General features: G+C 41.9%; 102 protein-coding genes, 9 tRNA genes and 1 pseudogene (2 of these 112 running past the window's edge). 41 read left to right on the top strand and 71 right to left on the bottom strand.

The window, feature by feature from the left end; translation table 11 throughout:
• The 5 genes from pnp to FTT99_RS06520 form a co-directional block, all read right to left on the bottom strand.
• A protein-coding gene (gene pnp, locus FTT99_RS06540; protein WP_180035036.1) for a polyribonucleotide nucleotidyltransferase crosses the window boundary here: on the bottom strand, nucleotides 1-703 show its 5' end (the start). The gene continues 1,385 nt to the left of window position 1, outside the view; 703 of the gene's 2,088 nt are visible here — the first part of the coding sequence; its start codon is at nucleotides 701-703; the stop codon falls past the left edge of the window.
• A gap of 273 nt (nucleotides 704-976) precedes the next feature.
• Complete coding sequence (gene rpsO / locus FTT99_RS06535) at nucleotides 977-1,246, bottom strand: 30S ribosomal protein S15 (protein WP_067761248.1); 270 nt, start codon at nucleotides 1,244-1,246, stop codon at nucleotides 977-979.
• Nucleotides 1,247-2,113: 867 nt separating this feature from the next.
• Nucleotides 2,114-3,841, bottom strand: coding sequence for an exodeoxyribonuclease V subunit alpha (gene recD, locus FTT99_RS06530; protein WP_257229288.1), 1,728 nt, complete (start codon nucleotides 3,839-3,841; stop codon nucleotides 2,114-2,116).
• 194 nt (nucleotides 3,842-4,035) lie between these two features.
• Nucleotides 4,036-7,806, bottom strand: coding sequence for a UvrD-helicase domain-containing protein (locus FTT99_RS06525; RefSeq protein ID WP_257229285.1), 3,771 nt, complete (start codon nucleotides 7,804-7,806; stop codon nucleotides 4,036-4,038).
• Nucleotides 7,803-11,588 carry an exodeoxyribonuclease V subunit gamma gene (locus FTT99_RS06520; protein ID WP_180161315.1) on the bottom strand — a complete coding sequence of 1,262 codons (3,786 nt, stop codon included), beginning with the start codon at nucleotides 11,586-11,588 and terminating at the stop codon, nucleotides 7,803-7,805. Before FTT99_RS06520 ends, FTT99_RS06525 begins: the two co-directional genes overlap by 4 nt.
• A gap of 179 nt (nucleotides 11,589-11,767) precedes the next feature.
• On the opposite strand from FTT99_RS06520, the gene FTT99_RS06515 reads away from it, so the two are divergent.
• Nucleotides 11,768-12,289 carry a hypothetical protein gene (locus tag FTT99_RS06515; protein WP_180131228.1) on the top strand — a complete coding sequence of 174 codons (522 nt, stop codon included), beginning with the start codon at nucleotides 11,768-11,770 and terminating at the stop codon, nucleotides 12,287-12,289.
• Nucleotides 12,290-12,430: 141 nt separating this feature from the next.
• Here the strand turns inward: FTT99_RS06515 and FTT99_RS06510 are convergent, their stop codons facing one another.
• The gene (locus FTT99_RS06510; RefSeq protein ID WP_180131225.1) at nucleotides 12,431-13,849 is read right to left on the bottom strand and encodes a phosphate--AMP phosphotransferase; all 1,419 of its coding nucleotides are present in this window, start codon (nucleotides 13,847-13,849) and stop codon (nucleotides 12,431-12,433) included.
• Between the two features lie 205 nt (nucleotides 13,850-14,054).
• On the opposite strand from FTT99_RS06510, the gene FTT99_RS06505 reads away from it, so the two are divergent.
• The 6 genes from FTT99_RS06505 to FTT99_RS06480 all read left to right on the top strand — a co-directional run bounded on the left by FTT99_RS06505 (nucleotide 14,055) and on the right by FTT99_RS06480 (nucleotide 20,349).
• Nucleotides 14,055-14,768 carry a hypothetical protein gene (locus tag FTT99_RS06505; RefSeq protein ID WP_180161313.1) on the top strand — a complete coding sequence of 238 codons (714 nt, stop codon included), beginning with the start codon at nucleotides 14,055-14,057 and terminating at the stop codon, nucleotides 14,766-14,768.
• A 225-nt stretch (nucleotides 14,769-14,993) separates the two neighbouring features.
• Complete coding sequence (gene ubiE / locus FTT99_RS06500) at nucleotides 14,994-15,938, top strand: bifunctional demethylmenaquinone methyltransferase/2-methoxy-6-polyprenyl-1,4-benzoquinol methylase UbiE (protein WP_111885631.1); 945 nt, start codon at nucleotides 14,994-14,996, stop codon at nucleotides 15,936-15,938.
• Nucleotides 15,939-15,954: 16 nt separating this feature from the next.
• A complete protein-coding gene (locus FTT99_RS06495; RefSeq protein WP_180035009.1) occupies nucleotides 15,955-16,623 on the top strand; it encodes an SCP2 domain-containing protein in 669 nt (222 codons plus the stop codon).
• An 18-nt stretch (nucleotides 16,624-16,641) separates the two neighbouring features.
• Nucleotides 16,642-18,261 (top strand): AarF/ABC1/UbiB kinase family protein, encoded by a 1,620-nt coding sequence (locus FTT99_RS06490; RefSeq protein WP_180131223.1) that lies wholly within the window; start codon nucleotides 16,642-16,644, stop codon nucleotides 18,259-18,261.
• Between the two features lie 621 nt (nucleotides 18,262-18,882).
• Nucleotides 18,883-19,962: a patatin-like phospholipase family protein gene (locus tag FTT99_RS06485; RefSeq protein ID WP_180131219.1), complete on the top strand. Its 1,080-nt coding sequence runs from the start codon at nucleotides 18,883-18,885 to the stop codon at nucleotides 19,960-19,962.
• A 72-nt stretch (nucleotides 19,963-20,034) separates the two neighbouring features.
• Nucleotides 20,035-20,349, top strand: coding sequence for a hypothetical protein (locus FTT99_RS06480; protein ID WP_078189807.1), 315 nt, complete (start codon nucleotides 20,035-20,037; stop codon nucleotides 20,347-20,349).
• 69 nt (nucleotides 20,350-20,418) lie between these two features.
• Here FTT99_RS06480 and FTT99_RS06475 read toward each other — a convergent pair whose 3' ends face one another.
• Both FTT99_RS06475 and FTT99_RS06470 read right to left on the bottom strand, forming a co-directional pair.
• Nucleotides 20,419-22,599, bottom strand: coding sequence for a SulP family inorganic anion transporter (locus FTT99_RS06475; RefSeq protein WP_257229287.1), 2,181 nt, complete (start codon nucleotides 22,597-22,599; stop codon nucleotides 20,419-20,421).
• A gap of 249 nt (nucleotides 22,600-22,848) precedes the next feature.
• On the bottom strand, nucleotides 22,849-25,209 hold the full coding sequence (locus tag FTT99_RS06470; protein ID WP_180161311.1) for a Tex family protein: 2,361 nt from the start codon (nucleotides 25,207-25,209) through the stop codon (nucleotides 22,849-22,851).
• Nucleotides 25,210-25,544: 335 nt separating this feature from the next.
• On the opposite strand from FTT99_RS06470, the gene ompR reads away from it, so the two are divergent.
• The 5 genes from ompR (at nucleotide 25,545) to FTT99_RS06445 (ending at nucleotide 31,121) form a co-directional block, all read left to right on the top strand.
• Nucleotides 25,545-26,309 (top strand): two-component system response regulator OmpR, encoded by a 765-nt coding sequence (gene ompR, locus FTT99_RS06465; protein ID WP_078189809.1) that lies wholly within the window; start codon nucleotides 25,545-25,547, stop codon nucleotides 26,307-26,309.
• 246 nt (nucleotides 26,310-26,555) lie between these two features.
• Complete coding sequence (locus FTT99_RS06460) at nucleotides 26,556-28,016, top strand: ATP-binding protein (protein WP_180024744.1); 1,461 nt, start codon at nucleotides 26,556-26,558, stop codon at nucleotides 28,014-28,016.
• Nucleotides 28,017-28,222: 206 nt separating this feature from the next.
• A complete protein-coding gene (locus FTT99_RS06455) occupies nucleotides 28,223-29,740 on the top strand; it encodes an acetyl-CoA hydrolase/transferase family protein (RefSeq protein WP_078192882.1) in 1,518 nt (505 codons plus the stop codon).
• Between the two features lie 126 nt (nucleotides 29,741-29,866).
• A complete protein-coding gene (locus FTT99_RS06450; protein ID WP_078189811.1) occupies nucleotides 29,867-30,286 on the top strand; it encodes a GNAT family acetyltransferase in 420 nt (139 codons plus the stop codon).
• A gap of 148 nt (nucleotides 30,287-30,434) precedes the next feature.
• On the top strand, nucleotides 30,435-31,121 hold the full coding sequence (locus tag FTT99_RS06445; RefSeq protein ID WP_111885832.1) for a DsbA family protein: 687 nt from the start codon (nucleotides 30,435-30,437) through the stop codon (nucleotides 31,119-31,121).
• A 76-nt stretch (nucleotides 31,122-31,197) separates the two neighbouring features.
• Here the strand turns inward: FTT99_RS06445 and FTT99_RS06440 are convergent, their stop codons facing one another.
• The gene (locus tag FTT99_RS06440; RefSeq protein WP_067761311.1) at nucleotides 31,198-31,398 is read right to left on the bottom strand and encodes a dodecin family protein; all 201 of its coding nucleotides are present in this window, start codon (nucleotides 31,396-31,398) and stop codon (nucleotides 31,198-31,200) included.
• 237 nt (nucleotides 31,399-31,635) lie between these two features.
• On the opposite strand from FTT99_RS06440, the gene FTT99_RS06435 reads away from it, so the two are divergent.
• The 5 genes from FTT99_RS06435 to FTT99_RS06415 all read left to right on the top strand — a co-directional run bounded on the left by FTT99_RS06435 (nucleotide 31,636) and on the right by FTT99_RS06415 (nucleotide 35,556).
• The gene (locus FTT99_RS06435) at nucleotides 31,636-31,884 is read left to right on the top strand and encodes a glycine zipper domain-containing protein (protein WP_078192883.1); all 249 of its coding nucleotides are present in this window, start codon (nucleotides 31,636-31,638) and stop codon (nucleotides 31,882-31,884) included.
• A gap of 234 nt (nucleotides 31,885-32,118) precedes the next feature.
• Nucleotides 32,119-32,307, top strand: a complete 189-nt coding sequence (locus FTT99_RS06430; RefSeq protein ID WP_180078040.1) for a hypothetical protein — start codon at nucleotides 32,119-32,121, stop codon at nucleotides 32,305-32,307.
• A gap of 350 nt (nucleotides 32,308-32,657) precedes the next feature.
• Entirely contained in the window at nucleotides 32,658-32,852 is a 195-nt protein-coding gene (locus FTT99_RS06425; RefSeq protein WP_180131211.1) for a hypothetical protein, read from the top strand.
• Nucleotides 32,849-34,297 (top strand): hypothetical protein, encoded by a 1,449-nt coding sequence (locus FTT99_RS06420; RefSeq protein ID WP_180131208.1) that lies wholly within the window; start codon nucleotides 32,849-32,851, stop codon nucleotides 34,295-34,297. The genes FTT99_RS06425 and FTT99_RS06420 overlap by 4 nt, the downstream gene beginning before the upstream one ends.
• A gap of 98 nt (nucleotides 34,298-34,395) precedes the next feature.
• Nucleotides 34,396-35,556 (top strand): hypothetical protein, encoded by a 1,161-nt coding sequence (locus FTT99_RS06415; RefSeq protein WP_180131206.1) that lies wholly within the window; start codon nucleotides 34,396-34,398, stop codon nucleotides 35,554-35,556.
• 68 nt (nucleotides 35,557-35,624) lie between these two features.
• Here FTT99_RS06415 and FTT99_RS06410 read toward each other — a convergent pair whose 3' ends face one another.
• The 6 genes from FTT99_RS06410 to FTT99_RS06385 all read right to left on the bottom strand — a co-directional run bounded on the left by FTT99_RS06410 (nucleotide 35,625) and on the right by FTT99_RS06385 (nucleotide 41,852).
• Nucleotides 35,625-35,900, bottom strand: coding sequence for a hypothetical protein (locus FTT99_RS06410; protein WP_180131203.1), 276 nt, complete (start codon nucleotides 35,898-35,900; stop codon nucleotides 35,625-35,627).
• Nucleotides 35,901-36,054: 154 nt separating this feature from the next.
• Complete coding sequence (htpG, locus tag FTT99_RS06405) at nucleotides 36,055-37,974, bottom strand: molecular chaperone HtpG (protein WP_180065892.1); 1,920 nt, start codon at nucleotides 37,972-37,974, stop codon at nucleotides 36,055-36,057.
• A 117-nt stretch (nucleotides 37,975-38,091) separates the two neighbouring features.
• Nucleotides 38,092-38,439 (bottom strand): lysozyme inhibitor LprI family protein, encoded by a 348-nt coding sequence (locus tag FTT99_RS06400; RefSeq protein WP_078189819.1) that lies wholly within the window; start codon nucleotides 38,437-38,439, stop codon nucleotides 38,092-38,094.
• A gap of 156 nt (nucleotides 38,440-38,595) precedes the next feature.
• On the bottom strand, nucleotides 38,596-39,207 hold the full coding sequence (locus FTT99_RS06395; RefSeq protein ID WP_111885838.1) for an OmpW family protein: 612 nt from the start codon (nucleotides 39,205-39,207) through the stop codon (nucleotides 38,596-38,598).
• A 305-nt stretch (nucleotides 39,208-39,512) separates the two neighbouring features.
• Entirely contained in the window at nucleotides 39,513-40,880 is a 1,368-nt protein-coding gene (locus FTT99_RS06390) for a Na+/H+ antiporter family protein (protein WP_180130415.1), read from the bottom strand.
• A gap of 96 nt (nucleotides 40,881-40,976) precedes the next feature.
• The gene (locus tag FTT99_RS06385; protein WP_180078033.1) at nucleotides 40,977-41,852 is read right to left on the bottom strand and encodes an alpha/beta fold hydrolase; all 876 of its coding nucleotides are present in this window, start codon (nucleotides 41,850-41,852) and stop codon (nucleotides 40,977-40,979) included.
• A gap of 128 nt (nucleotides 41,853-41,980) precedes the next feature.
• Between FTT99_RS06385 and FTT99_RS06380 the strand changes: the two genes are divergently transcribed.
• Nucleotides 41,981-42,463 (top strand): DUF4442 domain-containing protein, encoded by a 483-nt coding sequence (locus FTT99_RS06380; protein ID WP_078189823.1) that lies wholly within the window; start codon nucleotides 41,981-41,983, stop codon nucleotides 42,461-42,463.
• A 50-nt stretch (nucleotides 42,464-42,513) separates the two neighbouring features.
• Here FTT99_RS06380 and FTT99_RS06375 read toward each other — a convergent pair whose 3' ends face one another.
• From FTT99_RS06375 to FTT99_RS06230, 30 genes and pseudogenes are all read right to left on the bottom strand, one after another.
• Complete coding sequence (locus FTT99_RS06375; RefSeq protein ID WP_078192840.1) at nucleotides 42,514-42,870, bottom strand: DNA transfer protein p32; 357 nt, start codon at nucleotides 42,868-42,870, stop codon at nucleotides 42,514-42,516.
• 130 nt (nucleotides 42,871-43,000) lie between these two features.
• Complete coding sequence (locus FTT99_RS06370; RefSeq protein WP_180130417.1) at nucleotides 43,001-43,543, bottom strand: hypothetical protein; 543 nt, start codon at nucleotides 43,541-43,543, stop codon at nucleotides 43,001-43,003.
• A 160-nt stretch (nucleotides 43,544-43,703) separates the two neighbouring features.
• The gene (rpoC, locus tag FTT99_RS06365) at nucleotides 43,704-47,903 is read right to left on the bottom strand and encodes a DNA-directed RNA polymerase subunit beta' (protein ID WP_180161309.1); all 4,200 of its coding nucleotides are present in this window, start codon (nucleotides 47,901-47,903) and stop codon (nucleotides 43,704-43,706) included.
• A 155-nt stretch (nucleotides 47,904-48,058) separates the two neighbouring features.
• A complete protein-coding gene (rpoB, locus tag FTT99_RS06360) occupies nucleotides 48,059-52,147 on the bottom strand; it encodes a DNA-directed RNA polymerase subunit beta (protein WP_180161307.1) in 4,089 nt (1,362 codons plus the stop codon).
• Nucleotides 52,148-52,450: 303 nt separating this feature from the next.
• Nucleotides 52,451-52,822 carry a 50S ribosomal protein L7/L12 gene (rplL, locus tag FTT99_RS06355; RefSeq protein WP_180065896.1) on the bottom strand — a complete coding sequence of 124 codons (372 nt, stop codon included), beginning with the start codon at nucleotides 52,820-52,822 and terminating at the stop codon, nucleotides 52,451-52,453.
• A gap of 48 nt (nucleotides 52,823-52,870) precedes the next feature.
• A complete protein-coding gene (gene rplJ / locus FTT99_RS06350) occupies nucleotides 52,871-53,377 on the bottom strand; it encodes a 50S ribosomal protein L10 (RefSeq protein ID WP_111885844.1) in 507 nt (168 codons plus the stop codon).
• Between the two features lie 301 nt (nucleotides 53,378-53,678).
• On the bottom strand, nucleotides 53,679-54,374 hold the full coding sequence (gene rplA, locus FTT99_RS06345) for a 50S ribosomal protein L1 (protein WP_078189830.1): 696 nt from the start codon (nucleotides 54,372-54,374) through the stop codon (nucleotides 53,679-53,681).
• 3 nt (nucleotides 54,375-54,377) lie between these two features.
• Nucleotides 54,378-54,806, bottom strand: coding sequence for a 50S ribosomal protein L11 (gene rplK / locus FTT99_RS06340; RefSeq protein ID WP_004868049.1), 429 nt, complete (start codon nucleotides 54,804-54,806; stop codon nucleotides 54,378-54,380).
• A 115-nt stretch (nucleotides 54,807-54,921) separates the two neighbouring features.
• Nucleotides 54,922-55,455, bottom strand: coding sequence for a transcription termination/antitermination protein NusG (nusG, locus tag FTT99_RS06335; protein WP_078189831.1), 534 nt, complete (start codon nucleotides 55,453-55,455; stop codon nucleotides 54,922-54,924).
• A gap of 7 nt (nucleotides 55,456-55,462) precedes the next feature.
• Nucleotides 55,463-55,903, bottom strand: coding sequence for a preprotein translocase subunit SecE (gene secE, locus FTT99_RS06330; protein WP_078189832.1), 441 nt, complete (start codon nucleotides 55,901-55,903; stop codon nucleotides 55,463-55,465).
• Nucleotides 55,904-55,979: 76 nt separating this feature from the next.
• Nucleotides 55,980-56,055: transfer RNA gene (locus tag FTT99_RS06325), tRNA-Trp, on the bottom strand.
• A 55-nt stretch (nucleotides 56,056-56,110) separates the two neighbouring features.
• On the bottom strand, nucleotides 56,111-57,301 hold the full coding sequence (gene tuf, locus FTT99_RS06320) for an elongation factor Tu (protein ID WP_180077405.1): 1,191 nt from the start codon (nucleotides 57,299-57,301) through the stop codon (nucleotides 56,111-56,113).
• Nucleotides 57,302-57,456: 155 nt separating this feature from the next.
• Nucleotides 57,457-57,531: transfer RNA gene (locus FTT99_RS06315), tRNA-Thr, on the bottom strand.
• 23 nt (nucleotides 57,532-57,554) lie between these two features.
• A tRNA-Gly gene (locus tag FTT99_RS06310) sits at nucleotides 57,555-57,630 on the bottom strand.
• Between the two features lie 38 nt (nucleotides 57,631-57,668).
• Nucleotides 57,669-57,752, bottom strand: a tRNA-Tyr gene (locus tag FTT99_RS06305).
• A 54-nt stretch (nucleotides 57,753-57,806) separates the two neighbouring features.
• Nucleotides 57,807-57,882, bottom strand: a tRNA-Thr gene (locus FTT99_RS06300).
• Nucleotides 57,883-57,980: 98 nt separating this feature from the next.
• A complete protein-coding gene (gene trpE, locus FTT99_RS06295; RefSeq protein ID WP_078193306.1) occupies nucleotides 57,981-59,474 on the bottom strand; it encodes an anthranilate synthase component I in 1,494 nt (497 codons plus the stop codon).
• 117 nt (nucleotides 59,475-59,591) lie between these two features.
• Nucleotides 59,592-60,260: a phosphoglycolate phosphatase gene (gene gph / locus FTT99_RS06290; protein WP_180025946.1), complete on the bottom strand. Its 669-nt coding sequence runs from the start codon at nucleotides 60,258-60,260 to the stop codon at nucleotides 59,592-59,594.
• Between the two features lie 77 nt (nucleotides 60,261-60,337).
• Entirely contained in the window at nucleotides 60,338-61,087 is a 750-nt protein-coding gene (locus FTT99_RS06285) for an FHA domain-containing protein (RefSeq protein ID WP_180130422.1), read from the bottom strand.
• 77 nt (nucleotides 61,088-61,164) lie between these two features.
• A complete protein-coding gene (gene gspD, locus FTT99_RS06280; protein ID WP_180025944.1) occupies nucleotides 61,165-63,396 on the bottom strand; it encodes a type II secretion system secretin GspD in 2,232 nt (743 codons plus the stop codon).
• A gap of 42 nt (nucleotides 63,397-63,438) precedes the next feature.
• Nucleotides 63,439-64,305, bottom strand: coding sequence for a type II secretion system protein N (locus FTT99_RS06275; RefSeq protein ID WP_180130424.1), 867 nt, complete (start codon nucleotides 64,303-64,305; stop codon nucleotides 63,439-63,441).
• Entirely contained in the window at nucleotides 64,305-65,048 is a 744-nt protein-coding gene (gspN, locus tag FTT99_RS06270; protein ID WP_168379021.1) for a type II secretion system protein N, read from the bottom strand. Before gspN ends, FTT99_RS06275 begins: the two co-directional genes overlap by 1 nt.
• Before the next feature lie 167 nt (nucleotides 65,049-65,215).
• Entirely contained in the window at nucleotides 65,216-65,542 is a 327-nt protein-coding gene (locus tag FTT99_RS06265) for an H-NS histone family protein (protein WP_180130490.1), read from the bottom strand.
• 142 nt (nucleotides 65,543-65,684) lie between these two features.
• A complete protein-coding gene (locus tag FTT99_RS06260) occupies nucleotides 65,685-66,116 on the bottom strand; it encodes a thioesterase family protein (protein ID WP_180092860.1) in 432 nt (143 codons plus the stop codon).
• Nucleotides 66,117-66,125: 9 nt separating this feature from the next.
• Nucleotides 66,126-67,319 (bottom strand): heme biosynthesis protein HemY, encoded by a 1,194-nt coding sequence (locus tag FTT99_RS06255; protein WP_180130426.1) that lies wholly within the window; start codon nucleotides 67,317-67,319, stop codon nucleotides 66,126-66,128.
• A 6-nt stretch (nucleotides 67,320-67,325) separates the two neighbouring features.
• Nucleotides 67,326-68,168, bottom strand: coding sequence for a hypothetical protein (locus FTT99_RS06250; RefSeq protein ID WP_180130428.1), 843 nt, complete (start codon nucleotides 68,166-68,168; stop codon nucleotides 67,326-67,328).
• Complete coding sequence (locus FTT99_RS06245) at nucleotides 68,165-68,944, bottom strand: uroporphyrinogen-III synthase (RefSeq protein WP_180024940.1); 780 nt, start codon at nucleotides 68,942-68,944, stop codon at nucleotides 68,165-68,167. The genes FTT99_RS06250 and FTT99_RS06245 overlap by 4 nt, the downstream gene beginning before the upstream one ends.
• Nucleotides 68,945-68,947: 3 nt before the next feature.
• On the bottom strand, nucleotides 68,948-69,865 hold the full coding sequence (hemC, locus tag FTT99_RS06240) for a hydroxymethylbilane synthase (protein ID WP_218954495.1): 918 nt from the start codon (nucleotides 69,863-69,865) through the stop codon (nucleotides 68,948-68,950).
• A gap of 95 nt (nucleotides 69,866-69,960) precedes the next feature.
• Entirely contained in the window at nucleotides 69,961-70,701 is a 741-nt protein-coding gene (locus FTT99_RS06235) for a LytTR family DNA-binding domain-containing protein (protein WP_111886003.1), read from the bottom strand.
• A gap of 53 nt (nucleotides 70,702-70,754) precedes the next feature.
• Nucleotides 70,755-71,908 (bottom strand): annotated as a pseudogene (locus FTT99_RS06230) (sensor histidine kinase).
• Between FTT99_RS06230 and argH the strand changes: the two are divergent.
• Both argH and FTT99_RS06220 read left to right on the top strand, forming a co-directional pair.
• Entirely contained in the window at nucleotides 71,899-73,329 is a 1,431-nt protein-coding gene (gene argH / locus FTT99_RS06225) for an argininosuccinate lyase (RefSeq protein WP_171263765.1), read from the top strand. The pseudogene FTT99_RS06230 and the gene argH sit on opposite strands and share 10 nt — an antisense overlap.
• Before the next feature lie 27 nt (nucleotides 73,330-73,356).
• Entirely contained in the window at nucleotides 73,357-73,626 is a 270-nt protein-coding gene (locus tag FTT99_RS06220; protein WP_078190466.1) for an oxidative damage protection protein, read from the top strand.
• 991 nt (nucleotides 73,627-74,617) lie between these two features.
• Here FTT99_RS06220 and pgsA read toward each other — a convergent pair.
• The 3 genes from pgsA to uvrC form a co-directional block, all read right to left on the bottom strand.
• Complete coding sequence (gene pgsA, locus FTT99_RS06215) at nucleotides 74,618-75,205, bottom strand: CDP-diacylglycerol--glycerol-3-phosphate 3-phosphatidyltransferase (protein WP_078190467.1); 588 nt, start codon at nucleotides 75,203-75,205, stop codon at nucleotides 74,618-74,620.
• Nucleotides 75,206-75,309: 104 nt separating this feature from the next.
• Entirely contained in the window at nucleotides 75,310-76,104 is a 795-nt protein-coding gene (locus FTT99_RS06210; RefSeq protein ID WP_180130494.1) for a thioesterase family protein, read from the bottom strand.
• Between the two features lie 136 nt (nucleotides 76,105-76,240).
• Entirely contained in the window at nucleotides 76,241-78,040 is a 1,800-nt protein-coding gene (uvrC, locus tag FTT99_RS06205; RefSeq protein ID WP_180116099.1) for an excinuclease ABC subunit UvrC, read from the bottom strand.
• 178 nt (nucleotides 78,041-78,218) lie between these two features.
• Between uvrC and FTT99_RS06200 the strand changes: the two genes are divergently transcribed.
• Nucleotides 78,219-79,265, top strand: coding sequence for an AAA family ATPase (locus FTT99_RS06200; RefSeq protein ID WP_180062996.1), 1,047 nt, complete (start codon nucleotides 78,219-78,221; stop codon nucleotides 79,263-79,265).
• Between the two features lie 53 nt (nucleotides 79,266-79,318).
• On the opposite strand, the gene FTT99_RS06195 is transcribed toward FTT99_RS06200, so the two are convergent.
• Nucleotides 79,319-79,732 carry a PH domain-containing protein gene (locus FTT99_RS06195; RefSeq protein WP_180130429.1) on the bottom strand — a complete coding sequence of 138 codons (414 nt, stop codon included), beginning with the start codon at nucleotides 79,730-79,732 and terminating at the stop codon, nucleotides 79,319-79,321.
• A 181-nt stretch (nucleotides 79,733-79,913) separates the two neighbouring features.
• Entirely contained in the window at nucleotides 79,914-80,996 is a 1,083-nt protein-coding gene (locus FTT99_RS06190; protein ID WP_180130438.1) for a diguanylate cyclase domain-containing protein, read from the bottom strand.
• Between FTT99_RS06190 and FTT99_RS06185 the strand changes: the two genes are divergently transcribed.
• The gene (locus tag FTT99_RS06185; RefSeq protein ID WP_180130440.1) at nucleotides 80,995-81,291 is read left to right on the top strand and encodes a hypothetical protein; all 297 of its coding nucleotides are present in this window, start codon (nucleotides 80,995-80,997) and stop codon (nucleotides 81,289-81,291) included. The genes FTT99_RS06190 and FTT99_RS06185 overlap by 2 nt on opposite strands.
• A gap of 71 nt (nucleotides 81,292-81,362) precedes the next feature.
• Here FTT99_RS06185 and lpxO read toward each other — a convergent pair whose 3' ends face one another.
• Nucleotides 81,363-82,277 (bottom strand): lipid A hydroxylase LpxO, encoded by a 915-nt coding sequence (gene lpxO, locus FTT99_RS06180; RefSeq protein ID WP_078190472.1) that lies wholly within the window; start codon nucleotides 82,275-82,277, stop codon nucleotides 81,363-81,365.
• Nucleotides 82,278-82,748: 471 nt separating this feature from the next.
• Here lpxO and fadB point away from each other — a divergent pair, with 471 nt between their 5' ends.
• The 3 genes from fadB to FTT99_RS06165 all read left to right on the top strand — a co-directional run bounded on the left by fadB (nucleotide 82,749) and on the right by FTT99_RS06165 (nucleotide 87,062).
• Nucleotides 82,749-84,902 carry a fatty acid oxidation complex subunit alpha FadB gene (gene fadB / locus FTT99_RS06175; protein ID WP_180109651.1) on the top strand — a complete coding sequence of 718 codons (2,154 nt, stop codon included), beginning with the start codon at nucleotides 82,749-82,751 and terminating at the stop codon, nucleotides 84,900-84,902.
• 12 nt (nucleotides 84,903-84,914) lie between these two features.
• Nucleotides 84,915-86,087, top strand: coding sequence for an acetyl-CoA C-acyltransferase FadA (fadA, locus tag FTT99_RS06170; RefSeq protein ID WP_078193136.1), 1,173 nt, complete (start codon nucleotides 84,915-84,917; stop codon nucleotides 86,085-86,087).
• Nucleotides 86,088-86,213: 126 nt separating this feature from the next.
• Entirely contained in the window at nucleotides 86,214-87,062 is an 849-nt protein-coding gene (locus FTT99_RS06165) for a hypothetical protein (RefSeq protein ID WP_180130442.1), read from the top strand.
• Between the two features lie 332 nt (nucleotides 87,063-87,394).
• Here the strand turns inward: FTT99_RS06165 and tehB are convergent, their stop codons facing one another.
• Complete coding sequence (gene tehB, locus FTT99_RS06160; RefSeq protein ID WP_180130444.1) at nucleotides 87,395-88,267, bottom strand: SAM-dependent methyltransferase TehB; 873 nt, start codon at nucleotides 88,265-88,267, stop codon at nucleotides 87,395-87,397.
• 297 nt (nucleotides 88,268-88,564) lie between these two features.
• Between tehB and FTT99_RS06155 the strand changes: the two genes are divergently transcribed.
• Complete coding sequence (locus FTT99_RS06155; protein WP_180130446.1) at nucleotides 88,565-89,185, top strand: hypothetical protein; 621 nt, start codon at nucleotides 88,565-88,567, stop codon at nucleotides 89,183-89,185.
• Between the two features lie 55 nt (nucleotides 89,186-89,240).
• On the opposite strand, the gene FTT99_RS06150 is transcribed toward FTT99_RS06155, so the two are convergent.
• From FTT99_RS06150 to FTT99_RS06105, 10 genes are all read right to left on the bottom strand, one after another.
• Nucleotides 89,241-90,602 carry a GGDEF domain-containing protein gene (locus FTT99_RS06150; protein WP_180130449.1) on the bottom strand — a complete coding sequence of 454 codons (1,362 nt, stop codon included), beginning with the start codon at nucleotides 90,600-90,602 and terminating at the stop codon, nucleotides 89,241-89,243.
• A 378-nt stretch (nucleotides 90,603-90,980) separates the two neighbouring features.
• Nucleotides 90,981-91,259, bottom strand: coding sequence for a hypothetical protein (locus tag FTT99_RS06145; protein WP_078190480.1), 279 nt, complete (start codon nucleotides 91,257-91,259; stop codon nucleotides 90,981-90,983).
• A gap of 79 nt (nucleotides 91,260-91,338) precedes the next feature.
• Nucleotides 91,339-92,088, bottom strand: a complete 750-nt coding sequence (locus FTT99_RS06140) for a hypothetical protein (protein ID WP_180101567.1) — start codon at nucleotides 92,086-92,088, stop codon at nucleotides 91,339-91,341.
• A 192-nt stretch (nucleotides 92,089-92,280) separates the two neighbouring features.
• The gene (locus FTT99_RS06135; RefSeq protein ID WP_257225868.1) at nucleotides 92,281-92,808 is read right to left on the bottom strand and encodes a hypothetical protein; all 528 of its coding nucleotides are present in this window, start codon (nucleotides 92,806-92,808) and stop codon (nucleotides 92,281-92,283) included.
• Nucleotides 92,809-93,001: 193 nt separating this feature from the next.
• Nucleotides 93,002-93,736 carry a class I SAM-dependent methyltransferase gene (locus tag FTT99_RS06130; protein WP_180130451.1) on the bottom strand — a complete coding sequence of 245 codons (735 nt, stop codon included), beginning with the start codon at nucleotides 93,734-93,736 and terminating at the stop codon, nucleotides 93,002-93,004.
• Nucleotides 93,737-93,841: 105 nt separating this feature from the next.
• Nucleotides 93,842-94,567, bottom strand: coding sequence for a hypothetical protein (locus FTT99_RS06125; RefSeq protein WP_180130453.1), 726 nt, complete (start codon nucleotides 94,565-94,567; stop codon nucleotides 93,842-93,844).
• Between the two features lie 30 nt (nucleotides 94,568-94,597).
• Nucleotides 94,598-95,038: a hypothetical protein gene (locus tag FTT99_RS06120; protein WP_180130455.1), complete on the bottom strand. Its 441-nt coding sequence runs from the start codon at nucleotides 95,036-95,038 to the stop codon at nucleotides 94,598-94,600.
• Nucleotides 95,039-95,190: 152 nt separating this feature from the next.
• Nucleotides 95,191-95,266 (bottom strand) — tRNA-Phe (locus tag FTT99_RS06115).
• A gap of 137 nt (nucleotides 95,267-95,403) precedes the next feature.
• Nucleotides 95,404-95,479, bottom strand: a tRNA-Phe gene (locus FTT99_RS06110).
• A gap of 194 nt (nucleotides 95,480-95,673) precedes the next feature.
• Nucleotides 95,674-96,063, bottom strand: coding sequence for a GNAT family N-acetyltransferase (locus FTT99_RS06105; RefSeq protein ID WP_078193146.1), 390 nt, complete (start codon nucleotides 96,061-96,063; stop codon nucleotides 95,674-95,676).
• Between the two features lie 97 nt (nucleotides 96,064-96,160).
• Between FTT99_RS06105 and hisB the strand changes: the two genes are divergently transcribed.
• From hisB to FTT99_RS06065, 8 genes are all read left to right on the top strand, one after another.
• A complete protein-coding gene (gene hisB, locus FTT99_RS06100) occupies nucleotides 96,161-96,754 on the top strand; it encodes an imidazoleglycerol-phosphate dehydratase HisB (protein ID WP_078190487.1) in 594 nt (197 codons plus the stop codon).
• Entirely contained in the window at nucleotides 96,754-97,371 is a 618-nt protein-coding gene (gene hisH / locus FTT99_RS06095) for an imidazole glycerol phosphate synthase subunit HisH (protein ID WP_078193147.1), read from the top strand. The genes hisB and hisH overlap by 1 nt, the downstream gene beginning before the upstream one ends.
• A gap of 115 nt (nucleotides 97,372-97,486) precedes the next feature.
• The gene (locus tag FTT99_RS06090) at nucleotides 97,487-97,996 is read left to right on the top strand and encodes a DUF805 domain-containing protein (RefSeq protein WP_180130457.1); all 510 of its coding nucleotides are present in this window, start codon (nucleotides 97,487-97,489) and stop codon (nucleotides 97,994-97,996) included.
• Nucleotides 97,997-98,224: 228 nt separating this feature from the next.
• A complete protein-coding gene (locus FTT99_RS06085) occupies nucleotides 98,225-98,698 on the top strand; it encodes a DUF805 domain-containing protein (RefSeq protein ID WP_180130459.1) in 474 nt (157 codons plus the stop codon).
• Nucleotides 98,699-98,853: 155 nt separating this feature from the next.
• Nucleotides 98,854-99,519: a 3'-5' exonuclease gene (locus tag FTT99_RS06080; RefSeq protein ID WP_180130461.1), complete on the top strand. Its 666-nt coding sequence runs from the start codon at nucleotides 98,854-98,856 to the stop codon at nucleotides 99,517-99,519.
• A gap of 433 nt (nucleotides 99,520-99,952) precedes the next feature.
• Entirely contained in the window at nucleotides 99,953-100,717 is a 765-nt protein-coding gene (locus FTT99_RS06075) for a hypothetical protein (RefSeq protein WP_180130463.1), read from the top strand.
• Between the two features lie 193 nt (nucleotides 100,718-100,910).
• Nucleotides 100,911-101,642 (top strand): 1-(5-phosphoribosyl)-5-[(5-phosphoribosylamino)methylideneamino]imidazole-4-carboxamide isomerase, encoded by a 732-nt coding sequence (gene hisA / locus FTT99_RS06070; protein WP_078190493.1) that lies wholly within the window; start codon nucleotides 100,911-100,913, stop codon nucleotides 101,640-101,642.
• Nucleotides 101,643-101,711: 69 nt separating this feature from the next.
• A complete protein-coding gene (locus tag FTT99_RS06065) occupies nucleotides 101,712-102,599 on the top strand; it encodes a DMT family transporter (protein ID WP_180152987.1) in 888 nt (295 codons plus the stop codon).
• 90 nt (nucleotides 102,600-102,689) lie between these two features.
• Here the strand turns inward: FTT99_RS06065 and FTT99_RS06060 are convergent, their stop codons facing one another.
• Genes FTT99_RS06060 through FTT99_RS06050 form a run of 3 tightly spaced genes read right to left on the bottom strand, consistent with a single transcriptional unit; the run spans nucleotide 102,690 to nucleotide 104,726 of the window.
• A complete protein-coding gene (locus tag FTT99_RS06060; protein ID WP_168378990.1) occupies nucleotides 102,690-103,082 on the bottom strand; it encodes a hypothetical protein in 393 nt (130 codons plus the stop codon).
• 39 nt (nucleotides 103,083-103,121) lie between these two features.
• Entirely contained in the window at nucleotides 103,122-103,748 is a 627-nt protein-coding gene (locus tag FTT99_RS06055) for a DUF1294 domain-containing protein (RefSeq protein ID WP_180130466.1), read from the bottom strand.
• A gap of 27 nt (nucleotides 103,749-103,775) precedes the next feature.
• Nucleotides 103,776-104,726, bottom strand: a complete 951-nt coding sequence (locus FTT99_RS06050) for a homoserine kinase (protein WP_180130468.1) — start codon at nucleotides 104,724-104,726, stop codon at nucleotides 103,776-103,778.
• Between the two features lie 110 nt (nucleotides 104,727-104,836).
• Between FTT99_RS06050 and hisF the strand changes: the two genes are divergently transcribed.
• The gene (gene hisF / locus FTT99_RS06045) at nucleotides 104,837-105,598 is read left to right on the top strand and encodes an imidazole glycerol phosphate synthase subunit HisF (RefSeq protein WP_306674445.1); all 762 of its coding nucleotides are present in this window, start codon (nucleotides 104,837-104,839) and stop codon (nucleotides 105,596-105,598) included.
• 375 nt (nucleotides 105,599-105,973) lie between these two features.
• On the opposite strand, the gene FTT99_RS06040 is transcribed toward hisF, so the two are convergent.
• The gene (locus FTT99_RS06040; protein ID WP_180130470.1) at nucleotides 105,974-106,594 is read right to left on the bottom strand and encodes a hypothetical protein; all 621 of its coding nucleotides are present in this window, start codon (nucleotides 106,592-106,594) and stop codon (nucleotides 105,974-105,976) included.
• A 111-nt stretch (nucleotides 106,595-106,705) separates the two neighbouring features.
• On the opposite strand from FTT99_RS06040, the gene FTT99_RS06035 reads away from it, so the two are divergent.
• On the top strand, nucleotides 106,706-107,716 hold the full coding sequence (locus tag FTT99_RS06035; RefSeq protein ID WP_180130472.1) for an AraC family transcriptional regulator: 1,011 nt from the start codon (nucleotides 106,706-106,708) through the stop codon (nucleotides 107,714-107,716).
• A 166-nt stretch (nucleotides 107,717-107,882) separates the two neighbouring features.
• A complete protein-coding gene (gene aqpZ / locus FTT99_RS06030) occupies nucleotides 107,883-108,569 on the top strand; it encodes an aquaporin Z (RefSeq protein ID WP_180035460.1) in 687 nt (228 codons plus the stop codon).
• Between the two features lie 98 nt (nucleotides 108,570-108,667).
• Here the strand turns inward: aqpZ and FTT99_RS06025 are convergent, their stop codons facing one another.
• Together FTT99_RS06025 and FTT99_RS06020 are read right to left on the bottom strand one after the other, a co-directional pair.
• Nucleotides 108,668-108,916 carry a hypothetical protein gene (locus tag FTT99_RS06025; protein ID WP_180002780.1) on the bottom strand — a complete coding sequence of 83 codons (249 nt, stop codon included), beginning with the start codon at nucleotides 108,914-108,916 and terminating at the stop codon, nucleotides 108,668-108,670.
• A 117-nt stretch (nucleotides 108,917-109,033) separates the two neighbouring features.
• A complete protein-coding gene (locus FTT99_RS06020) occupies nucleotides 109,034-110,122 on the bottom strand; it encodes a DNA/RNA non-specific endonuclease (protein WP_180130474.1) in 1,089 nt (362 codons plus the stop codon).
• A 263-nt stretch (nucleotides 110,123-110,385) separates the two neighbouring features.
• Here FTT99_RS06020 and FTT99_RS16610 point away from each other — a divergent pair, with 263 nt between their 5' ends.
• Nucleotides 110,386-111,102 carry a hypothetical protein gene (locus tag FTT99_RS16610; RefSeq protein WP_180116117.1) on the top strand — a complete coding sequence of 239 codons (717 nt, stop codon included), beginning with the start codon at nucleotides 110,386-110,388 and terminating at the stop codon, nucleotides 111,100-111,102.
• A gap of 201 nt (nucleotides 111,103-111,303) precedes the next feature.
• Here FTT99_RS16610 and FTT99_RS06010 read toward each other — a convergent pair whose 3' ends face one another.
• Nucleotides 111,304-113,184, bottom strand: coding sequence for a potassium transporter Kup (locus FTT99_RS06010; RefSeq protein WP_078193161.1), 1,881 nt, complete (start codon nucleotides 113,182-113,184; stop codon nucleotides 111,304-111,306).
• Between the two features lie 122 nt (nucleotides 113,185-113,306).
• Between FTT99_RS06010 and FTT99_RS06005 the strand changes: the two genes are divergently transcribed.
• From FTT99_RS06005 to FTT99_RS05995, 3 genes are all read left to right on the top strand, one after another.
• Nucleotides 113,307-113,397 (top strand) — tRNA-Ser (locus FTT99_RS06005).
• A gap of 430 nt (nucleotides 113,398-113,827) precedes the next feature.
• On the top strand, nucleotides 113,828-114,055 hold the full coding sequence (locus tag FTT99_RS06000) for a hypothetical protein (RefSeq protein ID WP_078190515.1): 228 nt from the start codon (nucleotides 113,828-113,830) through the stop codon (nucleotides 114,053-114,055).
• 190 nt (nucleotides 114,056-114,245) lie between these two features.
• Nucleotides 114,246-114,321, top strand: a tRNA-Thr gene (locus FTT99_RS05995).
• Between the two features lie 51 nt (nucleotides 114,322-114,372).
• Here FTT99_RS05995 and FTT99_RS05990 read toward each other — a convergent pair.
• Nucleotides 114,373-115,200 carry a cyclopropane-fatty-acyl-phospholipid synthase family protein gene (locus tag FTT99_RS05990; protein ID WP_180130476.1) on the bottom strand — a complete coding sequence of 276 codons (828 nt, stop codon included), beginning with the start codon at nucleotides 115,198-115,200 and terminating at the stop codon, nucleotides 114,373-114,375.
• A gap of 1 nt (nucleotide 115,201) precedes the next feature.
• Nucleotides 115,202-115,343 carry the 3' portion of an FAD-dependent oxidoreductase gene (locus FTT99_RS05985; protein WP_180035457.1) on the bottom strand. Its footprint extends 1,157 nt past the window's final position, so only the last 142 of its 1,299 coding nucleotides appear in the window; its start codon lies beyond the right edge, outside the window; its stop codon occupies nucleotides 115,202-115,204.

Raw genomic sequence — 115,343 nt, 5'->3', positions numbered from 1 at the left:
GTGCAGTCCAAGTAGACTCTGTTGCACCAGCAGCTGCAGCAAATTCTTTAATCGCTTGGATCGCGATTTGCATTTCGTCATGACCGAACAATACAGCGCCAAGCATTTGGTCTTCAGAAAGTTCTTTCGCTTCTGATTCAACCATCAATACCGCAGATTCTGTACCTGCAACCACAAGGTCAAGGTCAGATTCTTTTAGCTGTTCGTGGTTCGGGTTTAGGATGTATTCACCGTTGATTAAACCAACGCGTGCACCACCGATTGGACCACGGAAAGGTGTACCCGCAATTGCAAGAGCAGCTGAAGTACCTAACATTGCAGCAATGTCAGCTTCCATTGTCTTATCAGAAGAAATAACAGTCGCAGTCACTTGAATTTCGTTGTAGTAACCTTCTGGGAACAATGGACGAATTGGACGGTCAATTAAGCGTGAAATAAGCGTTTCAGCTTCAGACGCACGGCCTTCACGTTTACCATAACCACCTGGAATACGACCTGCAGCATATTGTTTTTCTTGGTAGTTAACAGTCAATGGGAAGAAGTCTTGACCTGCTTTCGCTGTTGGCTGAGCAACAACAGCAACAAGAACTTGTACACCACCCATAGTGATGATCACAGTATTCGCTTGACGCGCAATACGACCTGTTTCTAGGACAACTTGATGCTGACCATATTGGAATTCTTTACGAATAATATTAAACATCGACATGTTTTATTTTTTCCTGATTTTATTCTAGTGGAGACCCCTAAGGTTTGGCATTCATTCAACGCCCCAAACGCTGTAACATAAATGACAAAGCTTAGAAGCCGACCTCACTAGAGATTAAAAACATTAATTTAAAATACTAATTTAAGACACAAAGAAGGAGCGAATCATCGCCCCTTCCCCATTATCCAACCAAGGTTGGATAGACTTTAGTTTTCAGTAATACGGCACTTAGCATGCAATAGTCCGAAAATAAAAGTTTAAATCGAATTAACGACGTAAACCTAAAGCAGCAATCAATGCGCTGTAACGAGTAGCGTCTTTACCTTTAAGGTAGTCAAGAAGCTTACGACGTTGGTTAACCATACGAATAAGACCGCGACGGCTATGGTGGTCGTGTTTGTGCTCTTTGAAGTGACCTTGTAAATCATTGATTTGAGCAGTTAAAAGAGCTACTTGAACTTCTGGTGAACCAGTGTCGTTTTCAGCGCGAGCGAATTTTGCAATGATCTCTGCGCGATCTGCGTTTGTTAAAGCCATTCGATTTCTCCGAGATGCTTATAAAGTTAACTTTTGATACGAATCAACCGATAAATCAGCTGACTGCCGTGCATCACTACAGCAAGTGCATTATATTAAGGGAAAATCATCTTAATTGCAAAAAGAGATAGCCGACTTCGTCAGGTTATGTTAATGACAATAACGCCTTATTCTCCCTCTCGATTCCATTATAAATTTTTTATATGCTTCGACACTCTATACGACACAAAACTGCATATTTCCAACACATTGAATTCCATATTATTGAATGAATTTTAAACTTATTTTTGATACATTTTGCCACTCGATGTTTAGGATACAAAACTTAAACTGGAACGATTAAAAAAAAGCCCGAGCTGGGCTCGGGCTTTTTTGCGCTGTAGTTTCTTCTTTTTTAGTTATTGTTTTATTATTTATTGTTTTATGTGGCGCTTTTCCGCGTCCTTATGTTAAACATTCCATGTTTTAACTTGCACTTCCTTATGTGGTAGATTTTGCCACAACGGCTGTTAGATAAAAGTCGTATTTTTCGTATCTATATGTAAGCTTTTTCGTACATCGGTTAAGCTCTATTTCTTTTCTGTTACAGCATATAGGCATTTCTTATTTTCTATACATAAAAAAGCCTTGTAGTCTCTCCCAAAACTACAAGGCTTAGCGGCTGTAAGTTTCCTATTTCCTTACTTCACTGTAAGTTCGCTGTCTTTTGACGTTATTCTTATACTTTTGCGATTTTACTCAACCATCCGTGTTGAGTTCTTTTTCTGTGAAGTCATCTTCTCAAAAAGCTCTAAGAAGCTCTATGCGCAAATCTCCTGAATCAATGTAAGCTATTTCTTACAAAATACGGTACATTTTGCCCAGGCTTTACAAAGATAGGTGATTGTTAATTTTTTCTAACAAACCACTAACTCGTGCTGTTCTTTTTATAAGCGCTTTTGCCAATGCATCTTTTGCAACAAGTAAACTCACCACTTTTTTCGCACGAGTGATGGCGGTATAAATCAGCTCTTTACTCATCATTTCGGTTGCATGATTTTCCAAAACTACCGCCGTATGGGTAAATTCAGAACCTTGAGACTTATGTATGGTCAATGCGTAGGCAGTTTCTATACTTTTAGGTAACCGTGTTGCCACAACCCATTTATCCAAACTGGGAAAATAAACCTCAAACTGCGACTTTTCCGTCATCGGTCGTTTTAAGCAAATCCCAATATCACCATTTGATAGTCCAAGTTGATAATCGTTATAGGTCATCATAACTGGACGACCGACATACCAATCCCCTTGTTTCAACACACCCAAGGCATTTAAGACCCGTAGTTCAATCTGCTGATTGAGTTCATGTAAGCCTAATTTTCCATGTCGAATGGCCGATAGAATTCGATAATCATCAAAATAACGAATCAATTGGGCTAACCAATCTGCATATTCAGCGGGTTGCTCTGGCCATTGTTTTAACCATGCCACATAGGGCTGAAAACCATACATCAGTTGATCATAATATTTTGCCCAATGTGCCGCACTGTTCGTGGCTTCGGGGAGATATTGCAACTGAATCACATCGCTCATATTCGGTGTCAGTTGAATCGGCTGAAGTTCGGATGCAGATACCACCTGATGTTCGAATTTCGCCAGAACTTCTGTGGTTGTTTGCTGTTGTTCTTGTTGTTGAATAAAACGGGCAAACTCACCAATGGCTGCACCCTGTACAAAACGGCGGCTGGTCTGTAAATGGGTACGGTTGGCTTGTAAGGCATCGACATCCTGAAGAGTGGCCAAAACAGCGCCAACATCGACCGAAGCCAACTGTTCTGCATCCCCCAATAGAATCAGCTTACTGTTCTGAGGGATTGCCGCGAATAGCATCTGCGCCAAACTTAAGTCCAACATAGAGGCTTCATCGACCACAATAACGTCATAGGGTAAGCGTTGACGCTCATTAAACCGCGGGATAGCGCGCGTCCCTAAACCCAATAGACGATGCAAAGTTATAGGTTTCAGTTGTTTATGAATAATCGAATAATGCTGCAATACAGGATCTTTAAACGCTGCTTGTAAGGCTTCTTCCATTCGCTGCGCCGCTTTTCCTGTCGGCGCTGCCATGGCAATTCTTAAATTTGGATTTTGCTCATTCAACACGGCAATAATCCGTGCCAAGGTATAGGTTTTACCTGTCCCAGGCCCACCGGTAATGATATTAAAATTGTGCTGGCACACCATGTGCAGCGCTTGGATCTGATGAGGATCGGTCAGTAAATCCTTTTCAATATTAAGCGTCTGCGTTTGATTAAGATCTTGCTCTGTTTGCTGTTTTAAACGTGCAACTTGCTTGCCCAAAGCATTTTCTAATGCCCAATAGCGATAGAGATACAGTCGCTGTGAATCAAAAATAAAAGGCGCAACAGGCGTTTTTTCAGCGTGCTCATGCTGAACCATCTGAGCCAAACATTGAATCTGTGCATCTTCGGCCAAGATACAACTATCGCCTTTTTCCACGGCTTGCATCAATTGTTGAATTAACTGATTTGCAGCAGGATGACTGGCCTGATTCGGTAAATAGTGTTGGATTAAATAGTCAATCCAATCCGGCAAAACCGCATCTAAATCAGCTTTTTCTTGGGTATTTTGGGGAACTAAAACCTGCGTTTCTACAGTATTTTCTTGTCCCGCGTGCAAAGGCTGTGCTGATAAGGCTTTTTGATCATTTTCCACACAGTTATCCTCAAACTTATCCACAATACAACTTATTGTTTCAGCGTGAATATTTTTATCTTTTTCATGCTTATTCACGTTTTAGCCACAACCTTTTCGCTCAATATTGCATCGAGGTTTTGAATGAATGTATCCGCCGGCTTCCAGTGATATACCCCACGATCGGACTGTCCATCCATACCGCGAAGATACAAATAACTCGCCCCACCCAAATGCTGCGTCATGTCATAGTCTTTCATCACGGCTTTCAAATAACGATGTAGGGCCACCAAATATAAAGCCGCCTGCAACCAGTAACTAGAATGACTCATACTTTTTCGAATATAGGCATGATTATAATGTGCGGTCTGATCGCCTAAGAAATTACTTTTATAATCGGCAATGTGATAACGCTGACCATCATAATATACCAAGTCAATCGACCCCGTCAGATAGCGTGCCGTAAACACATCATTCAAATCTTGTATCTGTAAATCTGGCTCATTTAGGCTTTCAAATAGCATGCGTATTTTACGTATTGCCAATGCACGATCCGCCATACTTAAATGAAAGTCCATTTCTGAACGATATTCACCATCGTTTAACTGATGCAGGCTAAAACCATCATGCAACGGTGTATGAATGATTTGACTGTACCATGCCTGCATTTCTTCAATCAGTTCAGCTTCGTCTTGTTCAGGGTTCGCCGTTTGCCCAAACTGTTTAATCAAATTTTGCAATATTTGCGGCGAATCAAACTCAACATCACTGTGAAAGCGCGATGCGATGGCTTTGGCCAACTTATCTTCTGGAGTGCTAAATCGAACTTTTTCCATCAACTTGTGCAAGAAACTTCCGGACTTGGTTCCCTTTGGAAAATGCCGTTTAATCCAGCTAATTTTCTCTGCAGTTTCTGCTTCAATGATTTCAATTTGTTCAACTTCATCGGCAGCACTGTCTTCTGGCTCGGTCATGACCGCTGCCAGTTGGTCACGTTGTATATATGCCTTATGTGTCGTGCGCGTGAGCGCGGTAAAGCTGGTGGTTTCCCGTGGATAAAAATGGCTGTTGGGAATTTCTTCCGCGTCTAATACAACAGCTTCAACCTGAGTCTGAGTCAAAATCGGTGGTGCTGCACGCAAAACATCAGCATCCACACTTTCTGCATGTTGGAACAGATCAGGTTCGCTTCCACGCCAAAAAGTCAGTCCTGAACGCGCTTCTGCCATTTGTTTCTTTTCTACTTCATGATGACGCAGCACGGCATAGACACGATAACTGGCACGGGTCAACGCCACGTACCACAAGCGATGATGCTCTGCTTCATTGCGCGCATCATTTTGTTGAATATCATCTTCGGGTAAGTCCGAAGACTTCACAGCAATCACACGTTCTAACCCAAGGCTTTTTTGCTGATTGTCTTTAAGGGAAAAATTCAAATTACCTTTTTCACTTAAGCCTGCATTTGCTCCCAATAAAAATACACAACCAAACTCTAAGCCTTTGGATGCATGGATCGTCATCAATTGCACCCCCAATTGCCCAGTCAATTTTCGCTCTTGGGTACTTTCATTATTGATGCCTAAATTGATTTGGCGAATAAACCATTGATAGAGCTTATGCGCACCGGTGTAGTGTTCACTTTGCTGACTTAATAATTCTGCGATATGGCGTAAATTCACCACTGTGCGTTCATTATCTCGACTTTGCCCAGCCACCAAACGCGTCCACACCTGAAAGACCGTCATGCAGCTATTCCACGCGCTGCGGAATCCTTGCTCATTCCAAATTTGTCGGATCTGTTCGAGTTTTTCGATAATTTCGCTCAGTCCATCTGCCTGCTGTTCGAGTGCGACCAGTTGTTTCAGATCAAAACCCAATAAACGGCTCAGCAGCGCACGTTTCACCTTGGCTTCTTGATAAGGATTTAAAATTGCGGTCAGCAAAGCGGCAACATCTTGTGCGACGGAACTTTTATAGACACTGTCCCGAGAGGCTTTATAACAAGGAACGCCCAGCTGCAATAAACATTGTTGCACTTGCTCTAAGTCGAAATGGTTTTGCCCCAAGACCGCAATATCGTTTGCTGTCAGTGCTCGCTGGGTATTGTTGTCTTGAAAATATAAATGTCCTTGCTGAGCTTGGTTGAGCAAGGACTGAATCTGCCAAGCCACTTGCTCTGCTTCATTCAGCGTTTCATCCAAAGCCAACCAACGCAGCGGTTGTGGATTGACTTGATCATGATCAATCAACGGAGGATGCTCACGCTCACCTGCTTGAATCGGGGTGTATTCAACTTGCTCACCAAAGTCCATTTGCCGATGAAACAAGGCATCCACCACTTCAACCAAGTTTTTGACTGAACGATGGTTTTTGTTCAAGGTATAACGACGTCCACCCTTGGTTTGAATATCATGACGCGCTTTACGATAGGTCAGCATGTCACCGCCACGGAACCCATAAATCGCCTGTTTGGGGTCGCCGACCATAATCATACAACCCTGATGTAAGCGCTCCTTGACCCGCCAAATACTGGATAGCATGTCATCTTGATCTTGGTTGGTGTCTTGAAATTCATCGACTAAAATCAGCGGATAGCGTGCTAAAACATGGGCAGCAAAACTGTCTTTCCCCGATGCTGAACTTTGCTGTAAAGCTTCCGACAAGGTCCGAATTTGTTGTGAAAAGGTGGTTTCCCCAGCGTGGGACAACACTTGAGGCAAACGCTTTTTAACTTCCTGCGCCAAATAAAAATTTAGATATTGTTCTGCTTGATTGATATGTTCATAAGCGCTGAGCACCGCTCGGAGTTGTTGAACAAAAGCATGTTGATAAAATTCTTTTGAGACATCTGGCTGTTCCTCAACGATTTTGTCTTTAAAGACACGTGGCTTAAATTCAGTTTTATTCGGATCATAAAACAATGAACGAATGGCTTTCATCGTCGGTTGTAACACGTCGGACTGAGTCAAAACCCCTTGGCTACCCGCAGCTTCGAAGTGCTGTAAAAACTCGGGAATGCGTGTGTTAAAGGTGACAAAGAATGCCCCTTTATTAAAACGTCGAGCGTCGACAAGGTTCTTATAATGACTTGCGGCATCAAAACACGCTGCAAGTTCTACACGAGCAGCAGGCAGCATTTGCGCAAGCTGTTGACACATCGCTTCAAAATGTGCCAAAGCATTTTCGGGTAATTCAGGAACACGTAAATCCACCGATGGGAAGTTTAGACTTTCCTTTACCACGCCCAGATAGTATTCAGGGCCTTTCAACAGATGATTCAACAGCAAATATTCAATCAAATGCGCAGGCTGCTGCTGAATCCAATCTCTTAATAAATCATGAATAATACGTTCAATATGTAGATCTTCATCTTCACTGATTTGCACCTGTTCGATACGACCACTTTCAAAGGCAAATTCACGTAATAACTTTTGACTAAAGCTGTCTAAAGTTCCGACAAAGAGTTCTTCATATTGTTGTAAGACCACGTTCAGCCGATTGTAGGCATAATCTAAATGATGCCCATGATCTTTCAACACCTGCTGATACAAAGGGTCACTCAAACTCTGCTGAAGTTCGGCCAACTCATCTTGAGGTGCCGCTAACAGGCTATAAATAAAGTCACGGGTTTCTTCAATCCGCAGTCGAACCCGCGCTTTGAGTTCCGCTGTAGCCTTACGTGTAAAGGTAGTGGCAATGACCTGATTCGGCATATAACGATCGAGAAAAATCCGCACCATCAGACTGGAAAGCGTATAGGTTTTCCCTGTACCCGCAGAAGCCTCTATCCAATGCAGTCCCGTAAAGCTCATGTCTGCAATCGGGTTGGTGGACATATTCATCGTTTGCTGTGGCATATTCATTTTTTCACCTCAGGCTTGATGACATTAAGTTTTTTTAGGCCGTCATCCGACTCGGTATCCATCACATAATATAAACGTTCTGCATAATAACGACAGGACAATGCCAGAAGTTCATCTGCCGCTTGTTGCTGTAAAATAAAGCTCCAATCACGATGGTGGCTATTGGCTTCATTCGACTCCAAATCCACTCCACCAAAACTATGATTTTTCAGCCATTCCTCTTGAAGCTTTGCAAAATTATCAGGCATGAGTTGGCCTGTTTCATTTTCCACCCAAGTGCATTTTTCTTGGCGAATTAAGGCAGCAGGCAGCACCACAGGACGTTTTTGCGCATGTTTCCACATCGCCAGCCATTCACTGAGCTGTAGCTTGGCTTGTGCAGAGCTTAAACCACAACAGACTATGCTTTTATCATTACAAATCACTTCCCGACGATATGCAGCCCCCTCATCACCTAAGTCTAAATAGCTCAACCACAGTAGATATTCGAGCCACGTTTGCGTCTGACGTTTAGGCTTTGCCCCAGATGCCATACAGCTTAACCAATGCATACTCTGACGGTCTTCAGGCACGGTGATGCTCAGTATCAAATGCGGTTCAAGCTGTAAGTTTTGTAAAGTGGTCGCAGTTACATAACGTCCATCTAAACGTGCTAACAATTGCGTCTGCTCTTGCAAACTGAGCTTCCACGTTGCTATTTGGCTATGTCCTACAGGCAGTACATCTTGGAATAATGCTATATCTGGTTCAGTTGGAGTCGTAGAGTTCTGATCCTCAGCTTGATTGACACGAGATGCAGGCTGCACAAAATGCTTTTGCAATAAGTCACGGACATGGTATTGCTGTAAACGGTCAAGTAATAAAGGTTCTTTCTGTGGTAACTGATCACCGGTATACACACTGGCCACACCAAGGGTTTTCAAATATGCCCGAGCTGGGAATACCACATCTTTAATCCATTCCTGACCATCTAACACCCTTACTTCTTGTGCATCATGCACTGGATAATCAAGGTTAATCCAGGGTTGGCGTTGTCCAGACTGATTTAAAATATGTTCCGCCACAGCAAACCATTGATCTTTATATCGTACGTTTTTAGACTGCTGAAATCCTGTCGGGTCAAATGGCTGCAACGGATAGATATGATAGAGCGGTTCGAGTTGCTCTGGAATTCGTAACCCATCCAAATCCAACATGGCATCATGTGGCTGATCTAACTGCTGGGGTTGAATCATTCGAGCGAGGAATTGGCTAAACTCATAAATGACAGATGATGGTTCACGACTTTCACCTCCATTGACATCAAAGCCATTATAGAAAATCCATAAGGACTTTCGGGCAAATAACAAGGCATCTAAAAATGCACCTTTATCATCTTCCAAACGTGAGCGATCACCCAATACTGGCTTAAACACATCCATTAAATCAAAAGGTACTTTCTGATCACGACGTGGGAATTTTCCACTATCCATGTTCAACAACACCACCAGTGAAAATGGGACTTGACGGATTTTACCCATGTCTGCAAAGGTCACTGAACCAGTTGGTTCGATCTGATCGACAGAACCATCGATGCCTTGTTGTATCTCCTTGAGCAATAAAGATAGCGGTAAATTAAAGCTATTTGGTAGCGACTCAACTTTTTCACTTTGGGCATTTTTCAGTCGTTGTGTCATTGCACGCATCACACCGCGTATGGTTTCAAATGCTCGACCACTGGCTTCAACAAAAGGTTTTAAATCTGCATCTAGCTGTTGCAACCACGCTTTGACCGTCTGTGCACTGAGGTTCGGATTAAGCCAATCTCGACGCGCACTGATATCTTGATAGATCTGAATTAAGGTTTGCACCAACTCAAAATCACTACTCTGCACCCCTGCGAAACTTAAGGTATTCTCAAATACGGCATGCTGTGGAATCGCAATCCCTAACGCCAAACGGTCTAAAGCAAATTTAAAGGTATAACGATAATCTCGGTCTTGTTCAGACAAATAAGCCAACATGTGCTGTTCATCTAAACCACGACGGAAACCGGCTTGAATTAGCAGTTCCATCATACGTTCCATTTGTACATGGTCGAGCTGATACAGTTCTTGCACCGCATTCAAATTCAACCAATCGTGAAAATCTTCTGCGGTAAAACGACCTTGGCTAATTTCAATGCGTCCAACAAAGGCTTTCCATGCATTTTGAATATCTTGACTAACCACACCTGCAATTTTTACTGGGATATAAGGTAAATCCACAGCACTGCGACCCATGCCTCGAGTCGTCGAAAAGACCGTCCGAATATGCGGTTCCAGTTCTTTTAAGTTTGGCACCAATACCAAGATATCACTTGGATGGCGTGGCTCTTGTTCCGAGCCTTCGGCCAACCAATGTACCAACTGCTCACGTAAAACTTCTAACTGACGCAGGCTAGAATGACAGACATGAAATTGAATCGATTCATCTGAACCCGCGAGTGCATATTGATGCTGTTCGGGCTCTTCTAGAGTCATGATGTCATATTGAATTTGAGCGAGCAGCGTTGTCGGCTCAGTATCTGGAAAAATATCTTCCCAGCCTTCGCCACCAGACATATTCACCAATAATGCAAAGTTATCCCGCGCACGTTTGCCTAAACGAGTCAATAATGAATGCTGTGATTCACGAAATTCCGCATTGGTCGTACTCAGATAGGCCTGAATTTGCGCTGTGCTGACATTAGGATTTCGTTCAATATAACGCTGTTGCAATTTTAGGTTATAACGATCTTTCCAAACAGGATCGACCATGTCTGCCCAATACTCACGCGATGGATTGAAATACAACAAATGTACTTCGGTATACGCCGCCAAACGATATAAAAATTTGAGTTGTGCAGGTGGTAGTTCTAAGGTAGTAAAGACGAAAATCTGTTCAGGTAAACCGTTATAGGTTTGATGACGCTCATCATCATCGCGTTCATCATCCTCAGCATCCAAATCAAACTGCTGCTGCCGATTTTGCTCAGCATGCGCCAAGGCAAACCAAAATTTATTATCTATTTCCTGACGGTCATTAAAATCTTTTTTGAATACTTGATGCCACAGCCAACGCTGCCATTGCTCTAGTTGTCGAGCCTGCGTCGGTAAATATTCATCAGCTTGTTCAGGTTTCAGACCTGTGAGTTGCATAATATTTAATGGCTGGTTATGACTCCACGCTTTTAGCCAGTCGGTATCGCAATGTGGACAAATCCATTGCTCAACACCTTCATCAGGGGTATGAATACAACTGCCACGAAAGGCCATGTAGTTAGTAAAAAGCCGGGTGACTTGAGCAGCGATCCAGTACAACATTTCTTGGCGCTTTTGCTCACGTTTTTTTCGATCTGAGAGTTGTGCTGTGCTGTCAAAAATACGCTGAACTAAGGGCTGCACGTCTGTCGGAATCTGAGCAGCATCAAACTTATCAGCCGCAATAAAACCAGCTAGAGCATTATAAATACGCCATTGCATAATCAATGGCGGCATGTTGATACCTTTAATTCGCTCACGGTCTTGTTTGTTCGGCAAGGCCCAATCGTAGGCTTTCCACTGCAACCCTAAAATTTTACGATGATGCTTAATATTGGCACTAATACTGATTTTTTCAGCAACTTGTTTTTCTAACCATGCTGCAATGGCTTGATCGGGTACCACGATATGCCGTTCTTGCAAGACAGATAATGCATTAGTCGACTGATTTGATTTTAATTTTTTGATTAGACAATCCACCAAAACTTCGATTCTTTGACTCTGAATTACATGTATTGCCATGGATTACCTTTACAGCCTGAGTGACCAACTACTACAAAACAACAATGATTATTTACTATACATCTTGGGCTGTCTATGCGACTTTGACAAGAGAATAGATTGCAAAAAATGCTTTTAAACAAGTATCTTAATGATACTTTATGAGAAAAAAACCAATCCAGTATTAAGGGTATTTGCTTATGAAAATTGATAACATTCCTGATTCCATCGACCCTAACTTAAATCTGGACATTATTCGCGCTGAATGCTTAGAGCTCGTTAAAAAACGTGCTTATTTTTCAGCAGGTGCAGCCATTATTCCTGTGCCATTTTTGGATGTGGTGATTGATGTCGGAATTTTGTCACAGCTCATTCCAGAAATTAATGCGCGTTTTGGTTTAGCGCCAGATCAAATTAGTGTGTATGATCCGAAAACCAAACAAATTCATTGGACAGAACTGCGTAAACGTGGTGTCGAATTTTCTGGTTTAGTGGTTGCACGAACCGCCATGAAAAAATCGCTAAATAACATTGCAGCAAAATATATTACCAAACAAGTCACTAAATTTATTCCATTAGGTGGACAATTGGTGGCAGCCAGTTTGGGTTATATTGTGATGAAAAAAGTCGCTGAAACCCATGTAGAAGAAAGCTACCAATTGGCGAAGCGTATTCAACAGAAATATCCGAACCAACCTGTTCCAACGCCGAACAATGGTTAACGAAACGATGTCTAGCGCATCAACAAGATTTAAGAATCAAAGTGATTTAAACCATAGATCTAAAGATGAAGTAAATCTGAAAATGAGCGAGTTTTGAAAATGAAGAAAAAAGCCACGAATTGCGTGGCTTTTTTCATAAAGTCAATCTGCTTTCAACTGCGCTAAAATCGTTTTTAGCACTTGTAAACGAGCACTATGCTTATCATTGGTCGCAATCACATGCCACGGCGCATATTCTGTATTCGTGCGTTGCAACATATCTGCAGCAGCTTTGAGATAGTCATCCCAACGGTCACGATTCCGCCAGTCATCTGGAGTAATTTTAAAACGCTTATGCGCGGTTTCTTCTCGAGCTTTAAACCTTGCAGCTTGCTCATCCTTATCTATGGCTAACCAGAACTTGATGACAACCGTTTGACTGTTATATAGATCCTTTTCAAAGCGATTAATTTCATCGTATGCCCTCTGCCATTCAACGGTATTAGCAAATCCTTCAATCCGCTCAACCAAAACACGACCATACCAACTGCGATCAAAAATCGTGATTTTCTCTTCCGGGACAATTTTATTCCAAAAGCGCCATAAGTAAGGACGGCGTAGTTCATATTTTTCAGGTGCTGCTATGGTATGAATTTCATATTCGCGTGGGTCTAACTTTTTAACAATACGTTTAATTGCTCCGCCTTTCCCTGCGGCATCCATCCCTTCAAACACGATCACCACGTTGCGTGAATCAAAACGTAAAGCTTCAGCCACCTTACGGCTTAATTTTTTTAATTCTTTTTTATAATCGGCTTCATCAGCGACGGCTGTACTTGGCTCCAATAAAGCCTGTGGTGTTTTGGCTTGTTTCCAACGCCCTACCGCTTTAGTTTCATGTATTGGACAATGTTTTAAAGTGCGTAAAATATACTGTGCAAATTGCTGATCACGGACTTGCTCATCTTCACAGTCGATAATGATCCAGTCATGACTAAAACGCTGACGTAAACGTTGCAAGTTGTCATATTGTTTTTTATTGCGCCAATCTAAACCATGCAATTTATGCCAACGCGCTTCACTCGGATCCATTTCATCCAAACGTTTTTGTAAAGATTTCCAAGATAAATCGAACCAGACCTTAATCACATCGACATGATTATTTTTTAGGTCTCGTTCATAAGCCCGCATGTTCTCGACATATTCATCAAATAAGGTTTCATCCAAAGGCTTCGACACATGCATGGCGGTACTGAGCAAATCACTATACCAGTTTCCAAACATCACCATAATTTGCCCTTCGGCAGGAATAAACCGTGCATAAGACTGCCAAAAGGTTTGTTTTGGATTAAATATGATCGGGGCATCCGCTTTCACCCTTAAGTAACGTGGATCGACCCATTCACGGAGCTGTTTGACGGCCTCCCCCTTACCCGCAAGCTCTATTCCGCTGACTAAAATCAACACGCTTTTGGCATTAGGCTGACGGCTGGTATTTTTCAGTTGATATTGCGCTTCAATTAGCTCAACCGAGAGTTGTTCTTCATCCATCAATTGAAATTCTGTTTCTTTTAAGCTCATGGCGGTCCCTTGATTTTATTCTGTTTTGAGTATAACCATGCCGTTCATCACACAACAATGCTTTCATGTATATGCTGAAATGCAAAATATGACCATTTCTGCAACAAACTGACTCAGATTAACCTATAATTTCGTCACTTTGTCATAGCCCTAAGCTCCAACACCCACTAAGATTCAAACATCTAAAAAATAATTGAGACACTCAATGTCCAAACTTGCAGTATTAGATGATTTACTTGAACTGTATTACCAGTTGAACTACCACAAAAAGCCAGAAATTTTACAGCGTTTACAAGATGTCCAGCAGTGGCAAAAACAGCGTATGCAACGCACTCATGCCGTACAATTTGCTGAAAAACACAATGTGCTGATGTCTGAATATTTTATTAATCGTTTATATGGCGGTCCTGATTTTGATGCATTAGCAGCACAAATTGCTCGTCTCACGCGCTATGCACACAAAGCTGAAAAATTGATTCCAGACAATGCTATAAAGACTGGTACTTCGGGCGTACAACTTGCCATTTTAGCCGTACAGCTTGATGAACAAGTGGCCATGCAATTATTAGAAGATTATCCATCCAATCTGCCCCTAACCGATGAAATGATGCGCCAGACTTATCTTAAGCTTGATCAGGGCAAGGACCGTATGTTACAGCTGCAACTATTGGACGATTTAGGTCGTAATTTAGATAAATATATGCGCTCATTTATGGTCTATACCGCCTTTAAGATGTGCAAAGGTGCAGCAATAAAATATAACTTCGAAGTGATGTATGACTTTATGCAAGATGGCTTTCTCGCGATGAAACCACTTAAGTCAGCAGAAAAATTTGTGCGCGAATTTACCGCTGTAGAACGTCAAATCGTTGACCGTGTACATGCTGGAGAACCGAACCCGTTTCAGCCGGCGGCTTAACAAAATTATCATCCCATAAAGCCCATGTTTGATATAAAACAGACAAGGCTTGCAAGGCTGAATTCAGATTTTTTATAGGGGATTTGCAAAGCAATTACAGCAGACCCTTATTTTTTTTGTATATTATTCACAACAAATGCAAATGACTGCTGTATAACAACAGAGAATCTGTCATCATGCTTGCAAAGCAACATTAACCCTATTTATAAGTTAGGAGTGACTCTAATGTCTAACGAGAATCAAACGCCTGCCCCTACACCTGAGTCGGCACAAAATACAGACAAAGCGAGTCCATTCTTAACTGAACCTTTACCACAAGGGACAGCGCAAGGTCAGCAACAATCTTTAGAACAACGTCTGACCGACACACCTGTGACAGGTTCAGTACCCAAATATAATCTGCCACGTGGCGCGAACACAGGTAATGTTGGGCCAACCACACACTTTGGTTATCAGACCGTGAGCAGCGAAGATAAAGCGCAAAAAGTCGCGGAAGTTTTCCACTCAGTGGCTGCGAAATACGACATCATGAATGATTTGATGTCATTTGGTATTCACCGTCTATGGAAACGTTTTGCCATTAACATGTCAGGTGTTCGTCGCGGTCAGCACGTACTGGATATTGCAGGCGGTACAGGTGACCTTGCTAAAGTGTTTAGTCGTGAAGTTGGTCCAACAGGTCATGTGGTGCTTTCAGACATTAACGAATCGATGCTCAATGTCGGTCGTGACCGCCTCATTGATGCTGGTTGTACCAATGTCGATTTCGTTTTGGCTAATGCTGAAACTTTAGAACCTTTTGCAGACAACAGTTTTGACCTATTAACCATTTCATTTGGTCTACGTAACGTGACTGACAAAGATGCTGCTCTTGCTGCAATGTACCGCGTTCTTAAGCCAGGTGGTCGTTTACTGATTTTAGAATTCTCTAAACCGGTATTTGAACCATTCTCAAAACTGTATGACTTATACTCATTCACTGCATTACCAATTATGGGAAAAATCGTAGCAAATGACTCTGAAAGTTATAAATACCTTGCAGAATCAATTCGTATGCACCCAGACCAACGTACTCTTAAAGGTATGATGGAAAATGCAGGCTTCCAAAACTGTGATTATCACAACTTAACGGGTGGTATCGTAGCCGTACATCGTGGTTTCAAACTTTAATACTGCAGGCTGAACTATGTGGTCGATTCTCGCACTTGGTGCAGTTGAACGCTTAATTCATCATTTCATTGATCTGGATGCTATTACTCGCATCCAACTGAATGAATTGCAAGGCAAAATGCTTCGTGTGGTGATCGATTCACCACAGTTGTCGGTGGATGTGTTTTTTGACAATCAGAAAGTTCGCTTAGAACCGACGCCAACAGGACACTCTGAAACCGCATCTATCTTTGAGCAACGCCCTTTCGAGCAGCAGTCAAGTACGACCGAAGCAACGGCGACCCTGCATGTAAAAACGGTCGTCGAGCTCCTGAAACTACTGTTGGCTGAAGATGTCGGCAATATCCCATTGCAAGGTGATTATCATTTATTGCAGGATATCCAACGCATTATGCAGCAAGCTGAGCCCGATTTAGCTTCGCATTTAAGCCCTTGGATAGGTCCAAGCCTTGCGCATGAAATTGGTAAGTTGCAACTTGCACCCAAATATCTCAAACGTACTTTACAAAGCCATTTGTTCTTTGCTGAAGACGCGTTAAAAGAAGATTCTGGCTTGTTTGCCCCACGTTGGCAGATGGATGACCTGAATCAAGACACACGAATTTTGAATCAAAATCTGGACCGTGCAGAAGCAAAAATTCAGCAACTGCATAGCCAAATTGACTCATTACAAGACAACACTTAAGACTAGGTAATTGCACATATGATTCCGCACGTTTCACGTTTACTCGACCTTTGGCGCATCGCTGCGCACTATAGACTCGACACGTTGTTTCCTGCGGAAGAATTACCGGAAAAAGCCCGTCATATTCTTTCTCTCATTCGCATGCACCCTGCGGCATGGTCAAGCCGCGAGCGTAAAAATCCGCTCAAGCTCAAAGAAGCCATGGAAGAGATGGGCCCGCTGGCCATTAAAATGGGGCAATTACTGTCTACCCGTCGTGACTTGATTCCACCTGAAGTTTTACAGCAATTGGTACTATTACAAGACCGTGTAAAACCTTTTTCGAATGACGTTGCCAAAATGCGCATTCAGGAATCACTCAAAGCGGATGTGAATACCTTATTTGCACGCTTTGACGAGCAGCCTTTAGCAGCAGCATCTATTGCACAAGTGCATACTGCAGCCCTGCATGATGGCCGTGAAGTCGTGGTAAAAGTGACTCGCCCAAATATTCGCAATCAAATTCTGGAAGATTTTGAAATATTAGAGTGGCTTGGTCAGTTCCTTGAAAAACGTCTAGAAGCCGCTCGTGCCCTGCATTTATCTGAAATTATTCAGGACTACCGTCAAATTATTCTCAATGAGTTGGATTTGACTTTAGAAGCGGATAACACTCGTCGTATGCGTCATTACTTCACCGGTTCAAGCATGATGTACGTGCCTGAAGTCTATATGGACAGCCGTGATGTCATGGTCGAAGAACGTATTACCGGTGTACCAATTTCAGATATTGCGACTTTTGACCGTTTAGGCATGGATCGTAAAGATTTAGCCGAAAAAGGGCTCACCATTTTCTTTACCCAAGTGTTCCGCGACAACTTCTTCCATGCAGATATGCATCCGGGGAATGTCTTCGTCGAAACCATCAATCCTAGCAATCCACGCTTTATTGCCTTGGACTGCGCGATTATGGGTGAGCTTTCAAAGCACGACCAAATGACCGTTGCACGCATGTTGCTTGCAGTGATGAACAGCGACTTTATGCAGCTGATTCAAATCGTGCATCAAGCGGGTTGGATTCCACCGGGTACAGATCAAGATGCCTTAGCACGTGAAATGCGTCGCACAGTTGGCCCAATGGTCTCTAAACCAATGCATGAATTGGACTTCGCCGGCATCCTGATTCAAGTGATGGATATTGCGCGTCGTTTCCATTTAGAGATTCCGCCACAACTGATGTTGCTGCTCAAAACCTTGGTCCATGTCGAAGGTTTAGGAACTGATCTCTACCCTGAATTAGACATTTGGAGTTTGGCTAAACCAATCTTGACGGATTGGATTAAAGCCCAAATGAATCCGCAGAAAAACTTAAAAGAACTCGGACAAAAAATTCCTGACTTACTTTTAGGTGCGCAAGACTTACCAACGCTGATGATCGACAGCCTGAATGGTTTAAAAAATCAGTCGGCTTGGCATGCCAAACAACTGAATGAACTGCAAAGCATGCGCTTGCAAATGGAACATCAGCAAAAGCGTAGTTGGGTCTTTGGCAGTATTATGGCCATCTTCCTCTCCATAGCGATAATTGCGCCATGGTACGTTTCCATCGTATTAATTGCACTTTCAAGCTTACTTGCCATTTGGCGTGTGTTTAAATAATCTTTGTATTTAAATAATATGTCGTATCCATAGCTCCTTTAAGCCCTTTGACAATAAAGGGCTTAAAGCTATAAGAACAAAAAATTCAAAAAATAAGGCTGAACGCCATGTCATACAGTTATTTAGGGTGTAATGTATGGTCGAAATCTACTCCGAGCATATGCAACAGCCTTGCTGTATATTTTTTCGACCCTGCTCAATCTGTAGGTTCAATTGATATGCACATGGCTTTTCTAAACTGGTAACCGACGGCAAACGCCACCTTGTATCGGATGCAGCTTAGCGCTGCATTTTGGTGGATCATTCTCTTTAATGCACTTCCCTGTTTATTCCTACTTTGTTTGCGACAGCAAAAACTGATGGCCGGATTAAATTATTGGTTATTAGCTGGGGCCGTGGTTTTTATCATTAACTTTTTTACGTGGGCGGTCTTCCCAATGGCGACATGGGCAATCGTCTGCCTCAGTTTGTTTCAATTGCATCGGCATAATGAACAATTATTACAGCATTCGTGAGCGGTGCCCTGATATGACTGAGAAGTCATTTGTCGTAAGTTTCAGCCATTGGGTCTGTGCAAAAACGCACTAGAATAATTCTACGACTGTATTTTAAGCGACTGCCATGACTCAAATTTTGCAAAAAAAACCGCCTGCGCTCAATATCCGTGCTGGCCATTTAGCACGCCAACTGATTGAACAAGAAGGTTTAAACGCTGCTCAAGTGGATATCCTGCCCGGTGCTGCTGGTGGCCCGAAAGGCATTGGTATTCAAGGTTTAGATCAGGCGATTTTTGCTGACTTTTTGCCACGTGCGCAACAAAAGCGTACTTTAATTGGTTCATCGATTGGCAGTTGGCGCTTTGCCAGTATTGCTGCTTGGGGAGCTATCGAAGGCACGAAACGCCTCTCTGAGCTGTATACCAATCTGAGCTTTCATAAAAAGATGAGTCGTCAAGAAGTCAGCGATGTGTGTCGTGGCATGCTGATCGATTTGATTCAAGGTCAAGAAGCTGCACTGGTTAATCATCCTGATTATCACCTCACTGTGCTTTCAGTCAAAGCTCAGCATATTTTCCAAAGTGATAAAGCCCTGCCGCTGTTAGCCTCTGTCGCAGGGATCGTGGGCACGACAGCGCTTGCACGTAAACACAGTCGTTATTTCATGCAGCGTGTGATTAGTCAGCCTGTGTCGGGTCATCAATTTACTGTGGCGGATGATGGCTTTACCACGCATTACCATGCATTGACTCAAGACAGTGTCATGCCGTGGCTTATGGCTTCTGCATCTATCCCCGGTGTCATGGCCGCGATACGTGATATCCCTGATGCGCCACAAGGCAGTTACCGCGATGGCGGCCTGATTGACTATCATATTGACCTACCCTTCCAAAGTCAGGGCATCGTGCTGTATCCGCATTTCACGGATAGCATCACCCCAGGTTGGTTTGATAAATTATTTAAACGCCAAGCCAATCCTGAAAATCAGGCGCGTACCCTGTTGCTGTCACCTTCACAAGAATACCTTGCAAGCTTGCCGATTGGCCGACTGCCTGATCGTAAAGACTTTACCCTCAAAGGCTTAGACAACCAACAACGCATTAAAATGTGGAATCAATGTGTGGCTGAAAGTCAGCGTATGGGCGATGAGTTTTTGGAGTTGGTTGAAAAGCAACATTTCCCAGCAGTCATGCAAGCACTCTAAGCGTTACAGTAATCTCTTGCGAGGGACGCTATAATCCTGTTTCAGAATTTTGAGCTTATTTAGTATAGATTTATGCGGATATTTTTAACTGTTTTGCAGTATGCCTGCATCGCTTTTGCACTTTTCCTTGTTTATCAAGTGTCAACCGCCTTGATCAGCGGCCAATACGATTTAATGGAAGTGGTAGCAGATGTCGGTACCATTTTAATTTGTATCGATTTGGCGGTGTTTTTATTTACCAGTAATGCAAAACAAGGCATTAGCATCGAAGACTATGCGAAACAATTGGAACAAAAGCCGTCAAAATTGGTATATGTCACCCGTAAATTGGGACATTTCGGTATTTTGCTGATCATTACCAGTTGGATTGTACCGATGATTCGCTAATGTATTTTAGTTCAATAAAAAGGATCATCATGTGTTCATGATGATCCTTTTTATGTCATCGGATTTTATTTATCCGAAGAAATTAACCCGTCCAGTTTTTACATCATACACTGCACCAACAATCGCCACTTTACCTTCTTGCACCAACTGCTGTAGCACTTCACTATTTTGCAAAATATAGCGGATGTTGTAATGCACATTCATTTGCGTCACTTGCTCTAAAAATGCCGGACTCAGCGTTTGTGGTTGCATCAATTCGGCAACACGCGATACAGACTCATTGAGTGGCCCCAGCACATATTGAATATGTGGCATACGCGTCAGGCTCTGAATCGATTGACCAGCTAAATGCAACTGACAAGCACTGCTAACCGCACCACAGTCCGTATGACCAAGCACCACGATCACTTTGGCGCCTTTGGCTTCGCAGGCAAATTCTAATGAACCCAAAACTTTTTGCCCCGCGACATTCCCCGCTATACGTAAACTAAATAAATCACCAATTCCAACATCAAAGATCATTTCAGTCGGCGCACGAGAATCCATACAACCTAACACTGCCGCAATCGGATGCTGCCCTTCTTCAGCGGTCACCCGCAGTTGACGATAGATATCTCGTTGCAAACGCTCATTTTGTACAAACCGCTCATTGCCTGCTTTAAGCAAAGCGAGCACGGCCTCTGGGGTCAAACGTTGCTGTAAAGCTGCGGTACTGATATCAATATCTAATGCCGCCTCCTGCGCATCGGCATAATGTGCCTTGAAACCAATCAACTGTACTTGCACTTTACGTTGCGCCGCCTTTTCCTGTTGGTACTCTTGAATGAGTTGGAAAATATCAGCATCCATATCACTCACATGTGTGGCATCAATCACCACTTGTTCGCCGCGATGGATATGTTCCAATGCCGAGATTAATGCCGAACGGTTGAGAAAACTGACTTGTGAAGGCAATTCAATCCGTGTAATCACCCCATGTAAATGATGCTCTTTATACACCTTCAGTCCCTTATTAAAATTGGCGTATAAAATAAAGGCCGCACTACTGGCTAAACCAATCAAGATCCCGACCAATAAGTCTGTGAATAAAATCGCCAGTAAGGTAATGATAAAAGGAATAAATTGTTTCCAACCTTTTAAATACAGCTGTTTAAACAATTTGGGATGTGTCAGTTTAAAACCTGTGAGGATTAAAATTGCAGCTAATGCTGAAAGCGGAATCATATTCATCAAGGGCACTAAACACAGCACGGCAAACAGGAGCAACACGCCATGAAAGATGGCAGAACATTTACTTTTAGCTCCAGCACTGGCATTGACCGAACTACGAACAATCACTGACGTCAGCGGCATCCCGCCTATAGCGCCCGAAACAACATTACCGATACCTTGCGCCCATAACTCTCGGTTGGGGGGTGACGAACGCTTATGCGGATCTAATTTATCTGCTGCTTCCAAATTCAATAAAGTTTCTAATGACGCCACAACCGCCAAAGTAATTGCACCCGTATAAATCAGAGGATTATTTAAAGCGGTCCAATCCGGAAAGATCATCACATTTTGTGGCTGATCCCAAAGGTTAGGAAGTTGGATGAGATTTGATGGATGAACTGCAAAAGACGAGCCACTAAGCACCAACATGGCATTACATAGTGCAGCGAGGACTACAGCAACCAAGGCTGAAGGCAGAACCCAGTTTTTGCATGGACTCTGCTCCCAAAGCAACATCAAGACAATGCTACCTATACCGATCAGAACGGCACCGATATCCCATTGCAAATCGAGCGGCTGTGACTGCCACAGCACAGACCATGAAAATTGGTTCAAGCCAAACAAATAAGGTATTTGACTCCCAATCAAGATCAGCCCGATAGCTGCCAACAAACCCAATATGACATTGTTCGGAATAAAGTTGGCAAAGAAACCGAGCCGAAATATGCCAAATCCAATCTGTAAAATACCGGCAAAAACAATACACAATAAAAAGGCGGCATAGTTGCCGCCCAGTAATTCAAGCTGTACCAAAATGACTGCTGTTAAACCTGCTGCTGGGCCTGCAACACTGATATGTGAGCCACTCAGTACCCCAACTAAAATACCACCGACAATGCCAGCAATAATGCCAGAGAGAATCGGTGCGCCAGAAGCCAATGCAATGCCTAGACATAGTGGTAAAGCCACGAGAAATACCACTGTTCCAGATAAAAAGTCGTGAATATGAAATCGATGTCGTTCAATTTTAGATATCATCATTTTACCGTTTATAATAAATATCAAATAATTAGATGTAAGTATGTAAAGCCTAAAGTTTGTGACCACTTTATGGCGTGACTTATATTGTCTGACAATCGAACGATTCTATAGTGTGTTTTGATACGTGATTTGTGTGATTTTTACACTTTATTGCGAAGTTTAAGATTCAGCTCATTTATCTTTGATAGGCCGTAAAAGAAAATAAAAAAAACCTCCCAAATGGGAGGTTTTTTTAACAGTTCAAGATTACTTCGAACCTTTAATCCCTGCTTGTAATAACAACGCACCTAAACCACCAATTTTATTTTCTTGTGGTTTCGCTGCTTGAGGTTTTTTATGACCTTGTGGGCGGTCGCCTTGCGGACGAGCATGCTGTGGACGTTTCGCATGTGGCTTACGCTCACCACGTTGTTCTTGCTGCGCATTGTCACGACGTGGTTGACGTTGTGGTTTCGCTGCAGCAGCACCTTCTGCACGCATAGACAAGTTGACACGGTTACGTTCAACATCGACATTCAAGACACGAACTTGAACAATTTGACCTGGTTTCACGACTTTGTGCGGATCTGCAACAAATTCATTTGCAAGTTCAGAAATATGCACTAAACCGTCTTGGTGTACACCCACATCCACGAATGCACCGAAGTTAGTCACATTCGTAACCACACCTTCAAGCTGTAAACCTTCAGTCAACTGCGCCACTTCTGTGATGTCTTCACGGAATTTAGCCGTGCGGAACTCTGGACGTGGGTCACGGCCTGGTTTTTCAAGTTCAGATAAAACGTCTTGAATTGTCGGTAGACCAAATTGGTCATTCACAAATTCTTCGGCGTTTACTTGGCGAATAATTTCAGTATTACCAATAATATCTTTGACTGTGGTTGCTTTCGCTGCCACAATTTTTTCTACTAAACCATAAGATTCAGGGTGAACAGCAGAAGCATCCAATGGTTCAGAACCATCTTGAATACGTAAGAAACCTGCTGCTTGTTCAAAGGTACGTTCGCCTAAACGAGGTACTTTCTTCAAACTTTGACGGTTATCAAAACGACCATTTTCTTTGCGGAATTCAACAATTTGCTGTGCAATCGCTTTGTTTAGACCCGCGATATAACCCAAAATTGCAGATGATGCTGTGTTCACATCTACACCAACTGAGTTCACGCAGTCTTCAACTACTGCTTCTAGTGTTTTTGCTAAACCTGTTTGGTTCACGTCATGTTGGTATTGACCTACACCAATCGATTTCGGATCAATTTTCACAAGCTCCGCCAATGGATCTTGTAAACGACGTGCAATCGACACAGCACCGCGAATTGAAACATCCAACTCTGGAAGCTCTTGTGACGCCAATTCAGATGCAGAGTAAACCGATGCACCTGCTTCAGATACTGACACACGAATCAAGTTCAAGTCTGTATTTGCTGCCATCATTTCAGCCACAACAGCTTCAGTTTCACGGCTTGCAGTACCATTACCAATCGCAATTAATTCAACATTGAATTCGCGGCAAAGGCGCGCAAGTTCAGCAACTGAACCTGCTTTATCTTCTTTCGGGGCAAACGGGTAAATAGTGCTGTGTGCAAGAACATCACCTGATGCATTGACAACAGCCAATTTCACACCCGTACGGATGCCAGGGTCTACACCCAAGGTGCAGCGTGCGCCTGCAGGAGCAGAAAGTAATAAATGACGTAGATTTTCAGCAAAGACATCCATCGCTTCAGCTTCAGCAGCCAAACGTTTTTCAGTCAATAATGAATGTTCAATCGCAGGACGAACTTTACCGAGCCAGAACAATTTTGCAGTTTGTTTTAAAAAATCTGCACGCGCTTGTGGCTGAGCTGTTTCTATATTGTATTCAGTTTCAATACGAACCAATGGTGCTTCATCTTCACCATCGACTTTTAAGCCCAAGACATTTTCTTGACGGCCACGGAGCATCGCCAGTAAACGGTGTGAAGGGACTTTGTTTAAGCTTTCAGAAAAATCGAAGTAATCACGGAATTTTTTACCGACTTCCTTTTTCTCATCACTTGCCACTAAACTTTTTAACATTGCTGTTTTTGCAAATGTTGCTTTGAGTTCAGTGGTTAATGGAATATTTTGCGCCCATTCATCAATTAAAATGTGTTGAATCGCATCAAGTTGACTTTCAACATCTGCATAATCTTCATGGCTAAAGCCTGCCAAAGCTTCCGTAGGATCGATTGCTTCATTAAAGATTTTTTCAGCGATTGGGCCTAAACCCGCTTCTTTGGCTTTAAATGATTTACTTGTACGTTTTGGACGGTACGGCGCGTAAATCTCTTCTAAAGCATTTTTCGTTTCTGCTGCATTCACGCGAGCAAGTAAGTCATCAGATAACTTGTTTTGTTCTTTTAGAGATTCGATTACCTTTTCACGGCGCTCAAATAAATCACGCAGGTAAGTCAGACGTGTATCGAGCTGACGTAATTGAGTATCGTCCAGACCTTGCGTCACTTCTTTACGGTAACGTGCGATAAATGGAACACTGGCACCTTCATCAATGAGCTTGATGGCAGCTTCAATTTGATTTGGACGTACGGCAATTTCTTTTGCCAACTGCTGAACTAAGTCAGTCATCGTATTAGATCCCTGCAAGGATAAGTTCTAAAAGCCATGATTATAAAGACCAAGACCATAAAATCCACAATTGTTTTTATAAATTTATTCGTGGTTTTTAATGCCAATTCATCTCAAATACACATTTTTTTACGAAACTGACTATGAAACAGCAAATTAGCGAGACTTAGACAAGCAAACTGATTCGAACAACATGTATACATTTGGTATCTATGTCTTGATTTTAACTGCAATATTTGTTGCTTTAGAGCATAGTAAATTTATATAAATGAATCGTATACTCAAGTGAAATCGACTTTTTGTTTACGATGACAATAAAGAATAAGGAGCACGTCATGAGTTTAGTTGTACCTGCTGAAAAAACAGATGCCGTACAAGCCGAAACCGACCGAGTCGAACGCATTCTGGTTGTCGATGATGATGTGCGTCTACGCACCCTCTTACAACGCTTCCTAGAAGATAAAGGTTTTGTGGTCAAAACCGCACATGATGCGACTCAGATGGATCGTCTGTTGCAGCGGGAACTCTTTTCCCTGATTGTGCTCGACTTTATGTTACCTGTTGAAGATGGCTTGAGTATTTGTCGCCGTCTGCGCCAATCTAGCATCGATACCCCAATCATTATGCTGACCGCTCGTGGTAGCGATTCAGACCGTATTGCAGGACTTGAAGCCGGTGCAGATGACTATTTACCAAAACCATTTAACCCGAATGAGCTATTAGCTCGTATTCGTGCGGTCCTACGTCGCCAAGTGCGTGAAGTTCCGGGCGCACCAAGCCAACAAATGGAAGTGGTGTCTTTTGGTCCGTGGTCACTCGACCTGTCTACTCGTACATTAACCCGTGAAGGTCAAGTCGTCACATTAACCACGGGTGAATTTGCCGTACTCAAAGCATTAGTTCAACACCCTCGTGAACCACTGACACGCGACAAGTTAATGAATCTTGCTCGTGGTCGTGAATGGGGTGCTATGGAGCGTTCAATTGACGTTCAAGTTTCTCGCCTGCGTCGTTTGGTTGAAGAAAACCCGGCACGTGCGCGCTATATTCAAACCGTTTGGGGCGTAGGTTATGTCTTTGTTCCAGATGGTGCTGAATAAGCCATAAAATAAGACCTGAGAATCGAGTCACCGTACCTCTTGTCCGGAAATGCCATTCGCTGCTGTCCGAGCCACTTGAAATTGAATGAATAAAAGTAATGTGCGCGAGTTCAGCGAATGGCAAAAATTTTGGTTACTTTTTTAAAAAGTAACATAACGAACTCCTCCCGAAGAACGTTCCAGCAGTAAGATTCCATCGCAAAGAATAAAAACTGCCTTTCAAAAAATTTGCTTAAAGGATTCTGCGTGAAACTCGAACCCATCGACCCACAGGAATTTACCGACTACGTTACCTACTCCGAAAAAAAACGGACACCTTGGGAACGCTTCCTCGATAAAATCAAACCCCGCTCTGCAGCTATGCGGACCACCGTATTGGTCTTATTTGTGGTGTTTTTTAGCCTGTTTATGTCCTTATGGTTCTTTTGGCGCACACTCTATTTACCCGAAATTCAACAACATGCCCGTTACCTCGCGGTCGAACTTGAAATCATTAACAATCCTGATTTACGGATTTTTCATAACAATGCCGAAGTAGATGTCGACGACTGGATGCGCAACCGTGTCGGGATCGAATATGTGACCGATCCGAAAGAATTCCCCAATGTCAAAGACAAAGTCATTGCAGAGTTCTTTACCAATCAAATTGAAAAGAAACTGGCCAAAGAAATGCGCATTGATAATGCGACCGTGTATTTCCAATTTAAACCTGACCCACGCATCTGGATTCAAACTCCAGAAATGAATGGAAACTGGGTTCGCGAGCCTTTAAAAACCTATGCCAACTATAGCGCAGAGCTGATTTTAGGTTGGTTATTGGGTATTCCGCTGATTGCTGGCATCATTATCTTAACCTTGGTTCGTCAGCTCAACCGTCCACTAAAACGTTTACAAGATGCGGCAAACAACTATAGTAAACAAGGCACTGCTCCTTATTTAGAAACCAACCATGGGCCACAAGAAATCCGTGAAGTAAACCAAGCCTTTAACCACATGGTCTACACGCTGGAACAAACTGAACGTGATCGTCGCATCATGTTGGCCGGTATTTCCCACGATTTGCGTACTCCGCTGACCCGTATTCGACTCAGCGCAGAAATGATGCCTGATGATGACTTCCTAAAAGAAGGTCTGATTTACGATGTTGAAGATATGGATGCAATTCTGAATCAGTTCATTTCGTATATGCGAGATGGCTCTGATGAGGTTCCGCAAGATACTGATTTAAATGCGCTATTGCAGGAATTAGTGATTCAATTTAAACCTTTAGATATTCGCTTTGAACCTCAAGACTTACCGATTATTCAAGCACGTAGCCTGTCGTTAAAACGACTAATAGGCAACTTAATCAATAACTCAAAACGCTATGGTGCCGAGCCGATTGAACTGTCTACCGAATATGAAGGTGACCATATTCAAATTCGCGTTGCCGATAATGGCGAAGGGATTCCTGAAGACCAAATTGAAGACCTGATGCAACCTTTTGTACGTGGTAATGATGCACGTACCATTCAAGGCAGTGGACTCGGTTTAGCCATTGTAAAACGTATTGTGGATATTCACGAAGGTCAACTTTCAATTCACAATCGAGCAGAAGGTGGACTCGAAGCGATCATTTCTTTACCACTGCAAAAACTCGAAAATGATGAAATATTAAACAACAGCCCGTTGGAAAAAATTAAGCAAAGTTTAACTGAACGCTTTTAACAAGCGTTCAAAAAAGCAACGAACAGTTTTGTTTAATCCTTAACCATTGTTATTTTTAACTTTATTATTCAGTATCTTAAAAATCATAATAAAATCTTATACCCACATTTTTTCAAAAAATTAGACCTTAGCCTAACAGGGATGCAAAATGGCTTTTTTGATCGGTACAATCCGTATCAGTTTTGAGAATTTCACGAGAGTATATGATGTCTTTAGATCGCATCCGTTTAGCTGCCCTTCACGACAAAGTTATCAGCGCAGAAAAAGCTGCTGAATTCATTCAGGATGGTATGACGGTAGGTATGAGTGGTTTCACACGCGCAGGTGAAGCGAAAGCTGTACCTTTAGCGTTGGTTCAACAGGCTCATGCTAATCCTCTTAAAATCACCCTAATTACTGGCGCGAGCTTGGGTAACGATTTGGACAAAAAATTGACTGAAGCAGGTGTTCTTGCTCGTCGTTTACCGTTCCAAGTAGACAATACATTACGTAAAGCGATCAACAAAGGCGAAGTAATGTTCATCGATCAGCATTTGTCTGAAACAGTTGAACAAATGCGTAACCTTCAGCTTAAAAAGCCTGATGTAGCAATTATTGAAGCTGTTGCGATCACTGAAGATGGTGGCATCATCCCTACAACTTCTGTAGGTAACTCTGCAAGCTTCGCAATTTTTGCTGAAAAAGTGATTGTTGAAATCAACACCAACTTAAGCCCAGCATTTGAAGGCTTACACGATATTTATATCCCAACATATCGTCCAACACGTCAAGCTATTCCATTGACTCATGTTGACGAACGTATTGGTACACATGCAATCAACATCGATCCTTCAAAAATCGTAGGTATCGTATTTAACAACGAATTGCATGACTCTCCATCTACAGTTACTGCCCCTGATGATGAAACTCAAGGTATTGCAAACCACCTTATCGCTTTCTTTGAAAAAGAAGTCGCTGAAGGTCGTTTACCGAAAAACCTAGGTCCATTACAAGCAGGTATTGGTTCAATTGCAAACGCAGTATTGACTGGTCTTAAAGATTCAAACTTTGAAGACTTGATCATGTACTCTGAAGTACTTCAAGACTGTACATTTGAATTGATCGACGCAGGCAAAATGAAATTTGCTTCAGGTTCCTCTATTACGCTTTCTGCGAAATATGGCGAAAAAGTATTTAATAACCTTGAACAATACAAAGACAAACTTGTATTACGTCCACAAGAAATTTCTAACCACCCAGAACTTGTACGTCGTTTAGGTATCATCGGTATCAACACAGCACTTGAGTTTGACATTTACGGTAATGTGAACTCAACTCACGTTTGCGGTACAAAAATGATGAACGGTATTGGTGGTTCAGGTGACTTCGCACGTAATGCGCACTTGGCGATCTTCGTGACTAAATCAATTGCAAAAGGTGGCGACATTTCTTCTGTTGTTCCATTTGCTTCTCACGTTGACCATGCAGAACACGACGTTGACATCTTGGTTACTGAACAAGGTCTTGCTGACTTACGTGGTCTTGCTCCACGTGAACGTGCTCGTGCTGTAATCGACAACTGTGCACACCCAAGCTACCGTGCAGCATTAAATGATTACTTCGACCGTGCTTGTGCGAAAGGTGGTCAAACACCTCACCTTCTACGTGAAGCATTGTCTTGGCACATCAACTTCGAAGAGAACGGCCATATGTTAGCTGCTCAACCTGAAGTGAAAACGGCTTAATTGACAGTGAAATAAAAAACGCTCTTCGGAGCGTTTTTTTATGGCTTTTATTTTTCAATATGACTTATCAAGTCTGCAAAACTCGACTAATCTAAATTGGTCAAAATACATGCTAAAACAAAAATTATGTTTATTATCCGCCCCTATCTCGAATCTGATTTAGATGATGTGATTGCACTTTGGGAACTGTGTGATCTGACCCGCCCATGGAATAACCCTGAAATTGATATATTTCGAAAATTGGCTCAACGTGATCAATTATTCTTGTTGGCGGTCAAAGATGATCAACTGATTGCAACTGTCATGGGTGGCTATGATGGACACCGAGGCTGGGTCAATTATCTTGCCGTACATCCACATTTTCAACGTAATGGCGTCGCTACCGCCCTCATTCAACAATTAGAAAAACGCTTAATTGCTTTAGGCTGCCCAAAACTTCAATTACTGATTCGCCAAGACAACATTGACGTACAAAATTTTTATGAACAATTGGGCTATGAAGAGGTTGAAGTGATTTGTTTGGGTAAACGTTTAATCACGGATTAATCGTTCGACAAATCTTCATTCAATCCTTGTAACAAAATCAAAAAAAAACGACATTGCGCCATCGAAACAAAAATGGATTGCATTGCTTGGCTTTAAATTTTAGGATTTGCCCCCATCATTTTCCCAGAACATAGAAAAGAGATTTCCCATGCGTGTAGATATCTGGTCAGACGTGGTTTGCCCATTTTGTTATATTGCGAAAAAACGCCTTGAAGCTGCTGCCGAAGAATCGGGTGTAGAGCTTGAAGTGTTTTGGCATAGCTATCAACTTGATGCAGATGCGCCCGCTCGCCTAGAAATTTCTAATACTGAACGTCTAGCTCAAAAATATGGCCGCAGTATTGAAGAAGTAGAGGAAATGCAGCGCAATATTGCCGAAATGGCAAAAGCTGAAGGTATTGAATTTAACTGGCAAAAAGCCAATTCAGGCAATACTTTCAACGCGCACCGCTTGATTCATCTTGCACAAAGCAAAGGTCTCGGCAGTGAAGCCAAAGAAGCTTTCTTCTATAGCTATATGACGCAAGGCTTGGCCATTGGTGAACGTGAAACCTTAGAAGACGTTGCATCTCGTATTGGTCTAAACCCTGTTGAAGTCGATGACTTATTAGACTCAGATGAATTTGCTGATTTCGTCAAATACGACGAAGAAGTAGCACGCGATCAACTTAAAGTTACGGGTGTACCGTTCTTTGTATTTGAGCAACGCATTGCTTTAGCAGGCGCTCAACCGAAAGATGTATTTAAAAAAGTGATGGACAAAGCTGCGGAACTCCCTGAGCTTGCTCCTACACCTGTCTGTAATGATGAAAGCTGTGAAACACCTGAAAAATAATTCAGCGCGTTCAATCAAAAATCCCCGAACTTCGGGGATTTTTTATGATCAGTTTTTAACATCAATAAAATGAAACTTATTCCACCAAGAAGCTGATTTTTAAGTTCACTCGATATTCCGCAATTTTATTGTCTTTCACCACAACTTTTTGTTCATTAATCCATGCACCCTGAACGTTCTTTACGGTTTCAGTGACTTTATTAATTCCCGTTTGGATCGCATCTTCAAAACTTTTTGTGCTACTTGCATTTACTTCAACGACTTTAGCAACAGACATTGTATTTATCCTCATTGTTATGATTTTGAATCTTCATCATATGATTAAGTCACTTATTTTGGTTATTTTTTAAACATCAAAACAGCAAAATATTACATGTCTTACACAGGAGTGAATTCCACTTCGAGGGATTACAAACTGACCATCATTTATTACATGCTTTCTGTTTAAGCCAAGGCCACTACCGATTAGGCTAAAAGCTTCATTCTTCTAACGATCATGCTCGGGAGTAATGTCATGACTATTGAACCTCAAGCAACTTCTGCTGAAACCGAACTATCTACCAATACACCCCCTCAAACAACCACCAATGAGTCCCAAACAGGGAAGAATAGCTTTCTCTCACGTTTTTCTCCGACCGTCAAAGGTGCTGCGATCGGCGCTGTTGCAGGCAGTATTTTGCCTGTTTTTGGTACGATTAGTGGTGCCATTATTGGTGGTATCGCAGGCAAAGTCTATGAAAAGAAATGTGCCAAACATTCATAGATTTTTCATCTATATCTGAGTGATACGCCGCTGTCACTCAGCCACTAAAAACTCTAGAGCAATAACTCTAATAGACTGTTTTATATAAATAAAAATTCATACCGTTTATCTTGCGTTGCCGAATCGATCATTTTTAATTGATTATTTTTTGATATTATTTTCACATAAATTCAAGTGATTAATTTTCTCCCTGACTCAATTTTTGAGTTACTAATGATTGATAGGAATACACAAATGAACGCAATCAAATATGCTATGGTTGTTGCTGTGATGGCGCTTTCTGCAACTGTTTCTGCACAAATCGTTTACGTACCAGATTTTCCAGTAAAAAAAGCTGTAACTGCTGAAACTGCCAATGCAGAGAGCCAAGCTCCAGCTGCTGATACAACTGAAGTTATAACAAACACAGAAAAAAAAGCTTAATTTTTAGCTGATTTTTCCATAAAAAACCGATGGCTCCCACCATCGGTTTTTTATTTTTTGTGCCTTTTATTTGGGCTTTATTCTTTACTTAACATTAAAAATGAACATCTAAAAGCGCTCGATCGCTGATGATGACTTCAAAAAAATTGATCAAACCATACCGCTATATCTTTTGCAAAACCTATCTTTAAGCTAATGATTTGGTATTATTTTTAAACAAAATGCGCATTAATTGTCATATTTAACGCTTAATTTGTAGAAGCTGACATTTATTTCCATGTTTTTTTTAATGAAATCTCTATAATCAAATGAACTAATCGACTTCTTTATTTTTAAATTTACATTGTCCTATGCAAGAACTTCAGGCACTGATACAAGGAAAAATTTCACCGCAGGTTATCGATATTGAACACCTGATTGAATTGGCCAATACATATCGAAACCCGAATTCGGCTGAATATAAATTAGTAGAACTTGCAACCAATATTGTATTGGCTAAATATTTAGAAAAAGCACAAAAAGTCCTTTGGGAAGCGGACAAATGAATTTACAAGAGAAAGTACAATTAATAAAAGAAATCCATGTACTCACCCATCAACTTGAACACCGTGCTTTGAGTTTTTATGAAACTGCGCTTTCTAAACGTCGGATTCATGAAATTTTTGCCTTATGTGACGAACCGATTTTTCAAAAGCAAATATTAAGTTATCGCGCATTAACTGAACCACAGATGGCTGCCACTGAATTTGCCAAACAAACGCCATATTCATGGTTATTTCGTGGCTATTTTAACCATGACGCTGCACTCGAAAGTGCTTTATATCAATATCCAGAGATGGGTTGGGCCTTGCTGCATGACCATGAGTTAGGTTGGCAAGTTTGGATGATTCCAGCCAAACAGCGCACGGCTCTACTCAGTGAATGGGGCAATTTTAGCGAATGCTATGATTGGTTAATTGAACAACAACAGCTATATAAATGTTTAATCAGTGATATCGATCTACGTCTACATGCCGTACGCCTAAAGGACGAAGTCAGCACAGCACCAAGCACTGTTGCAACAAGTGTGGATGTCCTACTGCCAATTGAAGCGATAAATAAAGACGGATCTGTCGATCTAGATCATTGCGATAAGCAAATCAATGAAGCAGATACGTTGCTTGATAACTCAAATACAAATAAACCAGAGCTTTCTGCACCTGATACCGTTCCTCTTGTTCTAATTGAGCAGCCAACACATGCCCCATCGGAGGAAAATCTCAACTCGACAATGGCAGGCGTTGAACTTCCTGAACAGGTTCAAATCGCTCAATATACCGCTCGCGTTCAAACGCTGCAAAACATCGATGCGCAATTGGCCTTGTATGAATTGCAGTTTATAGATCAGCCTGAACTCACAACGCAACTTGATGTTCTATTGCATACGACAGATGGTACAGATTGGAAAAACCAGCCACTGTATTTAGCAGAGCAAATCAATACCGAAGGTCGCTTCATCAAATATCTCTTGTTGTTTGGTGCACAAACGCAAATGGAAGCCATTCGACTCTCTCAACTGTTTTGCCAACAACATCAACATGAAATTGCCGCGATTAAAGTCATGACATGGGACAATCTAGAGCAACTCTGTGCTGCACCTGATCAGCTCTATCAACAGTCTCAGCAGGCTGAAATAATTTGGTCGCAAAACGACTATTATCCATTTATCCCGGCACAGTTAATTCATACGCAAAAATTCATTCATTTTGATGAACCTGAACCGACGCTACATACCCCGCTGTTATTATTACAAGAACGTCAAAAAATACGTTTAATCCACGGTCAAAAACGCATGGCACTCTTGCGTACCGAACAAGCCCTTCCCTATTTGATCCTCCATCGACAGCAAGGTTTAAATTGGCAAAGCATCCAAAATGTGATCCAACAATTGCCTCAACCCATTGATGTGATTTCGCTTTATCAAGCACTTAAGCAAATGACCGAAGATTAATTGCATTTATTTTGTAGTTTGGCTTGCATTTATCCGATAAAAATAACAAAACTACAGATGCAGGATACTCAGATGATAATTAAATAGAGCCAAAACATATGCATAAAAAACAACAGTACTTTATTCGGACTTTGCTTTTTTCCGCATCAATGAGCTTGATGTATCAAGTTGCTTGGGCCAATGAAACTGATGCTGTCGTCAATGAAACTGAGGGTGAACATTCGCAGGATGTGCCTGAAACTGACCAAAATTCATCGTATATCACGCCAAAGACCTATGATTTTTTAGATCAAATTCCACGTTGGATTGATGCAACACCGACCTTCTTACCTGAACAATCAGATCACCCCATTGTTCCGACAATAGAACAAACGGAAAATAATAGCTGGACCGATCGACAACAGAAGAAAGTCCGAAATTGGGCAGATCGAACGGCCGTTCGCATGGATAACTGGTTTGGGCAAAGTGAGCCTGATAAACCAGCCAATGCTACCCTTAGGGTGATTTTAGACAACAGTTGGAATAAGCACGATGAATACGAAATTAAGCCACGTATTCGCGGTAAAATTAAGCTTCCCACTTTAGAAAAAAAATTGAGTGTGGTCTTTGGTGATGACTCACTTGATAATGAATTAGAAAATAATGCTGCAATTACCAATGAAAACCCTGCGGGGCGTAGTGATAAAAATTATGACAATAAGCAAACCCGTGAAGATAACAGTTCACTGGCTTTACGTTGGTCAGAAATTTCAGATCGACTGCCCTTCGAAACTGACGTTGATCTCGGTTTACGTTCTGGTGATGACCTATATGTCCGCTTAAAAGCAGCTAAAAAATGGCAACTCGACAATGATTACAGTTTTTTAGCCGAACAAATTTATCGTTATGGTATCGATAGTAAAAATTATCTAAGAACCAATTTAGAATTAACCCATGCCCGTCCAGGCCAACCCTTTATTTCAAACCAATTCAACCTGACCTATGCAGATGCACAGGATGATGATCTGAAATGGGATAACTTCAGTTACCGCCAACACCAATTTTTTAAAGGTAACCGATTCAACTACGGCCTATATACAGGTGGTTTTTACAATAACGATCAACTGCGTTTAAACAGTTGGGGACCCTATGTATCATGGCGACAGCCCTTTCTGCGCGAATGGTTTTATATCCAAGGTGATCTCAACTACCTCAACAACCATCGTGACGATAAAAGCCACTTTGTGGGCGCTTTAGTGCGCCTTGAAGCCTTGTTCTAGAACCCGCTATTTCACAGCGAATAAAAAGCCCATCTCAACAGGATGGGCTTTTTTTAAATAACTCAGCTTCAATTTTTCTTAATCACACGTACACGATCATTACGTACAATACTTGGCTGTTTTTCAGCGACTTTTTTCACTTTAGGAAAACTATACTGAACACGATCATTTCGCATCACACGGCGACTATCAACAAAAGGGTTGATATCGTATTGTGCGATCTGCTTTGAAACCTGCACACGGTCATCACGCACCATTTTTTGCTTAGCGCTGTCTGCCTGAGCAGATTGCATGAGGCCCATAGACAGCAGCGAGCCCATTACAGCGATCACTAAAATTTTCATCTTAAGATTCCCAATACTTAACGATCGCTATTATAGATTAATTACTTATTTTTAATTTATTTTAAAGATTAAAACATGGACGTTTTTATTCATGTGCTCTATCGAAAAACCAAATAAAAAAACCTCCCGAAGGAGGTTCATTTCATATCTACCGTTACTTCAGCAATAAGCTGTTAATCCGTTTGATGTATTGGGCAGGATCTTCGGGTAAACCGCCTTCAGCAATCAACGCCTGATCAAAAATAACATTTGCTAAGTCATCAAACTGCACCGAACTTTCTAATTTTTGTACCAACGGATGGGATGGATTGATTTCCAAGACTGGTTTTGATTCAGGTACCGCTTGGCCTGCTTGTTTCAGCATACGAACCAGTTGCGGTGACAACTCACCCTCAGCAACCACCAAACACGCAGGAGAGTCCACTAAACGTGTTGTTACACGCACTTCAGAGGTCTTATCTTTTAACGCATCCGACAGTTTTTCAACAACAGGTTTAAACTGCTCAGCAGCTTCCTCAAGTGCTTTCTTCTCTTCAGCATCTTGTAGATCACCCAAATCAACTGCACCCTTTGATACATTCTGTAATGGTGTTCCATCAAACTCAAAAACAAATTCCATCGCCCACTCATCCACTCGTTCAGTCATGAGCAGCACTTCGATACCTTTTTTCTTGAACAATTCAAGTTGTGGTGAGTTTTTCGCAGCATTTAAACTATCAGCAGTCACATAGTAAATTGCCTTTTGGCCTTCTTTCATATTGGCTTTATAGTCTGCAAATGATGTTTTCACTTCATCATTATTTGACGAAGCAAAGCGTAATAATTTTAGAATACGCTCACGATTCGCCATGTCTTCGCCTAAGCCTTCTTTTAAGACTGAACCAAACTCAGCGTAGAATTTTGCAAACTTCTCTTGATCAGCAACATCTTCAGATTTCGCCAAACCATCTAGCACCGTTAAAATACGGCGGGCGTTACCTTCACGAATCGTTTTCACGTCGCGACTTTCTTGTAATAATTCACGGCTTACATTAAGTGGTAAGTCTGCGCTATCAACCACACCTTGAACAAAACGCAAATAATTTGGAATCAAATTATCCGCATCATCCATGATAAATACACGTTTCACATACAGCTTAATTCCTGCTTTAGCTTCACGTGTGAAAATATTACTTGGTGCGCGAGATGGAATATAAAGTAACTGTGTATATTCCGTACTTCCCTCTACACGGTTGTGTGTCCACGCAAGCGGGGCTTCAAAATCATGGCTCAGATTTTTATAAAACTCAGTATATTGTTCTTCACTGATCTCATTTTTATTACGCGTCCATAATGCACTTGCTGAGTTAATCGCTTCCCACTCATCCGTCAGTACATATTGACCAGGTTTTGCTTCTTCGCCTTCGGCAGCTTCCTCTTGTTGCCAAACTTCTTTCTGCATCTCAATTGGCAAACTAATATGATCAGAGTATTTATTAATAATCTGCTTAACTTTGTAACGATCTAAATAATCTAAAGCATCCTCGCGTAAATGCAAAATGATGTCGGTTCCACGTGAAGCCTTATCAATTGGCTCTACATCAAACTCACCTGTACCATTACTAACCCAACGTACCCCTTCAGCAGCATTTACCCCAGCACGACGTGATTCCACTGTAATTTTTTCAGCAACAATAAAACCTGAATAGAAGCCCACACCAAATTGACCAATCAATTGTGCATCTGACTTTTGATCACCCGTAAGCTTCGACATAAAATCTTTAGTGCCAGACTTAGCAATCGTACCCAAATGATCAATCGCTTCTTGTTGTGTCATACCAATACCATTATCCGAAATGGTAATTGTCTTCTGCTCTTTATTTAAATGAATACGCACATGTAAATCTGGATCATTTTCATAATATTCAGGATGGTTAATGCCTTCAAAACGTAATTTATCGCAGGCATCAGATGCGTTTGATACTAACTCACGAAGGAAAATTTCAGGATTTGAATATAAAGAATGTGTTACTAAATGCAGTAACTGAGCCACTTCCGCTTGGAAGCTGTGTTTTTGAGATTGTTGTTCGCTCATCAGTCTCTCCGTTCATACTGAGTAAAATTATCAATTGCCTATATGAATGGAGGGACTTCACTATTTTTCAATAGTGTGAATGGAAAATTTTTATTCTGTCGCACTAAATTTTAAGGTTTAAAAAGGTCCTTGTTTATAAACGCGGTCCATGTAGAGATCCAGTTTTTGCTGCCGCATTTTATATACATCACTTAAACAACTGACATTGTCACGGCACTGATCGCGTAGTTGTAGCCATTTTATTTGTTGATCTTGAATTGCACCACGTGTCCCCATGGGAACCAAATGACGAATAATCGTATAGGTTGTTGCCATTTTGACATCGGCATCATTAATACTCCGGTTATCACAAACCGCATGTTCGGTAATGGTTTTCGCCTTTTTACAATCAAAACTTGCGGCATAACTTGTCGAAATAAAATAAGCACTGCCCAAGACCAGCATACCCTGAATAATTTTTTTCATCGTCTTTTCTCTTCTTCCAACTTGCTGATTTATTTCGACTCTAACAGTTCCACCTTAATTTTCTATTGCCTATTTGTTCAATTCGATCAACTGATGAATGGAATATTCTGCATAAAAAACCCTGCCTAATGGCAGGGTTTTAAGATCAGTTACAGCTTAGAATTTGTAGCTATAACCAATTGTATACACCATAGGATCGATATCTAAATCAAAAGTTTCGACAACTGTTTGAACTTCAGGCTGGATTTGAGCATAACGTGCATCAAAGAATACGCCCCAGTTTTTAGCATCAGCTGGTTGGTAGTTAAAACCAACTTGGCCAGCAAAACCATAAGACTCTTTCACTTTAACCTTTGTGCCTTCTAGCACACCTGAACCATCTTCATCCCAAGCAACAAATGCTGTACCACCCACACCAATGTAAGGTGTAAAGCCAGTTGAATTTTTAAAGTTATATTTCGCAGTAATTGTTGGTGGAAGATGTTTCAATTTAACACCAGCAACTTTTGAACCCGCAGCTGTTACATCCACATCATGACTAATTGGTGTAGCTAATAGTAATTCAGCTGAAATGTTGTCATTAAAGAAATATTCTACAGACGGTGTAAATGCAAACTCATGATCTGCTTTTACATTTAAAGCACCATTAGCAATATCAGTATCTGCAGTTGGAGCAATTACAGAAGCACCAACTTTAACCTGCCATTGACCAGCCATCGCTGAAGCAGACATACCCAATAATGCAATAAGAGCAGCTTGTTTTAACATTTTAAAGCAACCTTCTAGAATGAATAATTAATATTAAACATTAGTATTAAAATTATGCAATAACATTATTTAATAATTTATTACATTATTATATAAGTTATTATTAATTAAATATATTTATTTTAATCATAGTTCAATGCTTGGTTTTATATTTTCACCATTATAATTAATTTATTATTCATAATATACCAACCTTTTTAATCAGAATTAATAAAATGAATTATTTTAATCCAACCAAAATCCTCAGGATTAAATAACAAAAAAGGCGATTATATAATCGCCTTCTTATTTATCTTTGAAAATTTTTAGAGTACCATTGCGGCAATCCAACCAAAGATTATTAATGGAATATTGTAGTGAATGAAGGTCGGTACCACACTATCTTTCATGTGGTCATGCTGACCATCCATATTAAGACCTGATGTTGGCCCTAAAGTTGAGTCTGATGCTGGAGAACCTGCATCTCCCAAAGCTGCTGCTGTACCAATAATGGCAATCGTTGCCGCTGGGCTAAAACCAAATTGAATACAAAGTGGTACATAAATAATGGCCAAAATTGGGATTGTTGAGAATGAAGAACCAATACCTAAGGTAACTAATAACCCAATTAATAACATCCAAAATGCCGCTAAACCTTGGCTGTTTCCAATCCATTCAACTGAAGCTTGTACCAGTGTTGGTACTTGATTCGTAGCCTCAATCACAGATGCAAAGCCTTGCGCAGAAATCATAATGAAACCCACCAGTGCCATCATGCGCATACCACTGATAATGACATCGTCGGCTTCTTTCCACTTAAAGATACCTGCACAGCTTAAGATCGCAACACCAACGAGACCCGCCAAAATCATCGACTCAGATATGACTTGAACAGAAAGCGTAGCAACCACTGCTACCGCAGCCATGATTAAAGTAAATTTAGCGACTTGTGGTTTACCATTTTCATCTGCTTTTACATCAGATGAGATGGTGTGCTGTGATTCCTTAACCTGAACGTCAGCATACTCTCGTGGTTTACGGTAGCTATAAAAAACAGCAATTAATAAGCCAACAAACATCCCAAATACTGGAATTGCCATAGCAGTTGGAATTTGATCATAGCTGATGTTGAAACCGTATGGCTTACCAAAGGTATTGATGTTTTGACCTAAAATATCATTAAGGAAAATAGCACCAAAACCAAAAGGTACCAGCATATAAGTCGCCACAAGACCAAAAGTCAGAACACAAGCAATCAAACGACGGTCAAGTTTTAAATGATTAAATACGCTGAGTAATGGTGGAATTAATACTGGAATAAACGCAATGTGCACTGGAATCACGTTTTGTGAACATACGGCGGCTAAAGCGATAGTAGCGAAAATTACGTATTTCACGCGATTCTGGGCTTTCACATTACTGTTACCTTTGAGTTTAGTAATGAGTTGATAAGCCAGTAAATCTGGCAAACCTGAACGCGCAAGTGCCAAAGCAAATGCCCCCAACACGCCATAAGCAAGTGCGATTTGAGCACCGTTGCCTAAGCCACTATTAAACGCTTCGATGGTGCCATGAATACCAAGGCCAGCTAACAAGCCACCTGTTACTGCACCAATGATCAGTGCAAATACAACAGGCACGCGTGCCAGCGACAGTCCAAACATGACTGTAATTGCGGCAAGAATAGCAAACATAAGAAAAAAGGGAGTCTGACAAAAAACCATATTTTATCAGAATTTGCTCGCTATTTAGCCCCCTATCGATGAAACTGACACTATTGAAAGATTTACTTAAAGCTGCTGTGATTGCGCAAATTGAGCGATGTAACCTGCAATTTTTTCGGGTTGGCTCAGCACAGCCCAATGATTGGCATTGACTTCAACCACCGATAAATCCTCAACCCATTTAGGTAATTCTTTAATGTAGTCTGGACTGACAAAATTATCATGTTTCAACACAATCGCTTGTACAGGACAGACCGCATGACGTTGTCTAGGCTGAGTTAAGCGGGGAATAAAATTAGCACGGTAAAGCGCAATACCGTGTTTACCATCATGCTGAATATTATGATTCAAAGGCAATTCTTGAGTACGTTCTAAATCATTCACAATTTTTCCCCAACGTTCAGCATTCAAAAAATGCCACGCGGTCGGTGCCAAAAATGGTAATTGGAATACCCCGATGTACCATGACTTACTTAATAATTTGAGTAATTTTTTCTGCTGATGCTTAAAGCTATTTCTGAGCAAAAATGCCGCATGATCCAAACATGGCCCAGAAATAGTTGAATAAGACAAAATACGTGAGCGAAATTTTGGCTCAGTTACCGATTCCCAAGATTGGATAGAGCCCCAATCATGCGCGGCCAAATGAAAACTACGCTCGCCTAATACCGCTTGCGTCACACTATCTAAATCAAGTGAAAGTTGTTCTAAACGGTAATCTCGTACTTTACGGGGCACAGAGGACTGCCCTGCACCTCGCACGTCATAGGTGACGATATAAAATTCATTAATAAGATGTTCAATAACCGGTTCCCATACTTCCTGATTATCAGGATAACCATGAACCAAAACCAATGCCGGCTTAGTTTCATCACCCCATGTCTTCACATAGAGCCGTTGTTGATCTGTGGTATTCACCCATTGCGTATTTAGTGGTTGCATTCTTCTTGTCCTTTTATCGATTCCATCGAATTGACGTTTTATTTGTGAACATGGGCAATGTGATCAATGCCACAGTTTGGAAACTCATTTAGTATGCAAAGTTCAGCATAAAAAAAAATTGACCCAGTATGAGCATAATCCAGAAAATAATGACAATGCCTATTGTCTCTAAATTCTTACTCAATCATTATGCCCCTTATAAAGGTGCTGGCATTTCGATTGATAAAATTGATCTCGCCAATTATCACATTCGCGTCAAAATGCCATTAACTCGAAAAAATCAAAATATTGTCGGTGTACATTTTGGCGGTAGTCTATATTCAATGGTTGACCCATTTTATATGTTGATTTTGATGCATCACCTTGGCTCACGTTATATCGTGTGGGACAAAGCGGCAAATATCCAATTTTTATCTCCCGGGCGTGGAACTGTATACGCTGACATCCAGCTCGACCCAAATGAAATCAATCATATTAAAAACTTAGCAGATAACCACGCACCTGTACTACGGAACTATAGCTTAAATATTTTTGATGAAGCAGGCTTACGTATCGCTGAAGTTCAAAAAACCCTATACATTCGTCGCAAGCAACCCCGTCCACGCAAATAAAAAAGGCACTTATCTTTAAGCGCCTTTTCATTCAAATTTATCGGATTGGATTAGCGATTTTGCTCAATTGCAGCACCTGCGCCACCACCGATAGCACCACCAATCGCAGCACCAGTATTACCACCAAAGATACTTTTACCGACTGCAGAACCAATCGCACCACCTACACCACTATATGTGGCATTTCGGTTTGAACCGTTTTGAGTTTTACTACCGACAGCTGCACCAGCACCACCACCAACGGCAGCACCTACACCACCACCGACGTTGTTACCCACACCACCACCAATAGCACCACCTAAAGCTGCAGCACCAATACGCTGTTCATTGGGCGACATACTTTCACAACCAGCAAGCATTAGGGTCGACATCATCGCGACTGCGCATACGCTCATTACTTTTTTCATTGTGATGTTCCTTGTCTTCTTCAATACCTATGATTCTAAAACCATTGTATGAAACAATTAAACATAGCTTGTTACGGCTTGGAGCATAAATGCTGCATTTTGTAAAAAACGACGCCTAATCGCTCACGAATCACTCAGGATTTTCATCCAAAATCATCAAATCTTTTGTGGTTTCACCATTTTCAGTCAGCACAGCATGAGAGAGTTTGGCTTTGCTTTCTGGATCTGTTGCCTGATCTAGTTTTAGCGTGCGTTTAATCGGGTCTTGCCCTTTCTTAAACTCTACACCTTCTGCATCAATATTGGTGTTTTGACGAATAATCTGACCGTCCTGCTTCACCGTCGTCTTGGTTTCAATTTTAGAGGTCGGGACGATGACGCCACCATGTTGTAGTACTGGAATCGATAATTTCTTTTCTGAAAAATCACTTTGATGATCTGAAAGTTCAATTTCACGTGCCACGATATCCTGACCTTTATTGGTCATTTCTAACACTGTTGTAGTCACTTGGCGTACAGGTTCTTGACCTGCAACACGGCGAATCACTTCTGTTTTTAGTACTGGAACTACAGCTTTATCTTCTACCACAATCGAATTGGGCATAGGTGCAGCAATCGCTGTCAATGAGCTGAATAATGCAGAAACTGCGAATAATTGCTGTGCGAATTTCATCAAAAGACCCCGTTATGTTTAAGTTTAAAAATCAAGAGATTTGTTATGTTCTATTTTTACTATAGGAAATAATTAAATATTAGGAAAGCTTTAATTTTCAATTCATCCGCATAAAAAAAGCCACCCGAAGGTGGCTTTTTTGGAATGATTTAAGGGCTAATTAAAGACCGTTAAATTCATCGCTAAATGCTTGGCTTAACGCTTGATCTACATCAGAGAAGTCATTGTGAAGCTCAAGCTCTGCAGCTTCAGACTCTTGACGACGACGTTCTAAGTGGTATGCCAAACCTGTACCCGCTGGGATCAGACGGCCTACAACTACGTTTTCTTTCAGACCACGTAATTCATCTTCTTTACCTGTTACAGCAGCTTCAGTTAACACACGAGTTGTTTCCTGGAACGATGCAGCAGAAATGAACGAATCAGTAGAAAGCGACGCTTTGGTAATACCCATCAATTGACGTTCAAACTTCGCTGGGAACTTGTTCTGAGCTGCCACAGCTTGGTTTTCTTGAACAACGCGGATGTATTCCACTTGCTCGCCTTTGATGAAGCTTGTATCACCACCGTCAGTGATTTCAACTTTACGAAGCATTTGGCGTACGATCACTTCAATATGCTTGTCGTTGATTTTTACACCTTGTAGACGGTATACGTCTTGAACTTCGTTCACGATGTAGTTTGTAAGCGCAACTTCGCCTTTCAAACGTAAAATGTCGTGTGGATTTTGCGGACCATCAGAAATGGTTTCACCACGGTTCACATGCTCGCCTTCGAACACGTTGATCGTACGCCATTTCGGAATTAGCTCTTCGTAAATCTCAGAGCCATCATCCGGAGTAATCACAAGACGGTTCTTACCTTTGGTCTCTTTACCGAAGCTTACGATACCTGAAATTTCAGCAAGGATCGCATGTTCTTTCGGTTTACGTGCTTCGAACAAGTCAGCTACACGCGGTAGACCACCGGTAATATCACGTGTACGTGAAGATTCTTGTGGTACACGACCAATAACGTCACCGACACCAATTGTTTCGCCGTCGCGAACAGTCAGAATCGTGTTTTGTGGAAGGAAGTAGAACTGTTCGCCGCCATCTGTTGTATCCAATACAACAGATGGACGCATATCTTTACCAGATGCTGGACGTGAAGTTACTGGAAGTACCTCAATAGTCGTCATACCTGTTGCATCATCAGTTTTCGATGTTACAGTTACGCCATCAGCGATTTGGCTGAAACGCACTTTACCTGCAACTTCGGTAACAAGTGGATGTGTATGCGGATCCCAAGTCGCTACGATACCGCCAGCTTCCACAGCTTCGCCATCTTTAATGATGATTGAAGCACCGTATGGAATTTTGTAACGTTCGCGTTCACGACCGATGTCATCCGCGATACCGATTTCACCTGAACGTGAAGTTGATACCAAGTGACCTTTAGCGTGTTGTACTGTTTTCACATTGTGGAAACGTACTGTACCTTTGTTACGAACTTGTACGCTGTTAGCAGCAGAAGTTCGGCTCGCAGCACCACCTACGTGGAACGTACGCATTGTTAACTGTGTACCTGGCTCACCAATTGATTGAGCAGCCATTACACCCACAGATTCACCTGGATTCACCAAGTGACCGCGAGCAAGGTCACGACCGTAACATTTCGCACATACACCGAAAGTAGATTCACAGTTTACAACTGAACGTACTTTCACTTCATCGACACCTTGCTCTTCTAAGTAGTTTGCAAGTTTTTCGTCGATTAAAGTATTACGTGGAAGAATCACATCATCCGAACCTGGTTTCTTCGCATCTTCAGCAAGTACACGACCCAATACTCGAGTACCTAAGTTCTCGATGACATCGCCACCTTGAATGAACGGAGTCATTACAAGACCGTCGAAAGTACCACAATCTGGCTCAGTAATTACCAAGTCTTGTGCAACGTCAACCAAACGACGAGTCAAGTAACCTGAGTTCGCTGTTTTCAATGCAGTATCGGCCAAACCTTTACGTGCACCGTGTGTTGAAATGAAGTACTGAAGTACGGTCAAACCTTCACGGAAGTTCGCTTTAATTGGTGTTTCAATGATCGAACCATCTGGTTTCGCCATCAAACCACGCATACCCGCTAACTGACGAATCTGAGCTGCCGAACCACGGGCACCTGAGTCAGACATCATGTAGATCGAGTTGAATGATTTTTGTTTCTCGTCTTCACCCTGTTTGTTTTTAACAGTTGTGAAAGACAAGTTGTCCATCATCGCTTTCGCTACTTGGTCGTTTGTACGCGCCCAAATATCGACAACTTTGTTATAACGTTCGCCGGCAGTTACGAAACCTTGCTCGAATTGTTGTTCAATTTCACGAACTTCAACTTCAGCTTTTTCGATAATTGCTTGTTTTTGTGGCGGAATCAACATGTCTTCCATACCAACAGACACACCTGAGTGAGTCGCTTGACGGAAGCCCAAATACATCAATTGGTCAGCGAAGATAACAGTATCTTTTAGACCCAATTTACGGTAGCAAGAGTTGATCAATTTAGAGATGTTCTTTTTAGTCATCTCAACGTTGATTTGTTGGAAATCCATACCTTCAGGTACAACTTCCCAAAGTAAACAACGACCTGGAGTTGTGTCTACAACAATGGTTTGTTGTTCACGGTTACCATTTTCGTCAATGACAGTTTGGTGTACACGTGCTTTTACGCGAGCGTGTAAATCAACTTGACCTGTTGCAAGTGCACGGTTTACTTCGTCAGTATCCGCAAACACCATGCCTTCACCTTTGGCATTGATCGCATCACGAGTGATGTAGTACAAGCCTAAGACAACGTCCTGAGAAGGTACGATGATTGGCTCACCGTTCGCAGGAGAAAGAATGTTGTTTGTTGACATCATTAACGCACGAGCTTCTAACTGAGCTTCAAGTGTTAATGGTACGTGTACTGCCATTTGGTCACCGTCGAAGTCGGCGTTAAATGCCGCACAAACTAACGGGTGAAGACGGATCGCTTTACCTTCAATCAGGGTTGGTTCAAATGCTTGAAGACCCAAACGGTGAAGTGTAGGCGCACGGTTCAACATCACTGGATGTTGACGAATTACGTGAGCAAGTACGTCCCAAACTTCTGGAGTTTCACGCTCAACCATTTTCTTCGCAGCTTTAATGGTTGTCGCTTGGCCAGATGCTTGTAGTTTCGCAAAAATGAATGGTTTGAATAATTCAAGCGCCATTTTTTTCGGAAGACCACATTGGTGAAGACGTAAAGTCGGACCTACGGTAATTACCGAACGACCAGAGTAATCGACACGTTTACCCAATAAGTTTTGACGGAAACGACCTTGTTTACCTTTGATCATGTCTGCCAAAGATTTAAGAGGACGTTTATTCGAACCAGTAATTGCGCGACCACGACGACCGTTATCAAGCAATGCATCAACAGACTCTTGTAACATACGTTTTTCGTTACGTACGATAATGTCTGGTGCTGCAAGGTCTAGTAGACGTTTTAAACGGTTGTTACGGTTAATTACACGACGGTAAAGATCGTTTAAGTCAGAAGTCGCAAAACGACCACCTTCTAGAGGAACCAACGGACGAAGATCAGGTGGAAGTACTGGAAGTACATTCATCACCATCCATTCTGGTTTGTTGTTCGACTCTTTGAACGCTTCCATCAATTTCAGACGTTTAGAAGCTTTTTTAAGCTTCGTTTCTGAAGTTGTATTTGGAATTTCTTCACGAAGACGTGAAATTTCAGCTTCAAGATCGATGTCTTTCAACAAATCTTGAACTGCTTCTGCACCCATTTTCGCAGTGAATTCATCACCGTGTTCTTCTAAAGCAGTGAAGTATTCTTCATCGTTTAGAAGTTGGTATTTCTCAAGTGGAGTCATACCTGGGTCAGTTACAACGTATGATTCGAAATACAATACACGTTCGATATCACGTAAAGTCATGTCTAAAAGCAGACCAATACGGCTAGGAAGTGATTTTAAGAACCAAATATGTGCAACTGGAGAAGCAAGGTCAATATGACCCATACGCTCACGACGTACTTTTGCAGTTGTTACTTCAACGCCACATTTTTCACAAATGACGCCTTTGTATTTCATACGCTTGTATTTACCACACAAGCATTCGTAATCTTTTACTGGACCAAAGATTTTGGCACAGAATAAACCATCACGTTCAGGTTTGAACGTACGGTAGTTAATGGTTTCAGGCTTTTTAACTTCACCATGAGACCACGACTTAATCATTTCTGGTGACGCAAGACCAATACGGATGCGATCAAACTCTACAGGAGCATGACCGTCTGAATCCGTCTTTTTGCGCATGATATCGAGCAAGTCTTTCAATTTTTTTCTCCGTGTGTTGTGGAGATTTTCACTTCACAACTGGGTCACAAATATTGTTTTTTAACTGAATTTTAATCCCCCTTAATCCCCCTTTTTCAAAGGGGGAAAAGTCCCTCTTTTGCAAAGAGGGATTTAGGGAGATTTAATGGAGATTCTTAGTCACCATTTTTCAGTTCAATGTTGATACCTAAAGAACGGATCTCTTTGGTCAATACGTTGAACGATTCAGGCATACCTGGGTCCATGTAATGGTTACCATCTACAATGTTCTTATAGATACGGGTACGACCTTCAACGTCATCCGACTTCACAGTAAGCATTTCTTGAAGTGTGTATGCTGCACCGTAAGCTTCGAGTGCCCATACTTCCATCTCACCGAAACGCTGACCACCGAATTGTGCTTTACCACCAAGCGGCTGTTGAGTTACTAGAGAGTAAGAACCAGTAGAACGCGCATGCATCTTGTCGTCAACCAAGTGGTTCAATTTCAACATGTACATGTAACCTACAGTTACTGGACGGTCAAAACGCTCACCTGTACGACCATCATACAATACTGTTTGACCAGTACGTGAAATGCCACCAAGCTCTAACAATTCTTTGATTTGTGATTCTTCAGCACCATCAAATACTGGTGTTGCTAAAGGAACACCTTTACGCAAGTTACCTGAAAGCACCAAGATTTCTTCATCAGTTAAGCTATCAAGATCTTCTTGTTCGCCACCAACTTTGTTGTAAATCTTGTCTAAGAATTCACGAAGCTCAAGTACAGTACGTTGCTCTTTCATCATCTTGTCGATTTGATCGCCAAGACCTTTAGCCGCCATACCTAAGTGAGTTTCAAGAATCTGACCCACGTTCATACGTGATGGTACACCCAGTGGGTTAAGTACAACATCAACTGGAACACCGTTTGCATCGTGTGGCATGTCTTCTACAGGTAAGATGTTTGATACAACACCTTTGTTACCGTGACGACCCGCCATTTTATCACCCGGTTGGATGCGACGTTTTACAGCTAGGTAAACTTTAACAACTTTTAGTACACCAGTTGTCAGCTCATCACCTGTAGACAATTTACGTTTTTTCTCTGCAAATTTCTCGTCAATTTCAAGGCTCTTCTCTTTCAAGAACACTTGAATTTGAGTTAAACGTTCAGCAATCGCTTCGTCGACTGGTTGGATTTCAATAAGATCAACCAACTCAAGACCAGACAATAACTCTTCAGTTAATTTGTCACCGCGTTTAGTTGTACCGCCACCATTCGATTCTTGACCTTTCAACAAACGAACAATACGTTCACGAGCTGCTTCTTCAAAGATTTTGAATTCTTCTTTCAGATCTTTACGGTAAGCATCTAATTGAGCTTTTTCAATTGCTTGAGCACGTTCGTCTTTTTCAAGACCATCACGTGTAAACACTTGAACGTCAATAACAGTACCTTTAACACCAGAAGATACACGTAAAGATGAATCTTTAACGTCAGCCGCTTTTTCGCCGAAGATTGCACGAAGAAGTTTTTCTTCCGGAGTAAGTTGGGTTTCACCCTTAGGTGTTACTTTACCTACAAGGATATCGCCCGCTGTTACTTCTGCACCGATGTAAACAATACCTGACTCATCAAGTTTAGAAAGTGCTGCTTCACCCACGTTCGGGATATCGGCAGTAATTTCTTCCGCACCCAATTTAGTATCACGTGCTACACATGACAATTCTTGAATGTGGATTGATGTTAAACGATCTTCTTGAAGCACACGCTCAGATAATAAGATCGAGTCTTCATAGTTGTAACCGTTCCAAGTCATGAATGCTACGCGCATGTTTTGACCCAATGCCAATTCACCACCATCTGTAGATGGACCATCAGCTAATACGTCACCACGACCCACTTGATCACCAAGGCTTACAAGCACTTTTTGGTTAATACAAGTGTTTTGGTTAGAACGTGTATATTTGATCAGGTTGTAGATATCTACACCTGCTTCACCCGCGATCATTTCGTCTTCGTTTACACGAATAACAACACGAGACGCGTCGACGAATTCAATACGGCCACCACGTTTCGCAAGAACACATACACCTGAGTCGTGCGCTACGTTTGCTTCCATACCTGTACCAACAAGCGGCTTGTCAGCGATCAACGTAGGTACTGCCTGACGTTGCATGTTTGAACCCATCAATGCACGGTTGGCATCATCGTGTTCAAGGAATGGAATAAGTGATGCAGCAACAGATACAACCTGCTGTGCAGATACGTCCATATGCGTCACTTTTTCAGGAGGCATACGTACGAAATCACCTTGGTGACGTACAGAAACAAATTCTTCTGTTAAATTACCGTCTTTATCTACACCTGAATCGGCCTGTGCAATCACAGTACCTACTTCTTCAATCGCAGAAAGGTATTCAACGTCATCCGTTACACGACCATCAACAACTTTACGGTAAGGCGTTTCTAAGAAACCAAAATCATTCGCTTTCGCATAAACAGAAAGTGAGTTGATCAAACCAATGTTTGGACCTTCAGGAGTCTCAATTGGACATACACGACCGTAGTGAGTTTGATGTACGTCACGTACTTCGAAGCCCGCACGTTCACGAGTCAAACCACCTGGGCCCAATGCTGATACACGACGTTTGTGTGTAATTTCAGACAACGGGTTGTTTTGGTCCATGAACTGAGACAACTGGCTTGAACCAAAGAATTCTTTGATTGCAGCAGCAACTGGTTTCGCATTGATTAAATCTTGCGGAGACAAGTTATCAGTTTCAGCTTGAGATAAACGTTCTTTAACAGCACGTTCAACACGAACTAGACCAACACGGAATTGGTTTTCTGTCATTTCACCAACAGAACGAACACGACGGTTACCCAAGTGATCGATATCGTCGACTTCACCTTTACCGTTACGGATTTCAACTAATGTTTTCAATACATCAGTGATGTCTTCGTTCGAAAGAATACCTTCAACTTCACGAGACTTCTGATCCGTACCCACTTCGTAAGGACGACCTAAACGACGGTTGAACTTCATACGACCTACTGGTGATAAGTCATAACGTTCAGAAGAGAAGAACAAATTGTTGAATAAGTTTTCAGCAGCTTCTTTTGTTGGTGGCTCACCCGGACGCATCACTTTGTAGATTTCTACAAGTGCTTCTTCACGACCAGTTGTAGTATCTGCACGTAAAGAGTCCGCAATGAATGGGCCACGGTCGATGTCATTGGTATAAAGTACGTTGAATTGTTTAACGCCGCCTTCAGCCAATTTCACCATAATTTCATGGCTTAGTACTGTATTTGCAGCAATTACTTCGCCATCACGTAACGTTACATCTTCAGCAACAATACGTTCATATAGGTATTCATCAGGAACAGAAAGTTTTTCAAGACCTGCTGCTTCCATTTGACGAACATGGCGCGCGTTAATACGTTTACCTTGTTCAACAATTGTTTTACCGTCTGTACCCACGATATCAAACTGTGCCATTTCGCCACGTAGACGTTCTGGAACCAAGTCAATTTGATAGCTACCCATATCAAGATATACAGGTACTTTTTCGTAGAACATGTCTAGGATTTGTTCGTTGTTATAACCCAAGGCACGAAGCACAACAGTCGCAAGTAATTTACGACGACGGTCAATACGAACATATACAAGATCTTTTGCATCGAATTCAAAGTCTAACCATGAACCACGGTAAGGAATGATACGAGCAGAGTAAAGAACTTTACCGCTAGAGTGAGTTTTGCCTTTATCGTGGTCAAAGAATACACCTGGTGAACGGTGTAATTGAGATACGATTACACGCTCAGTACCATTGATCACAAAGGTACCGTTGTCTGTCATAAGTGGCATTTCACCCATGTAGACTTCTTGCTCACGCACATCTTTGATTGTTTTAGTTTCGCGATCTTTAATGATCAGACGAATTTTTACACGCATTGGCGCCGCATAAGTTGAGCCACGAAGAATACATTCGCGCACATCAAATTCAGGCTTACCAAGACTATACTCAACAAATTCTAAAGCAGCATTGCCAGAATAACTTTCAATAGGAAAAACTGAACGAAATGCGGCTTGGAGACCGATATCTTCGCGGTTTTTTGGAGTTTTGCCGTCTTGAAGGAAAGTTCGGTACGAGTCGACTTGAATCGCGAGCAAGTACGGAACATCCATTACCTTGGGCAATTTACCAAAATTCTTACGGATCCGTTTCTTTTCGGTATATGAGTATGCCATCTGGAGTCCTCGGAAAGTAAACTAAGTCCGCCTGCAGAACGAACTTAGAAGGAATTACGCAGGCCGATATGGCCACCACTTTCACAAATGCTGCAATTTTTAGTGGTATTAAAACGCTTAACAATATTTTTTACTGAAAAATATTGGTAAGCGTTTGGTTTTATAAATTATTTTTAATTTGTATGATTTTTATATCATGCAAACAAAAATCGAGCCGATTATTGTAACGCAAAAAGGCTGATGACCCAAGGGCCACCAGCCATTTTTTGGAGCCGATTATAAAAAAATCGACTCCCCTTAAGATTACTTAAGTGTAACTGTAGCACCAGCTTCTTCAAGTTTTTTCTTAAGTTCTTCGCCTTCTTCTTTAGAAACGCCTTCTTTAAGAACTGAAGGAGCGCTTTCAACAAGATCTTTAGCTTCTTTAAGACCAAGGCCAGTAGCTTCACGAACTGCTTTAATTACAGCAACTTTGTTAGCACCGAAAGAAGTCAACTCAACGTTGAATTCTGATTGTTCTTCAGCAGCACCACCAGCAGCGCCAGGAGCAGCAGCAACTGCTACAGCAGCAGCAGATACGTTGAATTTTTCTTCGAAAGCAGAAATAAGTTCAACAAGTTCAAGAACAGTTTTTTCAGCAACTGCGTTTAAGATTTCTTCGTTTGTTAAAGCCATGAGAGTAACTCCAAATGGGTATTGAATGGTGTGTAAATTGATTTAAGCTTAAGCAGCTTCTGACTCGTTTTTCTCTTTGAGCGCAGTAATAAGGCGACCCAATTTCGAAATAGGAGCTTGAAGAACGTTTGCAAGCATAGTAAGCGCTTTCTCTTGGTTTGGAAGGTTCGCGATAACGCTAACTTCAGCACCTTGATAAACCTTACCGTCAAATGCAGCAGCTTTAAGTTCAAATGCTTTATTAGTTTTAGCAAATTCTTCGAACAAACGAGCAGCTGCGCCCATGTCGTCTTCAGAAGTTGAGAAAGCTAAGATTGTTGGGCCAACAAGGTTGTCGCTCAAGATATTGAATTGAGTATCTTGAAGAGCACGTTTAGCCAAAGTGTTACGAACTACACGAGTAGCAACACCTAGTTTACGAGCTTCAACACGTAGAGCAGTTAATTGCTCAACAGTTAAACCTTGATAGTCAGCAACAACAGCAGCATACGCAGTAGAAGCAACTTCAGTTACTTCAGCTACGATCTGTTTTTTGCCTTCGATAAGAAGAGCCATTGTAAAACCTCCTAACGGTGATTTATGCACCTATACAGATGCACTCCCAATTCGTTAGCTCATCACTGAACCAACACGCGGAGGAGGAACAAATCACACCACCGCGTCTACTCAGGCTGGGCTATTAAGAAGAAAGCATAAAACTTCCCTCGCCTGAGGTCTTTGACGCTGATAAATCTAAATTTATCAATTCAAAGTTTGCCTGAATTACGCAATATACGACGAAGCGCTTCTTGCGTAATATTTAAAGCAGCGCTTTAAATATTACTCAGGGCTTTAAAATTCTGTAATAAGTCGAAACTTATTTAGAAACGTTTGCTACATCAACAACAAGACCAGGACCCATAGTTGAGCTTAAAGTGATCTTTTGGATGTAAACACCTTTAGAAGTAGCGGGTTTTGCTTTCTTAAGGTCAGCTACAAGAGCTTCAACGTTTGAACGAACAGCTTCAGCAGTAAAACCTACTTGACCGATCGCAGCGTGGATAATACCCGCTTTGTCTACACGGTAACGTGCTTGACCAGCTTTCGCGTTTTTAACAGCAGAAGCTACGTCAGGAGTTACAGTACCCACTTTAGGGTTTGGCATTAAGCCACGTGGACCAAGAATCGTACCTAACTTACCAACAACGCGCATTGCATCCGGAGCTGCAATTACTACGTCAAAGTCAAGGTTACCCGCTTGGATGCTTTCAGCAAGATCATCAAAACCAACAACGTCCGCGCCTTCAGCTTTAGCAGCTTCAGCAGCAGCGCCTTGAGCAAACACAGCTACACGTACAGTTTTACCAGTACCTGCAGGAAGTGTAGTCGCGCCACGAACAACTTGGTCAGATTTACGAGGATCAACACCTAGGTTTACAGCAACATCCAAAGATTCTTTGAATTTTACTGCTGGAAGGCCGTTAAGAACTGCAACTGCTTCTTCCAAAGTGTAAACTTTGTTAGCTTCAACAGCAGCAACAATGGCTTTTTGACGTTTAGTTAATTTAGCCATGTCTTATAGCTCCACTTCCAAGCCCATAGAACGCGCAGAACCAGCAATGGTACGTACACGTGCGTCTAAATCAGCACCAGTAAGATCTGGTTCTTTAGTAGTCGCAATTTCTTCTAATTGAGCGCGAGTCAACTTACCAACTTTAGTTTTGTTAGGTACAGCTGAACCCTTTTGGATGCCCGCAGCTTTCTTAAGAAGAATCGCAGCAGGAGGAGTTTTCATGATGAATGTGAACGACTTGTCGTTGTACACAGTGATCACTACTGGAATTGGAAGACCAGCTTCAACTTTTTGTGTCGCAGCATTGAATTCTTTACAGAATGCCATGATGTTAACACCACGTTGACCTAGTGCAGGACCAATCGGTGGAGATGGATTTGCTTTACCAGCTGGAACTTGCAGCTTGATATAGCCGTCAATCTTCTTAGCCATTTCAATTACCTCTGGGTACGAACGCCGCTAGGCTCCCCATACATATAAGTAACGATACCGTTACAACAACAATGCCCGACTCACAACAAATCGGGCGTTTATCAACCAAGTTAAATTAAACCGATTTTTCGACTTGGCGAAATTCCAGCTCAACCTGAGTTGGTCGATTAAATACATTAATCGTCAACGTCAAACGTGACTTATCGTATAGAACTTCTTCCACCACGCCTTTAAAATCGGTGAATGGACCGTCAATTACGAGTAATTCTTCACCTGGTTCAAACATCGTCTTAGGACGAGGTGCTTCGCCAGTATTGCGTACACGTGCAAGAATCGCATCAGCTTCTTTTTGCGTAATTGGTGCAGGCTTTTCTGCAGTACCACCGATGAAACCTAATACTTTTGGACATTCTTTAACAATGTGCCAAGTTTCATCATTCATTTCCATCTCGACTAACACATAGCCGGGAAAGAATTTACGCTCAGATTTACGTTTCTTACCATCCTTCATTTCCACTACTTCTTCAGTAGGGACAAGGACTTCACCAAAGCTATCGGCTACAGCGCTACGCTGGATTCGATCATTAAGTGAGCGTAACACTTGTTTTTCATAACCAGAATAGGCATGAATAATGTACCAACGTTTCATAGCTCTCTTACCCGATAATAAACTTCATTAACCAGCTCAAAGCATAGTCAAAGCACCATAATAAAATAGATGCCACTAAGACTACCGCAAGTACCTGCCAAGATGTGGTCATGGTCTCTTGCTTGGTTGGCCAAGTCACTCGACGTAACTCAATTCGAGCATCTTTCAACAATCGAACAAAGCCTTTGCCTTGATGGGTGGCGTATAATAAACCTAAAGCCACGATGATACAAGCCAAAATTACCCCAACACGGACCCAAACATCATTCGCTGGTGCCCAGTATGCTGGCAAATGTTGATTCACCATCATAGAACTACCGAGTAAAATCAACGCGATAACCCACAGAACATAGTCTAAAGGGGAACCAGAATTAACAACTTCAGCAGGATTATTTCTTTGAGGAATTGGCGCGTCGCTTAATGCGTCACGCGATTTATCATTCGACATTTTTGTACTCGTCGTAGGATTCGCGACTTATTATATGACCAGTTGAGCCAGCATCAAGCTTCTTTTTAAAAAAATTTGGCAGGCCAGGAGGGACTCGAACCCCCAACATTCGGTTTTGGAGACCGACGCTCTACCAATTGAACTACTGACCTGCAGAGCAAATCGAGAGTCGAAACTCTCGATCTGTACAAAGATAACTGTATTATATTATGCAGTTACTTTAGAAACAACACCCGCACCAACTGTACGGCCACCTTCACGGATCGCAAAGCGTAAGCCAGCGTCCATTGCGATTGGGTGGATTAATTCTACTGACATTTCTACGTTGTCACCAGGCATAACCATTTCAACGCCTTCTTTAAGCGAGATCGCACCAGTTACGTCAGTTGTACGGAAGTAGAACTGCGGACGGTAACCGTTAAGGAATGGAGTATGACGGCCACCTTCGTCTTTAGAAAGTACGTATACTTCTGCGTCGAATTTAGTATGCGGTTTGATTGTACCTGGTTTAGCAAGTACTTGACCACGTTGAACGTCTTCACGTTTAGTACCACGTAGAAGAACACCACAGTTCTCGCCCGCACGACCTTCGTCAAGAAGTTTACGGAACATTTCTACGCCAGTTACAGTTGTTTTAACTGTATCTTTAATACCAACGATTTCAACTTCTTCGCCTACTTTCACGATACCAGTTTCAACACGGCCAGTTACTACTGTACCACGACCTGAAATTGAGAATACGTCTTCGATTGGCATAAGGAATGCTTGGTCGATAGCACGTTCTGGTTCTGGGATGTAAGAGTCAAGAGCTTCAACAAGAGCAACTACAGCATCTTCGCCGTATTGACCAGCTTCACCATTAAGCGCTGCAAGAGCAGAACCACGGATTACTGGAGTGTCGTCGCCTGGGAAGTCATAAGTAGAAAGAAGTTCACGAACTTCCATTTCTACTAATTCAATTAATTCTTCGTCGTCTACGATATCGCATTTGTTTAGGAATACAACGATATAAGGTACACCTACCTGACGAGAAAGGAGGATGTGTTCACGAGTTTGTGGCATTGGACCATCAGTCGCCGAACAAACAAGGATCGCACCATCCATTTGCGCAGCACCAGTAATCATGTTTTTAACATAATCGGCGTGACCTGGGCAGTCTACGTGAGCGTAGTGACGGATTGGAGAATCGTATTCTACGTGTGAAGTATTAATTGTAATACCACGTGCTTTTTCTTCTGGTGCAGAGTCGATTGCAGCGTAATCTTTCGCTTCACCACCGAATTTTTTTGCACACACAGTTGCAATCGCAGCTGTTAAAGTCGTTTTACCATGGTCAACGTGACCGATTGTGCCCACGTTAACGTGCGGCTTATTACGTTCAAACTTAGCCTTAGCCATGCTTTTCTTCCTCGTTTACGTCGAACACAATTCTGAGTAAAACCCAGCTCCGACATATCGCCTAAAAAAAATAAACACCCAATACTTGAAAAGCAGACTAAAAAGCCTGCTTCTGGAATCTTGCGCAACATCTAAAGTTGCTAAACTGTAAAATCTGGAGCTCTTATCGAGATTTGAACTCGAGACCTCTCCCTTACCAAGGGAGTGCTCTACCACTGAGCTATAAGAGCAAATATAAGCACTTCAATAGATATGGAGCGGGAGACGAGGGTCGAACTCGCGACATGTAGCTTGGAAGGCTACCGCTCTACCAACTGAGCTACTCCCGCACGATGTTGGTACAAACCACTTATTGAAGTCTTAAAATTGGTGGTGAGGGAAGGATTCGAACCTTCGAAACTTTCGTAGCGGAGTTACAGTCCGCCCCCTTTGACCGCTCGGGAACCTCACCATTTTACACTTACTTCAGTGTCGTTCTTTCTACTCACTCTCAAACTTTCTAAGATGGTGCCGGCACACGGATTCGAACTGTGGACCTACTGATTACAAGTCAGTTGCTCTACCAACTGAGCTATGCCGGCGTTTCTTAGTGTTTCGTACGTTTCGTATCGGAACGGTGTGCAGTTTAGCAAATCTTGAAATCCTTGCAAGTGTTTTTTCTAAAAAAAACGTGAAAAACTCATAAAATCAATCCATTTGATGATAATTCAACCGCTTTGATCACTGCGCGAGCTTTTATTTGGGTTTCATTCCACTCTGATTCAGGATTTGAGTCATAAACTACCCCTGCTCCAGCTTGAACATAGACCTTATTTTCTCGAATTACACAGGTACGAATCGCAATCGACATGTCCATTTCACCATGCCAGCCTAAATAACCAACAGCACCACCAAAAATTCCACGTTTTACTGGTTCAACTTCGTCAATAATTTCCATAGCACGGATTTTTGGTGCGCCTGAAAGCGTGCCCGCAGGGAATGTTGCCTTAAAAACATCCAAAGCATCGACATCATCACGTACTTCACCTTGCACATTTGACACAATGTGCATGACATGCGAATAACGTTCGATCACCATTTGATCAGTCACGTGAACTTTACCGATTTTAGAAACGCGTCCAACATCATTTCGCCCCAAATCGATCAACATCAAATGCTCTGCAATTTCTTTTTCATCAGATAGCAAATCTTTTTCTAGCGCTAAATCTTCTTCTTTTGTTTTACCCCGTGGTCGCGTTCCCGCCAAAGGACGAACTGTTGCCACACCATTTTCTAAACGGGACAAAATTTCAGGTGATGAACCGACGATATGAAAAGGAATGTCATTTTCTAGTGTCTGCCCTTGCACCAAGAACAAATATGGCGATGGATTGAGGTGACGTAGTGCACGATAGACCTGCAAAGGCTCACCATCAAAATCGGATACCATACGATGGCCCGGCACAACCTGCATCACATCACCGGCCTTAATGTACTCTTTTACTTTCGCAATAGAATCAATAAAATTGTCATGTCCAGTGATGGATTCAAACTGTGGTGCAGTATGCTTATTTGCTTTGAGTGCAATTGGGGTTGCCAAAAGTTCTTCTAGCTCATCCAATTGTTGCTGCGCCTTGGTATAGGCCTCAGCATCATTTACATCGGCATGCACAATTAAGAATAAGGTATCCTTAAGGTTATCAAAGACGATGACGGTTTTTGATAGCATCATCCAAATATCCGGAATCCCGACCGGGTCAGCTTCTGGAACGTTATTGAGCTTTGGTTCGATATAACGTACAGCATCATAACCAAAGTATCCAACCAATCCACCGGTAAAGCTCGGCAACGCTGGCAAATCTTGCTGTGTAGGCACTTTATATTGTGCTTGGAAGTCACGAATGTATTGAAATGGGTCAGCACATTGTTGTTTTTCAACCGAGCCATCAGCATGTTGAACGGTCAACTGCCCTTCATTACACGAAAATACGGTGGACTCGCCCAAGCCAATAATGGAGTAACGCGCCCAGTTTTCGCCACCCTCTACAGATTCAAATAAATAGGCTTGTTTATGTTGTTTTAATCGCGCAAAGACAGAAAGTGGAGTTTCTGTATCTGCCAAGCGCTGACGATATACCGGAATCAAGTTATATCCAGCAGTTTTCAGTTGTTCAAATTGAGTTTGTGTAGTCATTTGGGTTTCTCTATATTTCGCGTGGTCAATTTCAGTTAATTTCTTCTCATGCTGATTGAGTGACGCCATCGAAAACCTACACACTTGCTCATTTTCACTTCCTTAACCCTACTTATTTCAACCCAATAATTCTTTTAAGTTATCAACCACGTGCTGCGGCTGACAATCTCGAATATTTTCACCATGATTATAGCCATAGCTGACCACAATACAATCAATACCCGCACGACGTGCTGCCTCTACATCATTGACAGAATCACCCACCATCAAAATTTGCTGTTTCGGCAAGGCATAATGCTCCGCACAATACTCTAGCTGCTTGGGATGTGGTTTACGCTCTTCAAAACGATCTCCGCCAATCACATCATCAAAGTATTCATGCATACCTAGTGCCTGCACAATACTGCGTGCCGGTTGCTCTGGTTTATTGGTCACACAAATCAGAATTTTCTCTTCTGCTTTTGCCCAATCCAAGAACTCTAGAATGCCGTCAAAGGGCTGCGTCAAAACACAAGGATCTGCATTGTAAATCTTTAGAAAAGTTTCCAGTAAAAGATGGTGCTGTGCGGCATCCACCTTCCCGGTCAAGTATTCAAGTACGCTATGACAAAACAATGAAGTTCCTTTCCCAATCCAGTTTCGCACCTGCGCTTCTGTGACCAACGGTAATTGCAACGCATTTAAACTCATATTCATCGCACGATGTAAGTCAGATGCTGAATCGACTAGCGTTCCATCCAGATCAAATAAAATCATTTGGCGTTCTGCTAAACGAACTTCAAACATAATGTCCCTCTATTTTTTTGTAAATTTTCCCCATAAAAAAGGCATGCCCATGCATGCCTTTTGAGGAATGTCTCGGTTTATTTAAACAAGACCCATGCAATAATTGCAAGAATGATTAAAACAATGACTGAGATTAAGCCCACAGAGGCATTTTTTTGCACTTCACGCTCTTGCTCTACACATGTCGCTGGAATTTCTACATCACATGCTTCATTTTTCGGAACAGCAGTTACGTCAATTCCCTCAGGAATTGGTGCAGGTTTAGGCACATCTACATTGGTCGGCATACCATCACGAGTCAATTGAACTGAGCTATCTCGCTCTTTCAACTCTGGCATACCTTGATCATTCATTTGTTGTGCTGCGGTTTTAACGACAGGCTCTTGTGCCTTAGTCTCAGACGTGTTTGCTACAGACTCTTGTGCCACATTTTCAGAAACTGCAACAGCTTCAGACGGCTGCTGAACAGGTGTAATTTCTTCTGTTTGCAATGCTTCAACGCTTTGTTCGATATCCGCTGGAATCTGAACAGCTTTAGCTGGAGCCAATAAACTAAACTTCACACTGGCAAACTGTACAATATCACCTTCTTTTAAAAGTGATTCACCAGTCAAACGGACATCATTAATAAACGTCCCATTAGATGAATTGAGATCTTGCAACCAGAGTGCCTGATCTTTCAGTACAAAGGCAGCATGTTTACGCGATACATCAGATTCTTGTAAAACAATATCTGCTTGTTGATGACGCCCCACCAACATATCTCGCTCAATACTAATTTCTTGTCCTGTTAAATCACCAGAAATTGCTTGAATTTTCCAAGTCATGAAGTTAATTCTCTATTGCTCGTTTTTTTCATCATAGCATGCTGTGGTTTCAAAGCTAAACCACCCTGCCGTCTAACCTAAGGCGTGCCCGCCACTTTGCCATTCGGTACGGTAATGGTTTGGCGCTTCACCGCAGGTTCAATGGCGACTGGCGTGGAGACCACTGCCGCTGGCTGTGTCATTTGTGGTGCTGTCGGTACCGTCTTATACACAGGGGCTGGCGCTGTACCTTTTGAAACAGGTATGCGCTGTTGATACACATCATCCACATTTTCAGGTAATTTCGCAAAATTACCGTCATTATCCAGTGCCAGTTGCAGACTATAGAGCTGACTGTAGCGCTGCTGAGACATTTTCTTCACATCGGCAGAATTTCCAACAATAGTCGGATGAATAAAGATCAGTAAATTGCGTTTACTGTTAGATTTTCCTTCCGAGCTAAAGAGTTTGCCGAGTACAGGAATAGCCCCTAGCCCCGGAACCGATTGACGCCCATGCAATGTATTGTCAGAGATCAAACCACCCAACACAATCGTTTGACCATGCTCTGCCAAGATCGAGGTTTTAATCGCACGTTTAGTCGTAACCAAGTCCGACGCTTGACCTTTATTGTCTTTTACATCAGAAACTTCTTGCTCTACCTCTAAACGCACCGAGCCGCCATCACCAATATGCGGCACAACTTTCAAAGTAACACCGACATCTTTACGCTCAATCGATGTATACGGATTGGCTGTACCACCATTGGTGGTGACCGAACCTGTCACAAATGGAACGTTTTCACCCACCACAATATAGGCTTCTTCGTTGTCCATCGTCACAATAGACGGTGTAGATAATAGATTCGATTTGGTTTTTTCTTTTAAGGCCTGAATCATCGCACCATAGAGTTTGCGCGAACCATCACTGCCTTCACGATAATCACCAAGAACTAAAGAAGTACCGGCACTCACCGCGCTACCTGCACCCGCAGCGCCGCCAGTTAAATATCCTGCGGCAATATTTTTTAAACTAGAACCAAAGTTATCAAAGTTAATTAAGCCGATACCACTACTGATATCTCCCAACGCCCATTGCACACCGAGCTGATCGGTATCCGTGCCTTCAACTTCAATAATCGCCGCTTCGATCAGCACTTGCTGACGACGAATATCGAGCTGCTGAATCGCAGATTCAATTTCTCGCATGAGCTGCGGATCTGCTTTTACAATCAGTGCATTTTGTGTTGCATCAGCAATAATACTCACGCCATTGGCGTTAAAACTTGAGATACCGTTTTGCGTATTATTGGAAGAGTTATTGCTGTTGAGGTTAATGCCAGAACTGGTGTTGTTTTGTGAACTGAATGACTGTGAATTTGAACTGTTACTATCATTCATTAAACTGTTCATCGTGCTGCTATTTGAGCTATTCGATGAATTCGTACTCGAAACGGCCTGCCCCGTGACCAAGCCTTGTAAGATTTCCGACAAGTTTTTTGCACTTGCATACTTTAGACGAAAAACTTTCAATCCACCCAATCGATCTGCCGCAGGCACATCTAAGGTCTCAATAATCTTACGAATACGCTTACGTGTCGCTGTATCACCTTTAATGATAATACGATTGGTTCGATTGTCTGCGATGATACGAATTCGTGACCCTTTTGGGTCTTTTGATGCGCCGGTCGAACTCATCGACTCTAACAGCCCAATCATTTCTTCGGCCTGACTCGATTGCAGCGTCACGGCTTCGATATCATTTTGACCCGTTCCATCTAAATTACGAATAATCGTTTCGAGCTGGTAAATATTACTTGCGCGATCTGACACAATCAGCGCATTGGTCCCTGCCACTGCTGACAAATGTGCAAATTGCGGCATCAATGGACGTAGGGCTGGAATTAAGTCGTTGGCATTGGTGTTATCAAGCCAAATCACTCGGGTGACAATTTGGTCTCCAGATGCACGGTGGCGCGCATCATAAGGAATGCCCGAGCTTTTTACATTACTGTCTGGAACCAGTTTAATGGTGTTGCCTGATGGAATCGCTACCACGCCATTGACATTCAATACACCGAGAAACAGGTCATAGACTTCATTTTTATTTAAAGGCTTATTGGAAATAACCGTTACATTTCCTCGTACCCGTGGATCAACTGCAAAATTTTTCCCCGTGATATCTGCGACTTCATTAATGAATGCCGTAAGATCTGCATCACGTAAATTGATTTTCCATGTTTGTGCATAACTTGCTGTGCTGACCATAGCAACCAAGGGCACCATGGCATAGGCAGCTAAAGTTGAACGGTTATTATTAAATAAAGCCATATACGCCTGTGTTTCCTAACCCTATAAAGTGATGAAACATCACTAAAAATCCTGTTGTATGGTCATCACTTGATCACCACGTTTGACTTCAAGTTTCACCTGCCCTTCACGGCGGGCTTGTTCTAATAATTGCGCCTCAGATTGTCCTGCACCGACTGCCTGCCCATTTAAAGACATGATGCGGTCACCCGGTTGCAAACCCAATTTATTTCTCAAGGCAGCAGGTGTTCGATTTGAAATCTCAAACCCACCATTACCTGATGGATTCACCCCCATTTCCTGCAGATATTGCTCACGATTTTCTGTCATGCGTTGTACGGCCTGACCAATCGCGGACTGCGTCGTGCCTTGCTCTGAATTTGCAGGATTAGCTGCATTTTGCATGCTGTTATTTTGCAAAGATCCGCCTGATGTTGCATTGGCTGTAGGGACAATCGGTTGATCTAATCCGTTTTCAATACCTTGGAACGCTAATTCACGCCGTGCACCATTACCCTGCGTTAAAATCACCTTATCCCAATAAACTTCAGCCAGTTGATATGATGAACCTTGAATGGTTTCTCCAACCAAGTAGCGATCTGAACTCTCATTGACCTTAATCACTGCCGACGAGTAGCGACTTGGCTGTCCAACCACCACACCTTGTAACACCATATTTAACTGCGCGTCAGCTGCTGAACTGCGGTTTTCCTGAAACAAGGCAAAAGAGCTAATATTAGGAACTTGCGTTTGCTGTGAACCCAATTCAACTCGGTCTAACTGCATGGCTTGTGGCGGTGCAATCAATAACCAAAATAAAGCGGCTAACTTCCAGCACAAGTACAAAATTATTAAAACCAAGACCACAGGTGCAAGTCGATCTGTTTGCTTCCAATTGATCTCGCGGATTTTTTCGAAATAGTCAGCCATCAGTTCACCCCACTCAATAGGGGTTGACGCGAACTAATCACATACGTATCTAATCCTGCCTTACCTTCATAGGAAGCAACATTCATCAAAAAGCGCTGGGTTAATTGCACATCCAACATGAGGTCTGGCTCAAGTGACATATTCATCATTTTTTGTTCACGTTGATCTCGAACATCAATCGACAATTTGCCATTATCGTCTTTTAATTGAGCCAACATGGCAGGCACATTCATTGACTCTTGACGCTGTGCAAAGCTAAATGATAAATCCCCACCTGCCCACTGTATCTCGCCTGATGAACGACTAAATCCCTGTTGTGGCTTATATTTAAACTGCACATCTTTTAATTGAATGGCATTCATTGGCCATTGCCAATCGGCAAAACTTTTTAAGGTTTCAGGAGCAATTTGACCCTCTAAGTTTTTAATACTAATACTTTTACCAAAACCATACCCCATCACACCTTGTAGTTTGGTATTGCCACTATGAATTTCAACATTTGCACCCAAGCGTAATAAAATCAAATCCCACGGGCGTGTGTTCCAGTTTAACGAGCCTTTCAAATTTCCTCGTGTCCAATCTGCTTGCCCATGCCAAATATTGCCACTGACGTTATGTAGCATTTGGTTATTTTTATAAAACTTTGTAATGAGCCACGCTGCTGGCACTTGCAGCATAACGAAAATTAAAAAACTGATCGCAGCAAAAATGAGCCACCGAATATTATTAGTTTTATTGATCATCCCACCACAACCGATCCATCAATTTTTTTCCATCATTTAAACATTTTTCTTTATAGACACATTATGCATACTTTTTCTGCATAGCCAATTCAAAGAGATAAAAAAACCAGGCATTTGCCTGGTTTAATTATCCTGAACTCAGGATATGACGATTTCATGAATTGTTCTTAAATTAAGAAGTCTTCTAGTTTCGCGCCTTTTTCTAACTCAGCCACTAACCAACGTGGTTGTTTACCACGACCAGTCCACGTGTCATCTGCATTGGTTTTGCTACGGTAACGTGGCTCAACCGCTTTACGCGTTGATTTTTTACGTTTGCTTAAACCAAATTCAAGGATTTGTTCAACACTTAAATCTAAATTTTCTGCAATTTCAATAATACGGTTGTATGCATCTTCAATCGCTTGATCTTTTTTAGATGCAATCAAGGCTTCAGCTTCTACTTGAAGCTTCTTTAACTCTTCAACTGATAAATTACTAATATCAGGCATAATCTTTAACTCCGAAATTTCATTTTAATAATGCTTATGAAAACTCGCTCATAATATTATAATAAAATTTTTATTCAATAAATAATTTTCATTTTACTACAATATTTTAACACGACTCCTTAAAATATATAAAATTAAATTGTATTTAAATATTATTTCCGACTGAAATCTCCAAAGCTTTTATTTTAGTTTTTATACTTTCTGGAATTGAAGTTTTTTGTAGGGTAGTTTTATCCACGCACACAATAACCGCATCGCCTGTTGCAACGATTTTTTGTTGCTGTTCACTCCATAATATATAACTCATACGAAATGCACTATTTCTTAATTCTTCAACGCGCGTTGCCACTTTTAAAATATCAGGATAAACCACTGGGCTTAAATATTTACATTGGCTTGAAGCCACAACCGTAACTACAGACTGATTAAATATATCCAACTGATCTAAATAACCAATCCGCGCACTTTCCATATAACGATAATAATGCACGTTATTTACATGACCAAAAGCATCCATATCCCCCCAAGCGACGTGTTGAGTATGAACCAATGAATATTGAGCTAAATCTTCTCGCATATAATGTCCTTATATTCGAATTTCCATAAAATTGGCATTATTTTCAAATATTAAATTTAATTGTTTGATCAAGTCATCCTGCTGATTTAAGGCTGACTTGATGCGTAAATAACTCATTAATACATCATCTGGATATAATTCTAACAATGCATCTGCTTCAGCTTGGCGTGCTGTCGCTTGGTAAATATTCCATTTTGCAAAACTAAAAACAGGCAGCGCAGGATACTTTTCTTCCCAACGTCGAATCTGCTGTTCTACAGCCACATAGTCAGGGTTTTGCTTCAGCATTTTTTGCTGGAACCACAAAAAGAACACTTCTTTGTTAAATTGCTGTTCCAGCAAATGAATGGCCAATTGCTCATGCTCCTGACTCATCTCTGGCATACGAGACAAGACTTTCAACCATAGCACCTTGACCGCATATTTACGCTCTGTAATTTGATCTTGCAAATCCAAATAACGCTGCTTTAAATGCTGTAAGTCATCGACATCAGCTTGATCAAATGCAGATAATAATTGTTCCAACCAAGCTTGTTTTGTCAGCTCATCTAAATGTCCATAACGTGTCGAACGCAAATACAACCAAGGAAACTGCAACGCAAACATGCCCCATAGCGTGGTTAAACGCTGCTCATAGGCAGTGCTGACTTTTTGCAACCATGGCGATAATTCATGTTGATTCAAAAATTCAAGATGCGTTAAAGCCTTTTCACCCTCTTGTTGAGATAAATAAATTTCAATCCGTTGCAATTCTGCAAGCTCAAAAGCCATTGGATTGGTCTGAGTTAATGCATTTAGTGCTGTTTCATATTGCTGCTGAATCCAATATAAACGCGCATCGATCACCCCTTTTAATAATCCAGACTCAGTAAAAGCTTGCTGAATAAAGTTTTTTTGATCTTGCGCAGCATTTAAAAGCCAAATGACAGCCAATTGCTCATAGGGATGTAGTTTATTAAAACTAAAGACCGTTTCAGATTTACGTTGTTCTCGACTTAAATAACGTTTAACCGCATACCAAAACATTTGCACGATCAAACTCAGTAGTGCCAGCAATAATGCTAAAAACCAAATATTGGATTGAACTTGCCATTCACGCCAGTATAAATACACATAGCCTGCACCATGCCCAAAACTCAGCAAACTAATAATGGCAACAACCAATAAGCTAATAAATAAATAGGCCAATAAAATATGTTTCATAGTCGATTATCCTATGAGTGCCCGAGTATTTAACAGCGGTACAGAAATAACCGGAATGTCCTTTAATTGTTCTAAACGTTGGCGTATTGGTTTTAATGAAGCATCTGGCAATTGCTGCATAATTTGCATAATTTCAGTGATTTCTTGTTGAAATTGAGGATATTGTCCTTGATTTAAAACCTGCTGAGCCAAAATTAAACGTAACTGCATTTCTTTTAATACCAAGCTACGCTGCATTAATACGGGACTCGGTTGTTCGACTGATTCGACTTGAATCCATTTTTGCCAAAAAGAAAGACCTTTTTGCTGCTCTTTTGAACTATAGGGCTTTAATATTTCTTTTTCTAACAATTGATCGATCGATTGCAGAGTATTTTTCACTTTATCGGACTGCAACTGACGCTCTGTCACATATTGCTTTAAGGTCTCACGATCTTTTTGAATCACCTGATGCAAACTCATGCGCAGTGCAGGTGCTAAGCTCAACTGATCTAATTGTTGATCTAATTGGTTTAATTTTTCTAAAGCGACAGCAAATTGTTGTTGCTGCATGGCAAATTCAACCAAATCAAGTTGCTGGCCCACCACACTCATTGGCTCAATACTATGGGTTGCCTCAGAAGCAATCGAAGCATTCGATATCGTTGCAGCCGACATCTCGGTCGTTCTGCCGCTCAACTGTCGTTTCAAAGCCACAACCTGATCATTCAAACCAGCATTGCGCTGTTGCAATAAAGTTTGTTGTTGCATCAGTTCGGTTTGTTGAGCATTGACTTGGAATAGATCAAAACTGAGTTTAGCCAACCAAATTACGGCGACAATGACCACAACGACAAACAACTTCTTCATGTATTTCCCTGCACGACTTGCACATGCTGCAATATGTGTGTCGCGTTTAAATCTTCGAGTTGAATAATTTTAAAATCTTTGTTCAGTGTTATACGACTTTGCTCAAGTAACTCGAACAACCTTACACCTAAAACTAAAAAATGTGCATGACTCAGCACTGATAAATGCGACTGAATCAAGTCAAGCCAATTGAGCCAACTAGCCTCACTGGTGATCAACATACAATATGGAGATGACAACTGATGTTCAGAAATGAGTGTTTTTACTTTTTGAATGGTCTCTTCTGGTAGATACCGTTCATATAGCACAAAATTGAGAATCTGAATGCCACGTGCTAGCAACTGCTGCATCATAAATTGACGACCACCTTCACCGCGCCAAAATGCAACGCAAGCCCCGGCCTCTAATTGTTCTAAATGGCTTAAGGTGAGCATTCCCTCCGAGGTTTCCACCTGCGGTACGACACTGTGAATGCCATAATCAGCCAGCTTTGCTGCAGTTGCATCACCCACTGCAACCCATTGAATATGTTCGAGCTGATCAAGTGAAATGCCTGCCTTACGCAAACCTTGCATTCCAAAGGTAACCGCAGAGGGGCTCACCACAACCAATACATCCGCAGCACTCAACTGGGCGTAGCACGCTGCCAATGCTTCTGACCATGCCCGTGGCTTGAGCTCAAGTAATGGAAGCTCAGCCACAGCAACACCCGCAGAGCGCAGCGTCAAGCTAAGCTGCGTTGCACGATCTGCTGGACGTGTATTGATAAAAAGCATGTATTAATACAGTGCCTTTAAAATTTCACCGGCACCTTGGGCTAACAAGTCTTGTGCCAATTTGACACCGAGCTGTTCAGCTTGTTCAGGAAAACCTACTTGCTGTGCTTTCAACAAGGTTTGACCGTCAACACTACCGACACGACCTTCCAAATGAATCTGACCATTTTCTAAGGTTGCATAACCTGCAATCGGTACTTGGCAGCCACCTTCTAGATATGCATTAAATGCACGTTCTGCGCGTACACAGGCATTGGTCTCTGTATGCATTAAGGGCAAAATTAAATCCAATACAGTTTGATCTTGGTTACGACATTCTAGGCCCAATGCACCTTGTCCAACTGCAGGTAAACTCACAACAGGCTCAAGAGTATGACGAATACGCTCTCCTAAACCCAGACGCTTCAACCCTGCACTGGCCAAAATAATCGCATCATAGTTACCCGCATCGAGTTTAGATAAACGCGTACCCACATTGCCACGCAGATCAATAATCTCAAGATCAGGACGTTGTTTTAAAATTTGGCATTTGCGGCGCAAGCTCGATGTCCCAACCTTCGCACCCTGTGGCAACTCATCAAAACTGTTATAGGTATTTGAAACGAAAGCATCTAATGGGTCTTCACGCTCACAAATCACGGCCAAGCTTAAACCTTCAGGCAAGGTCATTGGCACATCTTTCATCGAATGAACTGCCAAGTCTGCACGACCATCCAACAATGCCGCTTCTAATTCTTTTACAAATAATCCTTTCCCCCCAATTTTGGCTAAGGGGGTATCTAGAATCTTGTCACCTTGGGTCACAAAAGTCACCAACTCAACTTTCAAATTTGCATGAAGTGCTTCTAAGCGTGCACGAATATGTTCCGCCTGCCAAAGTGCAAGCGGGCTTTGTCGAGTTGCGATCTTAAGGATATTCATAAATTTTAAAATACAGTCTATAGGGCTATTATTCTAAACTTAACTTGCTCAGTTGAAAATGCAAGCTTAATTCGCAATGTGCTTTAACCCTTGCCCTATAATTTTTGTATTCGCTCGCGTAAATTCGGTAAATGCCGACGGCTGACCGCCAAGCGCTCGTCTAAATCTCGACAACGCACTTGATATTGTCCTGAGCTTACAACCTCTAAACCATCTAAAAAGCTCACAGACACCAAGGCATTACGATGGATGCGTATAAAGCGATCACCAAATTCATGCTCTAAATCTTTCAGTGTTTCATCAATGAGTACGCTGCCATTTTTGTGCCGAACAGTGACATATTTCTGATCTGCAAGAAAATAGTAAATATTTTCCACAGGTACCAACTCTACACCACGATAGGTCTTTGCCGCGATTTGATGGCGGCTGATTTTAATTTCGTCCATATTTTCTTTTTGTTTTATCGTGCTCAATTGAGCTTGGGTTAATTTAGTTAAATGATCTAAAACCTGCTGCAATTCCTGTTGCATAACCGGTTTTAGTAAATATCCCTCTGCATTCGACTTAAATGCATCAAGTGCATGATGATCATATGCAGTACAAAAAATAATAGCGGGCATGGGGTCTAATTCACGCAACAATTTAGCGCAAGTCAGCCCATCCATTTCAGGCATTTGTATATCTAGTAAGATGACATCAGGCTCGAGGCTTTGAGCCAAGTCAATCGCTTGTTGACCATGTGAGGCTTTCGCAACCACTTGATGTCCAAGTTGAGTGACTAAACGTGACAATCGCTCTACTGCTAGAGGCTCATCATCACAGATCAGGATGTCCATTTCTCCTCCTTATCTCGTTAACGTCATTTATTTTTATTGGTCAACTGAGATTTCTATTTATATTGATATTGCACCACAGTCGTATACATTCCCTCGCCTGCGTAGGTTTGAAAAGTGACATGCTGACCATAATATGCCTCAAGTCGCTGTTTCACATTTTCGATGGCAATACCATTCCCCTGACGTAATTTAATTGTATCCTGTGTATAAGGATTTGTAATAACGATATTAATTTGATTTTGTAATATTTCAATCAATATATTTATCGTACTCTTTGTCAAAATCTTTTCGACTCCATGAAAAATACTATTTTCTAATAAAGGTTGTAAAGTTAATAGTGGAATTTGTACTTGAGCGTACTGTTCAATGTCGGCCAGTTTCCACTCCACATTGAGCCGATCGCCCAATCGCATTTGTTCGATGGCCAAATAACGCTGACACAAATCGATCTCATCTTTGAGACTCACCAGTTTCAATTCTTGAAAACTCGCACGGAACAATCGAGATAAATTCAGTAGCATTTGCTCCGCTTTATCTGGGTCAATCGCAATCAAGCTAATCACATTGTTTAAGCTATTAAATAAAAAATGTGGATGAATCCGAGCTTGCATAGCCTGAATGCGTGAGTTTAATTCACTATGATGTTGTCGACCCCACTGTTCTCTTAAATATAAATATCGAAAACAAAATGCCCCAAGTAATACCCCATAGCTCAGATTTAAAACCACACTAGCAGTTAAAACATCTGCACTCAAACCAGCTAAACTGAAATTTTCACCAAAATAGATCAAAACATTTAAAATTAAGGTGGTGAATAACACCAAAGCTTGCAATAAAACAAACCCGCTAAACATGAGCATTTTCATGCTTAAACCACGCGTCTTGCTCTGCAAAAGCTCTGAAAATGCTGCAAATGCCAATAATATCCAGTTAATAAACAACACATGCTGCATGACACTGTAAACACTTAAGGCTTGCCACGATTGAGCTTGTGCCAAAGCCAAGACCAACGCCACAATATTGCCCGCAAGAAAAAGCTCCCACAAATAATGCCAACGGCCCATTTTTCTTGAAAATACAGAAATTGTCATAGGCCCAAACCTTGTCTAAAAGTTTGATCAACTTGCCCTTCGGCAACTGGGTTCGAATTTGCTATACTCTTGTTCAGTTCTATGCTTTTTATCTTATTGAGCCGACATGACCACATCTTCTAATTCCTCAAATCCGTCACAAGCCCAAACTTCAGGCATGTGGGGCGGTCGTTTTTCCGAAGCTACTGACGCTTTTGTTGCTGAATTTACAGCATCTGTACAGTTTGACCAACGCTTTTATAAACAAGATATTGCAGGTTCAATTGCACATGCAACCATGCTTGCAAAAGTCGGCGTTCTGACTGAACAAGAGCGTGACGATATTATTAATGGCTTAAACACCATTAAAGCAGAAATTGAAGCGGGTAACTTCGAATGGCGCATTGACCTAGAAGATGTGCACATGAATATTGAGTCACGCTTGACTCAACGTATCGGTATTACAGGTAAAAAACTACACACCGGTCGTAGTCGTAATGACCAAGTTGCAACCGATATCCGTCTGTATGTTCGCGACGAAATCGATGCGATTTTAGAATTATTGAAAAAATTACAAAAAGGCATCCTAGGCTTAGCGGCGAAAAATACCAATACCATCATGCCGGGCTTCACGCATTTACAAACTGCACAGCCAGTGACTTTTGGTCACCATTTAATGGCATGGTTTGAAATGCTGGTACGTGACTCAGAACGTTTAATTGACTGCCGTAAACGTGTAAATCGCCTACCTTTAGGCTCTGCTGCACTTGCAGGTACAACCTATCCAATCGAACGTGCGTATACAGCAGAACTCTTAGGTTTCGAAGCTGTCTGTGAAAATTCATTGGACGCCGTATCTGACCGTGATTTTGGTATTGAATTCAATGCGGCAGCATCACTCATCATGATGCATTTATCACGCATGTCAGAAGAAATGATTCTTTGGACATCGGCTCAGTTCAAATTTGTGAACATCCCTGACCGTTTCTGCACTGGCTCTTCAATCATGCCGCAAAAGAAAAACCCAGACGTTCCTGAGTTGATCCGTGGTAAAACTGGCCGTGTATATGGTGACTTGATGAGCCTATTGACCCTGATGAAAGGTCAACCATTGGCATACAACAAAGACAACCAAGAAGATAAAGAACCACTATTCGATGCAATCGATACTGTTCGTGGCTCACTCATGGCATTTGCCGACATGATCCCTGCACTAGTGCCAAACATTGACATCATGCGTGAAGCAGCGCTGCGTGGCTTCTCAACTGCAACTGACCTTGCCGACTACCTAGTTAAAAATGGCGTGGCATTCCGTGATGCACATGAGATTGTGGGTAAAGCAGTTGCTCTCGGTGTTCAAGAAGGCAAAGATCTTTCAGAATTAACCCTTGAGCAACTTCAACAGTTCTCTGACTTGATTCAGGCCGATGTCTTCGAAAAAGCATTAACACTTGAAGCATCTGTCAATGCACGTAACCACATTGGTGGTACTGCACCTGCTCAAGTTGAAGCAGCAATTGAACGCGCACACGCACGTTTAGAAAAACTTTACGCATAACTTTTTCAAGTTAAATGGAGTATTGATATGTCTCGACAAGTTTTTTGCCGTAAATATCAGGCTGAAATGGAAGGTTTAGACTTTGCACCATTCCCGGGTGCGAAGGGACAAGAATTGTTTGATACGGTATCTAAACAAGCTTGGCAAGAATGGCTAAAACACCAAACGACGTTGATCAATGAAAAACGTTTAAACGTGTTTGAAGCTGACGCGAAAAAGTTCCTTGAAGAGCAACGTGAAAAATTCTTCAGCAATGATGAATCTTTAGAAAAAGCCGAAGGCCTAAAGCCTGAGTAAAACTTAAAGCGTTGCTTTAAGTTTTACGCAAGACAAGCGAAGCGCGTAGTTTCAAATGTCATGAAGGAGTCCCAAAGGGGCTCCTATTTTTATACTCCGCCACGCCGCAAGACAAGCAGCTATGCTGTGCGTAGACTTTAATTGAAAAGAATCTCCAATCTTGGGGATTCTTTTTTATTGCTCTAAAAATTACGCAAGACAAGCGAAGCGCTTAGCTTCAAATGTCATGAAGGAGTCCAAAGGGGCTCCTTTTTTTTGTGCTTAGGAGTACTGCCACGCCGCAAGACAAGCAGCTATGCTGCTCGTAGGCTTTAATTGAAAAGAATCTCCAATCTTGGGGATTCTTTTTTATTGCTCTAAAAATTACGCAAGACAAGCGAAGTGCGTAATTTCAAAATAAAGTCTGAAAGGATTCTTTTTTTGCTTCGGAGCACTGCTATTTTCGCAAAACCAAGATGACGTCTGTGTAAGCTTTCATTGGGAAATGATCTTCATCATTGCTGAAATATCTTTTATCCATTGATCAATTTTATTTAAACTTAAATAAATGAATTTATTATTTAAATAATGTTAAATGTATTTTTATCATCACATATATCGATTTTCATTGTTTAAATCCAAACAAAACCTACCAAAGTTATTGGCCAATTTGTATCAAAAATTCTTAATGTAAATTTGTGATACATTTCTCAATAAAACACAACATTACACTACAAGAAACTCCATGTATTTCTAAAATGGCTTTCCTATAATAGCAATCAAGGAGATGGAAACATCTTCCATAATAGCGATAAGTAACCCCGATTTTCCTTCCCAGATTTCCCCCAAAATCTGGGAATTTTTTTATCCAAAATTTGCACTAACATCTCACATTTAACTTCAAGCTCTAATCAAATGAAGCGCTGTTCAAACTAGTCAAACCCTGAATTTTTTCTAAAAACTCGGCAATAAAAAAGCCCCGATCACGGAGCTTTTAATAACTTACTTTAAATCAAGGTTGCTTTAAATACGGCCATGCGGCTTTCAAATATATAAACATCGACCATAACGTTAAAACTACGGCTGTATAGAGCAATCCATACGCCAACATTTCTAGGGGTTGCCAATTTAGCAAGAACACTGAAATCGCAATCATCTGAAATGCTGTTTTATATTTACCAACGGTTGAAACCGCAACACTGGTACGCGCGCCTAATTCAGCCATCCACTCACGTAGGGCAGACACCGTGATTTCACGTGAAATAATTACAATCGCTGCAAAGGCCATCGAAATGGTCGGTTGCCATTGCACCAAGACGATCAACGCAGTTGCGACCATCAGTTTATCTGCAACAGGATCGAGAAAACGTCCAAATGCTGAAGTCTGATTTAAACTTCTTGCAAGGTAGCCATCAAACCAGTCAGTGACAGCTGCGATCACAAAAATAGCAGTCAGCAATATATGACGTGACATGCTTGCAGCATGCTCACCCACGCCCATTGCAGGTGGCCAGTACGCCACCAACAAAAACACAGGAATTAAAGCAATTCGTGCCAATGTTAAAATATTAGGAATATTCAGGATTCGACCTGTTGTCATAGACACCCCAGTTTTCCCCTCATGCACGATGAAAATGCAAAATAATTTGAGGATTTATCCATCGTTAGTTGCACTCACTTTATACGAAATGCCCCTCAGTGTCACTAGGCAAACACCGTAACAGTCTGTCGCGCAATCGCTATCAACTGGTTATTTTCATCCCATAAATGAGCATATTCTGTAGCGTATCCATCCGCTGCATAATCGGTAAATACTTTATATTTAAACCAATTATGTAAGTTTGATTGCAAGGGATGTACATAGGTCAATGTCCACGTTAAAGAACTAGCAGGTGCCATGGTTTTGTACATAGGCAGTACACCGGGCGGCCACATATCCATCGAGACCATTAGGTCAGCAACAGTCATCTTACGGTTATCATGACGTTCTGGGTTAAAACGCATCCAACCACTAAAGTCTGGCTTTTGACTTGCTGTACATGGATACTGCCCATCTACCCAGACCAAATCCATTTGCTGAAAGCACTGGGGTGCAAGTGGATGATGTTCGGCAATCTTTAAGCTGCTCACTTCAGGAAAATTGGGTGCTTGACGCTCCTGATTGACGACAATGCTTGATTCACGTGGAACACCAAAGCTCGCCAATAAAATGCTTTGTACGGCATCATCTTGCCAAAGTCGAACTTCAATGGTGGTGACGGATTTGCCCTGTCTTAAAATTTCCGCACTTAAACGCACGGGCGCCAATTGTACTGGCCCAACAAAGGTCACATTACAACTGAGTAAACGTCGCTGCGGATCGGCAATGGTGGCAACGGCTTTGTGCATCATCATGCCAGCCACTAAGCCGCCATAGATCGTACGCCCTTGCAACCATCCTTCTGGAATCTCAACCCATTCATTGTGTTCAATATGTTGATACAACTGTGCGAGTGACATCATCATCCCTGATCATATTTTTGATTTTTATATCATTGTATAAAAATTAAATGATGTGAATGATCAGTGACTCATGCGTCAATGATCATTTTGGCAAATTCAGGATTGACCCGTCATCGATTGGGCTTAGTTCGCGCTATTCATGCAGGATTTTATAAATGGTGCGCGCCATCACATCACCTAAACCCGGTACAAGTTTTAAATCATTTTCCGAAGCTTTGAGTACCCCCTGAATGCCACCAAAATGGGTCAACAGATCCCGACGACGTTTTGGCCCTAAGCCCGGGATCACCTCAAGTACCGAAGAGCCGCGCTTTTTATCTCGTTTCGCTCGGTGTTTGGTAATGGCAAAGCGGTGGGCTTCATCACGAACCTGTTGAATCAAATGCAGGGCTTTATGGTCTTCGGGCAATTGGATTTTTTCACCATCGGTAAAGTGCAATGTTTCCAGACCAGGTTTACGCCCCTCACCTTTGGACACCCCGACCATAAAGGCATCGAGCTCGAGCTCCTGCATGACTTCCATCGCCATGTGTAATTGACCTTTACCCCCGTCAATTAATAGCAAATCGGGTAGCATATGCTTTTTATAGCGGCGGGTCAGCGCTTGACGCATGGCAGCATAATCATCGCCTTCGGTAATGTCATTTATGGAAAATTGTCGATAGTCGCGCTTTCTTGCACCGCCAGCATCAAAGACCACACAAGACGCGATAGTTGCCTCACCCATAGTGTGAGAAATATCAAAACACTCAATACTGTCAATCGGCCGCCCAACGACTTGCTCTAACTGATGAAAGCGCTCATTCAATTCAAAATGATCAGCCAATTTACCTTTAATGGCGTGTTGCACATTCATTTGTGCAAGCTCTTGCCACTCTGCACGGGTTTCACGCACTTTATGTTTGATTTGAATTTTTTTATCAAAGTGCTGATGTAGTGCATCTTCCATGTCTTTGCGATCTGGAATATCGACATTGATGATGAGTTCAGTTGGAATCTCATCTGCAACTTGAAAGTAGAAATTGGCAATGAAGTCCGAGAGCATTTGACCTAGATCATCACCCTGCATATCAGGGAAATAACTCTTTCCGCCGAGCATTTTGCCATTGCGCACATGCATGATTTGCACACAGGTCACACCGGCTTGATAAGCAATGGCAATGATATCAGCCTCACCTTTGACTTTATAAATCGCTTGCTGAGTTTGCACATCACGCAGCAGCGCCATACGATCACGATAAAACACCGCCTTTTCAAACTCGAGTGCTTCGGCCGCAGCTTCCATTTTCCCAATCAGCTCTTGATTAAGCTCTTTGGTGTCGCCTTGTAAAAACCGAATCGAGTTATTGACATCTTCTTTGTAATCTTCGGGTGAGATCAAACCCACACAAGGCGCGGAACAGCGTTTAATTTGGTATTGCAAGCATGGTCGTTTGCGCTGCGAAAAATAGCTATTTTCACACTGACGCACATTAAACAGTTTTTGCAGCACCACCAAAGTGTCACGCGCGTTATAAGCACTCGGATAAGGCCCGAAAAACTTACCGGCCTGATGCTTCGCTTTGCCTCGCCCTGCGGCAATTCGTGGATAGGGTTTATCGGCTGAAATAAAGATATAAACATAAGACTTATCATCACGCAGCATGATGTTATACGGTGGACGATGCAGCTTAATCAGGTTTTGTTCGAGCAATAGGGCTTCCGTTTCAGAACGCACCACCAAGGTTCCAATATCATAAATACGGGCGACCAAGGCTTGCGTCTTGGGATGCTCAATGGTTTTCACAAAATAACTCGACACACGATTTTTTAAATTCTTTGCTTTACCCACATACAGCAACTCACCGTCTTTACCCAGCATGCGGTAAACACCGGGTAGAGTCGTCATATTGGCAAGAATTTTTTCAATATGTTCGCGTGCGTTTTCGTTCACTTTTGCCTTGTTCCGTCTTCGATATTGCTCTTTGACATGATGTGATGCTTTTACCTACATTTTCAAGCAATCCCGCAAATTTATTGTTGCTCATAGCAATGATCTGATTGCTAAAAGCTATTAATGCAAAATTCTAAATTTGCTATGCTCAAAACATCACGCTTTAGGAACATGATGCATGACGAACGCCAATCCCGCCATCCATGTCGTACACCCGACAACTTCGACGCATAGCACTGCTGAAAAAAACCGTTTGATGGGTAAGCCGCGTTTTCATTTTGAACCGCATGACGTTATGCAACGCCTAAAGCAACGGATCATTGGACAAGAAGCAGCATTAGACGAAATTGAAAAAATGCTGCATGTGGTCAAGGCTGATTTTTCCAGTCCTGAACGACCGCTCTCCGTAACCTTAATGCTTGGACCGACAGGTGTTGGTAAAACCGAAACTGTGCGTTTAATCAGTGAAGTGATTTATGGCCGACCTGATGCCTTTTGCCGTATTGATATGAACACGCTCGCACAGGAACATTATGCGGCTGCCATTACTGGTGCGCCTCCGGGCTATGTCGGTTCTAAAGAAGGCCATAGTTTATTTGATGAAGTTGCCATTGCAGGTAGTCATACCCGTCCGGGCATCGTGCTTTTTGATGAACTGGAAAAAGCGTCAACCGAAGTGCTTCGCGGCTTAATGAATGTGCTAGATAGCGGAAAATTAACCCTAACCTCAGGTACAAAAACCATCGACTTTCGTAATTGTATGATCTTTATGACCAGCAATGTCGGTGCACAAGCGGCACAGCAATATCTAGATAAGTTAAATTTTTTGCCCGAAAAAATACAAAAGGTTTGTCTCAAGCGCGTGCCGGTCAGCAGCATTATTGAAAAAGTCATGCAACGTAAATTCGACCCTGAATTTATTAACCGTATTGATCGTGTACTACAATATCAACCCGTTCAAGATGATGCCTTGCCCCGTTTGGTGGAGATTGAACTGGAAAAACTTAATCAACGCCTACAACATCAAAAACGCAGTATCAAACTCACAGATGCAGCCAAAGCACATTTTTATCAGAACCATGATATTCGTTATGGCGCACGACATTTAGCACGAAAAATGCGGGTCGAACTTGAGCCTATTTTGGCGGTGTATTTTTTGAATCATCCCGAACAAACTAAAATACACCTAGATGCACAACTTGGACAATTGGTTATTATTAAATAATTTACTGGTCTTTAAAAGGCATGCTCACATACCTTTATGCAGCATTCTTATATTTATTGGATTGGAACACCAATCGCTTTAGCAAAAGCTTGCAGATCTTTCGGTGAAACCATGACGAATTTGCGTTGTCCATTCTGTATATATTCAATTTTTAACCGTTTAATGGAAAGCGCAGGTGCCGCAGACAAATCCTGACTTGCACTGATGCGTTGGATATCCTGCAAAGGAATCTGCCAACGTAGAAACATGCTACGGATATTTAATTCTGTAGCGGAAATTTGATAACGTGTATTGAATATTGGCCACCACAGCAATAACACCGTCAAAATATACACCGCGGTATGAAGAGGATATTGTTGCATCGTGCCTTTGGCATGCATGGTGAGTAATAATTGAATGAGTAAACCGCTCATACAAACAATAAACGCCACCACCCACCAATCTTTTTTTGAACGAAAAACTTGCATCTTATCCCCCATCAACTGCTTTTATTCTATACAAGATTTTGAAGGATGCATCTGCTATTTCAGCTTTTATTTTTGCAGGAAATAAGCGTATTTATCACATTATTTTCAAGAATATAGAGATCCATTTAGCTCAAGTTTCGCTATTCATCTATTGTTATTTTTGGCGTTCTTTAAGCTCGGATCACGCTTCTTTCGGAAAGGGTTGTTCCTGCAAACGTTTATAATTCTTTTTCTCTTGATACATTTTAGCATCGGCTTGTTGTACCAAGCTCATGGCATCTACATAGCCTTGCTGATGGTCTGTTTGGCACAGCCCAATACTTAAACTTAAGCCTGCTTCCATTTCAGCCACAGCTTCTAATAAGCGTGGGATAAAACTCCCTTCCACATGCTTTTCACTGCAACCAGGCAAGACCAAACAAAATTCGTCTCCGCCATAACGGAAGCAATGATCATCTAAACGTGCAACCGACTTTATGGCCGCAGCAACCGTTTGTAGTACCTGATCTCCACGTGGATGACCTTGTTCATCATTGATCTTTTTAAAATCATTGATATCAATAAACACTACTGTTACGGGTTCATGATTACGCTGTGCGGTATATAAAATACTGGTCAATAAGGTCGATAAATGCCGGACATTTAACAGTCCTGTTAATGGATCGCGCTGTGAAAGTTCTTCCATTTCTTGTGCACGAAACTCTAGCGCATGCGCATACTGTTCCATTTTTTCACGGGAGACCTTCACCTCATTAATCAAACTCCATACATAGGTTTCCACCACCAATGTAGTGTCGAACATAAAGAGCTTTTCCAAGGTGTTAATAATCCGCTGATACTGTTCCGTATCATTAAAGGTACGCTGAATTAAGCGGAACAACATAGTCTTTAGGGTATGCACCGCAGAGAGATACAATTTCGGCTCTACACCTATACGCTTATGAACCAAACCAATCCGTAAACGGTTATTCACATAAGCGCTGTCATAGCGTCCCGAAAATAAGTCCAATAAATACTGGTGCTGCGCGCGTTGCAAACGCTTCAAGGTATCAAGATCACCAATCAAAGTGGCAATTTCTGGAATTGAGGTCTGATTTTCATAAAATTCATCGACCATACTGTCGAGTATTGGCGCCACAATTCCACCAATCGAAGCCAGTTCCGCCAGCTCTAAATCAGTCAAGCCAAGCAACTGTTTACGTCGTTCTATATCTTGCATCGAAATATGCATTTGATGCATCAATGTTTGGTTGGTTGCTTTCATGAATCGGATACCCTTCCCGCCAAATCAATCCCTTCAGGCGTTTACACAGGGTTTCTATGCAGTAGGTCTTCATGCCTGCATGCAAAGCTTCCACCGTTTTCACCCTTGGGTTTTGGCTATCATTGATGATGACGCTTTTCTTTCAGCTCAACGGTTTTGCATGGGCTTAAGTTCGGACGTCAACATCATATTCCTCGTCTATTGGCTCATTTTTTCTGGCTTATTCTGGCTAACGCTATTTCTGCTTTTGGCTGATTTGCTCTGCATGATTATTTTTATTCTGCTTGCACGATAACTGATATTTCGCTGACTGTCAGCATAAAAAAACGCCCCTAAGGGCGCATTTTTTCAATATTTATTCTACTTTTAAAATAAATATGGACGTACAAAAATCAGGAAGAACAGCCCCAACATCAGGAACCACTTTAAAAAGTAATACAGTGAACGATTGGTTTTTTTCAAGGCTTTGGCTTTTATGCGAATTTGATAGACATAGCCAAACACTTTATTTAAACCACCCGTTTTATCACCGCTTTCATTCGGTGAACTTGCAGCAGTCATGACATTTTTACCAAACCAATGGTTAAAAGCTTCCATCCACTTCGACTTTAATGGCCGTTCAACGTCTGCAAAGAAAATGATCCGGTTCTGATCCGTTTTATTTTCAGCATAGTGAATATAGGTTTCATCAAACACCACACTCTCGCCGTCACGCCATGAGTACCGCTGACCATCGACATCAATAAAACAACGGTCATCATTGGGCGTCAGTAAGCCCAAGTGATAACGCAATGAACCAGCATAGGGATCTCGATGACGGACTAAACGACTGTCGGGCGCCAACTCGGTAAACATCGCGGCTTTAATAGTGGGTAAATTTTTTAACAAGGCCGTAGTTTTTGGGCAAAGCTCAGCAGCCGAAGGATGAGCTGAGTCATACCATTTTAAATAAAAGCGTTTCCAACCGGTTTTAAAGAACGAGTTAAATCCAAGATCATCATAAGTACTCGATGCTTTGATGCCCCCTTTTTCATACAAGGCCTTGGCTTCATCACGAATCATTTCCCAGTTTTCATCTAAGACTTTTAAATCTTTAAAATGCTGCGTGTCGATATAGGGTTGACTCGGCACTTTTGAAAACATGTACATGAGAAAATTGATCGGTGCGAGCAATGTCGAATGATCAAAAAACTGACGATAAAATGAATGACGGACTTTACCGCGTTGCTGAATATAAAACGCAGAAATGACAAAGACCGCCAGGATAATCCACTTAATCATATGAGGACCTGGTGCTAATAAGCATTGTGCTTAATGAAAAATTAACTTTTGAGAACGCGGCGAGTATAGCATAGTGCTCAGTGATGCCTAAATAAGCAGCATAGAACACTGTGTCTCAGCAAAGATGGATGACAATGTTAAAAGTGAATTGACCATTCTGCCGAAAAATACACTTGCTTTTTTCTTGAATTTTTCTTTTGCATCTCAATCTATAGCTTACATTTATAAAAAAATGTGAACTGAAACATAAGCTTCAACATATTTAATTAGAGCGATAGCGATTAAAGGCAGATCCAAAGGCTATTTCCAAAAGAAATTTTGATGACCCTAGCGTCACGGCTTGATACAACTTGTTATGTTCTTTTTAGATATAGTTATCGTAAGATTAGCGAGGCATAAAGTGTACGCAGGAACCGCGTACTCGCTTCACAACATCAACTTAGAAGTCCTCCAAAATAAAGGAGATCAGGCATGATCCACGCTGGCAATGCCATTACCGTCCAAATGCTTTCGGACGGAATTGCAGAATTCCGCTTTGACTTACAAGGTGAGTCGGTCAACAAGTTTAACCGCGCAACAATTGAAGATTTTAAAGCTGCAATTGACGCTGTTAAAGCAAACGGTGACATCAAAGGTTTAATCGTTACTTCAGGTAAATCTACATTTATCGTGGGTGCAGATATCACTGAATTCGGTGACAACTTCGCTCAAGGCGAACAAGCGATTGTGGATTGGGCATTGCCTGTTCACGACATCTTCAATGCGTTTGAAGATCTAAACGTTCCTAAAGTTGCTGCAATCAATGGTATGGCATTGGGCGGCGGTTTTGAAATGTGCTTAGTGTGTGACTATCGTGTGATGTCAGATGCTGCACAAGTTGGCCTTCCAGAAATCAAACTGGGTATCTACCCTGGTTTTGGTGGTACGGTTCGTTTAAGCCGCGTGATTGGTATCGACAATGCGGTTGAATGGATGGCAATGGCTGCACCGAAAAAGCCGGCTGCTGCGCTCAAAGACGGTGCTGTTGATGCAGTTGTTGCTGCAGACAAACTACAAGACGCTGCAATTGACCTTGTGAAACAAGCGATTGCTGGCCGTGTAGACTGGAAAGCAAAACGTCAAGAAAAATTAGATCCTGTTAAATTGAACATGCTTGAACAAATGATGGCATTCAATACAGCGAAAGGTGCAGTTCTTGCAAAAGCAAATCCTGCTCAATACCCAGCGCCAAAACTTCTTCTAGACTCATTACAAGCAGGTGCAAGCCTTCCACGTGATGAAGCATTGAAAATCGAAGCGCAAGGTTTTGCTAAAGCGGCTGTGACTCCACAAGCAGGTGCGTTAATTGGTTTATTCCTTAACGACCAAATTGTGAAGAAAACTTCGAAGAAATATGAAAAAGGTGCTCACCCTGTCAACCAAGCTGCTGTACTAGGCGCAGGTATCATGGGTGGTGGTATTGCTTACCAAGCGGCAAGCAAAGGCACACCAATCATCATGAAAGACATTGGTAACCCACAATTGGCGTTAGGTATGTCTGAAGCGAACAAATTGTTGACTAAACAAGTTGATCGCAAAAAAATGACTGCGGCGAAAATGGGTGAAACTCTTGCGCGCATCCGTCCGACTTTAAGCTATGACGAGTTTAAAGAAGTGGACATCGTGATTGAAGCAGTAACAGAGAACCCTAAAGTTAAGGGTATCGTACTTGCTGAAACTGAGAAGAATGTTCGTGAAAACACGATCATTGCTTCGAACACGTCAACCATTTCAATCACACGTTTGGCTGAAAACCTACAACGTCCTGAAAACTTCGTAGGTATGCACTTCTTTAACCCAGTTCACATGATGCCATTGGTAGAAGTGATCCGTGGTGAAAAGACGTCTGCTGAAGCGATTGCAACGACTGTAGTTCTTGCTCAGAAAATGGGTAAAACACCAATCGTGGTTAACGACTGCCCAGGCTTCTTGGTGAACCGCGTATTGTTCCCTTACTTTGGTGCATTTGACCTTCTATTGAAAGACGGTGCTGACTTCCAACAAGTCGACAAAGTCATGGAAAAATTCGGCTGGCCAATGGGTCCTGCTTACCTCATCGACGTTGTGGGTATCGACACAGGCGTACACGGTGCGGAAGTAATGGCAGAAGGTTTCCCTGACCGCATGAAGCCTGACTTCAAAGGTTCAATTCAAACAATGTACGAAGCAAAACGTTTGGGTCAAAAGAATGACGTTGGTTTCTACAAATACGAACTTGACCGTAAAGGTAAGAAAGCCAAAGTGGTTGATCCAGTGGCTTACGAACTTGTGGCTTCTGTTGCAACTGCGGAAAAACGTGAATTTGATGCGCAAGAAATCATTGACCGTATGATGCTGACGTTCTGTAACGAAACTGTTCGTTGCCTAGAAGACAATATCGTAGCGACTGCTGCTGAAGCAGATATGGCGATGATCATGGGTGTAGGTTTCCCTCCATTCCGTGGTGGTCCATGCCGTTACATCGACCAAACAGGTGTCGCTGAATACGTAGCGCTTTGCGACAAATATGCGTATTTAGGTAAGGCTTATGAAGCGCCACAAATGTTGCGTGACATGGCTGCAAACAACAAAAAATTCTACGGTTAAGGAGCAACGTGAATGGCTACTTTAAATCCACGTGACGTTGTCATCGTTGATGGCGTACGTTCAGCAATGGGTAAAACCAAAAATGGTATGTTCCGTAACGTCCGTGCTGACAGCTTATCTGCTGAATTAGTACGTGCGCTTGTTGCTCGTAACCAGTTTGATACCAATGAAGTTGAAGACGTAATCTGGGGCTGTGTAAACCAAACCCTAGAGCAAGGTATGAACATTGGTCGTAACATTGCGTTATTGGCTGATCTTCCAAAGACTGTTGCAGGTCAAACAGTGAACCGTCTTTGTGGTTCTTCTATGCAAGCAATCCACACAGCGGCTGCGCAAATTGCAACCAACCAAGGTGATATCTTCATCATTGGTGGTGTAGAGCACATGGGTCACGTTGGCATGATGCACGGCATCGACATCAACCCAGAAGCGTCTAAGCACTATGCAAAAGCATCTAACATGATGGGCTTAACGGCTGAAATGTTAGGTCGTATGAACGGTATTTCGCGTGAAGAACAAGATGCGTTTGGTGTGGAATCTCATCGCCGTGCTTGGGCTGCAACACAAGAAGGTCGTTTCAAAAATGAAATCGTGGGCGTTGAAGGTCACGATGCAAATGGCTTCAAAATTCTGTGCGATATCGATGAAGTGATTCGTCCTGATGCAAACCTTGAAGCATTCCAAGCTTTACGCCCAGTATTCGATCCGAAAGGCGGTACAGTAACTGCTGCAACATCTTCAGCTTTGTCTGATGGTGCTTCTGCAATGTTGCTGATGTCTGCTGAACGTGCTCAAGCTTTAGGTCTTAAGCCACGTGCTGTGATTCGCTCTATGGCGGTTGCAGGCTGTGATGCTGCGATCATGGGTTACGGTCCAGTTCCAGCAACGCAAAAAGCGTTGAAACGTGCTGGCTTGTCAATTGCTGATATTCAAACGTTTGAATTGAACGAAGCGTTCGCAGCACAAGGTTTGTCTGTTCTTAAAGGCTTAGGCATTTATGACCAACAAGACCGTGTGAACTTGAACGGGGGTGCAATCGCTTTGGGTCACCCATTGGGTTGTTCTGGCGCACGTATCACAACGACTTTGCTGAACGTTATGGAACAGCAAGATACACAAATCGGTCTTGCGACCATGTGTATTGGTCTAGGTCAAGGTATCGCAACAGTGATTGAACGTGTTTAATTCTTAAATACGTGACTAAAAAGAACCCCGCTTTTGCGGGGTTTTTTAATAAAGATTTAATTAGATTATTAACACAATTTATGCATAATACGCATAGAAATCAAACAAAACCAAACAAGAGTTTCTATGAAAAATATTGTGTTACCACTGATCGCCAGTCTTGCATTTACAGGTTGTGCAACAACAAAAATCTCCGAAGAGTCGCGCCAAAAATTAAATCAGACCCAAGCTGCAATCCAAGTAAAACCTGTAGCGATTTTTGTGAACTCATGCCTTTTAACCAATGAATTAGGGAAAGATTTAGTACTCATCGAGCCTACTAAACTTACAAGTGAGAAGTTTATTCAAACTTTTACACAACAGTTAAACCAACATAATGTCACTGTTAGTACCTCTGCTACGCCGTTTATTTGTGGTTCAATGCCTGAAGAACAGCTAAAAAAATACGAATTTCAGGTTGATAGCAATTCTAAAAGAGCACCTATCAGCACATATCCTCTTCTAAATCAAAATAACACTATGACTGATGATCAGCGTGCAGCAGCATTTGCACTTACTCAGTTTATAGCCAAGACTGATGCTGTAAATTTAGCAAATATTCGAAATAGAAACGCAAAACTAGATATGCCTCAGCTTGATGAAACAACTGTCAAGACTTTAAAAGAATGGGCAAATTCAAATTATATTTTTTTAGTTTCTCTTGATGGATTGAATGCATCTGTAGGAAGTAAATTTGCAATGGGTGCCTTAAGTGTAGGTGTAACACTTGCAACTATGGGTGCAGGTGCTGGAATAGTTACAGCGTACATGCCTAAGGAAGGTCAGCAATACTCAGTTCGTTTATTAGACTTAGATAAGCAAACATTCGAATGGCATAAAGCTGACTTACTTAAAGGTAGAATCTACTCTACTAATAACCATAATTTACAAGCAGATCAAATCCTTAATCCATTGTTTGAAACTAAAGTAAATTAAGTTCAGGCTCAGATATAAAGTTGCATGCTGAGTACAACGCTTTTCAGCATGCAACAACAGAGATTTAGTGCTGAAATTTTCCACATTTAGGTTTAACAAGGGTCAGCTCTAAATAAGTTAAAAATTCATCTCGTTAAAATATTCTATGACCACGAAAAATAATCAACATCATATATCAACCTTAATTACTCATTTGGGTACATTTTATTAAATTACTCTATCTAAATATAAATGCCGCCAAACTAACTCAAAAATGGTTACCATTTTTCCATTATTAAGTAAATGTTGAGTTGATCCCCAACCCTTCAATTCAACATCCTACAATTCTAGGCTTAAAATTTTTGCGCCAGCAAAGTCGCAAAATGCTGTTTGATCCGATTTCCCTGCTCATCCACCCGATGCAGTTCACCGACATTTTCATTGTATTTCACAATCTTCCAGCCTTCATACAACGCACTTAACTCCCCTGCTTTAAAGCTAAATGGAAAGTCAGGCTGCGCAGGGAGATCAGGTGTATCCATCGCACAGACGATCAGGTTATAACCATTTACATTGGTGGCTTGCTGCATCTGCTGAATCAGTGGCTTCACTGTCTTGGCCTCTAAAAACATCATCACCACGGTACAGCAAATAAAATCATATTTCCCCGTAATGCTTTGGTCTGCATTTAAATCACGCTGCTGTACATGAATATTTTCAATGCCTTCCGCAGCGATCACCTCTTGCAGCTTGTGCAAACTGTGTGGATTGACATCCCATGCATCCACCTCAAAACGCTGCTCAGACAGCTGACTTAAGTACAGCGAATTACGCCCCTGCCCACAGCCGACATCCAAAGCACGTCCACCATGCAAATACGGTGTTGCAGCCAAAATTTCTGAGTGTGTTGGGCTGAGTTGATACTTTTTATAAAAATAATCCTGTGCTAAGCAATAAAAACTTAACTGACATTGCACATCGTCACTCGCAGAGACAATCTTGTGCCACGCCTGTGGTTCTATAAACGGTGGTGGCTGGTCTGGACTAAATACATGCCTGGAAAGGACATTTCCAGACGCATCCAGCATGGCAAAATTTACTTCACCTTGCAGCACGGTGAGTTTTGCCCATGTACCTACTTTGGTATTGTGCTGTTGTTTAAAACCTTTTGGAATCGACTGCTGCATCCACACAGGGAGCTGTTTATAACAAATAAGCTGCTGCATCTGACGTTATCCCTCATGCGACGTTATTTTTATGCCATACCAATGGCGGAAATGTATATTCACCATAACGGCTTTAACAGTGATTTTAAATCAGCTTTGAATTAAAAATTTCGAATGCTGTAGAATGTACGCTGTTTTTGTTTGTTTTTCTGCGTAACACCATGTTATCCGTTTGTAACATTGGTGGAATATTCACACAATCGAATCCCTCACTCTGTGCCGTGTAACCTAAGCGCTGTTGATAAGGCATAAAATTTACAATGCCTTATTTTAACTAAGTTTTATAGAGTGATGACTATGAACGCGATCAAAACTACTTTAGCTGTTGCTTTAGTTGCTGCTACAACTTCTGCTATGGCAACTACTGCTGTAGAACAAAAACCTGCGACTGCTGTTGAAGCTGTAAAAGCTCAAGCTGCACAAGCGAAAACTGCAACTGTAGCTGCTGCTCAAGCCACTCAAGATGCTGCTAAAACTCAAGTGGCTGTTGCAGAAAAAGCGACTCAAACTAAAACTTTAACAGTAAAAGAAACCACTAAAGCAAAAACTGCTGACATGAAAAAAGCAGTTGTAGAAAAAGCAGTAGCAACTAAAGAAACTGCAGTTGCAGCAAAAGATGCAACTGTAGCAAAAACTGTAGCGGCTAAAGACGTTGTTGTTGCGAACACTGTTGCAGCAAAAGACGCGACTGTAGCAAAAACTGTAGCAACTAAAGATGCTGTCGTTGCAAAAACTGTTGAAGCAAAAGATGCAGCTGTAGAAAAAGCAACTGATGCGAAAGAAGCTGTTGAAACTAAAACTGAAGAAGTAAAAGCTGAAGCGAAAAAAGACTGCGCTAAAAAATGTGCAGAGAAAAAAGCTGAAGCAGCAAAAGCTGAGAAAAAAGGTTTCTTTTCTTGGTTCAAAAAAGCAGCTTAATCGTTGATTAAATGCTAAAAAAAGATGCCTTCACGGCATCTTTTTTTATGCCCATTTAGACTGCAATACTGCTTTCTGCCAACGGAATAATCTTTTGATAAACAAACTGATTTTTCCCCTGTGATTTCGCCTGATATAGGCAGGCATCGACATGCTGTAGAGTCGTGGAGTAATTGGATAAACTCAACTGTTGAAACTCGGCCAAGCCCATACTAAAGCTGACATCTAGCTTTAATTGATCTTTTCGAAACGGCACATGTTCGCAGCGTTCCAAAATTGTTTCACACAACATTTTACCCTGTTCCAAATCGGCACCTTCGAGCAAAATTAAAAATTCTTCACCGCCCCAACGACTGATAAAACTCGCGCGTGGACTACAATTTTTTAAGATTTTTGCCAAATGCACCAAAACACAGTCCCCCATTTGGTGCCCATATTGGTCATTAATTTTTTTAAAATTATCGACATCGAGCAAAATGACACAGCCTTTATCAACCGCACCCTCTATAAATATTTGTTCTTTAAAGGCATGGCGATTTTTCAGCCCCGTCAACTCATCGCAAAAACTTACACGTTGCAAAGCCAAATACAGGCGTTTATTTCGTGCATATAGCTCACAAATAAACAGAAAAATGATCAGATAAATACCCAATGCCAAACGATAAGAACTGATCCGCGAGAGCATATGTACCTGTGCATCTGACCAATATTCCCCAGCCAATGGCATGGCACCATACCAGCCACAGATCAGCGTCATTAAACCAATCAGCCAGCAAAAAGTTTTGAGGTCGTATTTGATCGCGTAATAACACATCAATAAAGGCAAGACCATGCAGGCATAGAAGATCTGATCATTTGAGATCACATATTGCACGGCCAATGCCACGATCAGATAGCCATAATCTATCCACGGTACATTCATCCAGCGCTGAACACCAAATAATAAACACACCACAGCCAAACTTGTTGCAAATTGCTCTAGAAAATAATCAACAAAGGCAAAATATTGGTTGTCCATCTGAAAGCACGCCACGAACAAGAGGCTGCCTGCAAAAGCACCCACGATACTCGGAACAGTTAGCATCAGGGTTCGTTTAAAGCGGCGCTTTTTTAAATGGCTCAGTGCCAAATAGGCTTTAATAAATACCCAAATTTGAAATGCCGAAATCGCACACAGGAGAAATTTATCTTCTAAAGTTTTGGCGGGATCGACCATCAGCGAGGCCACAAAGATCGCACTAAAAGCATAGAGCACGATCAGTAAGTCGTGGCTTAAATGCTTCCGCATTAAAATCATGCCATAGGCCGCGAATGCATTTACCACCCAAACAGGGCTAATAAATAATTCATAGGTATAACCTATCGACACCAATGAAACCGCACATATGGCAAGCCATAGCAGTATTAATTTTTTCATACGCTAAAAAAATCGTCTCTAAAAATGGCGATAAACCTTTCATTCAAAGCCAATCGGTCTAAGGTTATAGAATGCTTGCAAGTTCAATACAGCTCAGCTTCTTATGCGTTATGGGCTGCTGGCTAAAAATTTATGCTTAAATTTTCGGCGTATTTTAAGTGATTTAAGTCACACTATTGATTAATAGTTGTATTAAATTTGCAATTTAAACAATCGAAGACTGTTTTAAAGCCAATGTTTTTTGCGTTATTCATGCTAGTTCGGAACTCAGTTCCCAAAATGATGCTCGATAGCAACAAAAAAGCCATCCGCTAAAGGATGGCTTTCACTTGCATAACATGTCTCGAAGCTGTGCTGAATAATTTGAATGAAAAGGACTTATTTTAAAATTTGTAATTGTTCCATCAACCAAGCCATGTATTTATCTTGATCCATAAAGTCAGGCGCCGTCCCTGTATCCAAACTATAAAATTGTTGATTAAATTCAATCACAATCTGTTCAGTCAGATGCCAATCTTCAATCATGCGAAAATACTGACTGAAGAAAAAACGGTTCTTGCCCCAGTTGTTTAAACTTTCCAAACGTGGATATTGGCGGTTCGCGATAAAGTCGATATAGACCTGCTGAATATCATCAAAAATCTGAATAGCTCGCATGAGCATGGACCTCTATATGATGTAAAACCCTGCTATAAGCCACTTTATCGCGCAATTTTGAAAGAGTGATGACAGTCAGTTAAAGCTTTTGTTTCAACTCTGAACGGTTCTTTTGGCGGATCTCATCCATTTGCGCATTGAGCGCTAACATCTCTGTATAAAGCTGATTAAACTGCTTTAAAGGCGCATCTTCATAGAACATAAATAATTTATTTTTCTTTTCCCATTTATTGGCTTTCAGCACAGCAAAGAGCTCATCAGCCTTCGCCAAGCTTTGCTTTTCTAACTCAAATAAAGCATGCGACTCATCACTATCACGACTGTCTCTTAAACTCTGGGCAATTTGCTGACGAAACACCTGTTTGACCGCCAACTGTTTGGCCTGAGCTAAACCATTTTCCTCTTGCTGAGTGGTTTTTTGCTCATAAGCATCGACCACAGCATGCACCTGTTGCAGCATTTGCTCAGTCTCTTGATATTGGTTTTTTTTATCTTGCAACAAGCGATCGATGTCGAGAAATTTATCCCAATTCAGTGCTTTAAGATCACGAATATATTGATTCCGCGCTTCTGCACGCTGCAGCATTTGGCTCAAAATAAAATCCGACATGATTTTATAATCACCCGTTAGCCGTGCATCTGTCACATTGAGTTGTATCGGCTCTTCCCAGTGCTGAGCTTGCTGAAAAATTTGCTCGGTTTTTTCGCGCAAAACCGTTTCATAGGTCGAGAGTTGCACAGCTTCTTTTTGCTGTACTGAATATTGATAAAACATCCATCCAAAGACCAATACCGTAGCACTGGCTAAGACAACAAAGATACGCGGCATAATGAGCTCCGAATGCCCTTTTATTCAGTTTAACCAAAAGTTTGAAGGTTGACGATAAAATAGCCATGCTTTTTAAGGAGGCTATTTGAAAACATCAATATAGAAAGTCTTAAATTGCGCATGTCATCAAAACGAAAATTCATGGATAAAACATGAATTTTCGCCTTCAATTTGCTGTAGAGATGTATTCGATTATGGGGTCTTGATCGGATTGGTATTTAACTGACGGTCAATATTGCCAAGATTGATTTGATCACGACTGATTTGCACATTGGTCGCATTTCGGTCTATCCCAAAGGGTTGCAACATAATATATAAACCATTGCGTGGGTCAGAAGACTGCAAACCTGCGGCAATATCTAAAACATGCTGCTGCATCAAAGGTGATAAATTGGACATATCAGGCACTGCTGTCGCAGGCAAGACATCTACATTTGACACGATTGTTGCATCGACACCTTTGTTTTGCGTATCGCGCTCAAGTTGCATCACCCGTTGCTGTAAGGCTTTACGGCGATCCACCTGCTCTTGATACTCAACAATGCCCGTCTCTGCACGCATTTCACGCTCTGCCATAATGGTTAAAGCAGGCATCTGGATAGCTTTTTGTTCGGTATCCTCAGCTTTTGTAGTGACTTTTTCCGCAGCCAAAGTACTCATAGCCGTCATTGCTGCGCTAACAAAAACCAAAACAGAAACAGATTTAGGGAGATTCATCATGTTCATTCCGAGAGATTTAAAAATAGAAAATTGAAAAAATTTACACTGCCATTATTGTATAACAATTAATCAATTTACCAGATTTAACCCCGACAAACGGCAGGAGAGCACAGCTTATTTAAACCTCACTTTGCTCATTCTAGACTTGAGATATCGTCCTTTACCTATCTGCATTGCCGCTGCTTTTTCTCTTTTATACTGTTCCAATTCTTAATAGTACAGGAAATGACAAAGCAAACTCTTGCTGCGGATGACGACTAAAGAAGTCATGCAAAGCTGCACATGGCTGAAGTGTCGGATGTTGCTGTTGGTAGTGTTTTAACCCAGACCATGTTTGCAGATAGTCTAAAATTTGCTGTGAACTCCACCTGTAATTTAAAAACAACTGAGGTGTCGCTAACTCCTGAAATGGAAACGGAATACTACGATATTCTTCATCGATGTAGCGACGTTCAGCGTCCCAATAGCCCTTTAAAGTGACAAAATACAGATCCTGTAAAAGCTGGTTTAATTCCGCGTGTTCAAATTGAATCAGACCATAGCCCACAATGGCGATGTGACCATGGGGTTTCAATACTCGTCGTACTTCTGCATAAAAGGCAGCAAAATCGAACCAATGAATCGCTTGCGCGACTGTGATTAAATCCACTGAATGGTCAGCAAGCGGACAATGTTCTGCGCTAGCTTGCTCATAACGTACATTGTCTAAATTGGGTGCTTGTGCCAATTGTTCGGCACTCAGATCTGTCGCTAAAACCTGTTGAAAATAGGGCGCCAAACCTTTGGTAAATTGACCTGAACCTGCACCACAGTCCCATGCCAGTTCACGCACGGCAACATGCTGCAAGATGCTATCGACGACTTCAGCAGAATAACTTGGACGTGATTGTTGATACAGCGCACTCCCTGTAGAGAAAAGGTCTTTCATTGCGGAGATTCATTGTTTATTTTTTTATCAGTTTAATCGAATTTTTAGGGTCGGAAACTAGCACTTAAGTCATAGCTTCAGCGATAAAATTTGAGCTTCAAATATTTACTCAATCACGTGCTGTATATAAAAACTGGTCTGTGCAATCGGGCTTAATTGATCATTCATTTGATAATATTTCACATCATAATGACCAGTTTTCCATCCAGTCATGGGATAGAAACTCACCCAGTTTTGTTGCTGTTGCTCACTAACTTTGCGTGGCGTAAAGAGCAGCACTTCACCGCTATCACGATGCGTCCAACGCACCATAACTTGCGTATTGTTTGGAACTTTACCCATGGTATCAAAATGTGCATACAACGGCTGTGTGACATAGATTTCACGAGGTAAAACTTGATCTACATCTGTCTGTGATTGATCAGTCACATACGCTTGCCCTGCCAATCGCTGCTGCGGATCATTTTTGGCTTGTAGAAATTCGTCTAACATCTGCTGCGCAAACTGCTGCTTATTTTGAATCCCTGCAAAACTGTAATTGGGAAATGCCTGCTGTAAATATTGCCCCAATTGTTGATCTGAAGTCTGCTGAATAATCCTCTTTAGCTGAAGATGTTGGCCTTTGAGTTGTTGCTGTATATCTTTAGAATGAGGCTGATCCGAGGCATCTTGATCTAAAGCCAAGAGTGCCACAGGATTATTCGTCGCCAAAGAGACAAGCGAGTGCTCAGGTGGCGGCGACGTCAAGCTTGGTTGGTCATTCCACGATGCCGCAATATAGCCCAGTGCAAAACAGAGCAGTCCAAGCGCCGCATATTGAAGTCGCTTCAACTGTCACTCCACGAACCTATGTTCATTTGATTAAAAGCCACAGCGGAGCACTTCTGTGCCGACAATATATTCACCAGAGCTCATCGTCGTACCCGTATTAATCACCTGATTTAAGCTAAAGTTAGATCCAACTTTTAATTTAAGCAGACCATTATCACATGCAGCAGTTATTCTGCTGCCCGATTTCATGTTGGATACACAGCCCGTTTTGGTCACGGCATAAATTGTTTGCCCTGTGGAAATACTGGTGCTGCACGATGCTGTGATTATTTTATCGAGCGATGATTCACAAGAAGAACAATTGCCATTATCACAAAGCGCTGCTGCATTTTCACTTTTACATTCATAGGTCACACCATTTTTAATAATGGTTTTAGAATAGGAAGAATCGACATTACTACCGCCCCCGCCACCACATGCGCTCAGCAAGACACTCATGCCGACCAAAACAGGAAATAATATTTTTTTCATAACCTTAACCCTTATTTTTTAATAATTTTCTAATAGCCATTGGGCTCATCATCTGGCATCGATTGTATCAGTTAAATTGTGCGAAATATCAACAACTAAAAAACTGCAGACGAAAAAAAACCTCAAACAATGGTTTAAGGTTTTTTCGAATATGGTGGCGAGACCCAGGATCGAACTGGGGACACACGGATTTTCAATCCGTTGCTCTACCTACTGAGCTATCACGCCGATGCGGTGTATTAAGCCGTATCTCAGTTAATTAGTCAATCATATTTATAAAAATATTTTTCGTATGCATATTTTTTAGGCAAAAAAAATCCCTGATGGGATCAGGGATTGATAAACTGAAAAATCAGTTTTGAATATGGTGGCGAGACCCAGGATCGAACTGGGGACACACGGATTTTCAATCCGTTGCTCTACCTACTGAGCTATCACGCCGATGGGGCGTATTAAACAATTTAAGCTGGATGCCGTCAAGCATAAGCATGGGCTTTTTTCTCAAATGTTTATTTTTAAATCAATATTTCACACTAATCGCTTACTTTTTGTCTTATTTACATTTAAGTCTGAGTCAATTTAATTATTCAGACGAAAAAAAGACAGCACGGAGACTGTCTTTTAAAAATTGAACTTTACTCAACTACGTCAATTTTACCAATGTGTGCTAAACAACGATGTATCGCGCCACAACCCGGCTCAAAAGTCTTCACCCCTTTTTCTTCTTCCATACGGGTAGCCTCACTGACCAAGCGCTCTGCAACACCACGCCCACGATTTGCAGGGTGTACCACAATATATTCAAGGGTTTTGCTTTCACCTTGGCCTGTACACCAAATCGCGCCAATCAATTTTGTATTAAATTCTGCAGTATAAACTAAGGTATACTGAGCTAAGTTCTGCTCAAGTTGTTCAATCGCATCGGAACCGTCGCTAAACTCAGGGCTGGTGTCATACAGTCGCTCAAGCTGGCTGCGCACTTCATCATTTTCCAAAGAAGTATAGGCATGTACGGTAATAGGCATTGATAAACCCTCCTGAGCAATCTAATATGCGGTGACTTTTCGTCACAGCGAAAATATTTTTACATCAATCATTTTGACGTATTTGAGGAACGTGTCTATGACAGATCGTATCAGTGAAGTGGTAAGAAACACCAACGAAACCAAAATTCGAGTTCGTGTGAATCTTGATGGTACTGGTCAAGGCACTTTAAACACTGGTGTTCCATTTTTAGATCATATGATTGATCAAATCAAGCGACATGGTCTGTTTGATATTGATATTCATTGTGATGGCGATCTTGAAATTGACGATCATCATACCGTAGAAGACTGTGGGATTACACTTGGCCAAGCCTTTGCTCAAGCACTGGGCAATAAAAAAGGTTTACGTCGCTACGGTCACTTCTATGCGCCGCTGGATGAATCACTGAGTCGTGTTGTGGTGGATTTATCTGGCCGTCCGGGTCTGTGGATGGATATTCCATTCACTCGCGCACGCATCGGGACTTTTGATGTGGATCTTTTCTCTGAATTTTTCCAAGGTTTTGTGAACCATGCGTTAATGACGCTGCACATCGACAACCTAAAAGGCAAAAACAGCCACCACCAAATTGAAAGCGTATTTAAAGCCTTTGCCCGTGCATTACGTATGGCGTGTGAAGTTGACCCGCGTGCCGAAAATACTGTTGCGTCTACCAAAGGAACATTGTAATGACCCGTATTGCCCTTCTTGACTATGGCATGGGAAATCTTCACTCAGCAGCAAAAGCCCTCGAACACGTGGGTGCAACTGTTGATGTCACCAATGATCCTAAGCTGATTGCACAAGCAGATAAAATTGTGTTCCCCGGTGTGGGAGCAATGCGTGACTGTATGCAAGGCATGCATGATGCAGGCATTGATGAAGTGGTCCGTAAAGCGGCATTTAATAAACCTGTGCTTGCGATCTGTGTCGGTATGCAAGCCCTAATGCAGCATTCCGAAGAAAATGGCGGTGCAGATGCATTGGGTATTTTTGAAGGTTCGGTTAAACGCTTCCCTGATGTAGAGGGATTAAAAGTGCCGCACATGGGCTGGAACCAAGTGCATCAGGCAGACCCAAGCCACCCGATGTGGAAAAACATTGAGCAAGATGCACGTTTCTATTTCGTACATAGCTTCTATGTAGAGCCGCAAGACTCAAGCATTGTCGCTGCTACCTGTGACTATGGTTTGGAATTTTGTACCGCAATTCACAAGGAAAACTTGTTTGCGACACAATTTCACCCAGAAAAAAGTCATACAGCCGGTCTGCAATTGCTGAAAAACTTTGTGGAATGGGATATTTAAAATTCCTTCGCCGCAAAAAAGCCCGCTCCTTGCGGGCTTTTTTGTACTGTTTATTTTTCATCCTTTTATTTTAGAATTTGCCTACTTATAAAAATACCAAAGCCTAGGAATAATAATGAATACCTTCACATCTGACTCACCGACCCAAGCCAGTGGTCGCTTTAGCCGTCGCGCATATCTTGCATGGAATCTACTACTCGGCATTATTTTTACACTAATTGCTGTTGTGGTCGGCCTGCTCATACCCGGTGCGCAAAATGCGTTGACTGAGGGTGCAATGTCGACGCCACTCATGATTATTTTCTTTATCATGTATGCCATCGTCATTTATTACAGCGTCATTTTCTTAATCCGTCGTTTACATGATCGTGACCATTCTGGATGGCTTGCACTGCTGATCTTAGTTCCTGTAGTGAATATATTATTTGCGCTCTATGTGTTATTTGCATCGGGTAATAGCGGTAGTAATAGCTTTGGACAACCACGCCCGACCAAAGGCTGGGAAACAGTGCTGGCTGTTTTGTATATCGTGGTGTTTATAGTCGGGATACTTGCTGCGATCATGATTCCGTCTTACCAAAACTATGTGATCCGCTCTCAGCAAACCACGATTCAACAACAATAATGATAAATCATTAAATGCCGCCTAGATCACTCTAAACAGCAATACATCTACTCAAACAAGCTCACACATGTGGGCTTTTTTTGTACTTTACCTTTATAATCAACGCGCTTTTTATGTTCAGGATCAAATCCTGTACTTTTTCACATTTTTATGTCGTTTTTAGCTCAATTTTTGCGGTTAAAAATGAATGATAACAATACTTTTTACGATAATTTAAGATCATTAAATATGAATAATTCACCCACTATAAACTCTGGCTGGAACCGTGACGGTCGTTTTAATCGCATGTCTTTTATCGGTTGGAATGTCTTCTATGGCCTCATGCTGAGCATATTGATGCTACTGATTGTCAGCATGATGCCCAATACCCTCAATGCCCTAATAGCTCATGCTGAAAATCCAATGACGCAAGTGATTGGATTGATCCTAAATATTTTAATGCTGATCCCTTTGATGATTTTTTCAGTGCGTCGTTTGCATGACTTTAATCTCTCAGGCTGGTTTGCACTCTTAGAGTTGATTCCGTTGCTCAATATCGTCATGTGCATTGCGCTGATGCTCATCCCGGGGTCTGCAAATGCCAATCAATATGGCGAGCCACGTACATCCAAAACATGGGAGGTGGTCCTCGCCTTTCTCTTTATCGGTTTATTCTTACTGATCTTGGTAAATGTATTATTTACTGCGCGTTTTCTATTTTAAGTCGTCACTGACTTTAAGCCTATTGGTCACTGTCATAGCAACGCGCTATGACAGGCAGGTGAGTCAATGGCTCATGCTCAACGCCACATCTCGGTATTTGCATTTCCCTACTAAACGCTCTAGGCTGCAACAACAAGCCTTTGAATTGAATCACAATGACTGATGCTCTACTGACACCTATTTTGCCAACAAAAGAACAGATTAAAGATTTTCCATTGTTCCAAAATTTAGTGCCAGAGCAGATCCATGTCATTCACAATGCAGAACAATGCCAACACTGGGCCGATGAATTGCAGACGACTGCCTTATTCGGTTTCGACTCTGAATCTAAGCCGACTTTTCGTAAAGGTGAGGTCTCTACTGGTCCACATTTAATCCAACTCGCTACGGCGCAACAGGCGTGGTTGTTTCAAATGAACGAATGCACTTGGGATTTTTTAAAGCCGATCTTGAGTAATCGTGATCAAATTAAAGTGGGTTTTGGCTTAAAAAATGATGCGCATTTATTTAGTAAAAAAGGCATCGAACTGAATAGTGTATTGGAACTCTCCAAGTGCTTTGCTTCTTTTGGCTTAAGCCAACCTTTAGGTTTAAAAAATGCCATGGCACTGCTTTTTCGTGCGAATTTTCCAAAATCTAAATCGGTCAGCACCTCGAATTGGGCCAAAAAGCGCTTAAGTCCGGAGCAAATTCGTTATGCCGCTGCCGATGCCTATGCCCCTGTTTTGGTCTTTGAAGAATTATTACAACGTGGCTTATTACCCAAAACCATTCCCAATACTTCTCTCAAACTAAGAATTCGTCCGCACATGAATTTATAAATCCTTAATTATTTTAATGATTTAATTTATATTCAGCGATGTAACCGCTCTGTAACTGGATATTGCCCCAATCTATGGCATGACCAAGTGCAAAGATCGGCTGAAGAGTGCCAATGAATTTGCAGTTTATTTGCACTAGAGATTTAAACAGTACGTTATTGCCTTAAAAATAGTCACAGCACAGTCTAAAAACAATAAAATCGCACCTTTTAAGTACATTTATATCTTTGATTTAACTCATTTTAATTACATTAATATACATTTATATTTTTATTCAGCTAAGGTTTTGATCTCTCTGGGTTTTCTAGCAGAATTACATGATTTATCTCCTTCTTTCTATACTTTCATAATTTGTTTTCATCAATCTCCTTTTGCTAAAACAAGTCTGCCAAATACATAACACATCATAATTTAAAAGCTTGGAGAACCTGACATGTTGAACTTATTTACAGGAAAAATCAGCGGTGTACTCAGCCTGACTTTACAAGGGATCAGTAAAGCGGTTGGACTGGTTTTAAATACTGTTTTAGATACTGTAGACAGCGTATTAGAGACCGTAAGTAGCTTAACAGCGCCCTTAACGGATGCACTGACTGAGCTTCCGCTCATTGGTGGGACCATCGAAAAAGTACTCGCGGTTGAAAATCAGTTGGTTGGCACCTTAGGTGATGGCTTACATGCGGTAGCCGATCAACTAGCGACAGGTGATCTTCTCGGCGGTGTACAAACCGCTCTCAATGGCGTAACTGGTGTGGTCGGCCAAACCGTGACGGAAGTTGCAGGTTTGGTTGATCATCTCAGTGGCGTGGCTGCACCAATCACAGATGTACTTTCTGACCTGCCATTGCTGGGCGGTCTATTGGATGCAGTAGGCGAAACTACGGGGAATTTAACAGGCTTGTTGGCTGAAACGGGCGCCTATGTAGCCAGTATTGATCCTACCGAATTATTAACATCCGTCCTGAATGATCCATTAGCAAGTGTAGGTGGTGTCGTGCAAGATGTTTCAGGCACTTTAGATGCCTTACTGGATGACATTGCACCAATTACATCGATTGCCACTGAACTTCCTGTAGTCGGTGATCTCGTTCAAGTGGTCGGTGAAAGTACCACAGCCCTCAATCAAGGCTTATACGATGTCGGTAGCTTACTTCAATCCGTAAACAGCGATTTATTACAAACAACCGCTTATGTTTAATGACTAAAAACACTAATACACAGCGCATTTTTATAGACCAAGAATAAAATCCAATCCTCTATTTACACTGGCCTGACACATGTCAGGCTTTTTTAATTCATCAATTCTGATATTAGCATTTAGTGAATAGCCGTTTATTTGATAAGATTAGGCACAAATTCATTCTTAATTTGATTGAGCAAGGAGCGAAAGCATGCTGATCATCCCTGCAATTGACCTGAAAGATGGCAAATGTGTCCGTTTAAAACAAGGTCGTATGGAAGACGATACCGTATTTTCTGACGATCCAGTGGCAACTGCACAGCATTGGGTAAATGAAGGCGCGCGTCGCTTACATTTGGTAGATTTAAACGGTGCTTTCGCTGGTACACCGATTCATAAGCCTGTGGTTGAAGCGATTGCTAAAGCACAGCCTGAATTGCCAATTCAAATTGGTGGTGGTATCCGCTCTCTTGAAACCATTGAACATTACCTTGATGCAGGCGTCTCGTTTGTCATCATTGGTACAAAAGCGGTAAAAGAGCCTGAATTTGTTGAAGAAGCGTGCAAAAAATTTGCAGGCCATATCATTGTCGGTATCGATGCCATGAACGGCATGGTAGCAACGGATGGTTGGGCAAATGTCACTGATGTGAAAGCTACTGATTTGGCAAAACGCTTTGCAGATGCCGGCGTATCGAGCATCGTCTACACCGACATCGCACGTGATGGCATGATGCAAGGTGTGAACGTTGAACAAACCGTAAACCTTGCAACATATTCAGGCTTACCTGTTATTGCATCTGGTGGCGTGACTAACCTTGACGACGTACGTAACTTAAAAGGCCAACCGGGCATTTTAGGTGCGATTACTGGTCGTGCAATTTATGAAGGGACATTGAACCTTCGTGAAGCTCAATTACTGCTTGATCAACAAAGCTTGTAATATACCCGAGCAGAAAAGAGGTCTTCGGGCCTCTTTTTTTATTTCTCCTCTTTGAACATTCAAATACACATGCCAACCGTCCAATCTGCTTGGAAAGCCAAGTTTCCGCAGCTCGCACTCATCCTGATTACCATGATTTGGGGTGCCAGTTTTATCACCGTGCAATACGGTTTAAATTTTAGCAGTCCCGTGCTGTTTGTCGGTCTACGTTTTGCCGCAGCAACACTGGCTGTGAGTCTTTTATCACTCAAATATCTTAGACACTTTTCTCAATATGATGTCATTGCGGGCGCAAGTATCGGCGCGGTGATTGCGATCGGCTATGCGACGCAAACAATCGGCCTGCAAAGCATCAGCAGCAGTGAATCGGCTTTTTTAACAGCGCTGTATGTACCGCTGGTGCCGATTTTTATGTGGCTCTGTTTTCGGCATAAACCGCATGTAATGACATGGCTGGGTGTGTGTTTGGCTTTTGTTGGTTTGGTCTTTTTAACTGGTAATGGTTTTGGCGCTATTCAGCTCAATTTTGGACAAATCATTACGCTGCTCGGTTCGATTGCCATTGCCTTTGAAATTATCTTGATCAGTTATTTTGCGCCCCGCGTCAATCTGCGCAGAGTGACGGTTCTACAACTGGCATTTGCCTCACTGTTCTGTTTTTGCTTTGCTCCACTGGTAGGTGAAAACACATTGCCCAAATTTGAATGGCCATTAATCGCTGTACTGTGCGGATTGGGGCTGGCCAGCGCCGTGATTCAACTGGTGATGAACTGGGCGCAGCGTATGGTTGATCCTGCACAGGCGGCAATCATCTATGCAGGTGAACCGGTTTGGGCCGCAATCATTGGGCGGCTTGCGGGTGAACGCTTAACACCGCTCGCTCTCATTGGCGGACTGTGTGTAGTGCTTGGTGTGATTGTGAGTGAATGGCGGCCGAAATGGTTAAAGAAACGCTAATTTCTGCATCCTCTATTAGATCAAAAAAGCGACTCATAAGGTCGCTTTTTTGATGCCAAGATTTTTATGCCAAAAAGTTTTGAACTCGCATTACTCATACATCGGTCGGTTGTCATTGACACGGATTAAACCTTTAATCGCGCGGTACACAATCCATAACCAAGACAGTCCGATCACCGTGACGCAGAAGGTACTCGCTCCCAGTGCTACACCTGCAAAAGCATTGGCATTATTGCCAGTAAAGAACAGAAAAATAAAAGGCACGAAAGCAATGATATTCCAAATGAGATACCACCAAAACGTACGGATCTGCCAAGTAAAATGGCTTTCAAAAATCGTGCCGCGCACATCACTGCGTTTGACGTAATTGATAATCAACGCGAGGACCGCAAGCAAGCCGGCAGAAAAAATCGCCACAATATAAAGAATATACAAAATAATCGTGAGCAGGCGGTTTGGATCTTTATCAATGGAATAATTCATTTCGCTCTCCGTCATGATGATTTTGCGGATCATTCCACCCTAGATATGCAGGATATTAAATGGTGAAATTAGCCATAAAATCAGTAATATGTTAAAGGCTATGGTACAGAAATATATTTTTCGAAACGGTTGTTTTTGTGTTTTATGCCGCAAACGTTGCTGAGCCAGCCATGCCGCCGGCCACCCACCTAAAAAAGACAAAAGATGCAGTGTATTTTCTGGCACACGTCGGTTCCCTATTTGCGCAGCTTCTTTATCTTGAGCATAGAACCAATAAGTCAGGACATTAATAATACTCACAAAAAGCAGCACTATGCCACTGAGTAAACCCGCCACAGATAAGCCCGCCAAGGCTAGGATATACACAATGCACAAGATTTGCATCGGCTGTGCCTGACGCGGCATCTGCACCACATTTTTTTTATTGGGACGTTGTGTAGCTTTGGTTTGTGAGGCTTTTAAATAATGCACTTGCTGCGCACGAAAGCGTCCGCGTTCGTCTAAGATCACAGCATAATCCAACGCGCAGCCCACGATTGGTCGTGGGCCGGGACGGGAAAAATCTTTAATGTGCAAAAATACGCGATCTTTGGTGCTATCGTTCGGTTGAATGAAGCCGTAGCCCTTGTCATCAAACCATTCTACTAAGCGTCCTTGATCACGCATGCTTTTCCCTCTCGTTGTTTTTAAAATTTATGCTGTGACGAATTTTAATCGTTCAATCAGCATATTACGCATTTCAGCAGGGTTTTTCTGCAAAATATCATCCCCTGTACGGCCTTCTGCAGCATTTTTCTGTGCCACCTGTAAACGCATCATCCAGAAGCGACCCGCCGCCATCGCCAAATATAACTCTAGGCATGATTTTTCATCTGCGGTTAATGGACGCACGCTTTCATAGGCATTTAAAAAGGCAATGGCTTTGTCTTCATTCAAATGTACATCAGGATATTCAGTACAAAAGTCATTTAAAGTAATAGCAATATCAAACAAGAGTTCGTCTTTGTTTAACTCATAAAAGTCTAAAATGCCGTTGAGTTGATCGCCGTCAAATAGAGTATTGTCACGGAACAGATCAGAATGAATAAAACCGGTAGGACGGTCTGGATACATCGCCGTTAAGATGTCATATAAGCCCAACAGATTGTTAAGTAACGTGGTATCTGCTTCATTTAATGTTGGACGAATATCACGTGAAACTTGTAACCAATAAGCATGATCACGATATTCTGCACGTTCCAAAGGGAAATCTTGTAAAGCCACATGCATTTTCGCTTGGGCTACAGCAATCGCTTCTGCTTGCGCTAAGCTCGCAGGCATGGGATGTTGACCTTGCATGCGTGGCGCAATCTGTGCAGGTTTATCCTTTAAGCTATTAATCGCTTTACCCGAATGATTCAGTGGTACAGGCACAGCTAGACCAGCCTGCCCCAAGTGTTCGAGTACAGGCACCAATTCCCCTGCACCTTGCTCGTCCATCTCTTCAAAAACGGTTAATACATACTGCGTGCCATTTTCGCAAACAATAAAATAGTTGGTATTTTGAATACCGCCTTGAATCGGAATCAGGTCAATCACCTCCAGTCCATAAGGTGCTGCAAAATCCTGAACTTCCTTTAAAGTCAAAGTGGTATAAACCGACATAGAAAACCTGCGAAAAAACTTACATATTTTTGATAGAATAACCGCTCCGACTACTAAGGTGTAGCATCTAAGTCGCGAAGTTTCATAATCGGCTGTTATTTTTGGAAAAAATTATGCTTGCTAAACGTATTATTCCTTGCCTCGACGTGGACAACGGTCGTGTAGTGAAAGGTGTTCAATTTCTTGATATTCGTGATGCAGGCGATCCAGTTGAAGTTGCACGCCGTTATAACGAACAAGGTGCGGACGAAATTACCTTCTTAGACATTACCGCAACCTCAAATGGTCGTGATACCACTTACCGTACAGTAGAGCGTATGGCTGAGTCTGTATTTGTGCCATTAACAGTCGGTGGTGGCGTGCGTAAAGTAGAAGATATCCGCCTGTTATTAAATGCCGGTGCGGACAAAGTTTCGATTAACTCTGCGGCTATTTATAACCCTGAATTTGTACAAGAAGCCTCTCAGCGTTTTGGCGCACAGTGTATTGTGGTTGCTATTGATGCGAAAAAAACCGGCGACAATAAATGGGAAATTTTCACCCACGGTGGTCGTAAAGAAACCGGTATCGATGCCATCGAATGGGCAGTAAAAATGGCGGACTTCGGTGCAGGTGAATTACTCATCACCTCCATGGATGCCGATGGAACCAAAGCCGGTTATGACCTTGAACTGATGCGTAATATCAATGACCGTGTGACCATTCCAACCATTGCTTCTGGTGGTGTCGGTAATCTACAACATTTGGCCGATGGTATTTTAAAAGGTGGTGCAGATGCAGTTCTGGCAGCCTCTATTTTCCACTTTGGTCAACACACCATTCCTGAAGCGAAAAAATATCTAGCAGAACAAGGCATTGAAATGCGTCTTTAATTGATTCATTTTCAATGAGGATTGAAAAAGAGCGATGATTCGCTCTTTTTTTTGCTTTGGTGTTTTTGATGCAACAACATGGAGTTACAGCAGAGCATCGCCCATGCAATTGATTTACTATAGACATAAAAAAAGGAGCCTTGTCGGCTCCTATAAACCAAGAAAAACTACAGCACTTGGTCTGATACTTAAAACAAATGAAAAAATATACATAGCAACTTCATCAATCAACTCGTCGTGTACAAGCCTTTTGATCATTTAAATATAGGGCATTTGCACTGCATTTGATTGACAGTAGATTCATAATTTATTGACAAATTGCGACAATTCAATTGAATGGCAACGCTTGTTGTCAAAACGCACAGTGCATTCATATTAGACCGTTTCAAGCAGTGCAACTGGCTTTTCACGCTCAGCCACCCACTTTGCAGGAAATACCCGATTGACCCAGTGTGACAATGGCTTGGCAATCTCTGTCGGTAGTAGCACACCCAGTGGATTCTGTTCCTGTAATTTCGCCGAGGAGATCACCCGAGTTCCTAAAATATAATCAAACCACGGCTTAGTCACACACCAGTTGGCATCCTGATTTGAATTCATATGGTGGTCATAGTGCCATGGAATTTTTTTCATCGCCCACTCTGGCTCAAGATGTGCGCGACGATGGATATAATAATAATTCCCTGCGCAATACAGCACTGCCAAGCTCATTCCTTTCGACACAGGATAAAATAACGGCGTAAATACACCTGCAACTATAGCCAAAGATATAATTTCATTTTTCGTGCGCCAGTTCTGTACACCTTCAACATAGCCATGATCATGAAAATCTGTTTTTCGAACTTCACGATGATGTTCCCAATGTGATTTCATGCTTTTCGGTACTGGACTAAAACGTGGCTTGCCTGACCGATGTGTCCCATGCAAAACATATTTATGTGCGAACCATTCAAAGGCATTGGCGACGACCAACCCTGCAATAAAACCTTTTAACATGACCAATATCTCCTTTTCTTAGCTCCACTATAGGTAATGAAAAGGGCTAGATATTGACCGTTTTTTTTAATATTATTGACAAAACACGACAAAATTTAGAATTAAAAAAATATGCAACAACTCAAGGACTATACAGGATCAGTCTATGGAGGACTGGGCCATTTGCTCTATGCTTATCACCAAGCTCAAGGCATTGCTATTCCTGAAAAATTGAATAAAGTTCAAAACTTAGAGCGTTTTGATTATGCCATTTGGCGTGATTTATTGATGGATTTAGATCAAAAGATCCAAAAGCCGGCGCTGGGTTTAGAAATTGCTGAACATGTGCAACCCCAACATATTGGCATTATTGCGTATATTGCCCTGTCCTGTGAAAACTTGGGCGAAGCGCTGCTCCGCTACCATGATTTTCATCGCTTAATCTTCGATGGCAGTCCATTGCTGATTGATATTCAAAATGATTTTTTTTCGATCGGTTGGAATGATTTACCCATGAATATGGCCAATCAATTGACCGATGAAATTGCGATTGCGTTAATGCTGCAGTTTCTAAAATTATTCATGCGTTTTGAAGATATCAATTTACACGAAGTGCATTTTCATAATCCTGCACCGAAAAATGTCGCTCAGTATGAGCAATATTTTCGCTGCAAAGTTCGTTTTTCCCAAGAAAAGTCGAAGGTTATTGTTCCCATTCAAGAACTGTCTCGTCCTTTTTCCCAAGGCGATCAGACCTTACAAAAACTGTTAATGCAACAGGCACAGTCTTTATTAGAAAAACTGCCAAATACCACGCAAATCGACCAACGCTTACAGCAAGCCATCTTAATGGGTTTGCAAAAAAATCAGTTCCAAATTGAACATGTCGCTACGCAACTCAATCTTTCCGTCCGACAATTACAACGCCATTTACAACAACAAGGCAGCACCTATCAGCAGCGTATGCAGGAAGTCCGCTGCATGATGGCTGAAGAATTTTTAAGAGACCCGCATTTAAGTTTGCAGGAAATTGCGCTACTGCTGGGTTATTCAGAACAGAGTGCATTTCAACGTGCGTTTAAACAATGGCGAAACTTAACCCCACAGCAATGGCGCTTATCGCAAATTGAAGCAGCAAGTTAAAAATGTGACACAGTTATCATTTTAAATGTTGTGATTTTCAGCAAAATCTATTAAATCTATGCATATTCAATAAATGAATAAAACAACACTTCACAACTAGATTGCACTCATGCTGAGTGAAAGATTGAAAATCTATTCCAAATGACAAAAACAAATGGAGTTTTAAATGAATAAATATTTAGCAGAACTGATCGGTACCTTTTGGCTGGTCTTTGGTGGTTGTGGTAGTGCTGTCTTGGCTGCGGCCTTTCCTGAACTTGGCATTGGCTTCGCTGGCGTGGCACTGGCCTTCGGTCTAACCGTATTGACGGCTGCTTATGCGCTGGGTCATATCTCAGGGGGACATTTTAACCCTGCCGTGAGTATCGGATTGTGGGCTGGCGGTCGTTTTGAAGCGAAAGAACTGGCTCCCTATATTATTTCTCAATTGCTGGGTGCAACCCTCGCCGCATTTATTCTATTCATCATTGTGCAAGGTCAGGCCGGATTTACCGGCGTCGGCGGTTTTGCCACCAATGGGTATGATGAATTATCTCCGGGCAAATACTCTATGCTCTCAGCCTTAATCATTGAAATTGTGCTGACGGCTGGCTTTCTGATTGTGATCATGGGAGCAACGGATAAACGTGCCCCTGCTGGATTTGCCCCAATTGCGATCGGTCTTGCGCTTACATTGATCCATCTCATCAGCATTCCCGTCACCAATACTTCAGTCAACCCAGCGCGTAGTATGGGTGTCGCATTCTTTGCTGAAACTGCTGCGCTGTCACAAGTTTGGCTGTTTTGGGTAGCCCCTATCATTGGCGCGGTGATTGGTGCGGTCATCTATAAACTGATGGCAAAAGACGCATAAATAGAAAAATACGCCACAAAAAAAGCTCACAACCTGTGAGCTTTTTTTCATTCATCCCAAATTGAGCATTGCTTCCTTCGACAGCCGATGACACAGCATTAAAGAAATGGATTTTCTACTTCGTTTTCTTCACCGCCCTGCGCTATTTTTTCAGCTAAGTTGGTTTCTGCCTCAAGCGTGGTCACCACATCATTGAAAAATGCCTGTAAAGCTTTCGCTGCAGCTAATCCAGCTTGGTCTTTCGTCACCTGTAGGTTTCCATAAATATTAATTCGATCTTGGCCATTTTCTAGTGTTAAGTCATGAATTGCATGCGACGCTGTGTCATTTTCAAATGCTTTAAACATGTTAGATATCCTTCTTTTTTGTTGTAGTGATGCAGCAATAGAAATACGTGAAAAAGATTTCAACTGCAAGCAATGATCCTCTTCATCACTCGCAGTTCAGCGCTATTAGCTGCTCGATTATTTCAAAATTTGTAGCAGATATTGCAAAATTTCTTCAATCAATTGTTTGACCAAGGCATCTTGATTGTTGTCATTTTCACTGCTTGCCGTGGAAGTCCCACCCACGGATCCACCACTCGATTTAAAGTCTTTTTGCAAACTTAAAATCTTGTCTTCTGCGACATCTGCAGCACACTGGCTTTCAGCATCCCAATGCAAATAAGCGATATCTTGATTTGCTTTTACTTGGGTGGCTTTGAGTGGCAAACGGTAGGTATTACGCTTTTGGTCTTCGGTTAATTCTGGAAAGAAATTAATTCCAGTCAGTTCTTCTAGCGCACAAATACTCATGACTTTGACTGTCGGTGCCGTATCTCGCAAGGTATTGTCTGCATAGTACACGCCTGCAACACCTTTTTTCGGCAAATAGATCGCCTTATAAGTAGCGGTCGGCACAATGACCCCTTGCCCGATGGTTTTTAATTTTTTCGCACTGTATACCGGCCCCGTCACCACATAGACATCTTGCTTTTGTTTGGTCACTATCGCCCGTGTGGCTTCTTCTAACTCACGCCACACTTGCTGATTATTTTTTGGAGCTTGCGGCACCATATTGGCCAAAGAAAAACTGTCTAACTGCGCAGCTTTATTGGGCATATCGGCATTTGGCGCCATGTGTCCACGGTCATAGCCTGAAGATTTATAGTCTGAAAGCAAAGCCCGATATTCAGACGGCACGCGAGTCTCTTCATGAAAGTTATCTTCACGCGGAATTTTTTGACTCAGGCGTGCGGGGGTTAATGCTTCTGCAACCCAAAGCGGTGTCTTGGATATCCCTGAATACATGACATTAAAGCCATTAAAACACAGTGGAAAACTGTTTTTATGTAGGCTTTCACGGACCAAATAAGGTGGCACTTCACGATAAAATTGGTCCAAACAGGCGCTATTTGAAGTGCTGCTCATAGAAACAAGTTGTTGAATTTTTTCTTGCCCGAAAGCAATAGCAAAGCTTCCTGTTGCCACCAGACCCAACAGCACTTTTATGCCATTTTGCCCAAATAACTGTGAAAGCGGATTTGCTGAATTGCGTTTCTTTTTGACCATGACTTACAACAATGACTTCTAAAAGGACTATTTTTCCGCAGCTTAGCAAGGGTGCAAATTTTAGTACACTTTTCTTTTTTAATTTGCTTAACAATCACACAAATATTGTTTAACAAAGCAGCAGTTGATGTAACTTTATGTCGCAGTTGTGCAGTTCTTTATAGGAGGTCATGAAGCAGTTGCGTATGTTTCATTGAATTCGCCTCAAGAATTATGACAAGGTAAAAATACGAAAAATTGCGATAAAAATATACGGAGTGATTATGCATTCTAAAATTTTAGGTTTAGGTTTAATTTCAGGTTTAATGAGCGCAGCAGCATTTGCAGAACCGCCGATTCAACCCGGTGATACATTAGAAAGCTTATCTAAAGTCAAAATTGTGACCACCGTGAATGGTCAACCTGGTTCCATTCAGGACTTAGTTTCAAGTGGCCAAGTTCAATTGGTTGAAGCTCCTGCCGGACAAGTCAATGCCGCTGCAACAGAACAGCCCTTAAACCCTGAACAGGCTCAGGCAAACCAAATCGATCCGAATGCCCCTGCAGTCCCTGCAAATGCTGAACAAGCAGTGACTGAAGCGGAAAATGCACTCGCAAATGAACAGCAAAGTGTAGCTGCTGCACCTACAGAGCAGTCCGTTCCAACTGAACAAACAGCAGTGGCCAATACACCTGAAGCCGTTATAACTGAAGCACCTGTGGAAACAGCACAGCAAGCACCTGAAGCCGTAGCAACGGATGCCAATGCTGCGCCAGTCATTGCCTCTTCTGCAGAAGCGCCAGTGAATGCCGATAGCGCATCGGCTGCATTGCCTGAAGCTCCTCAAGCACAACAAGATGCTTTTATGGCAGCACCTGAAACTCAAAGTGCAAATCCTGCAGATGCATCAATTCAAGCCAACCCAGAAGCACCTGTTGCTGACGAAGCCATCCAAGCTGCGCCTGAAGCCTCTGCAGATGTAGACGCGACAATCAACTAATCAGCGTATTTTCAAGGATGAAATAACGCAACATCTTCATTCTGTTGCTTTGCTCGCATACTCCTCCCAGGAAAAAGCAACAGAATGATCTCTATGTCTTTGGACTAAAAAAATTCAATTATTACAGATAAAAAAGCCAGAATTGATCTGGCTTTTTCATGTTTAACTTTTAAATCTATGCCTAAAAGTTCAATCTACGTCTTAAATTTCAATCTGACTGCCCAACTCAACCACACGGTTGGTTGGAATTTGATAAAAATCGCTGACTGGACTGGTATTTCGCTGCATAGAGATAAACAGCTTTTCTCGCCAAGGTGCCATGCCTTCACCCAAGGTATGAATAATACGGTCTCTGGAAATAAAGAAACTGATTTGCATTAGATCAAATTCAAAGCCCAATTCACGATACGCATGTTCCAAAGCGGCAGGAATATTCGGCTGGTCTTTAAACCCATAAAACATCGTGATTCGATAGAATCGATCATCAAGTTTTTCCGTGATCACCCGCTCATTTTCGGGTACAAATGGCACATCTCGGGTGTTGACCGTAACCATAATATTGCGTTCATGCAGAACTTTGTTGTGCTTGATATTATGCAACATGGCATGAGGCACGATCTCAGGCGTTCCTGTCAAGAATACCGCATCACCTGGAACAAACTTGGTTTCACTACCCATGCTGACACTGCGAATAAACAGGTCAATAGGCAAAGCATCTTTACCGAGTCGATTGAGCACCAATGCCCGACCATCTTTCCACGTCATTAAAATCGTAAACAATACCGCACCAATCAGGATTGGAACCCAACCGCCCGCTGCGATTTTTAATGATGTCGATGCAACAAAGATCAAATCAATCAATAAAAATGGCACGGCAAATATTGCCACTTTCCAAACCGGCCAACGCCATAAACCATAAGCCAAAACTGAGATCAAAATCGTACCGCAGAGCATGGTCATGGTCACAGCTACGCCATACGCACTGGCCAAATTCGCACTGTTTTCAAACAGCAAGATCAAGATCAGCACCGAGATAAACAATGCCCAGTTAATAAATGGCAAATAAATCTGACCACGTTCAACTTCAGAGGTATGTTTCACTGTCAAACGCGGCAAATAACGCAATTGAATCGCCTGATTGACCATAGAAAACACCCCTGTGATCACCGCTTGAGAGGCAATCACCGCGGCCGCTGTCGCCAAAGCAATCATTGGATACAGTGCCCATTCTGGGATCAGCATATAGAATGGATTGGCTAGAGCTTCTGGATTACGCAGTAGCAAAGCACCTTGGCCCGCATAGTTCAACAACAAGCACGGCATCACCACAATAAACCATGCCAAGCGGATTGGGAGTCGGCCAAAATGCCCCATATCGGCATAGATTGCCTCACCACCTGTCATCGTTAAGATGACCGCACCCATGGTCAGGAATGCAACATAGGGCTGCTGAACCACAAAATTGAAAGCCCAATGCGGACTGATCATGGTCAACACAAATGGCGTTTGTGAAATACTCCATAGTCCAAAACCACCAATGGATAAAAACCACATGAGCGTCAATGGACCAAAGAATTTACCCATCGTGCCTGTGCCATGACGTTGCACTAAAAATAGCCCCGCCAAAATACCAATCGATAAGGGTTGCAGCCATTGGTTAAACATCGGCGTCGCAATACTTAAACCTTCAATCGCAGATAACACGGAGATTGCGGGGGTAATGATCCCATCACCAAAGAACAAAGATGCCCCAATAAAGCCAAGGGCGATCAGGTAGATTTTTTTGTTTTCGGCAATTCGTGTGGTTCGTAGATTCAAGGCCAACAGCGACATAATACCGCCCTCGCCATTGTTATCTGCGCGCATAATGATGCTGACGTATTTAAAACTAATCGTCAGCATGATGCACCAGAAAATCAGGGACAGAATACCCAGCACAGACGCTTCGCTAATCGCCAAGTGTGCTGTGAGAAAACATTGGCGCAGCGCATATAACGGGCTCGTTCCAATGTCTCCGAATACTACGCCCAAAGCTGCCAAGGTGATGGCAGGCAATGCGGCTTTTTGTGCAGTACTTTGCATATAATTGTCTTCAATTTAGACAGGATTTTTGCGAATCATAGCACCGCTCAAGATGTTTTTGTCTAATTCAATTGTTTCTCTTGGCAGAATATATTTTTTTCGCTATTATCCACCGCGCAAAAGGTGAAGTGTCCGAGTGGCTGAAGGAGCACGCCTGGAAAGTGTGTAAACGTTTATAGCGTTTCGAGGGTTCGAATCCCTCTTTCACCGCCAGAATAAACTGCAATGCCAAGCAGAATGAAGGTCTAAATTGATAAAATTTAGGCCTTTTTTAATTTTATTGTCCTCAATATTAAATATTTCTACCTAATTGATCTTTAAACTTTTTGGCTTAATGACATCACAATATTTGAGTCCTGATTGATGGATTTAATTCACACGTTTTTTTCCTAATGCACGACTTATGGATTTTTTATTGGCAGCAAGAAAGACACGTTTATTTACAAATACAAATTTTATATTCTAAAGACAATTACTTAAGCCTGTGCTAAAAATTAATCATCCTCTCAATATAGGCACTATTCAAAAAATTATTCATTAATTTAAACATCATAGAACTGAAACGCGATTGCGGTACTTTTAACTTGATCAACGAAAAACTTAAAAAACACCTTTCATATATCACTGCTATTCCGGAGAGAACATGAATAACAGCCAGAACTATGTTAAGCAGATCAAGAACGCCAAACGTGGTGGCTATACCCCAACCCTTGCCAAAGACATCAATAAACATAAAATTCAAAAAGCACAGCGTCTGATTGACGAATGGCGAAAGCTCGCCAATGAACTCCGCCCCCAAATGCAACTGGAGATGGCATATACACTTGAAGAATGCGCACAGGATCTAGACCAAATTTTAAGAATGAAATAGCACCCAACATTCATCTATCCTACTTTTTCGCCCACATCTTGTGGGCGAAATATTACCTAATTTTATTTCTCTGGTTTTTAGAGCCAAACATCGGTCGAATGCTGAATAAATCAAACGTATAAATTACATTCGATTTGCTGTTTTTTTAACTTGCACCACTTCAAAAAATCTGTAGAATGCATTCCACAACGCCGGCATAGCTCAGTTGGTAGAGCAACTGACTTGTAATCAGTAGGTCCACAGTTCGAATCCGTGTGCCGGCACCATTTCTTAGCCTCGCTTTTTAGTGAGGCTTTGATGTTTTTAGAGCCGCTCTTTTATGGCTTCCTCGCGCTAATCTGCACATAACGAATCAGCCCGTCTCGATACAACTTTTCGCACAATTTTGCCGTCATCTTGATTTTGAATTGATCCACATGACTCAGGCTCATCTGACTTTTTTGTTCTTGAATATAATCGGCAAAACCCTGAAATACGAATTCGCTGATATCTTCAATCTGGATATTTTCGAAACCTGCCTGTTGCACTTGGTGTTGTAAATTTTGCTTTGAATTTAAATTTTTCAAATTCACATCTGCAGCTTTCAACAGACTTTGATATTTCAGTCGCTGTAATGAATTTAAATTCAAAAACGCATCGGATAACATTAAATAGTGAAAAGCAAAGCGTCCTTTTGAATTCAAAACATCAACCACTGATAAAAGCAATAAATTCAAATCACTATGATACGCAGCATCAATACACAGTACGGCATCCATACAGTTTTGTGGATAAATATTTTTTAAATTCAAAAATGAATCTTGTTGTATTTTGATTTTTGAATTTAAATTTTTTTGGATTTTTTCCACACATTCGGTTTGCAATTCGACTGCGGATAAGTTTTGAATTTGAAAATGTTCCATCCAAAAAACCAAGCTCGCGCCCTGCCCACAACCAAGGTCTAAAACACGATCTTTAGATTTTAATTGAATGGATTCGGCAAGATGGAAAGCGAGTTTTTGACAGGCTGCAGGATAGGATGATTTTGCATCATCCCAATAGCCCAAATTACTCCAAGCAAGTTCCGCATCATCTCCGAGTAGTCGACTGTTAATCGCATATTTATGGCTAGGGACGTACTGACGAATTGCTTGAAGCCATTTCATGTTAGTAACCGAGTTGAGGGGCAACCTCCACTTTAGGTTTTAAACCCACAAACGGCAATGGCGCACCAAAAATTTCTGCAATATGCATAGCAGACGTTACCGCGGACTCTAAAATCGGCAGACCATCGCAAGACCATGAGCCA

It is taken from the genome of Acinetobacter sp. YH12040, from assembly GCF_013420005.1.
GTDB classification, from domain to species: domain Bacteria; phylum Pseudomonadota; class Gammaproteobacteria; order Pseudomonadales; family Moraxellaceae; genus Acinetobacter; species Acinetobacter amyesii.
Note: the sequence above shows the minus strand (reverse complement) of the source record. Positions and strands in the feature narration are given on the sequence as shown.

Coding starts and splice junctions, on each gene's coding strand:
- rpsO (WP_067761248.1), bottom strand. CDS start 1,246: ATGGCTTTAACAAACGCAGATCGCGCAGAGATCATTGCAAAATTCGCT.
- FTT99_RS06525 (WP_257229285.1), bottom strand. CDS start 7,806: ATGAATATGCCACAGCAAACGATGAATATGTCCACCAACCCGATTGCA.
- FTT99_RS06520 (WP_180161315.1), bottom strand. CDS start 11,588: ATGGCAATACATGTAATTCAGAGTCAAAGAATCGAAGTTTTGGTGGAT.
- FTT99_RS06515 (WP_180131228.1), top strand. CDS start 11,768: ATGAAAATTGATAACATTCCTGATTCCATCGACCCTAACTTAAATCTG.
- FTT99_RS06510 (WP_180131225.1), bottom strand. CDS start 13,849: ATGAGCTTAAAAGAAACAGAATTTCAATTGATGGATGAAGAACAACTC.
- FTT99_RS06505 (WP_180161313.1), top strand. CDS start 14,055: ATGTCCAAACTTGCAGTATTAGATGATTTACTTGAACTGTATTACCAG.
- ubiE (WP_111885631.1), top strand. CDS start 14,994: ATGTCTAACGAGAATCAAACGCCTGCCCCTACACCTGAGTCGGCACAA.
- FTT99_RS06495 (WP_180035009.1), top strand. CDS start 15,955: ATGTGGTCGATTCTCGCACTTGGTGCAGTTGAACGCTTAATTCATCAT.
- FTT99_RS06490 (WP_180131223.1), top strand. CDS start 16,642: ATGATTCCGCACGTTTCACGTTTACTCGACCTTTGGCGCATCGCTGCG.
- FTT99_RS06485 (WP_180131219.1), top strand. CDS start 18,883: ATGACTCAAATTTTGCAAAAAAAACCGCCTGCGCTCAATATCCGTGCT.
- FTT99_RS06480 (WP_078189807.1), top strand. CDS start 20,035: ATGCGGATATTTTTAACTGTTTTGCAGTATGCCTGCATCGCTTTTGCA.
- FTT99_RS06475 (WP_257229287.1), bottom strand. CDS start 22,599: ATGATATCTAAAATTGAACGACATCGATTTCATATTCACGACTTTTTA.
- FTT99_RS06470 (WP_180161311.1), bottom strand. CDS start 25,209: ATGACTGACTTAGTTCAGCAGTTGGCAAAAGAAATTGCCGTACGTCCA.
- ompR (WP_078189809.1), top strand. CDS start 25,545: ATGAGTTTAGTTGTACCTGCTGAAAAAACAGATGCCGTACAAGCCGAA.
- FTT99_RS06455 (WP_078192882.1), top strand. CDS start 28,223: ATGTCTTTAGATCGCATCCGTTTAGCTGCCCTTCACGACAAAGTTATC.
- FTT99_RS06450 (WP_078189811.1), top strand. CDS start 29,867: ATGTTTATTATCCGCCCCTATCTCGAATCTGATTTAGATGATGTGATT.
- FTT99_RS06445 (WP_111885832.1), top strand. CDS start 30,435: ATGCGTGTAGATATCTGGTCAGACGTGGTTTGCCCATTTTGTTATATT.
- FTT99_RS06440 (WP_067761311.1), bottom strand. CDS start 31,398: ATGTCTGTTGCTAAAGTCGTTGAAGTAAATGCAAGTAGCACAAAAAGT.
- FTT99_RS06435 (WP_078192883.1), top strand. CDS start 31,636: ATGACTATTGAACCTCAAGCAACTTCTGCTGAAACCGAACTATCTACC.
- FTT99_RS06430 (WP_180078040.1), top strand. CDS start 32,119: ATGAACGCAATCAAATATGCTATGGTTGTTGCTGTGATGGCGCTTTCT.
- FTT99_RS06425 (WP_180131211.1), top strand. CDS start 32,658: ATGCAAGAACTTCAGGCACTGATACAAGGAAAAATTTCACCGCAGGTT.
- FTT99_RS06420 (WP_180131208.1), top strand. CDS start 32,849: ATGAATTTACAAGAGAAAGTACAATTAATAAAAGAAATCCATGTACTC.
- FTT99_RS06415 (WP_180131206.1), top strand. CDS start 34,396: ATGCATAAAAAACAACAGTACTTTATTCGGACTTTGCTTTTTTCCGCA.
- FTT99_RS06410 (WP_180131203.1), bottom strand. CDS start 35,900: ATGAAAATTTTAGTGATCGCTGTAATGGGCTCGCTGCTGTCTATGGGC.
- htpG (WP_180065892.1), bottom strand. CDS start 37,974: ATGAGCGAACAACAATCTCAAAAACACAGCTTCCAAGCGGAAGTGGCT.
- FTT99_RS06400 (WP_078189819.1), bottom strand. CDS start 38,439: ATGAAAAAAATTATTCAGGGTATGCTGGTCTTGGGCAGTGCTTATTTT.
- FTT99_RS06395 (WP_111885838.1), bottom strand. CDS start 39,207: ATGTTAAAACAAGCTGCTCTTATTGCATTATTGGGTATGTCTGCTTCA.
- FTT99_RS06390 (WP_180130415.1), bottom strand. CDS start 40,880: ATGTTTGCTATTCTTGCCGCAATTACAGTCATGTTTGGACTGTCGCTG.
- FTT99_RS06385 (WP_180078033.1), bottom strand. CDS start 41,852: ATGCAACCACTAAATACGCAATGGGTGAATACCACAGATCAACAACGG.
- FTT99_RS06380 (WP_078189823.1), top strand. CDS start 41,981: ATGAGCATAATCCAGAAAATAATGACAATGCCTATTGTCTCTAAATTC.
- FTT99_RS06375 (WP_078192840.1), bottom strand. CDS start 42,870: ATGAAAAAAGTAATGAGCGTATGCGCAGTCGCGATGATGTCGACCCTA.
- FTT99_RS06370 (WP_180130417.1), bottom strand. CDS start 43,543: ATGAAATTCGCACAGCAATTATTCGCAGTTTCTGCATTATTCAGCTCA.
- rpoB (WP_180161307.1), bottom strand. CDS start 52,147: ATGGCATACTCATATACCGAAAAGAAACGGATCCGTAAGAATTTTGGT.
- rplL (WP_180065896.1), bottom strand. CDS start 52,822: ATGGCTTTAACAAACGAAGAAATCTTAAACGCAGTTGCTGAAAAAACT.
- rplJ (WP_111885844.1), bottom strand. CDS start 53,377: ATGGCTCTTCTTATCGAAGGCAAAAAACAGATCGTAGCTGAAGTAACT.
- rplA (WP_078189830.1), bottom strand. CDS start 54,374: ATGGCTAAATTAACTAAACGTCAAAAAGCCATTGTTGCTGCTGTTGAA.
- rplK (WP_004868049.1), bottom strand. CDS start 54,806: ATGGCTAAGAAGATTGACGGCTATATCAAGCTGCAAGTTCCAGCTGGT.
- nusG (WP_078189831.1), bottom strand. CDS start 55,455: ATGAAACGTTGGTACATTATTCATGCCTATTCTGGTTATGAAAAACAA.
- secE (WP_078189832.1), bottom strand. CDS start 55,903: ATGTCGAATGATAAATCGCGTGACGCATTAAGCGACGCGCCAATTCCT.
- tuf (WP_180077405.1), bottom strand. CDS start 57,301: ATGGCTAAGGCTAAGTTTGAACGTAATAAGCCGCACGTTAACGTGGGC.
- trpE (WP_078193306.1), bottom strand. CDS start 59,474: ATGACTACACAAACTCAATTTGAACAACTGAAAACTGCTGGATATAAC.
- gph (WP_180025946.1), bottom strand. CDS start 60,260: ATGTTTGAAGTTCGTTTAGCAGAACGCCAAATGATTTTATTTGATCTG.
- FTT99_RS06285 (WP_180130422.1), bottom strand. CDS start 61,087: ATGACTTGGAAAATTCAAGCAATTTCTGGTGATTTAACAGGACAAGAA.
- gspD (WP_180025944.1), bottom strand. CDS start 63,396: ATGGCTTTATTTAATAATAACCGTTCAACTTTAGCTGCCTATGCCATG.
- FTT99_RS06275 (WP_180130424.1), bottom strand. CDS start 64,305: ATGGCTGACTATTTCGAAAAAATCCGCGAGATCAATTGGAAGCAAACA.
- gspN (WP_168379021.1), bottom strand. CDS start 65,048: ATGATCAATAAAACTAATAATATTCGGTGGCTCATTTTTGCTGCGATC.
- FTT99_RS06260 (WP_180092860.1), bottom strand. CDS start 66,116: ATGCGAGAAGATTTAGCTCAATATTCATTGGTTCATACTCAACACGTC.
- FTT99_RS06255 (WP_180130426.1), bottom strand. CDS start 67,319: ATGAAACATATTTTATTGGCCTATTTATTTATTAGCTTATTGGTTGTT.
- FTT99_RS06250 (WP_180130428.1), bottom strand. CDS start 68,168: ATGAAGAAGTTGTTTGTCGTTGTGGTCATTGTCGCCGTAATTTGGTTG.
- FTT99_RS06245 (WP_180024940.1), bottom strand. CDS start 68,944: ATGCTTTTTATCAATACACGTCCAGCAGATCGTGCAACGCAGCTTAGC.
- hemC (WP_218954495.1), bottom strand. CDS start 69,865: ATGAATATCCTTAAGATCGCAACTCGACAAAGCCCGCTTGCACTTTGG.
- FTT99_RS06235 (WP_111886003.1), bottom strand. CDS start 70,701: ATGGACATCCTGATCTGTGATGATGAGCCTCTAGCAGTAGAGCGATTG.
- argH (WP_171263765.1), top strand. CDS start 71,899: ATGACCACATCTTCTAATTCCTCAAATCCGTCACAAGCCCAAACTTCA.
- FTT99_RS06220 (WP_078190466.1), top strand. CDS start 73,357: ATGTCTCGACAAGTTTTTTGCCGTAAATATCAGGCTGAAATGGAAGGT.
- pgsA (WP_078190467.1), bottom strand. CDS start 75,205: ATGACAACAGGTCGAATCCTGAATATTCCTAATATTTTAACATTGGCA.
- FTT99_RS06210 (WP_180130494.1), bottom strand. CDS start 76,104: ATGTCACTCGCACAGTTGTATCAACATATTGAACACAATGAATGGGTT.
- FTT99_RS06200 (WP_180062996.1), top strand. CDS start 78,219: ATGACGAACGCCAATCCCGCCATCCATGTCGTACACCCGACAACTTCG.
- FTT99_RS06195 (WP_180130429.1), bottom strand. CDS start 79,732: ATGCAAGTTTTTCGTTCAAAAAAAGATTGGTGGGTGGTGGCGTTTATT.
- FTT99_RS06185 (WP_180130440.1), top strand. CDS start 80,995: ATGAATCGGATACCCTTCCCGCCAAATCAATCCCTTCAGGCGTTTACA.
- FTT99_RS06190 (WP_180130438.1), bottom strand. CDS start 80,996: ATGAAAGCAACCAACCAAACATTGATGCATCAAATGCATATTTCGATG.
- lpxO (WP_078190472.1), bottom strand. CDS start 82,277: ATGATTAAGTGGATTATCCTGGCGGTCTTTGTCATTTCTGCGTTTTAT.
- fadB (WP_180109651.1), top strand. CDS start 82,749: ATGATCCACGCTGGCAATGCCATTACCGTCCAAATGCTTTCGGACGGA.
- fadA (WP_078193136.1), top strand. CDS start 84,915: ATGGCTACTTTAAATCCACGTGACGTTGTCATCGTTGATGGCGTACGT.
- FTT99_RS06165 (WP_180130442.1), top strand. CDS start 86,214: ATGAAAAATATTGTGTTACCACTGATCGCCAGTCTTGCATTTACAGGT.
- tehB (WP_180130444.1), bottom strand. CDS start 88,267: ATGCAGCAGCTTATTTGTTATAAACAGCTCCCTGTGTGGATGCAGCAG.
- FTT99_RS06155 (WP_180130446.1), top strand. CDS start 88,565: ATGAACGCGATCAAAACTACTTTAGCTGTTGCTTTAGTTGCTGCTACA.
- FTT99_RS06150 (WP_180130449.1), bottom strand. CDS start 90,602: ATGAAAAAATTAATACTGCTATGGCTTGCCATATGTGCGGTTTCATTG.
- FTT99_RS06145 (WP_078190480.1), bottom strand. CDS start 91,259: ATGCGAGCTATTCAGATTTTTGATGATATTCAGCAGGTCTATATCGAC.
- FTT99_RS06140 (WP_180101567.1), bottom strand. CDS start 92,088: ATGCCGCGTATCTTTGTTGTCTTAGCCAGTGCTACGGTATTGGTCTTT.
- FTT99_RS06135 (WP_257225868.1), bottom strand. CDS start 92,808: ATGATGAATCTCCCTAAATCTGTTTCTGTTTTGGTTTTTGTTAGCGCA.
- FTT99_RS06130 (WP_180130451.1), bottom strand. CDS start 93,736: ATGAAAGACCTTTTCTCTACAGGGAGTGCGCTGTATCAACAATCACGT.
- FTT99_RS06120 (WP_180130455.1), bottom strand. CDS start 95,038: ATGAAAAAAATATTATTTCCTGTTTTGGTCGGCATGAGTGTCTTGCTG.
- FTT99_RS06105 (WP_078193146.1), bottom strand. CDS start 96,063: ATGCCTATTACCGTACATGCCTATACTTCTTTGGAAAATGATGAAGTG.
- hisB (WP_078190487.1), top strand. CDS start 96,161: ATGACAGATCGTATCAGTGAAGTGGTAAGAAACACCAACGAAACCAAA.
- hisH (WP_078193147.1), top strand. CDS start 96,754: ATGACCCGTATTGCCCTTCTTGACTATGGCATGGGAAATCTTCACTCA.
- FTT99_RS06090 (WP_180130457.1), top strand. CDS start 97,487: ATGAATACCTTCACATCTGACTCACCGACCCAAGCCAGTGGTCGCTTT.
- FTT99_RS06085 (WP_180130459.1), top strand. CDS start 98,225: ATGAATAATTCACCCACTATAAACTCTGGCTGGAACCGTGACGGTCGT.
- FTT99_RS06080 (WP_180130461.1), top strand. CDS start 98,854: ATGACTGATGCTCTACTGACACCTATTTTGCCAACAAAAGAACAGATT.
- FTT99_RS06075 (WP_180130463.1), top strand. CDS start 99,953: ATGTTGAACTTATTTACAGGAAAAATCAGCGGTGTACTCAGCCTGACT.
- hisA (WP_078190493.1), top strand. CDS start 100,911: ATGCTGATCATCCCTGCAATTGACCTGAAAGATGGCAAATGTGTCCGT.
- FTT99_RS06065 (WP_180152987.1), top strand. CDS start 101,712: ATGCCAACCGTCCAATCTGCTTGGAAAGCCAAGTTTCCGCAGCTCGCA.
- FTT99_RS06060 (WP_168378990.1), bottom strand. CDS start 103,082: ATGAATTATTCCATTGATAAAGATCCAAACCGCCTGCTCACGATTATT.
- FTT99_RS06055 (WP_180130466.1), bottom strand. CDS start 103,748: ATGCGTGATCAAGGACGCTTAGTAGAATGGTTTGATGACAAGGGCTAC.
- FTT99_RS06050 (WP_180130468.1), bottom strand. CDS start 104,726: ATGTCGGTTTATACCACTTTGACTTTAAAGGAAGTTCAGGATTTTGCA.
- FTT99_RS06040 (WP_180130470.1), bottom strand. CDS start 106,594: ATGTTAAAAGGTTTTATTGCAGGGTTGGTCGTCGCCAATGCCTTTGAA.
- FTT99_RS06035 (WP_180130472.1), top strand. CDS start 106,706: ATGCAACAACTCAAGGACTATACAGGATCAGTCTATGGAGGACTGGGC.
- aqpZ (WP_180035460.1), top strand. CDS start 107,883: ATGAATAAATATTTAGCAGAACTGATCGGTACCTTTTGGCTGGTCTTT.
- FTT99_RS06025 (WP_180002780.1), bottom strand. CDS start 108,916: ATGTTTAAAGCATTTGAAAATGACACAGCGTCGCATGCAATTCATGAC.
- FTT99_RS06020 (WP_180130474.1), bottom strand. CDS start 110,122: ATGGTCAAAAAGAAACGCAATTCAGCAAATCCGCTTTCACAGTTATTT.
- FTT99_RS16610 (WP_180116117.1), top strand. CDS start 110,386: ATGCATTCTAAAATTTTAGGTTTAGGTTTAATTTCAGGTTTAATGAGC.
- FTT99_RS06010 (WP_078193161.1), bottom strand. CDS start 113,184: ATGCAAAGTACTGCACAAAAAGCCGCATTGCCTGCCATCACCTTGGCA.
- FTT99_RS06000 (WP_078190515.1), top strand. CDS start 113,828: ATGAATAACAGCCAGAACTATGTTAAGCAGATCAAGAACGCCAAACGT.
- FTT99_RS05990 (WP_180130476.1), bottom strand. CDS start 115,200: ATGAAATGGCTTCAAGCAATTCGTCAGTACGTCCCTAGCCATAAATAT.